This is a genomic window from Bradyrhizobium sp. AUGA SZCCT0222 (genome assembly GCF_018130205.1).
Classification (GTDB): Bacteria; Pseudomonadota; Alphaproteobacteria; order Rhizobiales; family Xanthobacteraceae; genus Bradyrhizobium.
Genome location: NZ_JAFCLX010000008.1, coordinates 115,344 through 219,322 on the forward strand (window position 1 = coordinate 115,344; position 103,979 = coordinate 219,322).

Annotated in this window: 97 protein-coding genes and 1 pseudogene (1 of these 98 only partly in view); 60 read left to right on the forward strand and 38 right to left on the reverse strand. The window is 61.8% G+C overall.

Features of this window, described 5'->3' with window-relative positions:
- Both JQ629_RS09545 and JQ629_RS09550 read left to right on the forward strand, forming a co-directional pair.
- Positions 1–78: the 3' portion of an acetamidase/formamidase family protein gene (locus tag JQ629_RS09545; RefSeq protein WP_249134926.1), read on the forward strand. Its footprint begins 1,188 nt before the window's first position; only the last 78 of its 1,266 coding nucleotides appear in the window; the start codon falls outside the window, past its left edge; its stop codon occupies positions 76–78.
- 11 nt (positions 79–89) lie between these two features.
- The gene (locus JQ629_RS09550; RefSeq protein WP_212412430.1) at positions 90–650 is read left to right on the forward strand and encodes a hypothetical protein; all 561 of its coding nucleotides are present in this window, start codon (positions 90–92) and stop codon (positions 648–650) included.
- A gap of 650 nt (positions 651–1,300) precedes the next feature.
- Here JQ629_RS09550 and JQ629_RS09555 read toward each other — a convergent pair.
- On the reverse strand, positions 1,301–1,942 hold the full coding sequence (locus JQ629_RS09555; RefSeq protein WP_212412431.1) for an HD domain-containing protein: 642 nt from the start codon (positions 1,940–1,942) through the stop codon (positions 1,301–1,303).
- Between the two features lie 385 nt (positions 1,943–2,327).
- Here JQ629_RS09555 and JQ629_RS09560 point away from each other — a divergent pair, with 385 nt between their 5' ends.
- Entirely contained in the window at positions 2,328–2,630 is a 303-nt protein-coding gene (locus JQ629_RS09560) for a hypothetical protein (RefSeq protein WP_212037947.1), read from the forward strand.
- A 278-nt stretch (positions 2,631–2,908) separates the two neighbouring features.
- Positions 2,909–3,223, forward strand: coding sequence for a DMT family transporter (locus tag JQ629_RS09565; RefSeq protein ID WP_212037946.1), 315 nt, complete (start codon positions 2,909–2,911; stop codon positions 3,221–3,223).
- A gap of 48 nt (positions 3,224–3,271) precedes the next feature.
- On the opposite strand, the gene JQ629_RS09570 is transcribed toward JQ629_RS09565, so the two are convergent.
- Positions 3,272–3,952: a GntR family transcriptional regulator gene (locus tag JQ629_RS09570; RefSeq protein ID WP_349631238.1), complete on the reverse strand. Its 681-nt coding sequence runs from the start codon at positions 3,950–3,952 to the stop codon at positions 3,272–3,274.
- 171 nt (positions 3,953–4,123) lie between these two features.
- On the opposite strand from JQ629_RS09570, the gene JQ629_RS09575 reads away from it, so the two are divergent.
- The 11 genes from JQ629_RS09575 to JQ629_RS09625 all read left to right on the forward strand — a co-directional run bounded on the left by JQ629_RS09575 (position 4,124) and on the right by JQ629_RS09625 (position 14,209).
- A complete protein-coding gene (locus tag JQ629_RS09575; protein WP_212412432.1) occupies positions 4,124–4,852 on the forward strand; it encodes an HAD-IA family hydrolase in 729 nt (242 codons plus the stop codon).
- 29 nt (positions 4,853–4,881) lie between these two features.
- The gene (locus JQ629_RS09580; RefSeq protein WP_212037944.1) at positions 4,882–5,742 is read left to right on the forward strand and encodes an amino acid ABC transporter substrate-binding protein; all 861 of its coding nucleotides are present in this window, start codon (positions 4,882–4,884) and stop codon (positions 5,740–5,742) included.
- 26 nt (positions 5,743–5,768) lie between these two features.
- Complete coding sequence (locus JQ629_RS09585; RefSeq protein WP_212412433.1) at positions 5,769–6,488, forward strand: amino acid ABC transporter permease; 720 nt, start codon at positions 5,769–5,771, stop codon at positions 6,486–6,488.
- Positions 6,485–7,144, forward strand: coding sequence for an amino acid ABC transporter permease (locus tag JQ629_RS09590; protein WP_212412434.1), 660 nt, complete (start codon positions 6,485–6,487; stop codon positions 7,142–7,144). Before JQ629_RS09585 ends, JQ629_RS09590 begins: the two co-directional genes overlap by 4 nt.
- A gap of 95 nt (positions 7,145–7,239) precedes the next feature.
- On the forward strand, positions 7,240–7,968 hold the full coding sequence (locus JQ629_RS09595) for an amino acid ABC transporter ATP-binding protein (RefSeq protein WP_212037970.1): 729 nt from the start codon (positions 7,240–7,242) through the stop codon (positions 7,966–7,968).
- Between the two features lie 13 nt (positions 7,969–7,981).
- Positions 7,982–8,977: a threonine/serine dehydratase family protein gene (locus JQ629_RS09600; RefSeq protein WP_212412435.1), complete on the forward strand. Its 996-nt coding sequence runs from the start codon at positions 7,982–7,984 to the stop codon at positions 8,975–8,977.
- Between the two features lie 30 nt (positions 8,978–9,007).
- Positions 9,008–10,270, forward strand: coding sequence for an aminotransferase class I/II-fold pyridoxal phosphate-dependent enzyme (locus JQ629_RS09605; RefSeq protein WP_212412436.1), 1,263 nt, complete (start codon positions 9,008–9,010; stop codon positions 10,268–10,270).
- A gap of 713 nt (positions 10,271–10,983) precedes the next feature.
- Positions 10,984–11,592, forward strand: coding sequence for an FMN-dependent NADH-azoreductase (locus JQ629_RS09610; RefSeq protein ID WP_212412437.1), 609 nt, complete (start codon positions 10,984–10,986; stop codon positions 11,590–11,592).
- Positions 11,593–11,710: 118 nt separating this feature from the next.
- Positions 11,711–12,232 (forward strand): cupin domain-containing protein, encoded by a 522-nt coding sequence (locus tag JQ629_RS09615; protein ID WP_212412438.1) that lies wholly within the window; start codon positions 11,711–11,713, stop codon positions 12,230–12,232.
- Positions 12,233–12,400: 168 nt separating this feature from the next.
- Positions 12,401–12,739 carry a hypothetical protein gene (locus JQ629_RS09620; RefSeq protein WP_249134927.1) on the forward strand — a complete coding sequence of 113 codons (339 nt, stop codon included), beginning with the start codon at positions 12,401–12,403 and terminating at the stop codon, positions 12,737–12,739.
- Between the two features lie 240 nt (positions 12,740–12,979).
- Complete coding sequence (locus JQ629_RS09625) at positions 12,980–14,209, forward strand: MFS transporter (protein WP_212412439.1); 1,230 nt, start codon at positions 12,980–12,982, stop codon at positions 14,207–14,209.
- Positions 14,210–14,478: 269 nt separating this feature from the next.
- Here the strand turns inward: JQ629_RS09625 and JQ629_RS09630 are convergent, their stop codons facing one another.
- The gene (locus tag JQ629_RS09630) at positions 14,479–15,225 is read right to left on the reverse strand and encodes a short-chain dehydrogenase/reductase (protein ID WP_212412440.1); all 747 of its coding nucleotides are present in this window, start codon (positions 15,223–15,225) and stop codon (positions 14,479–14,481) included.
- 232 nt (positions 15,226–15,457) lie between these two features.
- Here JQ629_RS09630 and pdxR point away from each other — a divergent pair, with 232 nt between their 5' ends.
- The 5 genes from pdxR (at position 15,458) to JQ629_RS09655 (ending at position 21,426) form a co-directional block, all read left to right on the forward strand.
- Complete coding sequence (pdxR, locus tag JQ629_RS09635) at positions 15,458–16,879, forward strand: MocR-like pyridoxine biosynthesis transcription factor PdxR (protein ID WP_212412441.1); 1,422 nt, start codon at positions 15,458–15,460, stop codon at positions 16,877–16,879.
- Between the two features lie 195 nt (positions 16,880–17,074).
- Entirely contained in the window at positions 17,075–17,920 is an 846-nt protein-coding gene (locus tag JQ629_RS09640; protein ID WP_212412442.1) for an SDR family oxidoreductase, read from the forward strand.
- Positions 17,921–18,107: 187 nt separating this feature from the next.
- Positions 18,108–18,428 carry a DMT family transporter gene (locus tag JQ629_RS09645; protein ID WP_212037932.1) on the forward strand — a complete coding sequence of 107 codons (321 nt, stop codon included), beginning with the start codon at positions 18,108–18,110 and terminating at the stop codon, positions 18,426–18,428.
- Between the two features lie 48 nt (positions 18,429–18,476).
- On the forward strand, positions 18,477–19,961 hold the full coding sequence (locus tag JQ629_RS09650; protein WP_212412443.1) for an FAD-dependent monooxygenase: 1,485 nt from the start codon (positions 18,477–18,479) through the stop codon (positions 19,959–19,961).
- Positions 19,962–20,418: 457 nt separating this feature from the next.
- Complete coding sequence (locus tag JQ629_RS09655; protein ID WP_212412444.1) at positions 20,419–21,426, forward strand: lysozyme family protein; 1,008 nt, start codon at positions 20,419–20,421, stop codon at positions 21,424–21,426.
- 331 nt (positions 21,427–21,757) lie between these two features.
- Here the strand turns inward: JQ629_RS09655 and JQ629_RS09660 are convergent, their stop codons facing one another.
- The 3 genes from JQ629_RS09660 to JQ629_RS09670 all read right to left on the reverse strand — a co-directional run bounded on the left by JQ629_RS09660 (position 21,758) and on the right by JQ629_RS09670 (position 26,016).
- Entirely contained in the window at positions 21,758–23,560 is a 1,803-nt protein-coding gene (locus tag JQ629_RS09660) for an adenylate/guanylate cyclase domain-containing protein (protein ID WP_349631239.1), read from the reverse strand.
- A 165-nt stretch (positions 23,561–23,725) separates the two neighbouring features.
- Entirely contained in the window at positions 23,726–24,712 is a 987-nt protein-coding gene (locus JQ629_RS09665) for an ABC transporter substrate-binding protein (protein ID WP_212412446.1), read from the reverse strand.
- 1,031 nt (positions 24,713–25,743) lie between these two features.
- Positions 25,744–26,016 (reverse strand): hypothetical protein, encoded by a 273-nt coding sequence (locus JQ629_RS09670; RefSeq protein WP_212412447.1) that lies wholly within the window; start codon positions 26,014–26,016, stop codon positions 25,744–25,746.
- Positions 26,017–26,047: 31 nt separating this feature from the next.
- On the opposite strand from JQ629_RS09670, the gene JQ629_RS09675 reads away from it, so the two are divergent.
- Complete coding sequence (locus JQ629_RS09675) at positions 26,048–26,863, forward strand: DUF2066 domain-containing protein (RefSeq protein ID WP_212412448.1); 816 nt, start codon at positions 26,048–26,050, stop codon at positions 26,861–26,863.
- Positions 26,864–26,995: 132 nt separating this feature from the next.
- Here JQ629_RS09675 and JQ629_RS09680 read toward each other — a convergent pair whose 3' ends face one another.
- Entirely contained in the window at positions 26,996–27,268 is a 273-nt protein-coding gene (locus tag JQ629_RS09680; RefSeq protein WP_211995841.1) for a hypothetical protein, read from the reverse strand.
- 703 nt (positions 27,269–27,971) lie between these two features.
- On the opposite strand from JQ629_RS09680, the gene JQ629_RS09685 reads away from it, so the two are divergent.
- Entirely contained in the window at positions 27,972–28,463 is a 492-nt protein-coding gene (locus JQ629_RS09685) for a septal ring lytic transglycosylase RlpA family protein (protein WP_212268180.1), read from the forward strand.
- A gap of 56 nt (positions 28,464–28,519) precedes the next feature.
- Here the strand turns inward: JQ629_RS09685 and JQ629_RS09690 are convergent, their stop codons facing one another.
- Positions 28,520–31,222: an AMP-binding protein gene (locus JQ629_RS09690; RefSeq protein WP_349631240.1), complete on the reverse strand. Its 2,703-nt coding sequence runs from the start codon at positions 31,220–31,222 to the stop codon at positions 28,520–28,522.
- Positions 31,223–31,525: 303 nt separating this feature from the next.
- Between JQ629_RS09690 and JQ629_RS09695 the strand changes: the two genes are divergently transcribed.
- The 7 genes from JQ629_RS09695 to JQ629_RS09725 all read left to right on the forward strand — a co-directional run bounded on the left by JQ629_RS09695 (position 31,526) and on the right by JQ629_RS09725 (position 38,703).
- On the forward strand, positions 31,526–32,932 hold the full coding sequence (locus JQ629_RS09695) for a hypothetical protein (protein WP_212412449.1): 1,407 nt from the start codon (positions 31,526–31,528) through the stop codon (positions 32,930–32,932).
- A 233-nt stretch (positions 32,933–33,165) separates the two neighbouring features.
- Positions 33,166–33,834: a glutathione S-transferase family protein gene (locus tag JQ629_RS09700; protein ID WP_212412450.1), complete on the forward strand. Its 669-nt coding sequence runs from the start codon at positions 33,166–33,168 to the stop codon at positions 33,832–33,834.
- 171 nt (positions 33,835–34,005) lie between these two features.
- The gene (locus tag JQ629_RS09705) at positions 34,006–34,773 is read left to right on the forward strand and encodes an SDR family oxidoreductase (RefSeq protein ID WP_212268174.1); all 768 of its coding nucleotides are present in this window, start codon (positions 34,006–34,008) and stop codon (positions 34,771–34,773) included.
- 24 nt (positions 34,774–34,797) lie between these two features.
- Positions 34,798–35,829, forward strand: a complete 1,032-nt coding sequence (locus JQ629_RS09710) for an L-idonate 5-dehydrogenase (protein WP_212412451.1) — start codon at positions 34,798–34,800, stop codon at positions 35,827–35,829.
- A 34-nt stretch (positions 35,830–35,863) separates the two neighbouring features.
- A complete protein-coding gene (gene dctP / locus JQ629_RS09715) occupies positions 35,864–36,829 on the forward strand; it encodes a TRAP transporter substrate-binding protein DctP (RefSeq protein ID WP_212412452.1) in 966 nt (321 codons plus the stop codon).
- A 36-nt stretch (positions 36,830–36,865) separates the two neighbouring features.
- The gene (locus tag JQ629_RS09720) at positions 36,866–37,393 is read left to right on the forward strand and encodes a TRAP transporter small permease (RefSeq protein ID WP_212412453.1); all 528 of its coding nucleotides are present in this window, start codon (positions 36,866–36,868) and stop codon (positions 37,391–37,393) included.
- Entirely contained in the window at positions 37,390–38,703 is a 1,314-nt protein-coding gene (locus JQ629_RS09725) for a TRAP transporter large permease (RefSeq protein ID WP_249133011.1), read from the forward strand. Before JQ629_RS09720 ends, JQ629_RS09725 begins: the two co-directional genes overlap by 4 nt.
- A gap of 166 nt (positions 38,704–38,869) precedes the next feature.
- On the opposite strand, the gene JQ629_RS09730 is transcribed toward JQ629_RS09725, so the two are convergent.
- Positions 38,870–39,181, reverse strand: coding sequence for a hypothetical protein (locus JQ629_RS09730; protein ID WP_212412454.1), 312 nt, complete (start codon positions 39,179–39,181; stop codon positions 38,870–38,872).
- A gap of 616 nt (positions 39,182–39,797) precedes the next feature.
- Between JQ629_RS09730 and JQ629_RS09735 the strand changes: the two genes are divergently transcribed.
- Positions 39,798–41,330 carry a porin gene (locus JQ629_RS09735; RefSeq protein WP_212412455.1) on the forward strand — a complete coding sequence of 511 codons (1,533 nt, stop codon included), beginning with the start codon at positions 39,798–39,800 and terminating at the stop codon, positions 41,328–41,330.
- A 7-nt stretch (positions 41,331–41,337) separates the two neighbouring features.
- Here JQ629_RS09735 and JQ629_RS09740 read toward each other — a convergent pair whose 3' ends face one another.
- A complete protein-coding gene (locus JQ629_RS09740; RefSeq protein WP_212412513.1) occupies positions 41,338–42,249 on the reverse strand; it encodes a LysR substrate-binding domain-containing protein in 912 nt (303 codons plus the stop codon).
- A gap of 252 nt (positions 42,250–42,501) precedes the next feature.
- Here JQ629_RS09740 and JQ629_RS09745 point away from each other — a divergent pair, with 252 nt between their 5' ends.
- The 9 genes from JQ629_RS09745 to JQ629_RS09785 all read left to right on the forward strand — a co-directional run bounded on the left by JQ629_RS09745 (position 42,502) and on the right by JQ629_RS09785 (position 50,775).
- Entirely contained in the window at positions 42,502–43,536 is a 1,035-nt protein-coding gene (locus JQ629_RS09745) for an ABC transporter substrate-binding protein (RefSeq protein WP_212412456.1), read from the forward strand.
- A gap of 123 nt (positions 43,537–43,659) precedes the next feature.
- A complete protein-coding gene (locus JQ629_RS09750; protein WP_212412457.1) occupies positions 43,660–44,703 on the forward strand; it encodes an ABC transporter ATP-binding protein in 1,044 nt (347 codons plus the stop codon).
- Positions 44,700–45,581 (forward strand): ABC transporter permease, encoded by an 882-nt coding sequence (locus JQ629_RS09755; RefSeq protein WP_212412458.1) that lies wholly within the window; start codon positions 44,700–44,702, stop codon positions 45,579–45,581. The genes JQ629_RS09750 and JQ629_RS09755 overlap by 4 nt, the downstream gene beginning before the upstream one ends.
- Positions 45,578–46,384, forward strand: a complete 807-nt coding sequence (locus JQ629_RS09760; protein WP_212412459.1) for an ABC transporter permease — start codon at positions 45,578–45,580, stop codon at positions 46,382–46,384. The genes JQ629_RS09755 and JQ629_RS09760 overlap by 4 nt, the downstream gene beginning before the upstream one ends.
- Positions 46,385–46,404: 20 nt before the next feature.
- Positions 46,405–47,544 (forward strand): NAD(P)/FAD-dependent oxidoreductase, encoded by a 1,140-nt coding sequence (locus JQ629_RS09765; RefSeq protein ID WP_212412460.1) that lies wholly within the window; start codon positions 46,405–46,407, stop codon positions 47,542–47,544.
- 35 nt (positions 47,545–47,579) lie between these two features.
- Positions 47,580–47,876, forward strand: coding sequence for a (2Fe-2S)-binding protein (locus JQ629_RS09770; RefSeq protein WP_212001941.1), 297 nt, complete (start codon positions 47,580–47,582; stop codon positions 47,874–47,876).
- Positions 47,873–49,291, forward strand: a complete 1,419-nt coding sequence (locus tag JQ629_RS09775; protein WP_212412461.1) for an FAD/NAD(P)-dependent oxidoreductase — start codon at positions 47,873–47,875, stop codon at positions 49,289–49,291. Before JQ629_RS09770 ends, JQ629_RS09775 begins: the two co-directional genes overlap by 4 nt.
- Positions 49,288–50,409 carry an NAD(P)/FAD-dependent oxidoreductase gene (locus tag JQ629_RS09780; protein WP_212412462.1) on the forward strand — a complete coding sequence of 374 codons (1,122 nt, stop codon included), beginning with the start codon at positions 49,288–49,290 and terminating at the stop codon, positions 50,407–50,409. The genes JQ629_RS09775 and JQ629_RS09780 overlap by 4 nt, the downstream gene beginning before the upstream one ends.
- 18 nt (positions 50,410–50,427) lie before the next feature.
- Positions 50,428–50,775 carry a RidA family protein gene (locus JQ629_RS09785; protein ID WP_212001947.1) on the forward strand — a complete coding sequence of 116 codons (348 nt, stop codon included), beginning with the start codon at positions 50,428–50,430 and terminating at the stop codon, positions 50,773–50,775.
- A 557-nt stretch (positions 50,776–51,332) separates the two neighbouring features.
- Here the strand turns inward: JQ629_RS09785 and JQ629_RS09790 are convergent.
- The 7 genes from JQ629_RS09790 to JQ629_RS09820 form a co-directional block, all read right to left on the reverse strand.
- The gene (locus tag JQ629_RS09790) at positions 51,333–52,073 is read right to left on the reverse strand and encodes a DUF3750 domain-containing protein (protein ID WP_212412463.1); all 741 of its coding nucleotides are present in this window, start codon (positions 52,071–52,073) and stop codon (positions 51,333–51,335) included.
- A 197-nt stretch (positions 52,074–52,270) separates the two neighbouring features.
- A complete protein-coding gene (locus tag JQ629_RS09795) occupies positions 52,271–53,152 on the reverse strand; it encodes an MBL fold metallo-hydrolase (protein ID WP_212412464.1) in 882 nt (293 codons plus the stop codon).
- A gap of 44 nt (positions 53,153–53,196) precedes the next feature.
- Positions 53,197–53,988: an alpha/beta fold hydrolase gene (locus tag JQ629_RS09800; RefSeq protein WP_212412465.1), complete on the reverse strand. Its 792-nt coding sequence runs from the start codon at positions 53,986–53,988 to the stop codon at positions 53,197–53,199.
- 107 nt (positions 53,989–54,095) lie between these two features.
- Positions 54,096–54,545, reverse strand: coding sequence for a nuclear transport factor 2 family protein (locus JQ629_RS09805; protein WP_212385945.1), 450 nt, complete (start codon positions 54,543–54,545; stop codon positions 54,096–54,098).
- A gap of 313 nt (positions 54,546–54,858) precedes the next feature.
- On the reverse strand, positions 54,859–55,053 hold the full coding sequence (locus JQ629_RS09810) for a hypothetical protein (RefSeq protein WP_212412466.1): 195 nt from the start codon (positions 55,051–55,053) through the stop codon (positions 54,859–54,861).
- A gap of 78 nt (positions 55,054–55,131) precedes the next feature.
- The gene (locus JQ629_RS09815; RefSeq protein WP_212412467.1) at positions 55,132–55,461 is read right to left on the reverse strand and encodes a hypothetical protein; all 330 of its coding nucleotides are present in this window, start codon (positions 55,459–55,461) and stop codon (positions 55,132–55,134) included.
- 136 nt (positions 55,462–55,597) lie between these two features.
- Entirely contained in the window at positions 55,598–57,067 is a 1,470-nt protein-coding gene (locus tag JQ629_RS09820) for a mannitol dehydrogenase family protein (RefSeq protein WP_212412468.1), read from the reverse strand.
- A 187-nt stretch (positions 57,068–57,254) separates the two neighbouring features.
- On the opposite strand from JQ629_RS09820, the gene JQ629_RS09825 reads away from it, so the two are divergent.
- The 6 genes from JQ629_RS09825 to uxuA all read left to right on the forward strand — a co-directional run bounded on the left by JQ629_RS09825 (position 57,255) and on the right by uxuA (position 63,437).
- Positions 57,255–57,989 (forward strand): FadR/GntR family transcriptional regulator, encoded by a 735-nt coding sequence (locus JQ629_RS09825; protein WP_212412469.1) that lies wholly within the window; start codon positions 57,255–57,257, stop codon positions 57,987–57,989.
- A gap of 78 nt (positions 57,990–58,067) precedes the next feature.
- Positions 58,068–59,045: a sialic acid TRAP transporter substrate-binding protein SiaP gene (locus JQ629_RS09830; RefSeq protein WP_212412470.1), complete on the forward strand. Its 978-nt coding sequence runs from the start codon at positions 58,068–58,070 to the stop codon at positions 59,043–59,045.
- 129 nt (positions 59,046–59,174) lie between these two features.
- Positions 59,175–59,753: a TRAP transporter small permease gene (locus tag JQ629_RS09835; protein ID WP_212412471.1), complete on the forward strand. Its 579-nt coding sequence runs from the start codon at positions 59,175–59,177 to the stop codon at positions 59,751–59,753.
- Between the two features lie 4 nt (positions 59,754–59,757).
- On the forward strand, positions 59,758–61,164 hold the full coding sequence (locus JQ629_RS09840) for a TRAP transporter large permease (RefSeq protein ID WP_192734949.1): 1,407 nt from the start codon (positions 59,758–59,760) through the stop codon (positions 61,162–61,164).
- A gap of 13 nt (positions 61,165–61,177) precedes the next feature.
- Positions 61,178–62,218 (forward strand): L-idonate 5-dehydrogenase, encoded by a 1,041-nt coding sequence (locus JQ629_RS09845; protein WP_212385950.1) that lies wholly within the window; start codon positions 61,178–61,180, stop codon positions 62,216–62,218.
- 25 nt (positions 62,219–62,243) lie between these two features.
- A complete protein-coding gene (gene uxuA, locus JQ629_RS09850) occupies positions 62,244–63,437 on the forward strand; it encodes a mannonate dehydratase (protein WP_212412472.1) in 1,194 nt (397 codons plus the stop codon).
- 37 nt (positions 63,438–63,474) lie between these two features.
- On the opposite strand, the gene JQ629_RS09855 is transcribed toward uxuA, so the two are convergent.
- Positions 63,475–64,332, reverse strand: a complete 858-nt coding sequence (locus JQ629_RS09855; RefSeq protein ID WP_212412473.1) for an SUMF1/EgtB/PvdO family nonheme iron enzyme — start codon at positions 64,330–64,332, stop codon at positions 63,475–63,477.
- Between the two features lie 55 nt (positions 64,333–64,387).
- Positions 64,388–65,509: a copper-containing nitrite reductase gene (gene nirK, locus JQ629_RS09860; RefSeq protein ID WP_212268121.1), complete on the reverse strand. Its 1,122-nt coding sequence runs from the start codon at positions 65,507–65,509 to the stop codon at positions 64,388–64,390.
- 164 nt (positions 65,510–65,673) lie between these two features.
- Between nirK and JQ629_RS09865 the strand changes: the two genes are divergently transcribed.
- Complete coding sequence (locus tag JQ629_RS09865; protein ID WP_249134928.1) at positions 65,674–65,880, forward strand: DUF1858 domain-containing protein; 207 nt, start codon at positions 65,674–65,676, stop codon at positions 65,878–65,880.
- Positions 65,881–65,913: 33 nt separating this feature from the next.
- On the opposite strand, the gene JQ629_RS09870 is transcribed toward JQ629_RS09865, so the two are convergent.
- Complete coding sequence (locus JQ629_RS09870) at positions 65,914–66,612, reverse strand: Crp/Fnr family transcriptional regulator (RefSeq protein WP_212037498.1); 699 nt, start codon at positions 66,610–66,612, stop codon at positions 65,914–65,916.
- Between the two features lie 208 nt (positions 66,613–66,820).
- On the opposite strand from JQ629_RS09870, the gene JQ629_RS09875 reads away from it, so the two are divergent.
- From JQ629_RS09875 to JQ629_RS09895, 5 genes and pseudogenes are all read left to right on the forward strand, one after another.
- Positions 66,821–67,276, forward strand: coding sequence for a pseudoazurin (locus JQ629_RS09875; protein ID WP_212037497.1), 456 nt, complete (start codon positions 66,821–66,823; stop codon positions 67,274–67,276).
- A gap of 382 nt (positions 67,277–67,658) precedes the next feature.
- Positions 67,659–68,834, forward strand: a complete 1,176-nt coding sequence (locus JQ629_RS09880) for an NnrS family protein (protein ID WP_212412474.1) — start codon at positions 67,659–67,661, stop codon at positions 68,832–68,834.
- Positions 68,835–69,079: 245 nt separating this feature from the next.
- Positions 69,080–69,982, forward strand: coding sequence for a CHAD domain-containing protein (locus JQ629_RS09885; RefSeq protein WP_212412475.1), 903 nt, complete (start codon positions 69,080–69,082; stop codon positions 69,980–69,982).
- Between the two features lie 111 nt (positions 69,983–70,093).
- Positions 70,094–71,329, forward strand: a pseudogene (locus tag JQ629_RS09890) (SulP family inorganic anion transporter); the annotation flags it as partial.
- A 118-nt stretch (positions 71,330–71,447) separates the two neighbouring features.
- Positions 71,448–72,074, forward strand: coding sequence for a pyridoxamine 5'-phosphate oxidase family protein (locus tag JQ629_RS09895; protein WP_212412476.1), 627 nt, complete (start codon positions 71,448–71,450; stop codon positions 72,072–72,074).
- 11 nt (positions 72,075–72,085) lie between these two features.
- On the opposite strand, the gene JQ629_RS09900 is transcribed toward JQ629_RS09895, so the two are convergent.
- From JQ629_RS09900 to JQ629_RS09915, 4 genes are all read right to left on the reverse strand, one after another.
- Complete coding sequence (locus tag JQ629_RS09900) at positions 72,086–74,386, reverse strand: hypothetical protein (RefSeq protein ID WP_212412477.1); 2,301 nt, start codon at positions 74,384–74,386, stop codon at positions 72,086–72,088.
- 264 nt (positions 74,387–74,650) lie between these two features.
- Entirely contained in the window at positions 74,651–75,238 is a 588-nt protein-coding gene (locus tag JQ629_RS09905; protein ID WP_212412478.1) for a DUF2889 domain-containing protein, read from the reverse strand.
- 10 nt (positions 75,239–75,248) lie between these two features.
- A complete protein-coding gene (locus JQ629_RS09910; protein ID WP_212412479.1) occupies positions 75,249–76,226 on the reverse strand; it encodes an NADPH:quinone oxidoreductase family protein in 978 nt (325 codons plus the stop codon).
- Between the two features lie 79 nt (positions 76,227–76,305).
- Positions 76,306–77,379: an LLM class flavin-dependent oxidoreductase gene (locus JQ629_RS09915; RefSeq protein WP_212412480.1), complete on the reverse strand. Its 1,074-nt coding sequence runs from the start codon at positions 77,377–77,379 to the stop codon at positions 76,306–76,308.
- Between the two features lie 195 nt (positions 77,380–77,574).
- On the opposite strand from JQ629_RS09915, the gene JQ629_RS09920 reads away from it, so the two are divergent.
- The 4 genes from JQ629_RS09920 (at position 77,575) to uraD (ending at position 80,843) form a co-directional block, all read left to right on the forward strand.
- Positions 77,575–78,444, forward strand: a complete 870-nt coding sequence (locus tag JQ629_RS09920) for an aldose 1-epimerase family protein (RefSeq protein ID WP_212412481.1) — start codon at positions 77,575–77,577, stop codon at positions 78,442–78,444.
- A gap of 153 nt (positions 78,445–78,597) precedes the next feature.
- Positions 78,598–79,011, forward strand: coding sequence for a DUF3830 family protein (locus JQ629_RS09925; protein WP_192734938.1), 414 nt, complete (start codon positions 78,598–78,600; stop codon positions 79,009–79,011).
- Complete coding sequence (gene puuE, locus JQ629_RS09930; RefSeq protein ID WP_212412482.1) at positions 79,012–79,950, forward strand: allantoinase PuuE; 939 nt, start codon at positions 79,012–79,014, stop codon at positions 79,948–79,950.
- Between the two features lie 8 nt (positions 79,951–79,958).
- Positions 79,959–80,843: a 2-oxo-4-hydroxy-4-carboxy-5-ureidoimidazoline decarboxylase gene (gene uraD / locus JQ629_RS09935; protein WP_212412483.1), complete on the forward strand. Its 885-nt coding sequence runs from the start codon at positions 79,959–79,961 to the stop codon at positions 80,841–80,843.
- A gap of 108 nt (positions 80,844–80,951) precedes the next feature.
- On the opposite strand, the gene JQ629_RS09940 is transcribed toward uraD, so the two are convergent.
- Complete coding sequence (locus JQ629_RS09940) at positions 80,952–82,355, reverse strand: nucleobase:cation symporter-2 family protein (RefSeq protein WP_212412484.1); 1,404 nt, start codon at positions 82,353–82,355, stop codon at positions 80,952–80,954.
- A gap of 179 nt (positions 82,356–82,534) precedes the next feature.
- Between JQ629_RS09940 and pucL the strand changes: the two genes are divergently transcribed.
- Both pucL and JQ629_RS09950 read left to right on the forward strand, forming a co-directional pair.
- Positions 82,535–83,377: a factor-independent urate hydroxylase gene (gene pucL, locus JQ629_RS09945; RefSeq protein ID WP_212412485.1), complete on the forward strand. Its 843-nt coding sequence runs from the start codon at positions 82,535–82,537 to the stop codon at positions 83,375–83,377.
- Positions 83,378–83,596: 219 nt separating this feature from the next.
- Positions 83,597–83,863, forward strand: a complete 267-nt coding sequence (locus tag JQ629_RS09950) for a DUF3551 domain-containing protein (protein ID WP_212268088.1) — start codon at positions 83,597–83,599, stop codon at positions 83,861–83,863.
- A gap of 17 nt (positions 83,864–83,880) precedes the next feature.
- Here JQ629_RS09950 and JQ629_RS09955 read toward each other — a convergent pair whose 3' ends face one another.
- The 3 genes from JQ629_RS09955 to JQ629_RS09965 all read right to left on the reverse strand — a co-directional run bounded on the left by JQ629_RS09955 (position 83,881) and on the right by JQ629_RS09965 (position 87,936).
- Positions 83,881–84,159, reverse strand: coding sequence for a hypothetical protein (locus JQ629_RS09955; protein WP_212412486.1), 279 nt, complete (start codon positions 84,157–84,159; stop codon positions 83,881–83,883).
- 220 nt (positions 84,160–84,379) lie between these two features.
- Entirely contained in the window at positions 84,380–87,106 is a 2,727-nt protein-coding gene (locus JQ629_RS09960) for a molybdopterin-dependent oxidoreductase (RefSeq protein WP_212412487.1), read from the reverse strand.
- The gene (locus tag JQ629_RS09965; protein ID WP_212412488.1) at positions 87,103–87,936 is read right to left on the reverse strand and encodes an FAD binding domain-containing protein; all 834 of its coding nucleotides are present in this window, start codon (positions 87,934–87,936) and stop codon (positions 87,103–87,105) included. The genes JQ629_RS09960 and JQ629_RS09965 overlap by 4 nt, the downstream gene beginning before the upstream one ends.
- Positions 87,937–88,078: 142 nt before the next feature.
- On the opposite strand from JQ629_RS09965, the gene JQ629_RS09970 reads away from it, so the two are divergent.
- Entirely contained in the window at positions 88,079–89,428 is a 1,350-nt protein-coding gene (locus tag JQ629_RS09970) for an 8-oxoguanine deaminase (RefSeq protein ID WP_212412489.1), read from the forward strand.
- A 206-nt stretch (positions 89,429–89,634) separates the two neighbouring features.
- Here the strand turns inward: JQ629_RS09970 and JQ629_RS09975 are convergent, their stop codons facing one another.
- From JQ629_RS09975 to JQ629_RS10020, 10 genes are all read right to left on the reverse strand, one after another.
- Entirely contained in the window at positions 89,635–90,714 is a 1,080-nt protein-coding gene (locus JQ629_RS09975) for a BMP family ABC transporter substrate-binding protein (protein WP_212412490.1), read from the reverse strand.
- A 75-nt stretch (positions 90,715–90,789) separates the two neighbouring features.
- On the reverse strand, positions 90,790–91,707 hold the full coding sequence (locus JQ629_RS09980) for an ABC transporter permease (protein WP_212412491.1): 918 nt from the start codon (positions 91,705–91,707) through the stop codon (positions 90,790–90,792).
- Complete coding sequence (locus JQ629_RS09985) at positions 91,694–92,785, reverse strand: ABC transporter permease (RefSeq protein WP_212412492.1); 1,092 nt, start codon at positions 92,783–92,785, stop codon at positions 91,694–91,696. The genes JQ629_RS09980 and JQ629_RS09985 overlap by 14 nt, the downstream gene beginning before the upstream one ends.
- On the reverse strand, positions 92,769–94,340 hold the full coding sequence (locus tag JQ629_RS09990; protein ID WP_212412493.1) for an ABC transporter ATP-binding protein: 1,572 nt from the start codon (positions 94,338–94,340) through the stop codon (positions 92,769–92,771). The genes JQ629_RS09985 and JQ629_RS09990 overlap by 17 nt, the downstream gene beginning before the upstream one ends.
- A 110-nt stretch (positions 94,341–94,450) precedes the next feature.
- Positions 94,451–94,951: a nucleoside deaminase gene (locus JQ629_RS09995; protein ID WP_212412494.1), complete on the reverse strand. Its 501-nt coding sequence runs from the start codon at positions 94,949–94,951 to the stop codon at positions 94,451–94,453.
- A 9-nt stretch (positions 94,952–94,960) separates the two neighbouring features.
- On the reverse strand, positions 94,961–96,493 hold the full coding sequence (locus JQ629_RS10000; protein ID WP_349631242.1) for an ABC transporter ATP-binding protein: 1,533 nt from the start codon (positions 96,491–96,493) through the stop codon (positions 94,961–94,963).
- Entirely contained in the window at positions 96,490–97,173 is a 684-nt protein-coding gene (gene biuH / locus JQ629_RS10005; RefSeq protein ID WP_249134929.1) for a biuret amidohydrolase, read from the reverse strand. Before biuH ends, JQ629_RS10000 begins: the two co-directional genes overlap by 4 nt.
- Before the next feature lie 13 nt (positions 97,174–97,186).
- A complete protein-coding gene (locus JQ629_RS10010; RefSeq protein ID WP_212385979.1) occupies positions 97,187–98,113 on the reverse strand; it encodes an ABC transporter permease in 927 nt (308 codons plus the stop codon).
- Positions 98,113–99,222, reverse strand: a complete 1,110-nt coding sequence (locus JQ629_RS10015; protein ID WP_212412496.1) for an ABC transporter permease — start codon at positions 99,220–99,222, stop codon at positions 98,113–98,115. Before JQ629_RS10015 ends, JQ629_RS10010 begins: the two co-directional genes overlap by 1 nt.
- On the reverse strand, positions 99,219–100,328 hold the full coding sequence (locus tag JQ629_RS10020; RefSeq protein ID WP_212412497.1) for a BMP family ABC transporter substrate-binding protein: 1,110 nt from the start codon (positions 100,326–100,328) through the stop codon (positions 99,219–99,221). The genes JQ629_RS10015 and JQ629_RS10020 overlap by 4 nt, the downstream gene beginning before the upstream one ends.
- A gap of 415 nt (positions 100,329–100,743) precedes the next feature.
- Between JQ629_RS10020 and JQ629_RS10025 the strand changes: the two genes are divergently transcribed.
- Both JQ629_RS10025 and JQ629_RS10030 read left to right on the forward strand, forming a co-directional pair.
- Positions 100,744–102,015: an allantoate amidohydrolase gene (locus JQ629_RS10025; protein WP_212412498.1), complete on the forward strand. Its 1,272-nt coding sequence runs from the start codon at positions 100,744–100,746 to the stop codon at positions 102,013–102,015.
- 277 nt (positions 102,016–102,292) lie between these two features.
- Entirely contained in the window at positions 102,293–103,657 is a 1,365-nt protein-coding gene (locus JQ629_RS10030; RefSeq protein ID WP_212412499.1) for a hypothetical protein, read from the forward strand.
- Positions 103,658–103,979 lie beyond the last annotated feature (322 nt).

The window sequence follows — 103,979 nt, forward strand, 5'->3', positions numbered from 1 at the left end:
ATCTCGCAAGTTGTTAATTTTCCGAACGTCGGTGTCACCGCGATCCTGAATCGCGACGTATTCAAGCCGGAACAGTAACGGAGGCGACAATGAAGCGACGTGACCTGCTAACATTTGGCGTGAGTGCCGCGGCGTTTTTTCTCGCCGGGCAAAGTCCGGCTATCGCCGATCTAGAGCCGGACGGTATGTGGTCGATCTATCGGCGCTATCGCCTTCTGATTGTCGGCCAGCGCGACGATGAAATCGCCAATGCCTTCGCCAGGGCGGTTGTCGATGTGCTGGCTCGCTCTCTGCCCACCTCACGCGCCCAGCTGGCCCGCGCAGTGGACACCCGACGCGTTGGCGTGCTCATTGGCACGCAGCAACAGGACGTCGCTATCATGGCAGCGGAGAGCGCCGAGGCCCTCTTTCTCGCCAAGCCGCCCTTCGATGATATCCGCAACGTCCCGTTAAGGCTCATTGTCTCATTCGGGAGCCACGTCCTGGTGTGCCGGCCGGATTTCCTGGCCGGCCATGCCTATCTCCTCGCGCAGACGCTAGCTGAGCAAAAGGACGCGTTGCCCGCACCCGCAGGTGCCCCTGACGGAATTGTTCCGGCTCACCGAGGATCGTACGCGTTCTTCGCCGGCGAAGGGGCGCCCAATGATTGATGACATAGTCATGGTGTCAGCGTGCCGCAAACCTTTACGCCCGTCCAAATTTCTGCCGTGCATGCCGGAAAAAATGGCCACCTTGGTGGAAGATGGGGTCCAGCGTCGTAACTACTGATGTAAGTCATGAGATTGTAGAACGTGATGGCGTTCTGATTGGACCAGAACAGATGGAACTCTGCAGGACCACTTTGGGCACCTTACCAAAATCACCTCATTTTGTCGAACAACAGGTTTGAGTGGTGCCACATGTGGAGACGCCAGACACGTGGAACGGCGAGGGGATGTTGTGAAACTGCGCACGGTCATCTGGGGTATCGTGATGGTGGCCGTCTGCTGCGCGCTTGTCGCGGAAATATCGAGCAGCCGCCGATCTCGGATCGGATCAAGGCACTTGCGGCAAAGGGTGCTCGTGCTGTGGTGACGGAGGGCCGCCAAACTTGGCTATCAAGAAGGGCGTAGCGACTTAATCGGACCGCCTCGACGAACTGGGGTCGCTACACGGAAAGCTGTCTTGTAGGGCAACGTCGAGCCAATAGTCCTCCGCGGAAACCTGCTTGCTGTTGGAGGCCGCGCGCTGCGTTGCGGAGGGTGGATGCTTATCGACATTCCTTTGCTGAGCAGACATCGTCATCGCCCTTCTGGCCTATCTAATCGGGCCATTGTGATCCAAGAATGATGCTGCAAAAATTCATCCTTCTGTATGTCGGATCTTTGAGGGCAAGCACGTCGGCCTTGACGTTTCCGAAGGTCGTCAAGGGCTTTCGTATGATACCGTTGGCGAAGTGATCGATTATGTTTTCTTTGAAATTCGCCTCGCGCGGATGACATGCGCAAACCTGATGGCGATGTTCCTGGGAAAAATCGTCGTATGCGATGCCGAGCACGTCCATCTCAACGCCGGCTGTCACCAGTGCAATGGTGGGGCGCATATGCTGAGGAATGCCCGGTGTGGTGTGGAGCGCGATTGCGATCCACACGTCTTCGATATCGCGCTCGGGCACGCCATAGGATTTGAGGAAATCGCGCGCGGTGTTGGCGCCGTCGACCTCGAAGCGCTGATCGGTGCTTGAATAGCGCTCGGTCAAACCCATGTCATGGAACATTGCGCCCATGTAAAGCAGTTCGGGGTCGTATTTCAGGCCGCGCCGCTCGCCGGTCAATGCGGCCCAGAAAAACACCCGCCGGCTATGATTGTAGAGCAAGTCGTCCTCGGTATCTCGGACGAGCTCGGTGGCGGCGTTGACGATGGCGCTGCCAGGCACTGGAATTCCAGCGATGATTTGGGACATTTCGAAGCTCGCTTTTGTCAAGCCTGCAATGAGCAGTTGTGGGTTACATGGAAGATGGAGAACCGGACGGAAGACTCGCGGATTCCCATGGGACCGTGAATCGAAAAAAGGGGGCCGTCCGAGGGACAGGGAATGGGACGGCCCCGGGGCTCGGTTGTCCGGGGGAAACAATACGAGCCCGATCAAGTCATCGTGGGAAGCTCAAGGTCCTTCAGTGGTTCAACGAAAGTCAGAATGACAAATGCAGCGGAAAAAATCTTTCGTGGGGGCACGACGTTTTCACTTTCGCCGGAGGACTTTGCGGTCGAGCACGCTTGTAGTATTGGCTCTCCTTGTCGGCTACATACGTCACTAGCTTCTTCAATCGTACTTGGAGAGGCCAAAAATGGATGAATTGCTCAGGTGGCTTTCGGGCCAGCACCACGGATTGCACACGTTCCGAACGTTCCAGCTCAGGCTTGCAGAGCTGTGCAAGGATGAACCGGAGCAGAAAGCTTTGTCCGGTCTGCTGAACCGGCTCCTTGATAACTATGTCGAGGAGTTTGACGAAGAACCTTTACCAGTTGCGGTGGCAGACCAAGCCTATGATCGCCTCTTGAAGCTACTAACAAGTCTCGATCTGCGAGCTAACGCGGACCGACGATTGGCTGATCTCAATCGTGTTGCTTCTAGTGACCTCTGGCAGTGACCGGATAAGATGGACCGTGTGGCGGTTCTGCCCATTGCATTTTCACTTGGCGCTGCTCGTGCGTTCGGTCGCACTTTTGGTGGCCGCGCTTATGCTATTCTCAATCTCACGACGACGAACCTGCTTCGATGACTGAGCATTGATGGTGTTTTGAGCGGCTCTTTACGTTCGATTTTGCAATACGAGTGGGCATTTGAAAGATAGATGACGGTGGTCGTCTTACGTTCATCACAGATCGCGCCTGGCCGTAATGTCGGGCAAACCAACGGATCTGTCGTATGGCATGGGCTCTACTTGGCATCGCAGGCATTCTCGAAATCGCCTTCGCCCTCTGCATGAAGTGGTCTGACGGCTTTACGCGATTGATGCCTGGGCTGTTTACGGCCGTAGCCGGTCTGTCGAGCGTTTTTCTTCTTTCCCTCTCGCTCCGCACTTTGCCGTTGGGAACTGGCTATGCGGTTTGGACCGGTATCGGTGCCGCGGGGACCGCGATTCTGGGAATGGTGTTGCTGGGCGACCCAGTAGCGCCGACGAGGATACTCTGCATCGGTCTCATTTTGGCAGGCGTGATCGGACTTAGGCTGGTCTCCTGATACGGAGACCGCACGATGTTGACATCGAATGCTCGTGATCCCGGCTTTTTATAGCCGATGCGATTGCAGCCGTTCGACCAGCAGATTTCCGGTCCCCAGAATATGCTGGTTTAGCAGCTTGCATGCTCCCTCGACATCGCGCGCGGTGCACAAGTCCAGAATCTGCCGGTGCTCCCTCTGCGATTGATCGAGGTGGTGCGTTTCCTGCCATGTGAACCGCAGATAGCGTTCGAAGTTCAATCGCAGATTGGCAATCATTGCCAGCGTCCGGTCCTTGCGGGCAGGGGCGTAGAGCGTTTCGTGGAAACGAGCGTTCAGCGCAATGATGCGGTCGGTCGATTTGGCCTTGTCGAGCTCGGAAAGGATGCGCGCTGCCGTCTCCAGATCGGATTTCGACATCTGCGGAATGGCCCATGCAAGCGCTTTGGCTTCGATCAGGCTGCGCAGCTCGGTCATTTCTTCGGCCTCGTCAGCCGTCAAATGGGCGACGCTGACGCCACGGCGTGGCTCTGCCCTCAGGAAGCCCTCGGTGACCAACTGCCTGAACGCCTCCCGCACGATCATTTGACTGACACCGAAACGGGTAGCGATCGCGTCCTGCCGCAGGCGCTCGCCTCCCGGCAGGGTGCCGTGAAGGATCCCTTCGCGGAGCGCGGCGGTCACGACCGCCGATGCGGATCGGCTTTCGACGGCTTCGTTTGAGGCTGGTTTCGATGGTGATAGCAGCACGGTTTTCCTCTGGCAGTCGGGCGCACTGATTCTCGGCGCGCCGTTCCCGATCTTATGGCCTCCCGCCGAACAGCACGACAGCGCGGTTGGCGGAACCGATATGAAGGTATCATTGACACGCTAACGATAAGCGATTATCGCTAATATAGCAATCGTGGATTTGAGGAAAACATGACGCTGAGCCTCTCTGATTTCGACGCAGTGACCTTCGACGTTTACGGAACCTTGATCGATTGGGAGCCCGCCATTATCGGCTTCCTGCGCGATTGGGCGGACCGAAACTCCATTTCTCCGCGCGCGCAGGATCTGCTCATGGCGTTCGACTTGGCGCGAGCAGAGATCCAGAAGGAGCGTCCCGCGCACCTTTATCCCGACGTGCTGCGCCGCTGTTTCGATCGTATTTCGTCTGCCTTCGGCGTAGCTGTTGATTCGCGGGAGCGTGAGGCCTTTGCTGCCACGCCGCATCAATGGCCGGCCTATCCCGACAGTCATGCCGGCCTGAAGGCTCTGCAGGCGCAAGCCCGGGTCGGGGCGTTGAGCAACATCGACAATGCGTCGCTCGAAAGTTCATGCCGCGCACTTGGCTTTCGCTTCGATGTCATCGTGACGGCTGAACGCGTCGGGGCTTACAAGCCGGACATGCCGCACTTTGAGGCCGGCATCGCAGATCTCGCAGCAATCGGTATTCCCCGCGAACGCATTCTCCACGTCGGACAGAGCCTGCGGGCAGACATCACCCCCGCCAATCGATTGGGTTTGAAATGCGCCTGGATCAATCGTCCAGGCCGGCTGCTCGGCCTCTCTGGTGACGGCGCCGCCGAAGCGAAGCCGGACCTGACCGTTTCAAGTCTTCAGGAACTTGTCACCGCCATCACGGCGAACGGTCGGGCGGTCGCCTGATCACACCATAAACTCTTCGGAGACAAATCATGCGCAAGATATTGTTGACGGCAGCGGGCCTGCTCGCGGCGAATATCGCTGCTCAAGCCCAATCCAGCGACGCCATCCTCGATCGCATCAAGCAGAAAAAGCAGATTTCGATCGGTTACCGCGAAGCCTCCATTCCGTTCTCGTTCCTCAACGATGAACGCAAGCCCGTCGGATATGCACTCGACATCTGCACAAGGGTCGTCGACGCCGTGAAGCAGAAACTCGAACTGCCCGATCTCGCGGTCAACTTCGTCGCAGTCAATCCGCAGAACCGGATTGCCCTTGTCGCAAATGGCACGGTCGATATCGAATGCGGTTCGACCGTCAACACGATATCCCGGCAGTCGCAGGCCGACTTCAGCGCCGCGCATTTCATCTCCGCCACGCGCCTTCTGGTGAAAACAAGTTCCGGCCTTCAGGAGGTTGAGGATCTCGACGGCAAGGCGATTGCATTGCCGATCAACACTACACCGGAACGGCTGATCAAGAGGTTGATCGAAGAGAAGAAGCTGAAAGTGAAGATCGTGCCGGTGCGCGACAATTCGGAAGGCTTCCTCGCGTTGTCCACCGGGCGCGCCGATGCCTTTTCCACCGACGACATTTTGCTGTTTGGCCTGCGCAAATCCGCGCCCAATCCGTCCGACTACGAAGTGGTTGGCCGCCCGCTGTCGTTCGATCCCTATGGTCTGATGGTGCAGAAGAACAGCACCGTGTTCCTCAGCACCGTCAACGCGACGATCGCGCGGTTGATCCGTTCGGGCGAGATGCAGGCGCTGTATGCAAAATGGTTCACGCCGCTTTCGGTGGAACTGGCGCCGGATCTAGCCGCCGCCTTCAAGCTTGGGGCCACACCAGAATAGCAGCCTTGCTCATCGGAGCGCATGCCATGAACTATTCCTGGAACTGGTCGATCCTGATCCAACCGCCTTACCTTGGCTGGCTTGCCTCCGGCCTGGAATTGACGCTCGTGATCTCGATCTCGGCATGGATCATGGCCTTGATCGCCGGCACCCTGGTTGGGGTCGTCGGAACATTACCCCATCGTATTCCACGGATGCTGGCTGCAACCTATGTCGATATGTTTCGCAATATTCCCCTGCTGCTTCAGCTCTTTCTGTGGTTTTTTGTCGTCCCCGAATTGCTGCCCAGCAGATGGGGCTTTTGGCTGAAGCGCGATCTGCCGTTTCCAGAGTTATGGACATCGATGCTGGCGCTCGGCCTGTTCACCTCTGCCCGCGTCGCGGTTCAGGTCGGATCTGGCATCACGGCGGTGTCTAGCGGCCAGCGGATGGCCGCAGTCGCCAGCGGCATGAGCCCAGCGCAAACTTATCGGCTGGTCCTGTTGCCGCAGGCCTTCCGGATCGTGCTGCCGCCGCTGACGTCGGATTTTCTCACCGTTTTCAAGAATTCGGCGCTGGCGCTGACAATCGGGGTCTTCGAACTGACCGCGCAAAGCCGGCAAATCGAGAGTTTCACGTTTCAGGGATTTGAGGCCTTCACCGCCGCAACGATCGTCTATCTCGTGATCGCACTCCTGGTGACCTTCTTCATGCGCACGTTGGAACGACGGGTAGCCTTGCCGGATACCATGGGAGCCGCGTCATGACGGACCTTGATTTCGGCGTCATTCAACGTGCGTTGCCATTCCTGCTCGAAGGCCTTGCTCTCAGCTTCTTTCTGACTGCTGTCGCGATGCTCGGTGGCGTCATACTCGGGCTCGGGCTCGCCGTGATACGCCTGTCGCGCTGGAAGGCGCTATCCATCCTTGCTGCCGGCTATGTCAACGGCTTCCGGGCCATCCCGCTCGTGCTCGTGATCTTCTGGTTCTACTTTCTGGTGCCGCTGGCGCTCGGCCGATCCGTAAGCGCGCTGCAATCGGTCGTCATCGCCTTCGTGTTATTCGAGGCCGCCTACTATTCGGAGATATTTCGGGCCGGTCTCCAAAGCATCAGGCCTGGCCAGTGGCAGGCAGCCTATGCCTGCGGCCTCGGCTATTTCCAGACGCTGCGGCTTGTTGTTCTGCCGCAGGCGCTACGCAATATGCTGCCGCTGATGATCACGCAGGCGGTGGTGCTGTTTCAGGATACCTCGCTCGTCTACGTGATTTCGCTGCGCGACTTCATGACTTCCGCGAGCATTGTCGCCAACCGCGATAACCGGTTGATCGAAACCTACCTGTTCGCCGCTCTTGTCTATTTCGTCATTTGCTCAATCGGCGCGGCATCCGCAAGCCGGCTGAGCGCACGATGGAGGCCTGCATGACCAAAGCGCACATTCAAGCCTCTCGCACGCCCGCAGAAATTGTTGAAATGCCAGCCTCGGCTCGCGTCGTTCCGATTTCCCAAGGTCGCAAACCGATGGTCGAGATATCGAAGCTCTACAAGAGTTACGGACCAATCGAGGTACTCAAGGGCTGCGATCTCGTTGTGGAGCGCGGCGAGGTCGTGGTGATTTGCGGACCATCAGGCTCCGGGAAGAGCACTTTGATCAAATGCGTAAATGGCCTCGAGCGGTTCGATCGCGGAGCGCTGGCGGTCGATGGGGTCGCGGTCGGCGACCGTGCTTCCGACATGACGAGTTTGCGGGCGCGCATCGGCATGGTGTTCCAGCATTTCGAACTGTACCCGCATCTCACCGTGTTGCAGAACATCTGCCTCGCACAGGTTCATGTTCTGAAGCGTAGCAAGGTGGAGGCGCAAGCCAAGGCGCGCGCGCTTCTCGCTCGGGTTGGTCTTCCGGACAAGGAGGGCGCTTATCCCGCCCAGCTTTCCGGCGGGCAGCAGCAACGCGTCGCAATCGCGCGGGCGCTCGCGATGGATCCGGTGGCGATGCTGTTCGACGAACCGACTTCCGCGCTCGATCCGGAAATGATCGGGGAGGTGCTTGCCGTCATGCTCGAATTGGCGCGGGACGGCATGACCATGATCGTTGTTACTCATGAAATGGGGTTTGCGCGCAAGGCCGCTGATCGGGTGGTCTTCATGGATAAGGGGGCGATCGTCGAAACCGCGTCGACGCAGCAGTTCTTTGATGAGCCGCGGGCGGAGCGCGCAAAGCTCTTCCTCTCCCGCATTCTCTCGCAATGAAAGAGAGCCGATTATGAATTTGAGACGCCCCGAACCGGCAGACGTTCTCGACGCGCACGAACGTCTGGAGGGCATCGCCATTCGCACGCCGTTGCTTCGTTCAGACGAACTCGATGCCCGCGTGGGCGGTAAGGTCTTCTTCAAATGCGAAAATCTGCAGCGCTCCGGCGCGTTTAAGTTTCGCGGCGCCTATAATTGCCTGTCGAGGCTGGACCGCCAGGCCTATCCGGGAGGCGTGGTCGCCTATTCGACCGGGAATCACGGACAGGCGGTCGCGACCGTCGGACGGATGCTCGGCATACCCTCGACCATCGTCATGCCGTATGACGCACCTTCGGTGAAGATCGCAAAGGCGCGGGCGCAAGGGGCGCAGGTAGTGCTTTATGACCGGCGCACCGCGCGCCGCGAAGAAATTGCCGCGCGTATCGCCGATGCAAACCCGGTGGCGATCATCCCGCCCGGCGACGATCCCTTCGTGATTGCCGGACAGGGCACCGTGGCTGGCGAAGCGCTGCAGGCGTTGTCGGGAGCCAATGTGGACGTCGTGCTGGTGCCCTGCGGTGGCGGCGGTCTTGCCGCAGGCACTTGCCTTGCGGTCGAGGCGTTCCGCTCAAAAGCGGAGGTCTGGGCTGCCGAGCCGCTCGCCTTCGATGATACGAAGCGCTCTCTCGCGTCCGGACAACGCGAGAAAAACCCGCGGCTCGACGGCTCGATCTGCGACGCATTGCTGGCGCCGACGCCAGCGGTTCTTCCTTTCGCGATCAATCGAGAGCGATTGGCCCGTGTGCTGGTCGCCGATGATCGGCAGGTGCTGGAGGCGATGCGGTTTGTCTATGAGGAACTGCGGGTGGTGGTGGAGCCGGGCGGCGCCGTCGGCCTCGCCGCGCTACTGGCAAACCCTGAGGCGCTGCGCGGCCGCTCTGCCGTCGTGGTCGCGTCCGGCGGCAACGTCGATACCGGCCTGTTCATGCGGGCGCTGCAATCCGCCGGCGACCGTGTCGCGGCCTGAGTCTCATACTCACAACCCTTAAAAGTAAGGATGGAAATGTCACAGTCTCGCTTTTCGCAATCCACGCAGGCCCCGGCGCGCTTACAGCGTCTCGAACTGCCCGAGCGCGTTCCGATTGCCGGAACCAGCGCTAGGCGCGCGGACATCGCGCTGCTCGCAAAGGCGCCGCCCGATTTTCTCGACACTACGCATTTCGACACCGTGCGTTTTCCGCCGCCGCCATGGGCCGCCGAGCAGTTCGCCCGTGCCGCCCATGACGGTGCGCTGGCCTATACCGGCTATCGCGGCAACCGCGAAGTGCTCAGCGTGCTTGCCAGTTCCGTCGGGGGCTTTCTCGATCTACCGCTAGACTCTCAACAACATCTGATCCTGACGCCAGGCACCCAGGCAGGTCTGTTTGCGAGCCTGGCTTCCCTGGTCGAGGAGGGCGATCGCGTCGCCCTGATCGACCCAGATTATCTGTTCAGTGCGCGCATCCTGCGCTTCTTGGGCGCCGATATCGGGCATGTCCCACTGCGCTTCACGGCGGACGGACCGTGCCCGGATTTCGATGTGTTGGAGATGGAGTTCAAGCGCAAAGGCGCGCGCCATCTGGTTTTCTCGCACCCGAACAATCCAACCGGAGCGGTGTTCTCGGCCGACGTCATTGCGCGGATCGCCCGGCTTGCGAATACTTATGACATCACCGTTCTCGTCGACGAGCTCTATGCCCGGCTCCTTCATGACGGGCAAACCTTTCCGCACCTCGCCGCTGAACCCGAAATGTTCGCCCGCACCGTGACGTTGCTCGGACCCAGCAAGACAGAATCGCTGAGCGGTTACCGGTTGGGGGTCGTCGTAGCATCGCCGGAAATCATCAGCCGCGTGGAAAACGTCCTGTCGATCATGGCGTTACGCGCGCCCGCTTACGCCCAGCACATTCTGCTACCTTGGTTGCGGGATGACCGAGACTGGCTTGCTCAGCGGTTGAAGGAATTCACCGCGCTCAGGAAGTTAACGGTTGAAAGTCTTCGTCGCCTGCCATGGCTGAAGCTGCAGCCGCAAGCTGGCACCGCCTATGTCTGGCCGGATGTTTCCGCACTCGGTCTTTCCAGTCCCATCATCGCCGAGGCGCTATTGTGCGAGGCTGGCGTGCTGGTGAGCCCTGGTTATCAATTTGGACCCTCTTCCGGCGGGCATTTCCGCATGTGCTATGCGCGCGACGAAGCGGAGTGGGCGCTCGCGCTCGACCGAATGGTTGGGGTTCTCGACAGACTAGCGCGGCGTCACGGCCTTCCGGAACGAGCGGCATGACCGAGAGCCGCAGAGCTACCCTTCTTGGTGGTCGTGGTCAAATACGTCACCGAAAGATATCCGGGAGAACCCTCTAGGATGTCTTGGCGGTTCCCCTGTTAGACGCCCTACGTCGCTTAACGAGTAGTTCGCGTCTGAATTAAAAGAAGGCACTTAGCCGGGAAAATACTACAGCGAGTGCGGGTAGTGTTCCGCGATTCGGCTCGCGTGACGTCGATCCATTCGACGTCTGGCACCTGCGTTTGGTGGTGGTCTCGGCGAACTGGGTAATCGCGCACCGCCTCCGCTGCGTTGGCTAAGAAAAAATGTCCGAACAAGATCATCGAGCATGTCAGATAAACTGACGGCTCGATCGCCTCGAGCTCGCCGAGATCGTCGCCTGACATGTCGGAAAGATTCGCCCTTCGGAAGCACCGAGCTGTAAACGTCAACCCGCACCGCCACAATGATGTTTGCGACAACGTCCGCTTCCAGCATGACGTTCGGCGAGAGCGTTGCTGTCGCGAACGCGTGATCGAGCGCGGTACGCATTATGTTGGGAGCGGGCGGCAGGACTGTAGCGACGGGTCGAACGCAATCATGACCCAGTGGGAATTTCCATTCATGGACCTATGATGAAGTCATGAGATTGATAGTGACTTGGCGATCATGTGTTGGCCGATTTGTAGATCTCCGGCACACGATCTCGTTGCGACCTGACAAGGATGACGCCAATGAAACTGCTCCATCTCGATTCCAGCCTGCTCGGATCGCATTCGGTCAGCCGGCAGCTGTCCGCCGCCATCGTTGAGCGCCTGAAGACGGTGACGCCGGGCCTCGAGATCACCTATCGCGACCTTGCCACCAAGCCACTGGGGCACTTATCAAGTTCTCATCTCGCTGCAGCACAGGGCGTCGAGCCCGACGCGGCGACCACGCAGGATCTCGCCGTCGGGCAAACCGTATTGAATGAATTTCTCGGCTCCGACGTCGTCGTAATAGGTGCGGCAATGTACAATTTCACCATCGCAAGCCAACTCAAGGCCTGGATCGACCGCATCCTCGTCGTCGGCAAGACATTCCAATACGGCGAAAAGGGTCTCGAAGGTCTTGCAGCTAACAAGCGCGTGATCATCGCGGTGTCACGCGGCCTTCAATACGGCAGCGGCACACCGAACGCTCCTGGCGAGCATCTCGTATCCTATCTGCGTTGGATATTCGGCTACATGGGTATCGCCAACCCCGAATTCATCATTGCCGAAGGCACCCGTATAGGTCCGGAGAATCGCGAAAAATCGATCGAAAGCGCCTTGCAGGCCACGGCTGCGCTTCGCGCCGTCTAGCTGAGATGTCGGAGCGCCGGCTGCGAAGTCAGTTAGGGCTGGCTCATAAACGCACGTTCCAACTCAAGAACTGGCACGCTCCTTGGGCGGCCAAGCTACATAAACGGAAGGACAACACTTGAGCACACCGAAAGCTTACAAGAGATCGCCTGCGTTAGCCAACTCGACGTGGTACAAGGGTATTCTTACTAGCAAGATGGCGGGCGCTTCCGATAATAACCGAGAGTTTGACGTCAGTGTCATCAAGATGAGACGAGGCACCGAACCGCCACCACATGTGCATTCTCGAGAAGATGAGCTGTTCTATATCCTGTCGGGTGAGATGTGTGTGTATGTCGAGAGCGAAGTCTTCAAATTGACCGCCGGAGAATACATGTTTCTTCCTCGCGGAAAACCTCATGCGTTCTCTATTACCTCTGATGAGGGCCACTGGATATGCTTCATCACTCCTGGCGGTTTCTTTGAAGCAGTCGGCAAGATGGACGTTCCGGCATTGAAGATGGAGGTGCCCTCTGATGCCGATACTGCGACCTATGCGAATGCGGATCTCACGGAGACCATCAAGATGTTTGAGCAGTATGGACTACGTTTCCTGACTGCGGATGAGATACGCGCAGTGATGCCACAATACCCACTCTAGGTCGTTAAAATTCAAGGTACGGACCTCGTGAAGCCGACCTCGCTCTATAGCTGGCGGATGCGCTCGCCGGCGGCGGCACCAACGTCAGCTCGCCAACGGCGGCAGTCGCCGCTTCAACCTTTTCCAGACCGACGCCTTTGTGCGGCACAATGTGGGGGGCCTACATCAGTGCGGCGTTCGCTGACGGCTGGCAGGATTCACCACCACCGTGTCGGTACCCCGGCCGGTGCCAATCGGTTGCGCGCAGAGTTCAACCCCAACACATTCTCCCCGCGCGTCGAAGGCGGCCTTTGTTTTGTCACGTCGTGGGCCGGCGGCGTCGGTTCTCACCTCCTGCGCGGCGGGCTCAGTTCGCCACGTTCGATCTGCCGGCTTATGCCGAAGCCGTGCTCGCAGGCGCCAACACGTTTGCTTGCCTATGGTGGCAGCGAACTCGGCATCTGCAACGGCGCGGCACAGGCGGATGACGCGGCGCTGACCACCGCCTCCGCGAAAATGAATGGCTGAACGGCTTCTCGTTCGCCGCCACCGTTGGGGGCGAGATCTCTGACGTCGAGGCGGGGCGCGCCTTCAAGAACGCGTTTCAATACGTCTGCCAAAGACCGTCATAATGAGTTGGCATGCTGTCGCTTTCCGCCCGCGCAGGCATGACTGCAATGCAACATTGTAGAGCCGGTCCCACGTGGACATGGGTGGTGAATTCTTATGCGGCCTGTAAAAGGATTCGCCAACCGGATTTCCCTCCTGATGCTTCCATCAGCTTCCGTTGAGAGCAAAACCTCCTGGGCCGTCGCCTCGGTAGCGCTGGCGATCCTTGGGATGTCGTTCGGCGCGGGCTGGATCACCGCGGTGGCGCTCAAGGACATCGCCAGCGAAGTCGGCGGATCGCGTTCCGTTCCGGCGCTCGCCGGCGCACTGGCGTGGCTCGGCTCCGGAATCGGCGGCATCCTGATGTCGCGAATTGCCGAGCGGATTGGCACACGCTCGACGGTGATCTTTGGCTCGCTGATGATCGGCCTTGGCCTCACCATCTCGACCCTTGGGCCGCCATGGCCGCTGTGGATCGGCCACGGACTGTTTATCGGGCTGATCGGATTGGGCGGCATCAACGCTCCCTTGTACATTTACGTCAGCCGCTGGTTCGACCGCCGGCGCGGTTCGGCGCTGGCGCTGATCTCGAGCGGCACCTATGTCGCCGGAGCGTTCTGGCCGCCGATATTCGAGCAGGTGATTGCCAGCTACGGCTGGCGGCAGGCGATGCTGTGGTATACGCTCGCCGAGATCGTTGTCGTCGCTCCGCTGGCCGCAATTTACTTCCGGACGCCACCCGAATTGGTTCTACCGGCGGCGGCGTCCGGCGCCAGTTCAAACAAGGCGCGCGTCCTCGGCTGGCCGCCCAATGCCGTTTTCGTGTTGATGTGCTGCGCCGCCATACTGTGCTGCATTCCCATGGCGATGCCGCAGGGCCACCTGGTCGCCTTTTGCAGCGATCTCGGGATCAGTCGATCGATGGGCGCCCTGATGCTGTCCGTGTTGCTCGGCACCGCGTTCCTGAGCCGGCAGATCTGGGGCGTGATCTCCGATCGTATCGGCGGGCTCGCCACCGTACTGATCGGATCAGCCTGGCAGGCCGCATCGATGACGACCTTTCTGTTGACACAGAACGAAGCCGGCCTCTTCACGGTGGCTGCCGCTTTCGGGCTCGGCTTTTCCGGCATCATCCCGGCCTATGTCCTGGCGGTGCGTGAACTTTTTCCGGCATCGGAAGCCTCCTGGAGAATCCCGACGCTATTGCTGTTCAGCGGCGGAGGCATGGCCGCCGGCAGCTGGCTCGCCGGCCTGCTCTATGATCATCTCGGAAATTATGCGCCCGCGTTTGCCGTCGGCATCGGCGCCAACATTCTCAATGTACTTATCATCGGTGTGCTGGTCGGACGAAAGCCCCACCACACGGTCGCGTACAGATCCGTTCTTTAGTCGAATAGCACCGTTTGCCGTAGGGCCGCTTCTGGCGCAACCGGACGTTCGTTTGAATCTCACTGAAGAGGTAGGCAACCCATCAATTTAAGGCGGTGGCGGCATATTCGCTGCGCCAGCCACCGAGCAAGCCCGGGTTCCAATACGGAGCAACTAGCATCTCCCGCGAGTAGGTCGGTATCTGGATTTTGCTTGCGGCGCCATCGCCGAGATGCGACGCGCGCCCTCGGACAGCGACGACGCGGGATCGGGATAGCGGGCGAAACGCGTTAGAGGCCCTGGGCGGACGCGGACAGCCCGCCGTCGACAGTGACCACTGAACCGCTGGTGTAGGACGACATTGGAGAGGCGAGGAATGCGACGGTGGCGCCGATTTCCTCCACGCTTGCAGGGCGTGCCCAGGGCAGCAACGCGTCCGCATTAAACTTCTGAGTACCCTGGACGCTGGCAGCCGCCTTGAGCCGCTCGGTCGCGACGGGGCCGGGGTTCACCGCGACCACGCGAATGTTGTCCCTGTGGCTCCCGCTGCCCAGCGTTTGGCTCAGGACGATGATGGCCGCATTGCCGGCCGCGATACAGATCGCCGCCGGGCTTTTGACTATCGCACCGATGCCGGCGATGTTGACGATCGTCCCGCCGCCGCGTCCGACCATCAGCGGGTAAAAGGTGCGGCACATGTTGATGTAGCCGAACACCTTCAGGTCCCACGCAGCGCGCCACCGTGCTTCGTCGACGTCGAACAGCGACCCGCTGGGAACCGCACCAGCGTTGTTGACCAAGATGTCGATGTCGGGAAAACGCCCACCCAGCTGCTCCGCCGCACCTTGCTGCGAAAGGTCGAGATTGACGGCCGTGATCGGGCGACCGACCTTCTTACTTGCCTCGTTCTCGTCGATGTCGCGCGAGACAAGGATCAGTTCCGCGCCCTCGGCGGCGAACGCCCTGGCAATGCCCATCCCGATGCCTTTTGAGCCGCCCGTCACCAGTACTCTCTTGCCACTCAGATTCAAATTCATGATCAGCCTGCCGCGCCTTGATACTTTCGACGTCTCCATGAGCAATCATCTACAAACCTCATGACCGACATACAGGGTCCATGAATGGAATTTGCGACTGGTCCATGATTGCTGCGGTGACTCTTCAGCCGCTCGGCGTTGGAGCACACACAAACGGTTGATCAAAAGTGACTGCCGCTCTGGGACCTTATGGTATAGTCACTTTCGGCTCACCGGCAGAGTGGACTAGACCATGACCGTCGCAAAGGCCAGCAGGATTTCGCCGTTGGATTCAACCGCGGCCGAACCGTTTTATCGCCAGATCTACGATCGGTTTCGTGGCGCTATTGCGAGCGGATTGTTGAAGCCAGGTGACCGTATTCCCTCGGCACGGGCGTTGACCAGGGAATTGGGTTTGGCGAGAGGCACGATTGAAGCGGCTTACTCCTTGTTGGCTGCCGAGGGGTACATTCAAGCCCGCGGCCAGGCAGGGACCATCGTGACGCCAGGCCTCAAGCCGCAAGCGCCTGTTGCAATCCCGACGACGCAATCCAGAAGCAGCATTGCTGCGGCCAGTTTTCGTCCAGATTCGATTCTGCCGTTCCAAATGGGTTTGCCCGCACTTGATATGTTTCCCCGAAAGATCTGGGCGCGCCTCGGAGCGCGGTGTCTGCGTGCGATGCAACCATCGGACATGGTGCATCCTTCTGTATACGGCTTGCCAGCACTGCGTGCCGAGATCGCCGCATATCTCCAGGTTTCACGCGGGATCTACTGCTCCCCATCTCAGATATTCGTCACGTCGGGATATCGCCATACCATCGAGTTGATCGGTCATGCATTGTTGAAGGCGGGAGATCGCGTTTGGCTTGAAAACCCTGGATATCCGCCGACGCGAGAACTCCTGGGACACATGAATATTGCAGCCGTTCCTGTGCCGGTTGATCGGGAGGGCATCAGCGTTTCCGAGGGAATTAAGCTGGCGCCGCGGGCGCGAGCAGCTGTGGTCACGCCTGCCCATCAGAGTCCGCTGTGCGTGTCGATATCCCTGGCCCGCCGCCTGGCGCTGTTAGACTGGGCCGCGCGAAACAACGCATGGATCATTGAGGACGATTACGACGGCGAGTACCGGTATGTCAGTCGCCCTCTGCCTGCGTTGAAGAGCCTCGATTGCGGTGGGCGCGTGCTCTATGCCGGCACCTTCAGCAAAGTGCTTTTACCGAGCATTCGGCTTGCATATCTGGTCGTGCCGGAAACCCTCGTCGAGCGGTTCGAGCAGATCACTCAAGCCCTTGCAGGCGGCAGTCCCGAGCTTACGCAAGCACTCGTTGCTGCCTTCATCAGGGAAGGGCACTTCGCGCGCCATATTCAGCGGATGCGGAAACTCTACGCTGAGCGCCGGAAAGCGACTGCAGCAGGTCTGGACAGCGTGCTGGGGAAACACATGCGAATTGATTCACAGCCGGGAGGAATGCACTTGATCTTGCGGCTGCAAGGCCGACGCTCAGATCGCCGGCTTGTTGCGCGCATGCGGGAGGAGGGCCTGTACGGGGAAGCATTAACGGATTGGACGATGGGTAGTGATGGAGCCTCGGCTCTGCTTCTCAATTTCACGAATATTGATTCTCAGCGCACCGCCGAGATCTTCGGAAGGCGTATCTTGGGGCTGATATGACGGTGGCAATAGCCAGCTTTTTAGCTGACCTGGCAGGATCATGGCCTAGTACTTAAGACGGATCATGGACCTCCCAGGCACGCCTCTTCGTGACGATCTTGCTCTTGTGATCTTGAGTACGACTGTGGCGAAGGCCGAGCGCAATGGATGCCTCCCACGTCGCCGATGTGATGGGCATCAACAGAGGAAGCTGAAATGACAGGCGCGGTCCTGATTACCGGATGTTCGTCCGGCTATGGCGAAGCGGCGGCGAAACTGTTCGCCTTGCGCGGATGGAATGTTATTGCCACCATGCGCAACCCCGATCACGGCAGGAAGCTGACCGATTTGAAGAATATCCTTGTCGTTCGACTCGACGTACAGGACCGGGATAGCATCGATAAAGCGATCACTCAGGCGATCAGACATTTCGGGCGCATCGACGCAGTGGTCAACAACGCCGGCTACGGCCTGTTCAGCCCCTTTGAGCCCTCGTCGCGCGACGCCATTCAGAAACAATTTGACGTCAACGTCTTCGGCGCGATGGATGTGATCCGCTCTATCCTTCCGCATTTCCGTACCAACCGCTCTGGCACGATCATCAACATCAGCTCGGGCGCGGGTGTGTTCGGAGCCCCTATGGCATCGATATACTGCGCATCGAAATTCGCGCTCGAAGGCTTTTCAGAATCGCTGGCTTACGAGTTGGCAGATCTCGGCATCGCGGTGAAGCTCATCGAGCCGGGTGGCGCGCCGGGTACAGGTTTCATGACTCGATCCAAGGCGGAAACGGGCGGGCTTCCTATACCCGACGACTACAACGTGTTCATGGCGCACGCCGCCCAAATCTATGGAGCTTTTGCTACCAACTCCGATTCCGACGCTATCAAGAGGGTAGCGGAAGCGATCTTCGCAGCCGCGACCGACGGGACAGGCCAGCTCCGGTATATGCCGAACGACGATATCCGAGCCCTTCTGACGGCTCGACGTGAATCCTCGGAGCAGGAGTTCATCGCGCTGATGCGCGGCTTCTTCCTGCCTCGTCCGAGCAGCAACGCCTAATGGTGCCCTATGGAAAATGCAGGAGGCTCAATGCCGACCGCGCTGACTCAGGATCACGCGCGTAAGCCTTTCGTTGAAATGCGGCGGATTTTGAAAGCTGCGTTCCCGATTGCGTGCCGCTTAAAGCTCGCACCAAACCTTGCGCTAGCCGTAACGGCTGGCGAAGCAACAAAATGGATCTGCCCACATGGCATGGACACTACTGAGTCTCGCTGGCTTTCTCGAAATCGCATTCGCGTTCTGCATGAAGTGGTCTCAAGGCTTCACGCGATTGATACCTGGACTGCTTACAGTCGTCACTGGCTTGTCGAGTGTTGTTCTACTTTCACTCTCGCTCCGTACGCTGCCCCTCGGGACTGGTTACGCGGTCTGGACCGGTATCGGCGCGGCGGGCACCGCGATACTGGGAATCGCAGTTCTGGGCGACTCCGCTGCGCCGCTGAGGGTTTTCTGCATTGTTCTCATTTTGGGAGGCGTCATCGGGCTCAGGCTAGTCTCGGGAAACTGAGGATAATGGCCGGTTGTCTAACATCGTAAGTTATGTGGTGAGGTGATCATGAGCAATGAATTTGACGTCATCGTAATTGGCGCCGGACCGGTGGGACTGTGGCTTGCGTGTGAGCTGGCGCTGGCAAAAGTGAAAGTCCTCGTTCTGGAACGGCGGACCGAACGCGTCACCCAATCCCGCGCATTGACGCTCCACGGTCGAACCCTGGAGGTGTTCGCCCTGCGTGGGATCGCGGAACGCTTCCTCTCACAAGGTCGTCCGAACCCTGGGTTTTTCTTCGGAGGGTTGGATACATTGCTTGATTTCTCGACACTGGAATCGCGCTTTCCTTTCACGCTGTTCCTGCCGCAGGCGACGACTGAAAGGCTCATCGAGGAGCGTGCACTGGAGTTGGGTGTGGACATCAGGCGTGGCCACCTTGTGGAGCAGGTTGAGCAGAATGCCGACAGCGTCATCGTAGGGGGCCGGAACGGCGAGACACCATTCGGTTTTGCCGCTCACTACGCCGCTGGCGCCGATGGCGCTCGCAGTATGGTAAGGCAAGCCTTAACCATCGATTTTGTCGGTCATCCGGCACGGCATGCAATGACATTGGCAGACGTCGCGCTTGATGCGCCACCAGAGAAACCGGTCCTGACCCTCGTCAACGAGGCTGGTGGTTTGGTTCTCGCGCCACGTGGCGATGGCGTTCATCACAGAATTGGCGTCATCGACGCATCGTCACCTTATTTGGCACCGTCCGCGCCAGTATCGCTCGCCGAGGTCGCGGCTTGCGCGGCCCGCATTTTCGGCAGGGACCTCCTCCCTCGCGATCCTGTTTGGATATCGCGCTTCACAGATGAATCGCGTCTCGCCGAGTGCTATCGGAAAGGGCGGATTTTCCTAGCTGGCGATGCCGCTCACATTAACCCGCCGATGGGCGGTCAGGGCATGAACGTCGGCATCCAGGACGCCATGAATCTCGGCTGGAAACTGGCGAGTGTTATACACGGTACCGCGTCTGATGAGATACTCGACAGCTATCAGTCGGAACGTAGACCGATCGGCGAGGCGCTTCAGAACGACACGCTTGCGCAATTCGCGCTGTTTTCCGCGTTTGATCCTCCGGCATTGGCTCTGCGGCGTATGCTCAGCGGCTTTCTTCGTGTGCCGGAGGTCAACCGCCAACTCGCGGACCAACTCTCCGGCTTTGGTGTCGCCTATCCAGAACCGCTGTTTCAGGCGGAGCACAATTGGGACCATTTGAAAGGTGTGAGCGGACATCGTCTTTCCGACGGCGATCTTGTTTTGAGGGACGGCTCGCGAACGACGCTCTACCGCTATCTCCAAGAAGGTCGCTGGGTCCTGTTGCAAGTAGTCGCTACGGAGAGCGACGCAACGCCCGTCAGGGACGCAATCAACGTCGTCAGCCTGGCACCTGGCGCCAACGACGGCCTGCTCGGCAACTTCGCTTCAATGCTTGTCCGTCCGGACGGCTACGTCGCCCACGTACGCACCGTAGGCAACGCAGGCGGCATCGAGTTCGCCGCCTGATTGCCTGCGCTGGCCGTGTTCAAGGATCACGACGGTTACGCCTCTGCCCGGGGGACAACAGGACCTCGCCCGTGCAATCAATATGCGACGACACACGCATCATCGACGTTTACCACGCTTGTAGTTACCACAAACCTTTTCTGACGGGTTCAAAAGGCGGCTCGCGGCCGACCGGTCTTGGCGCGAAGCGGACCTTGTCCTGCCACATCAGCTGTTTACCGGTCATTAACCATACCGACCCATCCTGAACGTTGTGCTAGACGGCGCGATATCGGTACGTTGCCGTGGGCCTCCATGTCGCCTGCCGGCACATGGCAGGTGAAGACCAACACGTGGCGAACTGAAAGTCTGCTTTCGCTTGCTCCACATTCCAATCATAAGATTTTGCACGGGACCACGACGGGCCAAGGGACATGCGAATGGGCTTCTTACGGAAGCCATCCATGGAGTTGGGACAATGAAGGCTTTGCAGACCAGCTGCATCGTGGGTGCCGTTGCATTCATGGGATTTTATCTGGCCAGCGGAAACAGGCCGGTCGCGACGGTGCCGGATGCAATACCGGAAGCAGCAGAGAACGTAGTAGCGCCTGCGCTCTACGCGGAGGCATCGGCCAAGCTTGCAGCGGCGCTTCAGGCTGCGACTGCCTCAGTGACTTCGGCGGGTTCTGGACCGTTGACGGCCCGAGCCGAAATCGCCGACGATTCCGTCGCGCCAAAATTGGCGGCGCTGGGCGAGCAGGTTACGGCCACGCCGCTTTCTGCAGGACAAGATGCGTCCAATGATGCGCCCAAGCCGGCGCAGGCGACGCAGGATTTCCGGCACTTAATCTACTACGTTTGGTCCGAACTACCACCCGCCCATAAACCGGCAGAGATCGTCTTGCGTTCACTCAAGGACATCCCGGTCGGAACGCCAGCCGAGGAGATCAAGCGCGCTTCCGACGCTTTCGGTCTCGATTTTAATTTCATGATGGCGGTTGCAAAGATCGAGTCCGGTTTCGACCCCAATCAACGCACCGGGTCGTATATCGGACTGTTTCAGCTTAGCGAAAAGGAGTTCGGCAAATTCGGCTTTGGGCAGATTCGCAGTCCCCGGGATAATGCCATCGCGGCTGCCTACAAAGTCATTACCGAAGGCATCCTGTTCGAGTGGATCGCGCACCGGAAGCCAGACCTGAGCGATCTCTACCTGATCCATCAGCAGGGGTGGGAAGGCGCCGCCGAGCACATCAGCCAGCCCGATCGCATCGCCTGGAAATCGATGTGCGCCACCAGCGAAGGCAGAGAGAAGGGCCAAAAGTGGTGCAGACGCGCGATCTGGGGCAATACCCTTCCGGCCCTCAAGCGGGAGTGGAAATCGGTAGACAAAGTGACATCGAAGGCGTTCGTCGGCATGTGGCGCGCGCGGGTTGCCGAATTCTACACGAAATACATGGCGACCGCCGCTGCAGGGACAATCCAGTAATTCTGTTGACAGCAGGAATCCGGCGGCTGTCGGCTCGCCGAACCCGACGCGGGCGGCGATGTGCGCGTTTTGAACTCATCGAATAATGTCGGGTACAAAGCCGACATAGCGCCGTGAGTGAAGCGTGTTTTCTTCCGGGTGAAAGGCGGCCATCCCGTGAACCGGACGTCCGCCCACCGCTCCCACTAGATCTGCGTCCAAGTATGGCCGACTGGCCGCTTCTGGCGCAAAGCGGACATTCGTCCGAGCCCTAACGTCCGAAAAGTGCCAATTTCGGAAGGAGAACATCGCAGAAGGGTCGCTTCGTGCAAATGCCGGAAATAATCTCCACTCATGCTGGTATGCCTGCCTCGCCGAGAGATTCATAAAACAACTTCTTTGCGGCAGCTGGGCGGACGGGCTCAATTGGAAGTGCGTGCAGCGATATATTTGGCGCTTTTTGGAGAAGGGCCTTAGCTGCTTCCAGTCCCTCGTTTTTTCGATCCAACTGCACAAGCGATGCAGCCATAAGTGCCCTGGCTAACCACCAGTCCGGCTTTCGTTCGACTGAGAGCGTTGCCCATTTGAGCGACTGTTGGAAATCTGAAAGAATGAAATATGCGATAGAAAGTCCGGAGTAGCGAAAGAAAATACTTGGATCGCGGGGATTGAGCCGGATTGCATATTGGTTTTTTTCAATACTTTCTTCGGCTCGTCCAGCATAGGCGAGCACAGTTCCATAAGCACCGTATGCTAGTGAAAAATTTGGATTGATTTCTATCGCTCGTTTGAATGCTGCTCCCGCTTGGTCGTACTTCTCATCGAGAAAACCCAAGACTAAGCCCAGCGCCCAATTCGAATGCTCGTTATTCTCCACAATGGACAATGCTGTCTGGATCGACTCCAGAGCCTCCTTTTTCAATTTTTCTGGCTTTCGGGTGAACCCCATAAAGACTAAATGCGAATCGACGAGTGATAACAATCTATGACCTTCGGGGCTGGTTGGGTCGGCCGCAATCATCGCTCGCGCTAGTTCACCGGCTTTCGTAAGGCTTTCTCGGGTAAGGCCATAGAATTGCGGATAGGCCCTCTTTGCCATATCCCATATCTTCAAATTGGGTGTTGTGGTTCGCTCAGCAAGGCTGCCCTCTAACAGGATCATTTCGGTTTGAATGGTGGAAACTAGACTCCGGGTAATCTCGTCTTGAAGATCGAAGATATCCACTAGATCCCGGTCGTACCGTTCCGCCCATACGTGGCCGCCACCTTGTGCCTCAATAAGCTGAGCCGTGACCCGTATTCGGTTTCCTGCTCGGCGCACGCTACCTTCGAGAACGTACCTAACACCTAGCTCTCCAGCTACTTTCTTGATGTCGACTGATTGACCTTTGTAGGTGAAACTTGAATTGCGAGCGATCACCAACAGTCCTTTGATGCGCGATAATTCAGTTATGATGTCTTCGACCATGCCGTCGGCGAAATATTCCTGTTCCGGATCGCCGCTCATGTTTTGAAACGGCAACACGGCGATGGACGGTTTGTCAGGCAGAGCAAGCGCTGAAGTCTCTGAAACCGGAGTGAGTGTCGCCGCTCCTTGACCGCCAAACCTGACCCGCCACGCGCGCATTGGTTCGGCGATGTTTTTGAGGGCCTGTGGTCCAAGATCATCAAAGGCGATCTCGACCTTGCCGCGGACTTGCCGATAAGCGTCGTCAGAGATGCAAACGCCGCCGGCGTCAGCTCTGCCCTCTAGTCGAGCTGCAATATTGACGCCGTCTCCGAAGATGTCGTTGTCATCAAATATGATGTCGCCGATGTGGATACCGATGCGGAATTCGATTCGCGTATTCGGTGGCACAGACCCGTTCTGTTCGGCCATGCCCTTTTGGATTTCAACGGCACAGCGTGCCGCATCAACGGCGCTGACAAATTCAACCAACATGCCGTCGCCGGTGGTCTTGACGATGCGCCCGCGATGGGAAGCTATAGCGGGATCAACGAGGGCCTTTCTGACCGCCTTGAGCCGGGCCAGTGTGCCTTCCTCGTCGAGGCCCATGAGACGGCTATATCCGGCAACATCGGCCGCCAGAACCGCTGCTAGACGCCTTTCCGGCCGTTCCCCCGTCAAAGAATGCTCCCGATTGGTTCGGTCCAAGCATCAAAGCATATCGGGCAGCCGCCGGGCTAGGGCCGATTTCCGCTTTGGGTCATTTGCGGAAGCCGCCGCGCGCTTTTGCGAGGTCCGTTGCACCTCGATAAACGGACGACATCAGGGCGCCTCGAGAGGTCCGAAAAGTGCCAAAACCGGTAGTAACAAGCCTTATTCGATCACCTCGTCAGCGCGGGCAAGAAGGGACGCGGGGATTTCGAGACCGAGCGATTTTGCCGTCTTCAGATTGATCACAAGCGGGTATTTGGTGGGTTGCTCAACAGGAAGCTCGGCCGGTTTGGCGCCTTTCAGAATCCGATCGACATAGTGAGCCCCGCGCCGCGCCAAGGCAGGAAATTCCGGCCCGTAAGCAACTAATCCGCCCGCTTGCGCAAAGCCGCTAATGAAGGAAATCGACGGTAAGCCCGCCTGCGCTGCGAGATCAGGCAATCGGTTTGGCGGGATGGAAAGGACGGGATCACCCCATATCCACAAAGCATCTGCACCCTGGTCTTTAGCGGTGGCAACGGCGCCAGGAATTTCCCGTGCATCGTGCAGCTCGAAAAGGTCGAGCTGAAACCCGAGCTTGGCGGCGGCAGGTGGCGCCTCCCTTGGATACATCAGCCGATGGGCTTCGTTTGAAGGATTGATGAAAACCGCCACGCGTTTCGCCCGAGGCAAAGCCTCTCGAAGAATGCTGAGCGTCTTCCCGTTGAAATCGCCCGGAGCCACCGTGGCGACACCAGTCAGATTTCCGCCGGGACGGGCAAGGCTTGAGACAAGCCCCATACCGACCGGATCGGCGACGAAAAGCATTACAATTGGCAGGTCCGAGGTCGCATCCTTTGCGGCGCGCGCAGACTGAGGAGTGATGGCTACGATGAGATTAGGTTTCGATCGCACCAGTTCGGCGGCGAGCGCCGGAAGTCGGTCGAGGTGATAATCCGGGTCCTTGCGCTCGACGACGATGTTGGCCCCTTCGACCCAGCCGAGCTTACGAAGCTCATCCAAAAAAGTGTCGTTAAGATTGACGTTGCACGTAGGGGCACAAAGCATTCCGATCCGCGCCACTCTCGGCGCCGGCTGGGTTGCGGCTGCCGACGCGAAGACAAGCAGCACAACTAGGAGGACCGGCAACCTATCGGCAAATCGTCTCATTCGGATCACCGCGCCTTCTCACAGGAAGATTACGCGATCGCGAGGCCGAGCGGTTTGGCCCCGAGTCCAAGTTATAGCAGCTTCAGGGCTACCGACGGATCACAATTGTCCGGTTCGGGTCAAAGCCTGACCTCGATGGAACGTCCGCTTTTGGCGCAAAGCGGTCGTTGCGGAAAAACGGAAAAACTCCCAGTTACGACAGGACGACTACCCTGTTAACCGAAAACATTTCCCTGTTACTTGGATCAGGAAATTGCGTGCAAAACGCCTATGTCGTAGTGGTTTCTGACTATTTGCAATGTCTCAAGGCGGCCAAAATCGCCAATTTCCCTGTAAAATTCCCTGTTTGCAGGGAAAATAAGCGGAGACAGGTGCGGTCAGCACTGCGTCGCCAGCCAGCGATTCCGGCGTTCGGCGAGGCTTCCCAAGAAACGCGAGATAGGGCCGGGCATCCCGGCTTTTCGCGCATTCGATTTCGTCTCCAGACTCCCAGTTCGCCGTTCCCGGGGTGGAAGTCGCCGATGCCGGATGTTCCCGTTTTGCGGAGACTATCGGCGGAGACTGGTTTAATCACGACTGCCGCCCGGCCGTACCAGGAGTTCGAATCCTTCGCTGCGCCCGTAATTCTACGGGAATGATGTGGCCCGCAAACCACAATTGCCGTGCGAGCGCTCAACACAGTCGCTCCCGCGATTGCGGCGGACCGAACGAATCAACTAGACCGCAAACGGGGCTGGGAAGCGGAGTAGTAGTATGAGAGTCGCTTCCTTAGAAAGTATATTGACGGCGGCCACGCTGGTGTCGGCCGTCATCGTCGTGGTGTGGGGGATGAAGATTTTCTACGGCACGTAGGCGTGAACTTCTGTCCGACAAGCGACCTCCGGCCAAGAAGAGGTTCGCGGCAATGACATTACTTCCGCGGCGGCGGAAGCCTCCTTCTCGAACTGCCAAACGTTTGTAGGGCAGTATGACATACTGATCAGTTCGAAGTCTTCTTGCGAGAATTGTCAGTTCAAGAGGGCATTTTGGTTTCAACCCTCATGCATTTCAGCTCCTTTTTGATGATCGTAGCCTTGGCCGTGTTGGGCGTGCAGCTGGCCTATGCGCTGTATCAACTGGTCACGTTCGCGCTCTAATCGGAAACTGCAAGGCAGCTCTCGCTGGCCCCCAATATCGTCGGTTTTCCTGTAAAATACCCAGCAGAGAACTTGCCTGGAGACCGGTGCGATCAGCACTGCGTCGCCGGCCAGCATCAAGTGAGGGCTTTCGGCCGTGAGGACGCATCCAGCGACGACACGCTCCATTCCCTACCTTCTGGCGGCAATCGCGGCGGTAGTGCTGCTTGCGCTCCCCGCCGTCGCCGCCGACACGCCACAGCAACCGGGGCTCGCTAACGCGGCAAACGCTATTCCACCGGCAGAACTCTATCGCGCGCAAACCATCGTGACGGGGCAGGGCGAGGCAAACCGTATCCTCGGCTTCGCATCGTGCCTGGAAGACGTTCTCATCAAGGTAAGCGGCATGCTGCGGCTCGCGGGCGACCCGCGTCTCGACCCATACAAGGCCGATGCTGCGAAACTGGTTCGGGACTTTTCCTACCGCGATGAAAAGGGCGGTAAGCCGAAGAACGACGAGCAGGGCACCCGCGACCGCTCCTTCATTCTGACGGCCGAGTTCGACGAGGCTGCCATCAACGGCATGCTTGCCAAGCTGGGCGTCAAGCCATGGCTTAGCCGCCGCCCGGTGCTTGGCGTCTTCGTGGAGATGCAGCCGGGCGCGCGACGATACGTGGTTGCAGGCGACTCGAAAGAGACGGATCTGCAGCGGGCTGCCCTCCTGGCGGCCGCGGCCAAGCGGGGAATGCCCATCGTGCTGCCCGATGCCGCAGCGCTGGCCGGCCTCGGCGCCAATGAGCTTGCGCTTGCGGGCATCGCGCCCGCGAAGATCGCTGAAGCCGTGGCCGGGCGGGGCGGAGAGGGCGAGCTGATCGTGCGCCTCGTCTGGGACGATCAGGAGCTGCGGTGGAACTCGGACTGGCAGCTCGATTGGCAGGGCAGGTCGCAGCAATGGCAGCTTGCGGCTGTCACGTTCGACGAGGCGTTCCGGCAAGGCATCGGCGCTGCCGCGCAAATCCTTGCCGGGCATCAATAGCGAGCCGCTATTCGGCAAGGCTGCGGCGACGCGGATCGATGCGCGATAACGGATGATGTCGACCGAGGCGGTTACACCGCGCTCGCCGACGACGTCGTGAGCCAGGGTGCTGTCAGCCGATGGCGAAGCCAGTCAGCGCGACGAGAACACATTCTTCAACTGCACCAGGAATGTCACCAGCCATGCGCACGCAAACATGCCCGCGAGACCCAGCGCCGTTCTGCGATCAATCAAAGACAGGTTTGTCCACCACCATATCCGGTAAAGCCATAGCCCTGTCGTGGCGATGCCAAGCAAGCAGACCAGCATCTTGAGAAAGGACGAGTTCGCGACACCTAAAGCGCCAAACAAGAGCGTTGCTGGAATGAGAAACATCGTGCAGGCGGATATCAAGGTCTCGTTCATGGGTCCTCAAGACATCTACGAATCGCGAGATTACAGATGCAGTTTGCAGCAACCTGTTCGCTTCTGGAAGTGAGACCAATGCGACTGATATTGCCCGCCCACGATGCAAAAGCAGAAATTGGCACCCGAGGGCAGCCAGGGACCACGGGTGTGCTCCACTCAGCTAACTCGGATACTCCCGTTGTGAGGAGACTTTCAACGGAGACAAATTTCGATCCCACTGAGCAGTGGGCCGGCAGTGGAATCCGGCCGAAGAATTCCCTGATTATTTGACGCCTCTCAATCCGTCCTCGACTGCTTCTCAAGGTCGAGGCAGACTTCTCTTACTCACATCCGGATGAGACGCTTACTGATCACGTGTCGCCGTCGCCTCTCATGTCCGCTGGTGAGGCCGAAGCAGACTTGCTCATGGATCAGCTTGAACGTCTGCTTGTGACCCGAGCCGACATCGGCCAGACGCGTGCTCCTGCTCACGCCCTCACCAAGCGCCTCTATTCAGTCATGCTGCTGACGCAATTTCTTTCTTAGTCGGTGGGAAAGACACCTGTGGAGGACCACCCTGGTTCCCACAACGGTTCCGTCGCCAGTGTCGGCACGAAGCCGCAAAAAATCGGCGCAAGCTCGTCAACGCATCCGCGTTCGCTTGACCATTTTTTGCGGGATCGGGAACCGAACGATCCAGAAAATCAATCGAGGAGTTACGATGTTGTTTCGCTCGAGCGCCGCAATTTGCGGCGTCGTAGTGCTGCTTGCCATTTCTGTTACCGTTGCTCGAAGTGAAATGGCTGCAGTTCATTCAAGCGCCGTCGTCATTGCCGCTTCTGGGGATGCGATCGTTGGCGCAGCATCCACGTACAATCCGTTCCGGCCGGGATGGCGGGAGGGCGGCCCGAACACAGCCTCCGGCGAGCGCTATGAGCCCACTGTCTGGGCGGCTGCCATCAAGACGAGTCTGCGCCAGAAATTTGGTGGGGTCCGATATGGCGCGAGGCCGAAATATGCTCTCGTTGAGGCTGTAGGCAAGAAGGTCATCGTCAAGATAAATGACGTGGGGCCGCTGACGCCTGGCCGCATCATTGACCTTAATGAGCGGACGATGCGCCATTTCGATCCAAGCCTGCAGCTCGGGGTAATTTACGGCGTAAGCGTCAGGCCGCTTTCCGGCGACTATTGGATCCCCGGACCGGTTGGCTGAACATCGCAAGGCACTGGTACGGCCCAATTTGCGTTGCTGCCGCCCTGGTCCGATCCTCAAGTTTCGATGACCAGTGCGGGGCCACCGATTTGCGCGCCGTGACAGCCGATCGGCGAAAAGTGCGGTTCAACGGCAGAGGGCGCGCCGTCAACCAGAACGTCAATTCTCTGCCGCAGATGATCAACCAGATATTCAGCGCCGACAGTCATGCAGCCATGATGTCCCCATGGCACCTCGACCACGTCGAGTTGAGAACTGAGATGCCGCCACGCCCGGCCGTCGTGTTCGGCCGCGTAAAAAGTCACGGGGACCTCAAGCGGTGCCGGAAGATACTGCGCCATTGCGGCTGAATAAGCGTGCCACAACGCCGGCGGAATCTCGAGCTCGGCAGTCGTAATCGGCGCGCTCGTCGACGCCTTGGAGTAACGCTCCAGCTCCGCCATTTTTTCAAATGCCCAGCGCAGAGGGTAAAGCGGAAGCAGGGGCTTCATCAGCCCGATGATCGCCCGCGGCACCGGACGGGCACTGACGGTCGGCGGGTCGACCATCGCCACCATATCAACCTTGTGGCCGGCTGCCATCAGCAGGCGGGCTGTTTCAAACGCCACCATGGCGCCGTTGCATTTGCCGCCCAGGAGGAAAGGACCGCTGCTCTGCCTCTCCAGAACAAGCGGCAGGCGGTCGGCGGCCATCTGCTCGATCGACGGCGGAATCCGCTCCCCATGAAGACCATGGGGATCGATCGAAACGATTGGATAATCGGGCCCGAGAAGCTCTACCATCCGCCGCATACCCGAGTGGCCGCCAACGAGGTTCCCATTGAAAAAGAACAGGGGGGGCCGATCGCAACTGGCACCGAACTGGAAGAACGGCGTCGCCGGGGTGCCTGTCTGCATGGCGATTTTTGGGACAAGTTGGCGGATGGTTTCTGCCCCATACAGAATCGTTTCCGGTAAGCGGTGGCCGATGAGCCGCTCGACTTCGATGAGCATTTCCATCGCTAGAAGGGAGTCACCACCGCTGGCGAAAAAATCATCGTCGATCGTCACAGCCTCGGACTTGAGCAGCCTCCGCCACAGGGTCAGCAATTCAGCTTTCAGATCCAATGGCCCTTTGTTCACAGCTTGCACGGGCATCGCGCCCTGATCACCCAACAGCCCGTCGAGCGACTCGCGCAGCCGTCGCCGCTGAACCTTTCCCGTCGCCCCCTTTGGCAGTTGGTCGAGGATCAGAATGCGCCGCGGAATCTTGAACGAGGCCAAGGCGTGTTGCAGGAACTGGCGAAGCTCCGCAGGTGTCGCCTGCGCACCAGGATGGAGAACGATGGCGGCTGCGACGTCCTCGCCAAGGCGTGGATGGGGGATTGCGAAAGCAGCGGCCTCGGCTATGGCGGGATGGCGCAGTAGCGCGGATTCGACCTCAGCAGGGGCGACTTTCTCACCGCCGCGGTTGATCAGTTCGCTCAGGCGCCCGTGCAGCGACAGGAAGCCGTCTTGGTCGAGGCTGCCGATATCGCCCGTGCGAAACCAACCCTCTTTGAAAGCAGCTTGATCGAGTTCCGGCGCATCGAGATAGCCAGACATCACGGTGGGGCCGCGAACCCAGACCTCGCCCCGCTCGCCAGCTGGTAAGGGATGTCCATCCTCACCAACAATGGCCACGGTATCAGGCCAAGGTTGCCCGCAAGTCCCTGGCCTGTTTGGACCGGGCGACGGCTGGTTGGTGGCGATTTGCGCGGCTTCGCTGGAACCATAATGCTCCAGCACCGGCACGCCCAAAATGCGCTGCAGGTCGTTCTGCACCTCCTTCGGGAGTGGCGCGCCGCCCGATACAACGAACCGCAGGGTGTGCGCCGCCTGCGCATCCTCAAGGCTTTTTGCCTTGTCGAGCACGGCAGTGTGGAGCGTGGGACCCGCCGAGTACCAGGTCGGCCGCAAGGCATCGAGCCATTCATCCAGCGCCACGATGGCAAAGTTCGCCGGGACAGCAATGCTGCCGCCCGTCAGCAGTGGTGTGAAGACCGTTACTTTGAGCCCATGGGAGTAGTGAGGGGACGACACGCTCAGGCAGCGGTCCTCAGGCGTGAGGCCGAACCAGGCCTGAAGCCGTGCGGCCGCCGCCAGCATATTGCTATGACTGAACGGAATGAGCTTCGGCTGCGCGGTCGTGCCCGACGTCTGCAGGATGAAGGCAGGCGAGCCCGGATCAGGCTCGGCGTCGATCGCAGGCGAGTTGGAGACCTGCACGGCGATATTTAGTCCAAGCTGACCGTGTCCGATCGGAGCGGCTTCGATCACGGCAATCGTTCTCCGCTCAGCCGCCTGGCGCGCTTCAAAGGCCCTGCCTTGCGGCACGAGAAGCGCGTCCAGGCGCAGCATGTCGAGACGTTGATCGAATTCCGCCTCGGACAGTCGCGGATCGAGAGGAACCGCGATGCTGCAGCAGGCCACTGCCACGATGGCGAGAACCGCCTCCGCGCCGTTCGGCATCAGTACCCCGATCCGGGTCTTGCAATCGAACCCGGCCAAACGAAGCTGCCGACGGATGCCATCCAACTGGCCCTGAAGATCGCGGTACGTCAGCGGCGCAAACTTGGTGGAGACGATCGCAGGCTGGTCCGGGAACCGGCTGGCAGTCCGACCGATGACTTGGCCCAGCGTGCATTGGACCTCGGGCTCTGCGCCGTCGCCGACGGACGAGGCTCCCTCGGACCAGATCGCGCGAGCGGAGTTCGCGTTTTCCAGGAGCAAATTCGTCACACAAGCCTCCCGTGACCACAAGGATGTGACCGCTGTGTGCCGCCGCTACACCAAGCCACTGCAATCGCAGTGGCAAGGATTACACCCACCTCCCCACTGACCGGACAACTGGCAATGATGAGTACCTCGGATGGGTAGGTGAATTCTGCCTTATGGAGTTCTGTATCCGTTGGCAGCGTATCGGGCACGCGATAGAGCTCTGGCGCATGGCCTTTCCTACGAAAATGGTCGCAGGCAGGCGTTGCTCGTCATGTAACAGGGGTCGCCCGCCTTGTTTGCTCACGTGCGGCCGGCCAGGCTCCGATGGGCGCGGATGATTCTATGTCTCTATTCCGGTTTCACCCACCACTGGCAATTCGCAAGCGAGGCCTGAGAAGTGCAATACTAGCGGGCCTGGGCCGCGGCACGCATAGCTGGCCAGCTCTTCTTGTGCTGAAGGGGCTCAATGCCGCACTTATGGCGGTATCGAATTTTGTCCTCGCGTATGTGCTGATTCGAACAGTTGGCCTCGAGTCGTATGCTTTTATTGCGGGCTTGCTGGCGGTCGCTGCTCTCGTGGTGCAATGCGATCTCGGAATTACCGTTCTGACATTTTCCGAACTGCGGTCTCACTACCTGGGTGAGGTTCACAAACGTAAGGCGAACCAGGGTGACCATGACCTGGTGCGAGCGACCGTGACGATCTACACCGCGATCGCTGCCATCGCCGTCACAATTCTGGGTGTGGCGTTGATTGCCGGCATTGTTCCTGTCGCACATCATGGCATCGCCTACTTCCTGATTTTCGCCGGAGCTGTCTGTCCGTTGCCACGTATGCCGCTTCGCGCGGCCATCAACGCCAGGGATGGCTTTGTTTGGACGGAGGGCGTTGATCTGGTGAGACGTGTTGCGATCCTGGCGGTGACCATCGCGATGCTTTTTGGCCTTTCGTTTGTCGCATATGGCGCGCTGAGCTTGTTCATATGGGTGACGTCGATAGCAGCTCTGGTCTGGCTCGCCCGCCCACACGGCTTTGCATTGCAGAGTGGAGTGTTTTTCAAGGGTTTGCTTTTTCTGAGGCGCAAATTTCGGAAGGCGCGCGCGGCGGTCGTGTCGTCATCGGCTGAGTTTGTGATCAGCATTTTTCCGTATTACTTGCTGTCTGCAACAGGGGATGGATCGGCAATTGTCGCGTTCGATATGTTCCATAAGGTGTCGCGCTTCGCGATGGTGACCTACCTGATTGGCGCAGAAACGGCCCTCCCTCATCAAACGCGCGCGCTACATAACGCAAATGCGTCCGGATTGGGTAGGGCAACTGCGGCCGGATTCCTGTTGGGTTTATTGCCGATGACCCTGGGCATTGTCGCGGTCTCCATGTTCGGCGAAAGGATATTTGGTACTATTTTGAACCATAGCGGAATAGTCTCGCCGACCATGCGCACGGCACTTTGTGCAATGCTCGTGTTCATGCTGATACAAACAACGTGCGCATTTGTGCTGGTCGGCGCGGGAAAATTTGAGGCGCTCGCCCGTCGCGCCAACATTACCCTTGCGGGGATGGTGCTGATCAGCGCTCTTATGTTTCTGTTTCATTGGAGCATCGACACGTTTATCGTCGCCTATGTGTGTGTCTATGGAGGAGGCGCTTTGCTGTACGCAGCGTGTCTGTATTCGCTGAGCAGATCCTTGTGGGAAAAGAGCTCTCACGCCTTCAAAATGGGAACGTAAATCGGCGATGGAAATGTGCCAATCTGCGGTGGCGCCGGCGGCTTCTCACGAAAGCAGGGGAGAGGCAATCGCCCGCAAGGACGCTCGACGGGATTGTTGCGCGTATCCGGCCAGGCTTCGATCACTTCACAGGTATCCTGCGGTTTTGCGTTGACATCAAACTGTGATGCATTGGACCATGGCGCACGCGTTCATCGCACCGGTCGCAAACTCAGAACAACAAGAAGCTGAAAATGATGATCCTCTATTCCGCAGCGCTTAGCATGTTTGGTGCCAAGGTCCAGATCGCCCTGATCGAGAAGGCAGTCGATTTCCAGCTGGTCATGGTGCCATACGATCGCGATCGCGGCTACGAGCCGAAACATCCCGAGGTGCTGCGGGTCAATCCGAAGCGGCAGGTGCCGGTGCTGATCGACGGTGACGTGGAGATTTTCGACTCGACACAGATCTTCGAGTACCTGGAGGACGTGCAACCGGCGCCGCCGCTGTGGCCCCGCAAGCCCGCCGCGCGGGCCGCCGCGCGCCTGCTCGAGATGAAATCCGATGAAGTTTACTTCCCGCACGTCGTTAAGTTGATGGGACTGCAGGACAGGCCCGACGACCCGACCGCAGTCGCAGCACGTGACCGTGCGTCACGCTATTACCTGGAGATGGATGCGCTTTTGGCTGATCGCGAATGGCTCGCTGGCGATTACACCTTTGCCGACATTGCGTTCTACATGGCTGCCCTGTTCGGTGAACGCATGGGAGCGGTGCTGGGGCAGGAGACGCCGAGGCTGCTTGCATGGCGCGACCGCATGACCTTGCGGCCCGCCGTGATGCCGGTTGTCACCGCGCTGGCGCGTTACCTGTCGAGTCAAGGGCGACCAGTGCCGGGATGGCTCGATGCAGCCGTGAGATAGCCGAGCGGCGTTCACCCCAGGCGCCAACGCGCATCATGAGCCGCGATACGGTCCAGGCGGTCGTCGATAATCTACATCCATTCCGCCCCCTTCCTGCGGCCTGGATTGAGCGGTATCAAGGAGCTGCTCGGGCGGTGAGCTGTTGCCCCCGACGCCAGCAGGGGTCGTTACATGGCATTTGAACTGTTCCAACTGACCGGCCAAAGGGCGCTCATTACCGGCTCGTCGCAGGGCATCGGCTTCGCGCTGGCGCAGGGCCTTGCCGAACACGGCGCCGAGATCGTCCTCAACGGCCGCGACGCCGGCAAGCTGGAGGCGGCCGCGGCGAAACTCAAGTCCGCCGGACACAAGGTATCGGTCGCCGGCTTCGACGTCACGAACGCGCAAGCCGCCAAGGATGGCGTCGGGGCGATCGAGCAGAATACCGGGCCGATCGATGTCCTGATCAATAACGCCGGTATGCAGTTCCGCTCGCCGCTCGAAGACTTTCCCATCGAGAGATGGGAGCAATTGCTCGCCACCAACATTTCGAGCGCGTTCTATGTCGGCCAGGCCGTCGCCCGCCACATGATCCCGCGCGGCCGGGGCAAGATCATCAACATCGCCTCGGTGCAGAGCGAACTCGCGCGCCCGGGCATTGCGCCCTACACCGCAACCAAGGGGGCGATCAAGAACCTGACCCGCGGCATGTGTACCGACTGGGCCAAATACGGCCTGCAGATCAACGCGCTCGCGCCGGGTTACTTCAAGACCCCGCTCAACCAGGCGCTGGTGGACAATCCGGAATTCTCGGGCTGGCTCGAAAAGCGAACCCCTGCCGGACGCTGGGGCAATGTCGAGGAGTTGGTCGGCGCCGCCGTGTTCCTGTCCGGCAAGGCGTCGTCCTTTGTCAACGGGCACACGCTCTATGTCGATGGCGGGATCACCACCAGTCTGTAAGGTTCGTGCCGCGGGAGTTTCACCATGAAAGCCGTCGTCATCCATGCCGCCCGCGATCTGCGGGTCGAGGAACGTGAACCCGAGGCCGCCGGCGCGGGACAGGTCGAGATCGCCGTCGAGGCCGGCGGCATCTGCGGCTCGGATCTGCATTATTTCAACCATGGCGGCTTCGGCACGGTGCGGGTGCGCGAGCCGATGATCCTCGGTCACGAAGTGGCCGGGACCATCAGGGCGCTGGGGACGTCGGTATCCGGGCTTGCGATCGGCGACCGCGTCGCGGTGTCGCCGAGCCGGCCCTGCAACGCCTGCGACTATTGCCTGAAGGGCCAGCAGAACCAGTGCCTCAACATGCGCTTCTACGGCAGCGCGATGCCGATGCCGCATATCCAGGGTGCCTTTCGCCAGCGCCTCGTCGCGGAAGCCTGGCAATGCCACAAGGTCGCCGACGGCGTCTCGATCAACGAGGCGGCATTTGCGGAGCCGTTCGCAGTTGTCCTGCATGCGGTCAACCGCGCCGGATCGCTGCTCGGCAAGCGGGTGCTGGTGACGGGATGCGGCCCGATCGGCGCCCTGGCGATCGTGGCGGCGCGTCTGCACGGTGCGCGGGAGATCGTTGCGACCGACGTCATGGCCGCGGTTCTCCAGAAAGCGCTCGGGCTCGGCGCCGACCGGGTGATCAATGTCGCTGAAGCCCCCGATCAACTCGGCGCCTATTCGGCCAACAAGGGCTATTTCGATGTCCAGTTCGAGGCGTCCGGCAACGAACGGGCGGTCCGCTCGGGGCTGGAGGTGCTCAAGCCGCGCGGCATCCTGGTTCAACTCGGCCTCGGCGGCGACGTTTCGATCCCGCAAAACATGGTGGTGGCCAAGGAGATCGAAATGCGCGGCACCTTCCGCTTCCATGAAGAATTCGGACTCGCCGTCGACCTCATCAACCAGAAACGGGTGGATCTGGCGCCGCTGCTGACCGGCGTTTTTGGACTGGAAGAGGCGATACACGCCTTCGAGGTTGCGGGAGATCGCAGCCGATCCATGAAGGTTCAGCTAAGCTTCTGAAGATACCGGACAAAGATAACAGGGGGAGTAAAAAATGAAGCTCGTACGTCTGTTGGGTGCGGTGGCGTGCCTGATCCTGTTTCAGGCTTCGGCAATGGCGCAGGAAGTGTCGCTGCGTCTCGTTACGGCCTTTCCGGAAAACAGTTTTTACGTTTCCCATCTTTTGAAGTGGGTGAAATCGGTAAACGAGCGCGGCAAAGGGGTCCTGCAGATAAACTTCATTGGCGGCCCGCGCGCCATTCCCACATTTGAAGTCGGCAACGCGGTGAAGACGGGTGTCGTCGACATAGCCCTGTCGACGGGGGCTTTTTACACCAATGTCATGCCCGAAGCCGATATGTTGAAGCTCGCTGAAAGGCCGGTCGCTGAGCAACGAAAGAACGGAGCCTTCGACTACATCAACAAGGTGTGGAACGAGAAAGCCAACATGCAGTACCTGGCACGGATGGTCGAGAACCAGCCGTTCCATCTCTATCTCAACAAGAAGATCGACAAGGCGGACCTTACCGGCCTCAAGATCCGGATCACGCCGGTTTATCGCGAGTTTTTTCAGGCGCTCAATGCGAATGTCGTCACGACTGCTCCAGGTGAAGTCTATACAGCGTTGGAGCGAGGGGTTGTTGATGGCTATGGCTGGCCGATTGGCGGGTTGTTCGACCTGAACTGGCAGCAGCACACCAAATTTCGCGTCGATCCGGGCTTTTACGATGCGGAGGTTTCCATCATCGTCAATTTGGACAAATGGAAGGGCCTTACCGAGAAGCAGCGTGACTTCCTGAGCGGCATGGCGTTGGAGCTGGAGGCCGGCAACGGCTTCTGGAAGCAGTACGCCGTCGATGAGGAAAAGCGGCAGGCGGATGCCGGCATCCAGACGATCAAGCTGGATGGCGACAAAGCGAAGGTCTTCGTCGATACCGCCTATAGCGTCGCTTGGGCGGCTGCGAGCAAGGCGAGCCCGGTGCATGCTGAAAAGCTGAAAGCGTTGTTCGGGAATCGCTGATATTTGCGACGTCCGCCAGTGTCGAGAGTGTGGTCAATGGATGTGCTGGATCGGTCGATTGGCAGGCTTTGCCTCGCGTTGGTATCCTTGGCATGTGCGTTACTGTTCGGGATGATGTTGGTCATTTGCGTTGACGTGTTCTTGCGCAATGTGGCCGTGCCAGGGATGCCGCGCGGCTTCGCTTTGGCCAGCGACTTGTCCGAGTCTGCGATCTACCTGATGACCTTGCTGTCGGCGCCGTATCTGTTGCGAAGCGGTCGGCATATCCGGATTGACATATTGCTCCACATGGTGCCGGCGCGGATCGGCTGGCTGATGGAGTTGTTTGCTGCCTGCGCGATGTTGGCTTGTTGCGTTACGATGGTCTGGTACGGCTTCGTTGTTACCGGGCGAAGCGCGGGCAGTAGCGCAATGCTCATTAAAACGGTGGTTTATCCGGAGTGGTGGAGCCTGCTGCCGCTGCCGTGTGTGTTCGTGCTGTTGTCGCTCGAGGCAATCTTCCGGCTGCGAAGCCTCATTGACGGGCCGCGGCAGCCGCGCAACGAGCAGGTGTCGGTGTCATGATGAGTTGGGAAGCTGCAGCCTGGTTGCTGCTTGGTGGATCAACCGTTCTGATGTTCGCCGGATTGCCGGTCGGCTTTGCGTTTCTCCTCATCAATCTGATTGGAGCTTACCTTTTTATGGCCGGTGAAGCCGGCCTGTCCCAGCTCGTGCGCAGCTCGGTCTCCTCGATCACCACGTTCTCCCTGACGCCGATTCCGCTCTTTGTTCTGATGGGCGAAGTTCTTTTTCACACCGGTTTGGCGGTCAAGGTCATCGACGGAATAGAGAGGGTCATCAAGCACGTCCCGGGCAGACTTGCGGTGGTCGCGGTCGTGGCCGGAACCGTGTTCAGCGCGATTTCGGGATCGACAATCGCAACGACGGCGATGCTCGGCAGCCTGATGGTGCCGATCATGCTGTCGAGGGGCTATCATCCCACGATGGCAACGGGGCCGATCATGGCCATCGGCGCGGTTGATATGCTGATTCCGCCGAGCGCCCTTGCCGTTCTGTTGGGGAGTCTCTCCGGCATTTCGATCTCCAAACTCCTGATCGGGGGAGTTATGCCGGGCATCATTCTTTCGGTTCTCTTCGTCGGGTGGATTATCCTGCGCACGCTATCCAAGCCGGAATTGGCGCCCGATAGCGATTTCAAGGAATACAGCGGATGGGCGAGGTTCAGTCCGCTCGTGCTCTATGTGGTGCCGCTGGTTTCGATCTTCGGGCTTGTCGTCGGTGCGATGGTGGCCGGCTGGGCAACGCCGACAGAGTCTGCTGCGATCGGCGCTTTCGCGACGATCGTCCTCGCGGGCGTCTACCGGGCGTTGACGCCGAAAGTTCTGTGGCAATCCCTGCATGGCACGGTGCTTATTTCCGGGATGATTCTCTTCATCATCATCGGAGCAACGACCTTTTCTCAAATATTGTCTTTCTCCGGCGCCACCAATGGCATCGTCAACATCATCACGCAAAGCGGGCTGTCGGCCAACGCGCTGGTCATCGTCATGTTGTTGATCCTGATCGCGCTCGGCGTCTTCATCGATCAGGTCAGCATGATGCTGATCACGCTTCCCATCTTCATGCCGCTGGTGAACTCACTTGCGATCGACCCGGTGTGGTTTGGGGTGCTGTTCCTGATCTGCATGCAACTCGGAATGCTGCTGCCGCCCCACGGCCTGTTGCTGATGACGATGAAGGGGGTGACGCCGCCTCAAGTATCGATGGGGCATATCTTCCAGGCGGTCGTTCCATACCTCGTCATCAGCATTGCAGTTCTCGCGCTGGTCTATCTGGTGCCTGGAGTGGCGACCTGGATGACGAAGGCGCTGTAGCGCATAAGATCCGACATGATGCTGGCAAGGGATCGTCCTGACCGCATAGCCAGGCTCCCGGTTTAAGCGAAACGCAATATGACCGATTGGGTACTCAAGAAGGATTACTGAGTTCGCTCGATTGTGGAGGTGTGATTGTTGAGGACGACAATGGTCCCGCTACAGCTCAGCGCCGGACAGCGGCTTCCAGGAACTCCTGCACCGAGTGCGGCACCTCATCGAATTCAGGAAAGCGCCGACGCAACTCGTCGGCAATATCCACCGTGACGTCGCGCGACCAGCCCTCGGCCGTATTGAAGGCGACGATCCGCACCGGATGGCTAAACTGGTCTTCCAGAAGACGGCGGATCAGCGCCTCGCGGTCGGTGCCTTCCTCGTCTGCCTCGCACCAGGCGCGTCCGAGCCTGCCAAAATCGTTTAGCACCAGATAGATGTCGTGATCGCCACGATGCGGCACGATGGACGGGGAGCGAGGCATGCGGAGTAACTCCCGCGCGAGAACAGGGTATGGAACCTTACTCTGTTCCAAATCCGCTGTGTTTGGAAAATCCGAGGTAAATCAAACGGATGATAGATGAGGGCGCGATGGGAGCCTATGCTCACGCCGCTGGGCTTTCAGCGCATCTGGTCCAGCAAGCCTTGGCCTCAGCTCGCAAGCCTCCGAGCTGGGGCTTTTTCCTTCTGCGAACAGTCGCGCCTGAGCGTTTCCGGGGCCTGAGGTGCCAAAACGATCCCGGTTGCTGAAGTCATCGCGATGAGCGGTCGTGTCGACTGCCCGATCTTTTTCGATGGCCGTCTCAGCAGAGGCCGGCATCGTTGCCATCTGTGCCTCCAGCACGCCCGCTCGGCTTCCGCGATCATCGCCAGCGCAAGGCGCGCAGCACTGCAAACGACGCAGAGCAGTGCTTCCATTTTATGAGGGAAGAGCCGGTCCCTGTGCCTTTCGCGTAACACTCTCCAGGAAAGAAGTCTGAAGACACATATGCTGACTGTCCGGTGCTTGGATCGTTACCTAAATCTGCGACCTAAGATAATCGAATCGTTTCGGAGCGAGGCCTGAACGAGGCCCCTCCGAAACAGCTGGGAAGCGGACCATGAAGTCAATCAACAGCGCAGTGCTTGCCTCGGTAGCATGTCTCGTCGCCATGGGCGGAGCCCAGGCCGCGGATCTTCCAGTCAAGGCCAAGGCGGTCGAATATGTCAGGATCTGCTCCCTCTATGGAAATGGCTTCTACTTCATCCCGGGTACCGACACCTGCATCAAGCTCGGCGGATACCTGCGCGCCGATGTCACCCTCAACGGCGGTGGCATTCAGGGCACCCCGGCCTGGAGTGGCGCCGCGGGTCAACAAAGCCGGCTGAGCAACTACTATTTCGCGCGCGCCCGCGAAAACCTCAACATCGATACGCGTACCGCGACCGAATATGGCGTGCTCCGTACATACTTCGATGCGAATTTCTCCTGGACCTCGGGTACCTATGCCTCCACCGGCGCTGGCGGCACCGTTTACTCTGCGGCTGCCCAGGCCGGCGGCTTTGGTGGTGTTGGTAACCCCTCTGACGGCGGTCTATCCGGTGGTTCGTTCGCCCTCAACCTCGCGTTCATCCAGTTCGCCGGCTTCACGATCGGCAGGGCAATATCCCAGTTCGACGCACCATTCGCTGGCTATCCCGCCAACATCACGGACGCGCTGCTCGGCGGCCACTCCGACACGACAGGCGTGAACCAGTTCTCCTATACGGCGGATTTTGGTCAGGGCATCACCGGTGCGATCTCGTTGCAGGATCAGGTCACCTACTACCAGACCAATTTGTGGAACGCGTCCACCCTCACCGCGGCCAACTTCGCGGGCGGCGTGTATGGCGCCAATGCCTTCGGCGGCACGCGGGCTCCCGACATCGTCGGCATGCTTCGCGTCGACCAGGCCTGGGGCATGTTCCAGGCCTCGGTAGCCGCGCACAACATCCACGCGGCCTATTACGGCGGGACAGAAACTTCAGGTCATCCCAGCGACAAGTGGGGCTGGGCTGGTCAACTGGCCATGACGATCAAGAACCTGCCGACCGGCCCGGGTGACGACATCGATATTTCATTTGGCTATTCGGACGGTGCCAGCCGTTACGTCTGGCAGAGTCTGGTCGCACCCACCGTCGCCATGTATGGCAGCAGCGGCTTGGCTGGCGTTTACCAAGGCCTGAGTATTGGGGGCGTTTCTGACGGCATTTTCACGACCGGCAATGGGATCGAGACGACCAAGCTGTGGGGCTTTCGTACTGGCTACACGCACAACTGGAACAGCCAGTGGAATTCAGCGCTCTTCGGCTCCTACACGTCGGTCAGCTACAATGCCACGGCAAGAGGTTATATCTGCGCCACCGTCGCCACCTTCCTGACGCCCGGCTCGACCTGCAACCCGAACTTCAACGTCGCGCAGATCGGTGCGAACACGCGCTGGTCCCCGGTGAAGAACCTCACTTTCACGGGTGAGCTGATGTACACACTGGTAGATCAGCAATATTCCGGCGTCGCCGCCTTGCCGGCCGTCAGTGTCAAGCCGGCAGCCCTGTACGAACTCAAGGACCAGGGCACATTGTCACTCGCCTTCCGCGCCCAGCGCAACTGGTAAGACGGGCCTATGCTTGCGGCGGGTGGCTCATCTCGCTGAGCGACTGCCGCATGGCTTCCACCAGGTCCAAAGCCACTGGCGAGGGACTGCGCTGCGGCGGAAACACCGCAGCGAATTCGAAATCGATCCGCGGCAGGAAAGGCCGCGCCACGACGCCCCGGCTCTCGAACTCCTGCGCCGTGAACGGATCGCAGATCGCGACGCCAAGGCCGGACGACACCAGCCCGCACATGATTTCCGAGAGGCTGGTCTCGACCCGAAGCACCCGGCGGACATCGTCGCGATTGAAGGCCTGGTCGACCAGATGCCGGCCGGTCGATCCCGTCGTCAGGGACACGAAGGTCTCGCCTTCGAAGTCGCGCGGCTGCAGCGTTGCCTTGGCCGCGAGCCGGTGTCCGGTTGGCAAAACGGCGACGCGGGCCGGGGCCGGCAGCCGCACGCTCGACAATCCCGCATGGGCGATCGGCACTTCGGCGAAGCCGATGTCACATTGGTTGTTCAACACCCAGTCGACCACAATCGGTGAGATCACGCCGAAGAACGATAGGTTGAGGTTTGGCCGCTCCATCAGGAATCGCCCGGAGAGCCTCGGCAGATAGCCGTTGGACAGCGCCGGCAGGGCCGCGATCCGCAGCGTGCCGGTCCGGCGGCTGCGGATCTCTTCGGCTGCCGCCGTGATCCGCTCCAGACCGACGAAGGACCGTTCGACCTCCATGTAGAGGGCCGTCGCCGCAGCCCTCGGCACCAGTCCGGTGCCGCGCTTGTCGAACAGCTCCATTTTCAGCAGCGCCTGGAAGTCGCGCAGCAATCGGCTTACGGCCGGCTGTGTCACAGCCATCAGCTTTGCCGCCTCCGTCACGCTGCCTGTCAGCATCATCGCGCGGAAGGCTTCGACCTGCCGCGAATTGATCCGCGCCATCTTCTCTCCATCCATAACATTCCGGCATGAAGAGGGTGCCATTATTAATTGGACGACGAAAGCGTGGATTGCGATCTTTTTCATCAAGGTTGGAGATAGCTGATTTTTTGGGCGACGCCGGTCGGGAGCGGACCGGTGCAGGCCAAATCTCCGCGCGGATCCGACATGGCGTCGTACCGCGATACCGATACACGGGTCAGGACAGTTGCGCTCCGGGTGTCACCCAGCAAACGGATATGGAGATCGATCGATATGAAGCATCTCGCCCTTATCGGAGCCGTCAGCATTGCCGCGATCGCCTTAGCCCCGTCGGCGGGTTTGGCGCAGCAGAAGACGCTCTATGTCGCCGGTTACGGCGGCTCGTTTGAGAAGACGATCCGCGACGAGGTCATCCCGGCGTTCGAAAAGGCGAACGGCGTCAAGGTCGAATATGTCGCCGGCAACTCGACAGACACGCTCGCCAAGCTGCAAGCGCAGAAGGGCAACCAGCAGATCGATGTGGCGATCGTCGATGACGGTCCGATGTACCAGGCTATCCAGCTCGGCTTCTGCGGCAAGCTCGAAGGCCTTCCCGCCGATATCTACGAAGCCGCACGCTTCAAGGACGACCGCGCGGTTGGCATTGGTCTGGTCGCAACCGGCCTGATGTACAACACCAAAATCTTCGCGGAGAAAGGCTGGGCGCCGCCGACCTCCTGGAACGATCTCAAGGATCCAAAATATCAGAAGCAGCTGGTCATTCCGCCGATCAACAACACCTATGGCCTGCACACATTGCTGATGCTCGCCAGGATGAACGGTGGCAGCGAGGCCAATGTCGACGCCGGCTTCAAGATCATCAAGGCCGACGTCAATCCAAACGTGCTGGCCTATGAGCCTTCGCCGGGCAAGATGACCGAGCTGTTCCAGTCCGGCCAGGCCGTGTTGGCCGTGTGGGGCACGGCCCGGGTCCAGAGCTTCGCCAACACCGGCTTCCCCGTCGACTTCGTCTATCCGAAGGAAGGTGCGGCCACGCTGCTGACGACAGCCTGTCCGATCACCAAGCCAAACGCATCGCTGCTTGCATCAGCATTCGTCAAGACGCTGCTTGAGCCGAAGATTCAGCTCGTGCTGCTGAAGGACTACGGCTACGGCCCGGTATTGAAATCGGTCGTGGTTCCGCCGGAGCTCGGCAAGATGGCGCCGATCGGCGAGCGCGCCGCGAAACTCTATACGCCCGACTGGACCGTCATCAACGACAAGCGCGAGGAATGGACCAAGCGCTGGAATCGCGAGGTCGAGCGCTGAGCCAAGAGCTGAGCCAAGAATTAAACCAAGACTCGGCGCCGGCGGACACGATTTCGGCGATGGCCCGGCGCGACGCCGCAGGCCCATCGTCGCGCTTTGCCACAGCAGCACCCGGAAGCATCCATGTCCTTTCTTGAGCTCGACCGTGTCGCAAAACAGTTCGGCACGCAGACTGTGGTCGATGACTTCAGTCTGACCGTCGGCAAGGGCGAGTTCGTCTCCTTCCTCGGTCCGTCGGGCTGTGGCAAGACCACGACGCTGCAGATGATCGCTGGCTTCCTCGATCCCTCTCGCGGCGCGATCCGTCTCGAGGGACGCGACCTGACCGTGGTACAGCCGGCGAAGCGCGGGCTCGGCATCGTATTTCAGAGCTATGCGCTGTTCCCGCATATGACGGCGGCCGAGAACGTCGCCTTTGGCCTCGAGATGCGGCGCGTGCCGCGGTCCGAGTGCCGCGAGCGCGTCCGCGCCACGCTGGCCATGGTCGGGCTCGCCGGCTACGAGGAGCGTTATCCGCGGCGGATGTCCGGCGGTCAGCAGCAACGCGTCGCGCTTGCCCGCGCGCTCGTGATCCGGCCGAGCGTGCTGCTGCTCGACGAGCCGCTGTCGAATCTCGACGCCAAGCTGCGCGAGGAGATGCAGATCGAGCTGCGCCAGATCCAGCGAAATCTCGGCACCACCACGATTCTCGTCACCCACGACCAGAACGAGGCGATGTCGCTGTCCGACCGGATCGTGGTGATGAGCCAGGGCCGCATCGAGCAGATCGGAACGCCGCAGGAAACCTACGAGCGGCCGGCTTCCGCCTTCGTGTCCCAGTTCCTCGGCAAGACCAATGATTTCGCCGCGACTATCGACCGGACCGCCACGCCGGGGCGGCTGATCGCGGGCTCCTGGAGCGCGCCGGCGCCGGCCGGCCTTGCGGGTCCGGTGACGGTCAGCATCCGCCCCGAGCGCATCGGCTTCGGCGACGCCGGGCTCGCGGCGAAGATCGTCACCCGCATCTTCCAGGGCAATCACTGGCTGTTCCAGTGCGAGAGCGAATGCGGCTCGGTGATCGTGATCCGCCAGAACGACGGCCAGAAGCAGCCCGTGGAGGGCGAGGCCGTCCGGCTCGCCTGGCGGCCGGAGGACATGAGCCTGCGCCGCGCCGGAGGCGCCGCATGAGCGCGAAACCTGCGACGGAGGGGCGCGATGCGCGCACGGCGTGGCTGCTGACCGCACCCGCGCTGATGCTGTTCGTCGGCGTGCTGGTGATTCCGCTCGCCATGACGGTGATGCTCTCGTTCCACGACTGGGGCCAGTACAAGGGCATCGAGCCGGTCTTCATCCTGAAGAACTGGCACGAGGTCGCGACCGATCCCTATTTTGCCGAGATGTTCTGGCGGACGTTCCGCATCGCGCTGCTGACGACGCTGATCACCGCCGTGCTCGGCGCGCCGGAGGCCTACATCCTCAACCGCATGAGCGGACGCTGGAAGAGCTTCTTCCTGCTCGTGATCCTTGGCCCGTTGCTGATCTCCGTGGTGGCGCGCACGCTGGGCTGGGCGCTGCTGTTCGGCGGCAATAACGGCCTCGTCAACAAGCTCCTGATGTCGCTCGGGCTGATCGGATCGCCGCTGCCCTTCATGTTCACCGAGACCGGCATCGTGATCGCACTCGCGCATGTGATGATGCCGTTCATGGTGCTGTCGGTCTGGGCCGCGCTGCAGCGCGTCGACCCGCAGATCGAGAACGCCGCTCTGTCGCTCGGCGCCGGCCCGTTCACGATCATCCGCCGCATCGTGCTGCCGCAGATCATGCCGGGCGTGCTGTCGGGCGCGATCATCGTGTTCTCGCTGTCGGCCAGCGCTTTCGCGACGCCCGCCATCATAGGTGGCCGCCGGCTCAAGGTCGCGGCGACGCTCGCCTATGACGAGTTTCTCAACACGCTGAACTGGCCGCTCGGTGCGGCGGTGGCGGTCCTGCTGCTGGTGGCGCTGGTGCTGATCGTCGTCGGCAGCAACGCGCTGATCGAGCGACGCTATGCCGAGGTGTTCCGATGAGGACGAACGGCCCGCTCGCGCTGACCTTCCATACGATCTTCGTCGTCATCATGCTGGCGCCGATCCTGGTGGTCTGCCTCGTCGCCTTCACGCCCGAGGGCTATTTGTCGCTGCCGACCACCAGTTTCTCGCTGCGCTGGTTCAGGACGATCGCGAACTATCCCGAGTTCGTCCATGCGTTCTGGGTAAGCCTCGGGTTGGGTGCTCTGTCCTCGCTGGTGGCGGTGCTGTTCGCGGTGCCGGCGGCGCTGGCCATCGCCCGTTACAGTTTTCGCGGCCGTGACACGCTCGCCGCGCTGTTCCTGTCGCCGCTGATGATCCCGCATGTCGTGCTCGGCATCGCCTTCCTGCGCTTTTTCACGGCGATCGGCATTGGCGGCAGTTTTGCAGGACTGCTGGTCGCGCATGTGGTGGTGGTGTTTCCGTTCGCATTGCGGCTGACGCTGGCGGCGGCGACCGGCATGGACCGCTCGATCGAGATGGCCGCGGTCTCGCTCGGCGCCGGCGATTGGACGCTGTTCCGCCGCGTGACGCTGCCGCTGATCCTGCCGGGCGTCATCAGCGGCTGGGCGCTGGCCTTCATTCAGTCCTTTGATGATTTGACCATGACCGTCTTTCTGGCGACACCCGGCACCGAGACGCTGCCGGTTCGCATGTTCCTTTACATCCAGGACAACATCGATCCGCTGGTGACATCAGTCTCGGCCAGCGTGATCGCGATCACCATGACCGCCCTGATCCTGCTCGACCGCTTCTACGGGCTCGACCGCGTGCTGGCCGGCAAGAACGACCCGGGGCGCTAAGGGGAACCCAAGGAAAACCTATGTCAAAGGACTATGACGTCGCTGTCGTGGGCGGCGGACTGCTCGGCTCCGCTATCGCCTGGGGTCTTGGCCGGCTCGGAAAGCGGGTCGTTGTGCTCGACGAGGGCGACGTCGCCAAGCGTGCCTCGCGGGCAAACTTCGCGCTGGTCTGGGTGCAGAGCAAGGGCCTCGGCATGCCGGCGTATACCGGCTGGACCATGCGGGCCTCCGAAACCTGGGGCAAGCTCGCCGCCGAATTGAAAGACCAGACCGGGCTCGACGTCGCCCTGCAGCAGAATGGCGGTTTCCACCTGACCCTTGGCGAGAATGAGTTTGCGCAGCGCGCGCAGCTTGTGACGCGGATGCACAACCAGGTCGGCGCGGCCGATTACCGGATGGAGATGCTGTCGGCCTCCGAGGTCAAAAAGATGCTGCCGCTGATTGGGCCGGAGGTCTCCGGTGGCAGCTTCTGTCCCTGGGACGGGCACGTCAATTCGCTGCGCACCTTCCGCGCCTTCCACACCGGGCTGAAATTGTTCGGCATCGAATACTTTCCCGAGCGGCCGGTCTCGGCGATCGCGCGTCGCGGCGGCGAATTCCAGCTCTCGACAGCGCAGGGCGAGATCCGCGCCGGCAAGGTTGTGCTCTCCGCCGGTAACGCCAACCAGTCGCTGGCGCCGATGGTCGGCCTGTCGGCGCCGATGGGTCCGACCCGCGGCCAGATCGTGGTGACCGAGCGCACCATGCCGTTCCTGCCGCATCCTCTGACCACCATTCGCCAGACCGACGAGGGCACGGTGATGATCGGCGACAGCAAGGAAGATCAGCTCGACGATCGCACGCTGAACCATGCGGTCAGCGCCGTGATGGCGGATCGGGCGCAGCGCACGTTTCCGCATCTGGCGCGCCTCAACGTCGTGCGCACCTGGTCCGGCATCCGCGTGATGCCGCGGGATGGTTTCCCGATCTACGATCAGTCGGAGAGCGCGCCGGGCGCGTTCGTCACCTGCTGTCATTCCGGCGTGACGCTGGCTTCCAACCACGCCTTCGAGATTGCGCGGATGGTGGCGGCGGGCGCGCTCGACCCGGAACTGGTCGGCGCGTTCTCGGCCCGCCGCTTTGACGCGAACCATGCTGCGACAGGCAGCGGCTATTACTGACATCGACACGACCCGAAGGGGCGAAGAGGCAGCCAATGTTCAAACGATCCGATCAGGACAGCAGACGATCCGTGCACATCGTCGTGGACGGGGCCGCTGTCGCGGCGCGCGAGGGCGATACGGTGTCCGCAGCGTTGCTCGCCTCCGGCCGTGACGTGCGCCGCGCGACCGCGGTGAGCGGCGCGCCGCGCTTGCCCTATTGCATGATGGGCGTGTGCTTCGACTGCCTCGTCACCATCGACGGCGTCGGCAATCGGCAAGGCTGCCTGGTGCCCGTTGCCGAGGGTATGCAGATCGAAATCCAGAAGGGCAAGCGGGAGATCGGCCGATGAACACGACTGCCAGGCGCGACAGTTATGATGTCGTGGTGATCGGGGCAGGGCCCGCCGGGCTCGCCGCCGCCACGACCGCGGCCGAGGCCGGCCTGTCGACGCTGTTGCTCGACGAGAATGCCGGCCCCGGCGGCCAGGTCTGGCGCGCCATCGCCTCGACCCCGGTGACGGAGCGTGGCCATCTCGGCGCCGACTATTGGGCGGGCGCGGAACTTGTCGAAGCGGTGCGATCGAGCGGCGCGGAAATCATCCAGCGCGCGACGGTCTGGAGTCTCGACCGCAATCTCGAGATCGGCGTGTCGGTCGGCGGTGCGTCGTGCTTCGTCAAGGCGCGCCGTGTGATTCTGGCGACGGGCGCGCTGGAGCGGCCGTTTCCGATTCCGGGCTGGACCCTTCCTGGCGTGATGACCGCCGGCGCCGCGCAGACGATGTTGAAGTCGTCGGGCCTTGTCCCGGACGGGCCGACGGTGATCGCGGGCCAGGGGCCGCTGCTGTGGCTGCTCGCGGCGCAGATCCTACGCCTCGGCGGGCGCATCGACCGCATCCTCGATACGACCGAGCGTCGCAACTATCTTGCCGCGCTGCCTCACGCCTTCGCCTTCATGACGTCGCCCTATTTCGCAAAGGGTTTTGCGTTGATGAAGCAGGTGCGAGCCAAAGTGCCTGTCGTGACTGGTGTCAGCGAACTCGCTGCCGCCGGCGACGGCCAACTCGCGACCGTGACCTATGGGTCCGGCGGCCGACGCGAGACTGTTCCGGCCGAGTTGCTGCTGCTGCATCAGGGCGTGGTGCCCAACGTGAATCTTGCGATGGCAACAGGGATCGAACATCGCTGGGATGATTTGCAGCTGTGCTGGTCGCCGGTGCTTGATCGCGACGGCAACACGTCGGTCGAGGGCATCGCGATCGCCGGCGACGGTGCCGGGATCGGCGGCGCTGATGCCGCCATTGTCCGCGGTCGCATCGCTGCACGCGCCGCGGTCGAGGCGCTGGCGCCGGCGGCTACCGCCAGGCTCGCATCGATGGCAACCTTCAGGGCATCGCTGGTAAAGGCCGAGCGCGGGCGCATTTTCCTCGACACGCTGTTCCGTCCGGCCACGCAGTTTCGCATCCCCTCTGATGACACCATCGTCTGCCGCTGCGAGGAGGTATCGGCCAGAGACATCCTCGAGGCCGTCGCGATCGGTGCGACCGGTCCCAACCAGCTCAAGGCCTATCGCCGCACCGGCATGGGTCCCTGCCAGGGCCGGCTTTGCGGCCTGACCGTCACCGAGCTGATGGCGCAAGCGCGCGGCAAGACCCCTCAGGAGATCGGCTATTACCGGCTGCGTGCACCGGTGAAGCCGATCACGCTGGCGGAACTGGCGGCGGTGCCGAAGACGGAAGCCGACGTCAATGCGGTGGTGCGCGGATGACGAAGCTTGCGGATGCCATCATCGTCGGTGGCGGCATCCACGGATGCTCGACCGCGCTTCACATGTGCCTCGCTGGCATGAAGCCGGTGCTGATCGAGAAGGACTATGCCGGCCGCCACGCCTCGGGCGTGAATGCCGGCGGCGTCCGCCAGCTTGCACGGCATGTCGCCGAGATCCCGCTCTCGATCCGCTCGATGGGAATCTGGGAGCGGATTGAAGCGCTGGTCGACGATAGCTGCGGCTTCGAAAGCCACGGTCAGGTGCTGGTCGCCGAAAACGCCGCCGAATTCGATGCCTGTCGCGCGCGCGTCGCCGAGCTGAACGCGCTCGGCTTCACCCACGAGGAGCTGATCGACGGGCCGGAACTGCGGCGGCTGGTGCCGGCGGTGGCCGAGAGCTGCCCTGGCGGCGTGGTGTCGCGGCGCGATGGCGCGGCCGAACCGGCCCGAACCACCACCGCGATCCGCCGCAAGGCAGAAGCGCTAGGCGCGACCGTCGTTGAGGGCGTCGCAGCAACCAACATTCGAAAGCAGGATGGGCTGTGGCGGGTCGATGTCGGTGCCGATAGCTATGCGGCGCCGGTGCTCGTCAATGCCGCCGGTGCGTGGGCCGGCCGCATCGCCGCTGATCTTGGCGAGCCGGTGCCGGTCGAGACCGTGGCGCCGATGCTGATGATCACCTCCCGCGTGCCGCATTTCATCGATCCCGTGGTGATCCTGCGCGGCCGCAAGCTGTCCTTCAAACAGTTCGCCAACGGCACGGTGCTGATCGGCGGCGGGCATCTGGCGACGCCGGACCAGGACCGCAACGAGACGGTGCTGGACTGGCGCAGTCTCGCCATCAGCGCCCGCACCGTGTTCGAATTATTTCCCGTGATGCGCAGCGCCACCATCGTGCGCGCCTGGGCCGGTATCGAGGCTCGCACAAAAGACGAACTGCCCGTGTTCGGCCCGAGTGCTCGTCACGCAGGGCTCTATCACCAGTTCGGCTTTTCGCTGCACGGCTTCCAGCTTGGCCCCGGCGCCGGCGCCGTGATGACGGAGCTGATCGCGAGCGGTGGCACCCAGACCCGGATCGGCGATCTCGGCATCGACCGCTTTCATTCTTCCCAACCCTAGAACCAAGATGAGGACATCATGAACATCATCCGCAACATCCGCACCCCGATCATGCACCGCGCCGTTGAAGCCAACGGTTTTGTCTTTGTCGGCGGCACGATCGCCGACGACACCAGCGTCTCGATGGGCGAGCAGACTCGCAACATCCTCGGCAAGATCGCGGGCTATCTGAAGGAGGCGGGCACGGATCGATCACGCGTCGTCAGCGCCTCGATCTTTGTCACGGATCTCTCGAAGAAAAAGGAGATGGACGCGGCCTGGACCGAATTCTTCGGCGACAATTTGCCGGCGCGCGCCACCGTCGGCGTCGCCGATCTCGGTGGCGGCGCCTTGATCGAGGTCGTGGTCACCGCGCTCAAAGGCTGACGCGGGCATTTCCCTCTCGTTTCACCGGCTGACCGGTGGAACGAAGGGGACCGTGCGCGGTGCGGCTATTCTTCTGCTGGACCCGCGAGGTTGCGACGGAGGCGCTGGGTTTCGCGCCACGTCTCACCAACCTGTTTGCCAAAACGAGCGAGCCTGGTTGCGACCTGCATGATGATGAGTGTGACCATGGCTATCGGCCCGCCCTGGAGAACAAGCGGTCGATCTGGCGCTCGGCATTATCGGACAGTTGTTGCATCCCGTGGTCGGCAACGTACGCCTCAACAGCGCGGGCAGCCCGTCGCTCATTGGATTCGATACGAGCGCGCAACAATCTTGCAAAAAACGAGGGTTTTTCAGTCGGGGCAGAAAGCCAGGCCCCAGTGGTTAGAACATTCGCCATTAGATGGCTCCTTTTCGGAGTTGTCCTTGGGACGAATTTCCTTCCTGATTCCTACATAGATATTGCAGCGCACAAATGCGAGGTCAAAAAGCGCGCATCAGGCATCAATTTTTGCCGCATCGGGTGAGCGACAATTCGGCACAAGGTTAACGGCGGGTTAAATTCCGGCCGTCATTCCCAATCGGCCGATGCCCGGAAATTTCAGCGCCGGCCGGCGAACATCGAATCCCAGCACCGCGCCGAGGAAGTTGATTTCGAAACCCTCGACCCATCCGATGGTGAGGCCGAGATAACCTCCGAGCGACGCAAAAACGCCGGTACCGGAAGCCGTCAGTCCGAATGACTTGCCCTCGTAGGGATAGTCTTTTCCGATCGCGGTGGGCGGCAGCACAGCCATCAGTTCGGGGACCGCATTGAGGACGGCCTGCACGAAGGTGTTGGAGTTCGGACCCGGCCACGGGCTGTAGTCGCCATAGGCCCGGAATCGATAATTTTCGACGACGTGACGGATCTTGGGGATGAGGCGACTTGCTTCCTCGCCATCGACCGCGACGATGGTTTCAGGGGCGGCGCCGAACCAGCGCGCATCGGCCGCGAAGCCGTTGGTGCGGATCGGCTCGCCCCAGGCGGTGTAGTCATAGCGGGTATAGGTCGCGGCGTTCTGCTCCTTGATAACGATCCAGGTGTGGATCGCGAAGATCGCCTTCCATCGCAGCGTGCGCGCGCCATAAATGCGAATGACCGCATCGGGATGGCGGGATGCCTCGGGCAAAAGCCCGGCGCTGGAGCGGTCCGCCGTCTGCCAGCTTCCACGCGGGTCATCGGACCAATAGCGGGCCGCCGATACACCGATCGGGAAAAAAACCAACGACAGAAAGATGATGACTGGTTTGATCAAGGGGGCGTCGGGCGTGATTGATATGGCGGACTACGATCCCTCATATAGTCCGCTTCTTTGTTTGCGCCAGTTTGGTACCCGGACTATTCGCGGGCGGGCCTCTTCGGCGGCGGAAGGGCCCGGATAAATAATCGCGAAAACAACCCCATGCAAAGTACGGGCTCCTGGTCACGCCACCCGGGCTGCGCTGCGTCCCGCTAGGCCAGATTGTGAACCCATGCCTCCGGATAAAGCGCATAGGCGTGGCCACGGCGTGCAAGGCGCGAGAATGCGGGGAAATGCAGGTGCATCCCGGCGATCAGGATGCCATCTGAGCTGACGCGATCGAACATGCGTTCTCGTGAGGCCGCTGCCGCGGCGAGATCGGTGTCGAAGGCCATGCCGGCTTCGGGAAACGCGGTCTGCACTTCCGGCACATGTACCGTGTCGCCCCAGATCATCAACTGATCATTATCAGATGCAATCAGATACGCGGTATGGCCCGGCGTATGGCCGAGGCTGGGTACGGCGGTCACGCCAGGAAAAACTTCGCCGTCTCGAAACAAACGCGTGCGGTCCCTGTACGGTTCGACCTGCTCCCGGCCGGCGCCAAAATAGAGCTGCCTCGCTCGCTCGTCGACCTTGCTCATCTCGCCATCGTCAAACCAATAGGCCTGTTCGTTTTCGTGCATGACCAGTTCCGCGTTCGGAAAGTAGCGTTGACCGTTCGACATGTCGGTCAGGCCGGCGGAGTGATCCGGGTGCATGTGCGTGAGCAGCACGGTGTCGATCGATTTCGGATCGATGCCGGCCGCCGCAAGATTACGCTGCACGTGGCCGGCGGTCGGCTGCAGATAATTGCCCGATCCGGTGTCGACGATAGCGATACGACCCTTCGAATGGATCAGGAATGTGTTGACGCTGGTTCGCCGCGCCGGCCGGAATGCGTCCTGCAGGATCCGGCGTGCTTTCTCGACGTCGACGTTGCGCATCACCTCGAGATTGCCGTCGAGATAGCCATCGCTGATCGTGGTGACGACGATGTCCCCGATCTTGCGATGATAGACGCCGGGAATTTGCTGTGCAGGCTGCGAAGGCATGTTGGAAGACCCTGTGCGATGGAGGGGGGGTGGCCGGGTGCCGATCAGGCATCGACCGTTCTGAGGAAATCGGCGATGCAATCGGACAACAGATCGGGCGTTTGCACGGCCATGTAGTGGCCGGAGGGAATTTCGACGTAGCGGGCACCGGGGATCGTCTTGGCCGTGGCTTCCGCGAGCGCTGGCGGCCGCACGTGGTCAAAACTGCCGCCGATCACGAGCACGGGACAGCGCAGCCTGTTCAGTTCGTCCTGCATGTCGAGGCCGGCCAGCATGCGCCAGATCGTGGCATAGCTCGCGGGATCGTTGCCGAGCCACCGCGCCCGGTATCGTTGAAAGCGCGCGATGTCGCCGCGAAGCTCCGGCGCATAACCATTCTGCATCGAATCGGCGACAGCGAAAGCCATGCCGGCGGCTTCGATCTTGAGGAGCCGCTCAAGCGCTGCCGCGCGACGCTCCGCGGCTATGCCGGTGGCCGGGCTGCTGACCGCGACCGCACTCGTGCGTTCGGGGTATCGGGCCGCGAAATGAAGTGCGATCGCGCCGCCGAGGGCGACGCCCGCCAGTGCGACCTTGCCGGCGATGCCGAGCGCATCGAGCAGGCCTGCGATGTCGTCGGCCATCGTATCGATGCCAAGCTCGCCGCGCACCTTCTGGGACATTCCCGCGCCTCTGGTGTCGTAGCGCAACACCCGGCGGGCTTCCGAGAACCGTGGCACGACGTCGTCAAAACTTTCGAGCGAGCCAGCCATTTCGTGCACCAGCACCAGGGTGCGGTCACCCTTGCCGCTGAGTTCGTAGCGCAGCCCGACGCCATCAAGTTCGATGAAGTCCATTCCAGATTCCCGGCTTCTTTTATTGACGCCTGCCAACGCACCAACAGCGCACGATGTGCGCTGTTGGTGGTCGATTGGCGGCGAGGGCCGTTACGAAGCGGAGGCTGCTATCCGAGCTTGGTCGCCGAGCGCGACAGCAGTTTCCAGTCCGATCCCTGCTTCTGCCAGTTCATCAGAATGTGGAGGTTGGTGGAGCTCTTCTTGCCGTCGGCGACGGCTTCCTGCTCGCCGAGCCAGTGGAACCGGACGATCGCTGCCGGGCCGACGACGCGGATCGCGGGGTCTTTATAGGTCAGCGACAGCCACTTCGATTTTCCGCTGGTCGCGCCGGCGATGAAGGCCGCCTTGTCCTCGACCCGGCCATCCGAGTGGCTGTAGCTGAGTTCGGCTGCGCAAAGCGCGGCGAGTCCCTCGGCGTTGGCGGCGGCCTGCGCGGTGCGGAAGGCCTCGAGGTTCTTGGCGACCGCATCTTCATCGGCGCCGGCGAAGGCTGGCATCACGCCGAGAAGTCCGATGGCGAGTACCGGTAACGCAAGCTGACGACGATCGATGTCCATGGATTTCCTCCGTTGTTATGGTTTTGAGACCGTGCGTTGTTTTTCTGCTGGCCGGGACTCGCGATCGGGGCAGGAGCCGGCCTGCGGACGCACGCGGTTGCGGTTTCCGCAGGGCCGATTGAAACACAGGGTTGTGTCTTCTGAAAGTATTATCAGCGGTGTGCGCTGCGAGAGGAAGCGAAATCGCTCCCGTAGCCCGCGCCAGATTTGCAATCTTGGTGCTTGCAATCTGGCGAGCGTCTGCGTCAGGCGAGCAGAGGTTTTCGAATAGTTCTACGGCGGTTGTAAAATTCTGCCGCCATGCAGATCAGAATCAGGCCAGCGCCGTCGGCTTTGGCGGATGGGCGGTCCGGGGATGATGATCGTGCAGGTAGGTTGCGAGTGTATTTGCAATGACGCCGTCATCGACGGCAGCCGCAAACAACATTTCCTGGGCGTCGCGCGACAGCTCCGGCCACACCTTCAGCGCTGCGTGACCGAGCAGTGCGGCGAATTTGTTTTCGTCCATCTACAAACCCTCAAGCGGAGGCCGAGCGCGCCGAAGGCCGCAGATTTCTCTGCGGCCTCGACTTGCGAAATTAAAATCCTACCAGCGCGGTCCGGCGCCAAATCCAACACCGACTCCGCCCGGTCCCACGCCGATACCGACGCTCGGGCCGTCATTGTAATAGCCGCGGCGTTCGATGTATCGCTCGCGCGGAGCGTAATTGTAGCTGTCGCCGTATTCCCGCTCAACGACAACGCGGCGGCCGCCACGGGTACGGTAGCATTGGCCATATTCGTCGCACACCATTCTGACATGTTCGATGCCGTTATCCGGCATCACGGTAATGCCATGCGAGAGCGGTGCGGCCGTTGCGCCGGTAGCGAGCAGCGTGCCGGCGCCAATCGCGAGCACTACGATAAATTTCTTCATGACTGAACTCCTTCAGGTCGATGAACACCAACCCCACCGCTTACCGAATGTTCCCGGATTTGGAATGTTCCCGGCCACTCATTTGGCGCGCAAATCGGAACCCTGCGAAGCAATGCTCCGCGACCAGCGCCGTCGCTTATGCCGGCAGCCAGGCCTTCACCGCCCGACGGGCGCCCAATTCGTAGAGCTGCGCCAGCGCGCGCGTCACGGCGTTGCGCAGGCGGGGGTCGTTTCCAAATTCGCCGAAGATCGAACGAACGTCGAGCAGCGCAGGCGCCAGCCGATCAGCGACGGGGCCGGCTGTTTTGGCGATCGCGGCCAGTTCCGCCGCTAAGGGATCGCGCACCTCGATCGCCTGTCCCTTCTCATCGCTGGCCGTGACGTAGCGCATCCAGCCTGCGACGGCGAGCGCGTGCGTATCGATCGGCAAGCCCAGCCGCAGCCGGTCCTGCATCGTGCCGAGCAGCCGCTGCGGCAGTTTCTGCGATCCGTCCATCGCGATCTGCCAGGTGCGGTGACGCAGGGCGGGGTTGGCAAAGCGCTCGAGAAGCGAGGCGCTGTATCCCGCCAGGTCAGTCCCCTCGGGCATCGAAAGCGTCACGGCGGATTCTTGCATCACGCCATGGGCGAACGCCGCAAAGCGATCGTCGGTCATCGCAGCGGCAATGGTCTCATGGCCCGCGAGATAGCCGAGATAGGCCAGCGCCGAATGGCTGGCATTGAGCAGCCGCAGCTTCATGTGTTCGAACGGTGTCACATCAGTGACGAGCTGCACGCCGGCGCGTGCGAAATCGGGGCGGCCGGCCGGAAAATTGTCTTCGACGATCCATTGCGTGAACGGCTCTGATATCACGGGCCATGCGTCGGTCATGCCGAGTTCGGACGAGACCGCCGCGCGATCGGCGTCGGTGGTTTCGGGCACGATGCGATCGACCATCGTGGACGGGCAGGCGACGTGATCGGCGATCCACTTTCCAAGCTCGGGCGAGCGCAGGTGAGCGAACTGCGTCAGGATCCGTTTCACGGTATGGCCGTTGGCCGAAAGATTGTCGCAGGAGAGGACGGTGAACGGCGTTGTGCCCGTCGCCCGTCGCCGCACCAATGCGGCGACGATGAATCCCGGAGCCGATCGCGGTGCATCCGGGTTTGCAAGGTCGTGGACGATATCGGGATGGTCTGAGTCGAGTTCGCCAGTCTGCGGCGTGTGGCAATAGCCTTTCTCGGTGATCGTCAGCGAGACGATGCGCGTGGCGGGATCAGCCATGCGCGCGATCAATTGCGCGGGGTTGCTCTTGGCGACTTCCGTCTTCAGCACCGAGCCGATGATCCGGTGCTCAGTGCCCGCGCCGGAGCGAACGGCAACCGCATAGAGACAATCCTGCGGGGCGAGGGCGTCGTGGGTGTCCGAACTTCGAAGGCTGGCGCCGATGATTCCCCAGTCCGTCACGCCGTTTGCGAGCAGGTCGTCGATTACGACCGCCTGGTGCGCGCGGTGGAACGCGCCGATTCCGAGATGGACGATGCCTGATGTGACCCGTGCCCGGTCGTAACCGGGGCGGCGGATATGGCCGGGGAGCCGGGCGAGGCTGGCGTTCGAGAGGCGCAAATCGGCCTCCTTTGGGTTGGAATGGCGGAATTTTCGCCATTCGCCTTGACATAGCGCGCCCGTAAGGTCAATGTTTGGTCAATTGGTAAGGCCAATTTACCGATCGGCACTGGAACTCAAGACCAGCCGATTGGCCAGAGCCAACCAGAAAAGAATCGATCCACGAGGTCGTTCGGAGGAAACCAGCGTGCCGTTAGAGGCAGTGGAAGCGCGACGCCTATACCGCCAGGTTGCCGATCAGCTGCGCGCCTTGATCGACAGCGGCGAATACGCCGTCGGCTCCAGGCTCCCGACCGAACGCGATATCGCCGAACAATTGAAGGTCTCCCGTCCCACCGTGCGCGAAGCGCTGATCGCGCTCGAAGTCGAAGGACGTGTTCGCATTCGTGTCGGCTCCGGAATCTATGTCAGCGATCCGGCCGCGCTTGCCGCGCCTTTGCCGGCCTCCGCAATGATCGAAGGGCCGTTCGAGTTGCTGCGCGCCCGCGAGTTCATCGAAGGCGCCATCGCCGAAGAGGCGGCGAGGGTGGCCAAGCCGGAAGATATCGCGCGCATCGACGCCTCGCTGCTGGCGATGGCAAACACCCAGCATCCCGGCGACGCCTCGATGATCCACGACCGCGCCTTCCATGTCGCGGTGGCGGGAAGTCTCGATAACGCCGTGCTGGTTCGCGTCGTCGGCGAACTGTTCGACCAGCGGCTCAATCCCTATTTCGCCAAGCTGGCGCATTATTTCGAGAACCCGGAATCCTGGGGCGCCGCGCTCAGTGAGCATCAGGCGATCCGCGACGCCATCGCCGCGCGCGATCCCGACGCCGCGCGCCTTACCATGCGCGAGCATCTGGCGCGTTCGCAGGAACGCTTTGCACAAAATTTTGGAACCGAAGCCCCATCCCCTCGCGCGCAGGCAAGGAGCGGCTGATCAGGCATTCGAACGGTTCGGCCCAAAAGGCTGAATCGGTTGAGTAAGAAAAGCAAATGTAACAATGGAGGAGATTTCATGTTGAAGAAATTGACAATTGTATTGGCGGCTTCCGCTGCCGTGCTTGTTGCCGCCACCAGCGCCGGTATGGCGCAGACCAAACTCAAATGGGCGCACGTCTACGAGACGTCGGAGCCGTTCCACACCGCGTCGGTGTGGGCCGCACAGGAGATCGGCAAGCGCACCAACGGCCGCTATGCGATCGACGTCTATCCGGCCTCGCAGCTCGGCAAGGAAGCCGATATCAACCAGGGCCTTTCGCTGGGCTCGGTCGACATCATCATCTCCGGCTCCAGCTTCGCCGCCAAGAGTTTTCCGCCGATCGGCGTGACCTATTATCCCTACACGTTCCGCGATGCCGATCATCTCCTGGCCTACACCAAGAGCGATGTCTTCAAGGATCTCACCAAGGGCTATGAAGACAAGACCGGCCACCGCATCGTGGCGGTGACCTATTACGGCGTGCGTCACACCTCGTCGAACCGCCCGATCAAGGCCTGCGCGGACATGAAGGGCCTCAAGATACGCGTGCCCGACGTGCCGGCGTATCTGGCGATGCCGCGCGCCTGCGGCGCCAACACCGCGCCGATCGCCTTCGCCGAGGTTTACCTGGCGCTGCAGAACGGCACCGTGGAAGCCCAGGAGAATCCGCTCACCACCATCGAAGCGAAGAAGTTCTACGAGGTGCAGAAGCACATCGTGCTGACCGGTCACATCGTCGACCACCTCAACACGATTATTTCAGGCGGGCTCTGGAAGAAGCTCAGCGAAGAGGATCGCAAGATCTTCACCGAAGTCACCCAGGAAGCCGCTGCCAAGGCAACCGGCGAGATCAAGGTCAACGAAGCCAAGCTGGTCGATTTCTTCAAGCAGAAGGGTCTCACCGTCACCGAGGTCGACAAGGCCGCGTTCCGTGACACCGTGATCAAGACCACGAGCTTTGAAAGCTTCGACTACCGCAAGGCCGACTGGGATCGCATCCAGGCGGTGAAGTGACGACGAAGTCGTCATCCCGGGGCGACGCGTCAGCGTCGAACCCGGGATCTCCAGATTCCGGGTTCGGCTCTCCGAGCCGCCCCGGAATGACGTGAGCCAATCACGCGACGCGACTTGGGGATTAAACGCATGTCTACGGCTGAAGTGCACAAGCAGATCACGGCGGAAGAGATCGCCCATACGTTCGAGGACGAGGCGCCGAAGGGCGCCGACCTCAGTCCGTATGCGTTCGAGGACTGGCTGGCGCTGGTGATCTTCTGGATCATGGCGCTGTGCGTCTTCCTGCAGTTCTTCACCCGCTACGTCCTCAACGACAGCTACGCCTGGACCGAGGAGATCGCGACCTATTGCCTGATCGGCGTGGTGTTTATCGGCTCATCAATGTGCGTGCGGCTGTCGCGGCACATCCAGGTCGACCTGGTGTTCCGCTATCTGCCGCATGCGGTGGGGCGCGCGCTCTCGACCGTGATCGACCTGATCCGGATCGCGTTCTTCGGTTATGCGATCAAGCTGGTCTGGGTCTACATCCAGATCATCGGCGAAGAGCGGATGACGACGATCAAGATCGAAAAAGGGTTTGTCTATTACGGCGTGCTGCTCGGCTTCGTGCTGATGTTCGGCCGATCGATCCAGATTGCGATCGAAAACTGGCGGCGCGGCTATTCGATACTGGAGCGCCCCGGCGCGTTCGACGGAACGGAAGGGTAGGGCGATGCTGCTGCTGCTTGGGGCATTTTTGCTGTTGATGCTGGTCGGCCTTCCCGTCGCACTGGCGATGGCGGTCTCGTCGCTGTTGTATATTCTCGTCACCGGCATCACGCCCGACGTGACGCTGGCGCAGCGCATGATCGCGGGCGTCGAGAGCTTTCCGCTGCTGGCCGTTCCCTTCTTCATCCTCGCCGGCAACCTGATGAACATCGCCGGCGTCACCGGGCGCATCTACAGCTTTGCGGTCGCATTGGTGGGCTGGATGCGCGGCGGCCTCGGCCACGTCAACATCGTCGGCTCGGTGATCTTTTCCGGCATGTCCGGCACCGCGATCGCCGATGCCGCAGGCCTCGGCACCATCGAAATCAAGGCGATGAAGGACCATGGCTATTCGACGGAGTTTTCCGTCGGCGTGACCGCGGCGTCGGCGACGCTCGGCCCGATCATCCCGCCGTCGCTGCCGTTCGTGATCTACGGCATGATGGCGAACGTCTCGATCGGCGCGCTGTTCCTTGGCGGCCTCATTCCGGGCGTCGTCATGACCTTGATGATGATGGCGACCGTGGCCTATTTCGCCCACAAGAACGGCTGGGGCAGCGATACGCCGTTCTCCTGGCGGCAGATCGGCTCGGCCGGGCTCGAGATCGTGGTCGTGCTGTGCTTTCCGCTCGCGGTCTGGCTGCTGGTGCTCGCCGGGCTCTCGGTCAACATGGCCGTTGGCATCGGGCTCGTGGCGCTGCTGGCGCTCGACTGGTATTTCGATTTCTCCGCCGTGATGGCGCTGATGGCGCCGGTCATCCTGATCGGCGGCATGACGCTGGGCTGGTTCACGCCGACGGAAGCCGCGGTAGCCGCTGTGATCTGGTCGCTGTTCCTCGGGCTGGTGCGCTATCGCTCGATGACGTTACAGACCGTGGCGAAGGCGACCTTCGATACCATCGAGACCACGGCATCGGTGCTGTTCATCGTGACGGCGGCCTCGATCTTCGCCTGGCTCTTGACGGTGTCGCAGGCGGCGCAGATCCTGAGCGACGCGATACTCGGGATCACCCAGAACAAATGGGTGTTCCTGCTGCTGGCGAACATCCTGATTCTGTTCGTCGGCTGCTTCATCGACACCATCGCCGCGATCACCATCCTGGTGCCGATCCTGCTGCCGATCGTCCTGAAGTTGGGCATCGATCCCATTCATTTCGGGCTGATCATGACGCTCAACCTGATGATCGGCCTGTTGCACCCGCCGCTTGGTATGGTGCTGTTCGTGCTCGCCCGCGTCGCAAAACTCTCGGTTGAGCGCACGACGATGGCGATCCTCCCCTGGCTGGTGCCGCTGCTGCTGGCGCTCATCGCCATCACCTACATCCCGGAGCTGACGCTCTGGCTGCCGAAATATATGGGACTTGCTAAGTGATAGGACTCGCAAAATGACATCGATGGCTTTGGCTGCAACATTGTTTGGCCCCGAGGACCTGCGCATGGTCGAGCGCCCGCTCGATCCGCTGGCGTCGGGCATGGTGCGGATTCGCTTCGGCGCCGGCGGCATTTGCGGCTCCGACATGCATTACTACCGCCATGCCCGCACCGGGGATTTCGTCGTCACCTCGCCGCTGGTGCTCGGCCATGAGATCGCGGGCGAAGTCGTCGAGATCTCGGGCAGCGCGCCCGGCCTGAAGACCGGCGATCGCGTCGCCGTCAATCCGTCGCGCTGGTGCGGCCACTGCACGCCGTGCCGCGAGGGCCGGCTGAACCTGTGCGAGAACATCTTCTTCATGGGCTCGGCTTCCAAGACGCCGCACATGCAGGGCGGGTTTTCCAGCCTGTTCGACGCCATTCCCGCGCAGTGCGTCAGGATTCCAGACCACGTGACGTACCAGGCGGCGGCACTGGCTGAGCCGCTGGCAGTCTGCCTGCACGCGGTCGCCCGCGCCGGAGATGTCAGCGGAAAACGTGCGGTGCTGTTCGGCTCGGGTCCCATTGGCCTGCTGACGATGCTGGCCGCGCGCCGCGCCGGCATTGCCGAAGTCACCGTCGTCGATATCGCCGCCGCGCCATTGGCGTTCGCAACCCGGCTCGGCGCCAACCATGTCATCGACATCTCCAAAGGCGATGAAGCCCTGAAGGCCGTCGCGCCCTACGATGTCGCATTTGAAGTGTCGGGCACGGCGGCCGGCCTTGCCAGCGCCATCGGCGCGGTCAGGCGCGGCGGCGTCGTCGTCCAGATCGGCAATCTGCCGGGCGGGCAAATTCCAACGCCGGCGAACGCTGTCATGGCCAAGGAGATCGATCTGCGCGGCTCGTTCCGCTTCGGGCCGGAATTCATGACCGCGGTCGAACTGATTTCCGACGGCAGCGTCGATGTGCTGTCGCTGGTAACGGCCGAGCGTCCGCTGTCGGTCGCACCCGATGCGGTTCGCCTCGCGCTCGACCGCTCGCAGAGCGTCAAGGTCGTGCTGACGGCGCAGTGACCGGAAGATATTCAGGAGAATTCCCATGATGCTGCAGGGATGGCGGTGGTACGGGCCGAACGATCCGGTGTCGCTCGATGATATCCGCCAGGCGGGTGCCACCGACGTGGTCACCGCGCTGCACCAGGTGCCGATCGGCGAAGCCTGGACGCGATCAGGCGTCGAGCAGCGCAAGCACATCATCGAGAAAAGCCAGCCCGGCCGTTCGCAGCTGACCTGGTCGGTGGTGGAATCGATTCCGATCCCCGACGACGTCAAGCGGCTCGGCGGTAAGGCGACGCGCTCGATCGAGGCCTGGATCGCGAGCCTGGAGGCGGTGGCCTCCGCCGGGATCAAGATCATCTGCTACAATTTCATGCCTGTCGTGGACTGGTGCCGAACCGATCTGGAATGGGAACTGCCGAACGGCGCCAAGGCGATGCGCTTCGACCAGGAACGGTTCGCGGCGTTCGACCTGCACATCCTGCAGCGCCCGGACGCGGCGGCGGAATATTCGGAAAGCGCGCGCGCCCGTGCCAAGCAGCTTCACGCCGGGATGACGCAGGCCGATATCGATGTCCTCGTCACCAACATCGCCAGCGCCTTGCCGGGATCGACCACCGATCCCCTGACCATTCCGCAGTTCCGCGACCGCTTGCAGCAATATAGCGGCATCACCACCGCCGTGCTGCGCCAGCATCTGATCGAGTTTCTCGCGCGCGTCGCGCCCGTTGCCGAGCAGCTTGGCGTGACGCTGACGCTGCACCCGGACGATCCGCCGCGGCCGCTGTTCGGCCTGCCGCGGATCGCTTCATCGGCCGAAGACTACCAGGCGCTGTTCGACGCGGTTCCGTCCAAGGCGAACGGCATCTGCTTCTGCACCGGCTCGCTCGGCGTACGTGCGCAGAACGATCTGCCGGCGATCGCGAGACAATTCGCGCCGCGGATCGGCTTTGCGCATCTGCGCGCGACCAAGCGCGAGGCCGACGGCCTGTCGTTCTTCGAATCCGACCATCTCGATGGCGACGTCGACATGATCGCTGTTCTCAAGGCGTTGCTGAGCGAAAACCGGAAACGTTCGGCAGGTGAAAAAATCATATTCCGGCCGGACCACGGCCATCGCATGCTCGACGATCTCGCCGAGACCAAGCGCACCAATCCCGGCTACACCGCGATCGGCCGGCTGCGTGGGCTGGCCGAACTGCGCGGCGCGATCCGCGCCATCGAGCACGCGGGCTGATCGCGGCGCGACAATTCATGACCTGACGTAGGCCGTTCTAACCCGGCCTGAAGGTCGCGACGATCATTCTTTGCAGCGCTGGCCAATTTTTGTCTTCGACTACCAGGCGGAAGCCGAGATTGGCGGGTGGCACGCCGGCGGCGCAGCCGCCGGTGCGAGGATCGCGGATGAAGTCGGTCATATAGGTCCGGTGGGCGCCCTGCACGACGCGAACGCCGCAATTGGTGTTGGTCACGCGCGCGGCCCCCGTCGGCTCCAGCGTCATGCGAAGGAAGCAGCTGTTGGTCCATTCCCAGATATTGCCGCCGACATCCAGCAGCCCGTTCTCGTTGCGACCGAAGGCGCCGACCGGTTGCGGGTCGAGCGCGCCGGGCCGCGCCCGGTTGGCTTCCGCCTCGTAACGCGCAATCCAGGCCTGCGCGGGATCGACCGGGTCGACCACCGGCAGCGCTTCGTCGCGGACCTTCTGGCCGGCTGCGAACACCCATTCCTCGTCGGTGGGAAGGCGGTGCAGGACCCCGGTCTTGTTCGTCATCCATTCGGCATAGGCCGTTGCATCCCGCCAGCTGACGCCGACCATTGGACGCTCCGCCATCGCGGAGGCTTGCGGGATTTTAGGACATCGGCCGTCATCGGCGCAGCGCGCATATTCGCCCGCGGTGACCTGACGGTTCATGATCTTGATACTGGCGGCTAGAAGCGCTTCACGCAGCGGGGCTGGCGCGGGTTTGCCGTCGCGGGAGAAATCGCCGGCGAGCCGATACTGAAACGGTTTTGCGGCAATTTCGATGATCGCGGAATCGACGGGGTGGGCAACAGGGGCGACCGTCAGCGCGATCGGACTGGCCAGAACGGCCGCTGTTATCGCGGCCTTGATTTTCATGGCGAGCAGCATGGGGCGGTCCTCCGGTCACCGCGGCCCGCAGCAATGGCTTCAGGCCGCGAGGTCGTTATCTGGTTTTCACCACAGCATCAGCCGCGCTGGACTTGCCGGGCAGGATCGGGCCGGGAGGCTGCACCTGCTTCATGAGGTCGTTGTTCCATTTGCCCTCGACCTTGAAGTGGGCAGTGGCGCCGAGTTCGACGGCCTCGATCAGGTTGTGGTTGACGTAGGCGTAGATGCCGGGCTGCCTGAACGTGTAGAGCGCAGCTCCTGCTGAGCCGCCACGAATGAACCAGGTCTCGAGATCCTTCTCCGGCGGGTTGACGAACTTGCCGGTCTCCCAGACGTAATCGCCGTGACCGCCGATCAGATGCGGACGGCTGTCGCGATTGGCCTGCGAATGAACGATCATGACGGTCTCGCCGACCTTCGACGTCATCGCATTCTTGCCGGTGAGGGCGCCGACCTTGCCGTTGAAGACGACGTGGGTCGGGATCAGCTTGCGCATGACCTCGGTGGTGTCGGCGAACGATTCTCCGACCGTTTCGTAGCTCTTGTATTTTCCCTTCTCATCCTTGGGCACGTAGAGGTCGTTCTCGCCAACGTAATAGAGGCGGTCGTAGCGCAGCGCCTTGCCCTCGCGGTTTTTCAGGCCGTCGCGCGGCAGCACCATCACGGTGCCGTGCATGCCCGACACGACGTGCCAGGGAATCATGCCTTCCGGGGCACAGTGATAGATGAACGTTCCGGTGCGCGTTGCTTTCCAGCGCAGAACCACCTGTTCGCCGGGGTTCACATGGGTCAGAGCGCCGCCGCCCAATGCGCCCGTCGCGGCATGGAAGTCGATGTTATGAGGCATCGCATTGGTTTCGGGGTTGACCAGCGTCACCTCGACGTAATCACCTTCATGGACGACCATCAGCGGACCGGGCATCGAGCCGTTGAAGGTCATCGCCTGGAACTTGGTGCCGGCCTCGTCGATGACGACTTCCTTCTCCGTGATGACAAGTTTGAACTCGATGATCTTCGGGCCTTCCTTGGTGGCCTGTTCGTGCGGATGCACGAACGGCGGCGCCACCAGCGCAACCGCCTGACGCGGCAGGTTGAGATCGTCGGCGGCCAGCGCGGGGACGGCAACGACAAGCGCGGCGACTGCGACGCCGAGCAGGGCGATACGGCGGGTGATCATGACACTCTCCTGTTGGTGTCTGCATTTGAATTTCGTGTCACCCTTGTGCCCCAAGGATCGGAAGCGCTCTTTGCGCCAGCGCAAGCTTCCCGGAAAGAAGACCAATCGCGCCGCTGTTTGCTCCCGAACAAAGAAAGAAGTGGTCGGGTGCCTAGGCTGGCAGCATGAAAAAGAGCATGCCCACGCCTGACATGATGGTCGACCAGGTGATGAACCGCTGGCCTGCTTCGATACGGGTGTTCATGGATTTCAGGATGGGCTGCGTCGGCTGCCCGATCGCGACATTCCACTCGATTGACGAAGCCAGCCGCGAGCACGAGGTAGACGGCGGTGCGTTCCTGACGGCACTGCGCGCCGTCGTTCAAGCCTGAACGGGTCCTAGTTGCCGATCTTACCGGTCGATCTTATTTGCCTTGGCCTTCCGCGATTTCGAACAGTCGGTGGGGATCGCGCAGCACGATGCGCTGTCGTCCGCCCTCGACCAGCCCCTGTTGCTCCCATGCGCTGAGAATGCGGCTCACGGTGTGCAGGGTGGTGCCGGTCATCTCGGCGACATCCTGCCGGCTGATCGGAAAATCGATCTCGACGCCATGCTCAACCTTGCGGCCTGCCTGCTTGGCCAGGCGCAGCAGCGCATGCGCGACGCGCTGCTCGACCTGTTCGCTGGACATTTCGAGGACGCGGTCCTGCGTATCCTGCAATCTGCTGCCGACGGTCTGCAACGCGCCTGCCGCCAGCGCCGGGAACTTCGCGGTCAGCTGCGGCCACAGCGCCGATGGCCACGACAAGGCCACGCTGTCGACGACCGCAATCGCAGTTGCCGGATAGTTTTTGAGCGCCAGCGCCTGCGCGACGCCAAACAATTCACCCGCCGAGACGTAGCGAACCACGATTTGCTGGCCCTGCGGCGTGGTCTTTTCAACCCGTAGATGGCCGTGCAGCAGAACGAAGAACGAATGAGCTTCGCCGCCCTGGTCGAATACGCTGCTGTCTTTCGGATATCTGACCGATCGGGCGTCGCACAGGATGGCGTCGAGATCGTCGGCGCTCAAGGAGGCGAAGATCGGGACATTTGCGACAATTGAACGGTCGAGGGGGGCCATGGGAGGTTCCGGATGCCGTTCTGAAATCGGACGTGAGAATTACGGGTGGCAATCGGCCGCCGTCATTTGGCGTGACCGGCGCTGCAGCCTCATCATACCGCGACAATCGGCTGGGAGCTTGCGCTAAAACAAGTTCCGCCCTGCGATTGGGGACTAGAAGGCGCGATGGGGTCCGAATGGAGACCCGACCGATCGACAGGAGATCAGGATGCGCAGATATTTGGTAATGGCCGTGGTGGCCGCAGCCATGGCGGTGGCCGGTGGCGCAACGGCGGCCGAAGTCGAAGTCAAGATGCTCAACAAGGGAACCGAAGGATTGATGGTTTTCGAGCCGGCCCTGGTAAAGGTTGCGCCGGGCGATACCGTCAAGTTCGTGTCGACCGACAAGGGGCATAACGCGGAGACCATCAAAGGCATGCTGCCGGACGGCGGGGTCACCTTCATCGGAAAGATGGGTGAGGATGTCGCCGCCAAATTCGATCAGGCCGGGATCTATGGCGTCAAATGCGCGCCACATTACGGCATGGGCATGGTGGCGATGATCGTGGTGGGGACGCCCGCCAACGAGGAGCAGGCCAAGGCCGTGCCTCAGGTCGGCAAAGCCAAACAGGTATTTGCCGCGCTGTTCGCAAAGCTTGCCGCGACAAAGACGGCAGCGAAATAAATTGATGGCATGAAAGAAAGGAAAGCGGCCTTGTCGGCCGCTTTCCTTGTTTTATCGCGCGCCTGGCAGTTCCGAAATGTGCCCTTCGGCGTTGCCTGAACAATGGCCGCAGCACATGATTTCGGCTGTAGGGGAACTGGATGGTGCAGTCGCAGCCATTTCTGTCCCGTCGCGAGTGGTTTTCGAGTCGTCCTGAGGCTGAATCGGCAACCGTCCCAAACCCGTCCGTAGTCGCGCAAAGATTCGCATCGTCTATCTCCATTTTGCTGAACCTTCTTGCGAATACGCCTGGGCGAGGCCGTCGTCTTTGCGCCTCGACAAAGAGGGCGCGCTTCGCGCCGGCTAGGGTGCGGCCAGCAACAGCCGGAGCAGGGTCCAAATCATGTCAGTATCGCGCTTGAGAGATTATCGAGGCCCCGCCTTGTTTTCGTATGGCTTCCGGCCGTTCTTCTTTTTCGGATCCGTCTATGCTGGTGCCATCATTCTGATGTGGCTGCCGGTGTTTTACGGTCGGCTGCAGCTCAGCACGGCGTTCGCGCCCCGGGACTGGCATGTCCATGAGATGCTGTTCGGATATATCGCGGCCGTTATCGCCGGTTTTCTGCTCACAGCGGTGCCGAACTGGACGGGCAGATTGCCGCTGCAGGGCAGGCCGCTGATCCTGCTGTTCTCGACCTGGGTTGCAGGCCGAATTGCCGTCAGCATATCGGCCTGGATTGGCTGGGCGCCGGCCGCGGCGATCGATTCGGTGTTTCTCATCCTGCTGGCGGCTTCCGCCGCGCGCGAGATCATTGCGGGCAAGAAGTGGGGCAATCTCATGATCGTCGCCATCATCAGCCTGCTCGCCGCCGGCAATCTGGCGTTTCATCTGGAGGCGCATTTCGAAGGCTTGGCCGAATACACCACCCGTGGCGGCATCGCCGTGGTGATCGGCCTCATTGCGCTGATCGGCGGGAGGATCATCCCAAGCTTCACCCGCAACTGGCTGGCAAAACGAACTCCCGGCCAGATGCCCGCGCCGTTCGGCCGCTTCGATGTCGCGACCATCGCCTTGAGCGTGCTCGTCCTCCTGTTCTGGGTTGTGCGACCGCTGGACCGGACCACCGGCGGATTGTTGCTGGTCTGCGGCGGCATGCACCTGATCCGGCTTGTGCGCTGGACCGGATACCGGACATTCGCCGACCGGCTGGTGCTGATCCTGCACGTTGCCTATGCGTTCGTCCCGGCGGGATTCATCCTCACCGCGCTCAGCGCCTTCGACCTCGTGGCGCCGAGCGCTGGAATCCATGCGTGGACGGGAGGAGCGATCGGCACCATGACACTGGCGGTGATGAGCCGGGCAACGCTCGGTCATACCGGACAGCGGCTCCAAGCGTCTCCGGCGACACAGCTGATTTACGCTGCGGTGATTATCGCCGCCCTCGCGCGGGTCTGCGCCGTGCTGGAAACGGACCACACGGGTCCGCTGCTGGTGGCTGCCGGTATCGCCTGGGCTGCGGCGTTTCTCGGATTTGCCGTAATCTACTCGGTGGCGTTCTGGTCGCCACGCCGGCTCTAGGAGCGATAGGCCGAACGACGTAAGGCATCTCAACTGCTGATTGGCCTGACGCAAAACTCTCTATCCCGGCTTGACGGTTGCGGTGATCATTTCCGCAAGCCGCAGCCTGCTTTTGGCCGGCCGTACGGGCTGGCGCCGTGCGACGGGTCAGGCCATGTTAGGCGAGTTCGACCGGAGCGCGTGACGGGGATGAAACCTTTGCGGAGCGGCAGCCTCTATGCTCGGCCCGCCATCGGGCGTGTCAGATGAAGGGCGCTGGCAAAACCAAAATGGGCCTGCGCAAGGCCGCTTCGGCGATTCAGTTCGATTGCGCGACCGCGTTCCAGAAAATCGCGCTGGACTGCGTCGGCAAGGTCAGGCTGCATCACAGCAGCGCCTGCGCCGGCGATGCCGAAGCCGTGCATCAGATTCGTGTTGCCATTACCCGGCTGCGGTCCGCCGTGTTCTTCTTCGCTTCGATCGTGGTCGATGCGGAATGGCGGCGCCTGAAGAAGGAGCTTGCATGGCTGAACGGCTCGCTCGGCGCCGCGCGCGACAGCGACGTGGTCGTGGAATATGCACGCCGCGAACGGTACCGGGACTGGGCGCAACGCATGATCGGCGAGGATCTCGATGCGCATCAGACGCGCGATCATCGCCGGATGGTTCGCTGCCTGCGTTCTCCGCGATTTCATGACCTGATCGAGGCGATGTCCGGCTGGATCGGGGGCGGGTCATGGCTCCCGCGTTGGGAGCGGATGCTGCGCCGCAAGTCCGCAAGGCCGCTGAAGGCCTATTGCAAGCGCGAGCTCAATCGCTGGCGCCGGCGGCTGATCCGCAAAGGCCGGCGGCTCAAAGCCCTCGGCGCATCAGATCGTCACCGGCTGCGGATCAGGGCGAAGCGATTTCGCTACATGCTGGAGGCGCTGACGGGCATCGTCCCGGTTTTCGGCGATGGCGAGTTCCGTCACGTCCACAAGCCAGCGAGGCAGCTGCAACGCACGCTCGGCGATCTTCGCGATCTCAAGCGCTTCGCAAGGCTCGGACTGTCGGCTCAAGGCGATAATCCAGGCCAACGCCGGCCACCGGGCTATAGCCGGCAAAGGCAAAGGTTGCGGAGCGCCGCGATATCAGCCTATCGCGGTCTCAAGGACGCAGGGGCATGCTGACCGGCGTTTGATCCGGATCAAACGAAAGTTGCGGAGGAAACGCCTTTTCCGCGCATGGCCCCGTATCCGGTCCTCGGCTATGATGCCCAAGTCCAGATCGGCTTACCCGCAATGCCTGACGGCTCCGCTACGGCCCATACCTATCGTCCGAAACTCGCTACCGTGCTGGCCGAGGGATACAATCTTGGCCACCTCCGCCGCGATATGCTGGCGGCGCTGACGGTTGCGATCGTGGCGCTGCCGCTGTCGATGGCGATCGCCGTCGCCTCGGGGGTTTCGCCCGAACGGGGATTATATGCCGCCGTCATCGGCGGCTTTTTAGTCTCGGCGCTCGGCGGCAGCCGCTATCAGATCGGCGGCCCGGCCGGCGCTTTCATCGTGCTGGTCGCGGCCACCGTCACCAAATTCGGCCTGGAAGGCCTGTTGCTGACCGTCTTCCTCTCCGGGTTCATGCTGGCCCTGATCGGCCTGCTGCGGCTTGGCGCGCTCATTCGCTACATTCCGCACGCCGTGACCGTCGGCTTCACCTGCGGCATCGCGGTCACGATCTTTGCCAGCCAGCTGCGCGATCTCGGCGGCCTGAAATTAGGCGGTGTCGAACCCGGACCGTTGCTGCCCAAGCTTGCGGCACTCGGTCAGGCGCTGCCGACCATCAGCGCGGCCGCACTTGCGGTCGGCATCGGCTCGGTCGCCTTGATCTTCCTGCTGCGGCTGATAGCGCCGAACTGGCCGGGCATGCTGATCGCGGTGACGCTCGCGTCGGTGGCGGCATGGCTGTTCGGCTTGCCGGTCGAGACCATCGGCAGCCGCTTTGGCCAGCTGCCGGACGGATTGCCGGGACCCCGGTTGCCATCGATCTCCTACGCGTCCGTACTCGAAGTGTTGCCGGCCGCGCTCTCCTTCACGCTGCTGGGCGCGGTCGAGAGCCTGCTCTCGGCCAAGGTCGCCGACGGCATGACGGGGCGCAAGCACCGCTACAATATGGAAGTCGTGGCGCAGGGTGTCGCCAACGTCGCCTCCGCACTGTTCGGTGGCATCTGCGTGACCGGAACGATCGCGCGCACGGCCACCAATATTCGCGCCGGTGCCGTCAGCCCGGTCTCCGGCATGATGCATGCGCTGTTCGTGCTTGTGTTCATGGTGGTCGCAGCGCCGCTGGCAAGCTTCATCCCGCTGCCGGCGCTGGCGGGCGTGCTGGTCGTGGTGTGCTGGAACATGGCGGAGAAGGAAGAATTCCTTGATCTGCTGCACGATTGGCGCGGTGCCGGCGTGCTGCTCGCCACTTTCGGCCTCACGCTGATCGAGGACCTTACGGTCGGCATCATCGCCGGCTGTGCGCTGGCGGCGGCGTTCGCGGTCTATGATCGCGTCATGCGATCGCGCGGCAATTCCTGAACACCAGCGCGGCTGGCCGCCAGCGGCGATCGGCGTTACACTTCCCAGGGCAACAGAGGGAGCGACATCGATGTGGCAGCGGGCGTTCTATCACGAGGGAATGAGCGAACTGCAGGACCGGTTCGACGGGCGGCGTGTGGCCGAGGCGATCGAACGGCACCGCAAGCATTATGAGTTCTGGGATGACGAGAAGGCGTTGATCGAGAGTTCGCCGTTCTTCTTCATCGGTACTTCCTTTGCGGATTATGTCGACTGCAACATCAAGTCGGGCGATCCCGGTTTCGTGAAAATCGTTGGCCCCAACATCATCGAGTATCCGGAGTATGACGGCAATTCGATGTACCGGACGCTCGGCAATTTGTCGCGAAATCCGAATGTCGGGTTGTTGTTCGTGCGCTTCGACGGCAAGAGCCGGCGTATGCGCATCAACGGCCGTGCTGTTATCCTCGACGACGCGGCGGCGATCGGCCGGCATTACGGCGCGCAACTCGTGGTGCGGATCGAGTGCGAAATCTATCCGAACTGCCCGCGCTATGTGCCGGACCTCGCCGGCGCCAATCCGTCGCCCTACGTTCCCCGCGAAGGCGCGGGGCCTCCGCCGCCGCCGGAATGGAAGGGCCGCGATTACATCCGGGACATCCTGCCCGCCGGCGATCCGCATGCGGAGGTCGTCAAGACGGGGCGGCGCGAGAGCTGACCGGTTGCCGTTTATGGCTGGTACGGCCAGTCGGCGGCCGAGATCGTCATATCCGGCGTGGATTTGATTGGTCCGCCGACATACGCGTTCGAATCGAGCGGTTTGCACGTGACCTGGCGTGTGAAGGTGCCTGCGCCGCCGGTCGAGCCCTCCTCCGGCACGAAGGTGCCGTCGCCGTTCTGCCTTAGGATAATGGGAGGGCCACTCGCGCAAAACTCCGGGAAGGCGATGCCGTATCCGTCGTGCCCGGCGAAGCGTCCGACCAGCAGCTGGGATGCCTGCATTCTGGCCGCCGGCGATGCCCGCATCGGGCGTTGTGGATCGAACTTGCGATAGCACAGGAATTCTTCGTGGCGCCTGAACGTGTACTTCACCATGCAGGTCGCGGCGCTCGTCTTCACGAATGGCTTATCGGCGGAGGAGGCCGCGTCGCGTTCGAATATCAGCGTTTCCAGAGCCAGCGACTCTGTTTGCGGCTTCGTGGCGTTGAAGGGACGATTTGACGGTTCGGCGATGTCAGGTTCATCGTCAAAGGATTCGTGCGGGTCGGCCGCTATCGCTCCGCGAGAGAAGACAAGCTTGGTCTTCGGACTTGGTTCGCGTGTTTCGAGCACAAGCGCGGGCCGCGATGCCCAGGATCGATGCAAGTTTACCTTGCTTCCGTTCATCTCAAGTCTGACGTCGCCGACCGCAGGGTTCTCCTTGGCGAAGTCGATCATGCGGACGCCGACCTCCTTGTCCGTGGTCTCCAGGCTGAGGAAGCGCAGATCGTCTCTTCGCCGCGTGATCGGCATCATCGGATCAAAGCGGTCCTCGATGTTGAACTTGACCTTTTTCCTGATCTTGGGCGCCAAAGGCCCTTTTTCCGAGGACGGCGCGGCGACATCGATCACCAGCATGACGCCACTGGGCGAGTGTTTGACGCCCCAGATATTCTGAGAAAACCGGGTCCATGCCGAAGTCGTGGCCGTAGCCAACGCAACATCGCGGGCGAACAGGACGAGCTGACCCGGCCGCACAATTGCAAAGTTTTGAAAGGCGCCCAGCCCGGCACCTTCAAAAATCTTCACATCGTCCAGGCGAATGCACTTGGCTTTGTCGTCGTCCCCTGCCTTTTGATCGATGGTTCTGGATGCGGACCGCGAACAGAAGCCCAGGTCGCGCCTGAACGACTTCACGGTGATTGCGGTTGCGAATATGTTGTCCTTCGGACTTCGTGCCGGAATTTCCATGGGAAGCGGCGACGTCGAGAACATGTCGGCTTCAACCATGGAAAGCTGTGAATCCGCCTCCTCGGAGCAGAGGTCCCGCTCCGGCAACGTGTGGGTCAGCAGCTTCGCCGCATCCCCCATCACCATGCAGGTCATGGTGTCTCCCGAATTGTTCCGGGTTATCCAGATCAGACGATTTTTGCCCGCACCATCGACCAGCAGATGTGGTGCAGCGTGACGGCGACGAGGTGGCAGCCAAACCGCATTGGTATCAGACAGATTCGAACTGCCCCTCTTGAGCAGATCGTCCGGAATCCGCTTGATACCGACCGATCGGAGCTCGGCGCTGAGATCGTATCGGTCGTTGGTCGGTTTGAGAACAGGCGCGTCCTTGCAGTTGAGACAGGTGACGGTGAGGTTGGACCGAACATTGTCGAAAGTCAGAATGACCTGATCCGGATCGTCCTTGTACTTGTCGCGATCGACAGACTTGAAAGGATGATCCACCACCCGGCTGACCAAAAATCTGCTGGATCGCGAGGGATCCGGCTCAAACTCGAAATAGGTCGACCGGTCCCAGGCGCGATAGGCGTCCGAGCCGCCCAGGCTGACACCCGCCAGAACCATTTTTGATTCGGTCTGGCAGCGTTTTCTGTCGATCGGATTCCAGACATTGCAGAGCCGAAGCGCGGCGTTCTGCAGGATGCGGTCACAATCGTTCTGGTTGTAGCCATAGGTGGCGAGGCCATGGCGATAGCAAAGATCGTGAAAGACGCATGCCTGCCGGAAGCGTTGCAGCACGAGGCCGTGGCGGCCGCCTTGGTTCTTGATGTCGTCGAAGAACATGTTGGCCAGGCCGGGGAGGCTGCAGTTCAGCCCTTCGCCGCTGCCGCCAATGGTGCTGACGACCTCCGGACTGGATTGAAAGGAAGTAACAGTCGGCGGCATCTCGGTGGCGTCAGCGATGTCTTCGACATTCTTGTAGATGGAATCGATCATGTCTCTGTGAAAGTAGCTCGTGATACCCAGGACCAGCAGCACCGGGACCACCACTGCCATCACGCAGGCGATCAGCAATCCAATTCCAAAACGCCTCGACATGAGATCCCCCCGCGCGCCAGGAGCGAGAAACGGCCGGACGGGCGCTTTGCTTCAAGCGCGGTACCTTTGCAAAAACGCCGTTCGCGACTTCGCAAAAATCAAGAAACGGCTATCAAATGGGGAAAGACAACCATAGGTTAGCGCATTGTCAAGCGCGTGGCTTCACAAGGCAACGCAGCAGGGGATTGCAATTGCGTGATCAGGACCTGCGCCGGATTGTCGCGTCGGCTCTTGTTGGACGCGTTTCTGCCTGGTCCGAATCCCCTAATCCCGCGCGGCCGGCTTGGTCGCAAATTGCGGGAACTTGTCGGCGACGATGGGGCCGTCGGTGCGCCAGGAATAGCAGCCGCCGATGAAGAACGGCCGTTCACCGGAGTTGCGCTGCTCGTCCATCGAATCTCGGCCTTCCGGATCCTTGCCGTACGACATGGTCTGAAACAGCGTGGTCACGGCCGGGCCCAATAGCTCCGACAGATGCGTGCAGCCCTCGAGTCGGCCGATCTTCCGCCGGACCACCTCGCGCCAGCCCTTGCCGATGCTCTCGCCGACCAGCCGCTGCAGGGTCGGCTCGACATCGATGCAGGTGGGATAGGGCGTCGCCGCCATGGTCGCTTCGGCCTCGTGGATTTTCATCGTGTCGTCGATCGCGAGCCGCAGGCGGATGTCGTGCACGGGATCGCCGGGCTTCAGTTCCTCGCGATAGCTGTCGGCGGCTTGCGTGAAGGGTTTTACGTCGACCAGCCGCGCCTCGACTTCCCAGAGCCCGTCCTCCCTGATGTAGCCGTTGCATTCGACCGTTCGCGTATGCATCAGGCGACGCCCGGTTCCGTCGGCGGCCTTGTCTTGGGGCATGTTGCTGTCCTCAGGCGAATTTGACGATCATTTTACCGAGCGCGGATCGCGACTGCATGGTCTTGAACGCCTCGCGGAAATTCTCGAACGGCACGACCTTGCCGACCACGGGGCTCAATTGGCCGGACGCGAGCCAGTCGAACAATTGTGCGATCAGGCGGGTATGGGTTTCCGGCTCGCGCTTCTGGATTTGCGCCAGATCGACGCCGAGCAGGGCGCCGCCCTTGAGCAGCGGCAGATTGAAGGCCAGCGCCGGAATGGTGCCGGAGGCAAATCCGACCACGAGGTGCCGTCCGCGCCAGGCGATCGAGCGGAACGCCTGCAGCGCCACCTCGCCGCCGACAGGGTCGAAGATAACGTCCGGACCGTTGCCGCCGGTCAGGCCCTTAAGCGCGTCGCGCCAGTCCGCCTTGGTGTAGTCGATCGTTTCATCGGCGCCGTATCCTTTGGCAAATTCGCGCTTCTCATGCGTCGATGCGGCCGCGATCACCTTCGCGCCCATCAGCTTGCCGAGTTGCACAGCCGCGATGCCGACGCCGCCCGCGGCGCCCAGCACCAGCAGCGTTTCGCCCTTGCGCAGTTCGGCGCGCGCATCCAGTGCGTAAAGTCCGGTCAGGTAATTGGCCTGAAAAGACGCTCCGGCCTCGAAGGCAATCTTTGGCGGCAAGGGCTTCAGCGCCGCTGACGGCACGCAGATGTATTCGGCGAGCGCGCCGGACCTGACCATGCCGACCACGGGCATGCCCGGCTTGAACGTGGCGACGTCGCCTGCGGCAGCGTCAACCACGCCAGCGAATTCCGTGCCCGGCACGAACGGCAGCGGGTCCTTGGTCTGATACAGCCCTTGCACCTTCAAGCCGTCGACGAAGCCGATGGCAGCGGCGCCGATCCTGACGCGGACACCGCCGGGCGGGATATCGGGCATCGGCATCTCCTTGATGGAGATGCCGTCAATCGAATCGTAATTCTCGACCACCACGGCTTTCATGCAATTGGTCCCAAAGTCTTTCCTGGCGCCGTGCAGTGACCCGGCATCTTGATGTGTTTGCAGATTCTGAGGGCCAACGCTACTCGGCCGCCTCGGCCTGCCGGTCGATCTGCTCGGCACCGGCCTTGATCAGGGGAATGAGGTCGCGGCCGATCGCCATCGTGTCATGCGGATTCTCAAATCCGCGCAGCAGGAACGAATGGATGCCGAGCCGGTAATACCTGAGCACCGCAGCCGCGATCTGTTCGGGCGTTCCCACCAGGCAGGACGTATTGCCGGGCGCGCCGGTGGCGCGCGCGATCCCCATCCATAAGCGCTCATCATGCACGTCGGCGCGCGCGGCATAGCCCAGCAGGCGTTCGCTGGAATGGTTGCTCGGCTTCGGCGCTTCGCCCGTTTTGCGTTCGACATCCGCCAGCAGCGCATGCGCCTTGTTCCAGGCGGCGCCCTCGGTTTCCGCCATGATCGGGCGCAGCGACATGTTGAAATCGGCGCGCCGTCCGAACGCGGCGGCGCGACGGCGGAAATCATCGACGCGGGCGCGCGTCTCGGCGAGCGGCTCGCCGAAGATAGCGAACACATCGCAATGCGCGGCGCCCATTTCCAGCGCGCCCTCCGAGGAGCCGCCGAAGAACAGACGGGGATAGGGCTGCTGAAACGGTTTGATATCGCTGTACGCGCCCTCGATGCGATAGAATTCACCCTGGTGATTGAACGGGCTGTCGCTGGTCCAGATCCGGCGCATGACGTCGAGATACTCGCCGGCGCGGCGGTAGCGATCGTTCTTGGGCAGGAAGTCGCCTTCGCTGGCCTGGTCCTGGTCGCTGGTGCCGGCGATGACGTGCAGCCACATCCGTCCCTGCGTCAGCTGGTCGAAGGTCGCGATCTGCCGTGCCGCCAGCGCCGGCGCCACCGAGCCCGGGCGATGCGCGATCAGGAATTTTATTCGCTCGGTATGATCCGCCGCATAAAGCGCGATCGCAAAACCTTCGGCGGCCGAGGCGTAATATCCGACCAGCACGGAATCATAGTTCCACTGCTCATGCAGGCGGGTGAAATCGATCACCCATTGGCGCGATATCTGGCCCTTGATCAGGTGAACCGCGACGCCCTCCTGCTGGGTGCCGATCATACCGATGATTTTCGCTGGCATGGCTGTTTCCCCGGGGTATTTGTTCGTTGCCCGAATGAAACGCGCAACAACAGGGGAAATCAAGCGCTTCACGGGCCGGAAGCTGTGTCAGCCTTGCAACCATGCCATCAGGAAATGACGCCGCCAGGGCATCGCCGTTGCTGGGGGCAATGCCATGACTTATGAGAGGGGCAGGGGCACCTCGCGTGGTGAAGTATGAGCATGGACAAGCATACGCTTCGCAGCGGCGCGACTGAGGCGACCATCAAGGCCGATGGCGCCGAACTGTGCTCGCTGAGAAATGAAGGGATCGAGCTGCTTTGGCAGGCGGGGCCGGCATGGCCGCGCCACTCGCCGTTGTTGTTTCCGATCGTCGGCCGCCTCAAGAATGATCAACTGCGCCACCGTGGCAAAACCTATCCGATGACCCAGCATGGCTTTGCCAGGGATGTCAGGTTCGAGTGGGTGGAGCAGGGAGCGACGTCCTGCAAGCTGGTGCTTGTCGACAGCGAGGCGACGCGCGCCCGCTATCCCTTCGCGTTCCGGCTCGAGGTTACCTACAGCGTTGAAAATGCCGGCCTGAAACTGGCGTTCGACATCACCAACACCGGCAACGACACTTTGCCGGCTTCGATCGGCGCCCATCCGGCGTTCAACTGGCCATTGCTGCCTGGGTTGGAAAAGGAAGCCTACGCGCTCACCTTCTCGGACGAGGAGCCCGCGCCGATCCGCAGGCTGGCAGGCGGCCTGATGCGCGCCAAGGCCGAACCGTCTCCGGTTCGCGGCAACAGCCTCCCCCTTTCGGAGCGGCTGTTCGAAGACGATGCGGTTATCATCGACCAGCTCGCGAGCGGATCGGTTCGCTATGCGGCCGATCGTGGGCCTTCGATCGAGATGTCCTGGGAAGGATTTTCCGAACTCGGCGTCTGGTCGAAACCTGATGGCGCGGCGTTTCTCTGCATCGAGCCCTGGCATGGATTCGCCAGCCCGTCGGAGTTCGACGGCGAATTCACCGGCAAGCCCGGATTGATGCAGATTGCGCCGGGCGAGAAGCGGAGCCTCTGCTATCGGATACGCGCGGGTTGAGGTTGCGAACGTCAATCGACGGGCATTTTCGGCTGATTTTAGGGGCAGGGCGCCAAACAAACCGCATTTTCCGGGTTGAATGGTCCTTGCTTCCGCTTTTCCCGGCTGCAATGGATATGGCTGAACCCTGTCCCCACCCAAGAGAAGAGATCGATGAGCCAACTAATTGTCCGCGCCGGCGACTTCACCTTTGAGGCCCGTTTCGAAGAGCAACTGGCGCCCAAGACGGTAGCCGCCTTTCGCAAGGCGATGCCGTTCGAGAGCCAGGCGATCCATGTCCGCTGGAGCGGCGAGGGGGTCTGGATGCCGCTCGGCGATCTCGATTTCGGCGTTTCCTACGAGAACCACACCAGCTATCCCGCGCCGGGCCAGATCATTCTCTATCCCGGCGGCATCAGCGAGACCGAAATCCTGCTCGCCTATGGCGGCGTGCATTTCGCCAGCAAGATGGGCCAGCTCGCCGGCAACCACTTCATCACTCTGACCTCGGGGCTTGAGAACCTCACCGCATTCGGCAAGACCGTGCTGTGGAAGGGTGCACAGAAGATCCGCTTCGAGGAAATCTAGGTGACGGAGCCCGGCTACCCCCGCGACCTCCGCGGCTACGGCCGCAATCCGCCCGATCCGCGCTGGCCTGATAATGCGCGGGTCGCCGTGCAGTTCGTGGTGAATTTCGAAGAGGGCGGCGAGAACAACATCCTGCACGGCGATCGCGCCTCCGAGGCGTTCCTGTCGGATGTGCTGGGCGCGCAGCCCTGGCCCGGCAAACGTCACGCCAATATCGAATCGATGTTCGAATACGGCTCGCGCGCCGGCTTCTGGCGGCTGTGGCGGATGTTCACCGAGCGCAAGATGCCGGCCACGGTGTTCGGCGTCGCGACCGCGCTGAAGCGCAATCCCGAAGTGGTCGCCGCGATGAAGGAGGCCGGCTGGGATATCGCCAGCCACAGCCTGAAATGGATCGAACACAAGGACATGTCGGAGGCCGAAGAGCGGGCGGAAATCGCCGAGGCGATCCGCATTCATACCGAGGCGACCGGCGAGCGTCCGCTCGGCTGGTACACCGGACGTTCCTCGATCAATACGCTGCGGCTTTTGATGGAAGCCGGCGGCCTGCTCTACCTCAGCGATTCCTATGCCGACGATCTGCCATACTGGATCAAGGCGGGCGGATTGCAGCCGCATCTGGTCATTCCCTACACGCTCGACGCCAACGACATGCGCTTTGTGAACCCGCAAGGCTTTGGCGGCGGCGATGAGTTCTTCACCTATCTGAAGGACAGTTTCGACGTGCTCTATGCCGAGGGCGCGACCGCGCCGAAGATGATGTCGGTCGGCCTGCATTGCCGCGTCGTCGGCCGCCCCGGCCGCGCTGCATCGCTGTTGCGCTTCCTCGATTACGTCATGAAGCATGACGGCGTCTGGGTGCCGACGCGGTTGCAGATCGCGCAGCATTTTCACGCCAATCTCAGCCATCTCGCCGAGAGCGCCGCTGAGATCGGATAGGCCGGGGAATGCCGATGAAGCTTTCCGATCTCAATCTCGCTGGCAAGGACGAGTTCGTCAAAACGCTTGGCAATATCTTCGAATATTCACCCTGGATCGCCGAACAGGCGGCCGCAGCGCGGCCGTTTGTCAGCCTGAAAACGCTGTTCGAGGCGATGCAGGCCGTGGTCGATCGCGCACCGGCCGACATTCGCCTGGCGCTGATCAAGGCGCATCCGGATCTCGCCAACAAGACCCAGCGCGCCGCGGGGCTCACGGCCGAATCCAACGCCGAACAAAACAGTGTCGGCCTCGATCGGTTGTCGGATGCCGAATTTGAGGCGTTCGAGCGCGTCAACAATGCCTATCGCGCAAAATTCGGTTTCCCCTACATCGTCTGTGCGCGCCGGCAGACCCGGGATTCCATCCTGCGTGATTTCGAGCGCCGGCTGCCGAACGATAGCAAAACCGAAACGCAGGTCTCGATCGCGGAAATTTATCGGATCGCGGCGCTGCGTCTCGACCAGCTGGTGACGGCGGACGACAAGCTGGCCGTGCAGGGACGGCTGTCGACCCACGTGCTGGATACCCACAGCGGCAAGCCTGCGGCGGGAATTTCGGTGGTACTGACCGAACTGTCCGATCTTGGCGAAGCCCGCGTAGTGGCGCGCGCAATCACCAACAGCGACGGCCGCACCGATCACCCCCTGATCGGCGGCCGCCCGGTCCCGATCGGGCGCTATGAGCTGATGTTTCGCGTCGGCGAATATTTTTCCGCACGCAGCGTGCCGATGTCGGATCCGCCTTTTCTCGACCAGATCCCGTTACGTTTCTCGGTCAGCGATCCCGAGGGCCATCTCCACGTGCCGCTCCTGGTCACGCCGTGGAGCTACGCGACGTATCGGGGGAGTTAGGTCACGCAGGACGTAGGGTGGGCAAAGCGAAGCGTGCCCACCAACTTCGTTTTGCGCAAGAATGGTGGGCACGGCGCAAACGCGCCTTTGCCCACCCTACATCAGTCCTCACACATGCTGCGCCGATGACGCTGTGGCCGCGGCATCCGCTTCCGCAGCCGCCTTGCCGCCGAGGCCGTTGAAGAACGCATTCAGCGCGACCGCGACCAGCGCACAAAGAAGGATGCCGGACTCCAGGAGCGGATGCAGACCGTGCGGCAGGTTCTTGAAGAAATTCGGCGCCACAAGCGGGATCATGCCGAAGCCGACGGAGATCGCGACCACGAACAGGTTGAACTGGTTGTTCTTGAAGTCGACGGTCGCCAGAATCCGCGCGCCGGTCGCGGCCACCATGCCGAACATCACGAGCCCGGCGCCGCCGAGCACGACCAGCGGCACCGCTTCGACCAATGCGGCCATCTTCGGCAGCAGCCCGAGCAGCAGCATGATGGCGCCGCCTGTTATCGTGACCCAGCGCGAGCGCACGCCGGTGACGCTGACGAGGCCGACGTTCTGCGAGAAGGATGTGTAGGGGAACGTGTTGAAGATGCCGCCGAGGAAGGTGCCGACGCCGTCGGCGCGCAGGCCGCGGGTCAGTGCGTCGCGATCGACTTTCTTGCCGGTGATCTCGCCGAGCGCCAGGAACATGCCGAGCGATTCGATCATCACCACGATCATCACGATGCACATGGTGATAACAGGCACCAGGTGGAATGTCGGCATGCCGAAGCGGAACGGGATCACCAGCGCGCCCCATTGCGCCGCCGTGACTTTATCGAAATGCATGACGCCGAGCACGCTGGCGAGCGCCGCACCCGCGACGATGCCGAGCAGCACGGCCACGTTGGCGACGAAGCCGGTGCCCCATTTGATCAAGGCGAGAATGACCAGCAGCACGAACAGCGCGATGCCAAGCCCTTGAAGCTGGCCATAATTTGGATTCGGGAAAGCGCCGGGGACGCCGTCGATCACCTTGGTCACGGTCGGCAGGCCGCCGCCGGCCCAATTGATCCCGACGCGCATCAAGGAGATGCCGATCACCAGGATGATGGTTCCGGTGACCACGGGCGGAAACAGCGGCAGCAGCCGGCTGATGAAGGGCGCGGCAATGATGCCGAAGATTCCGGCAGCGATCACCGAGCCGTAGATGCCGAGCAGGCCGATATCGGGCGCCGCGGCCATTGACAGCATCGGGCCAACGGAGGCGAACGTGACCCCCATCATCACGGGCAGCCGGATACCGACCCCGGGGAAGCCGATACATTGCACCAGGGTCGCCAGCCCGCAGGCGAACAGGTCGGCCGAGATCAGGAAGGCGACGTCTTCCGGCGGCAGTTTCAACGCCCGGCCGATGATCAAGGGTACCGCGACAGCGCCGGCATACATGACAAGCACGTGCTGCAGGCCAAGCGCCAGCAACCGCGGCGCCGGCAGAGTCTGGTCGACCGGATGGATTTCAGTGGTCGTGGTCATGAATGGCTCCCCCTGGCGCGGGCACGCCGGCCCATGCGAACCGTTACAAGGCCCGTGCCAAAGCTTGCCCCCGGAAGCCAGTCCCGGCACTTGCTCAATGGCACGAACGTTGCTCAATATTGGATCATATCGGGCGACCATAGTCCCGCAAGATTGCTGGCTGAACTGGAGGCTTCCACGTGCCGCTGATCAGGAACAGATACGGGAAGGGCCGCGTCCGCGTGATGCGCCTCCATCGCGACGGCGACCGTCACGAGGTCAGCCAGCTCAACGTCAAAGCGATGGTCGAGGGCGACTTTGCGCCTGCCTATACCCATGGCGACAATTCGACTTCGGTTTCGACCGACACCATCAAGAACGTCGTCAATGTCATCGCGCGCGAAAACACCGGTCTGTGCACCGAGGAATTTTGCCAGGTGCTGGCGACGAAATATCTCGACACCTATCCGCAAGTAGCCTCCGTCGCGCTGACCGTGCACGAGACGAAATGGAGCCGGCTCAGTTTCGGCGGCAAGCCGCATCCGCATAGTTTCGTGCTCGACAGCAACGGCAAGCCCACCGTTGAGCTCTCTTCCGTCCGCGGCGGTGTCACCACGATGTCATCAGGCATCGACGGCTTTGCCTTCCTGAAGTCGACGCAGTCGGGCTGGGAGAATTACGTCAAGGACGCCTACACCACGATCCCGCCGACCGCCGACCGGCTGTGCGCGACCAGCATGGTGGCGTCGTGGAAATGGTCGGGCAAGCCTGAAAACTATCCCGCGACCAACAGGAAGGTCCTCGACACCGTGCTCGAAGTGTTCTCGATGACCTACAGCAAGAGCGTGCAGGACAGCCTCTACCGGATGGGCGAGGCGGCGCTGGCAGCGGTGCCGGAGATTTCCGAGATCAGCATGGCCTGCCCGAACATGCACTTCATCCCGATGAACCTGTCGGCATTCGGGCTCGATAACAACAACGACGTATTCCTGCCGACCGACGAACCGCACGGCCAGATCGAGTGCACGGTGGGTCGGGGATAATTCTCTCGCGTCCCGGACGCGCTGCAGTCTGTAGGGTGGGCAAAGGCGCGCTTGCGCCGTGCCCACCATCTACCTCAATCGCCCTGAATAGTGGGCATTGCTGAATTCAACACAGGGCGCTTTCGCGGACCCCCGCGTGAATGTGAATTGACTGCCGGCAGTATGGCTTGTCTGGTTCGGTGGGTTGATGCTGTGACGTCAATCCCGATGGAGGTTCCGATGCGCATTCCGGCTTTGATGATACTGACGGCCGTCACTGTTCTGACGTCTGCGCCGGCTCCGGCCCAGACGTATGGCGGCAATTATCCGATCTGTATCCAGAACTACCGCTGGGGAGGAAGCGACATCGATTGCCGCTTTACCTCGATGGAGCAGTGCGCCGCGACGGCGTCGGGTCTCTCCGCCCAGTGCCTCGCCAATCCCTATTTTGCGAACGCGCAAATGCCCCGCGGGTCGTCTCGTCGGCCGTATCCTCCCGCGTACTGATTTATCATGCCATCGTTTCACTGCAACGAACGACGTCGATGGCGTTGGACCCCGGTTGACGGCGCAGCGCTGCCCAATCCCGCGTTGGCCCTGTTCAGCGCATAGAGCGCGGCAGCCGCATCACCAGGTTGCTCCCGCGCCAGTCTGCCTGCAGGCGTGAGCACGCCGCCATTCAGCACATCCCGATCCGGATTCTGTGCCGCATAAGCTGCCGGCTCCTGCGCCAGCGCAGATGTCGCCAGAACGATCGACATCAGCGCTGTCGCGACCAGCGTCCCGGGTCCAGTTATGATCATTCTCCATTATCGCTTTTTTGCGCAATAGTTTGCGGCCGCACCTGCTGCCTTCGGGCGCTCCCTCCGGATGGCTCTACACAAGGGGCCATCTAGGCATTGCCGCCCGAAAAAGCGTGCTGCCGGCAGATCACTATTCCGCGAATGCGCGAAGGGCAGATATGCCCATCCGCGGACGCACAGCCAGGTTTACGTCATGCGCGCAGGGCTGACAGGTGCACCTTCACCCGGACCCAAACTTCTCATGCAACGCCGGCCACAGCCGGTCCGGCTTGAACGGCGTCGCCGTGAAGCGGATGCCGGTGGCATTGGCGATGGCGTTGCCGAGCGCGGCGGCGACCGGGTTGTACGGGCTCTCGCTCATCGATTTGGCGCCCATCGGCCCCAGCGTGTCCGACGTGTCGGCGAACAGCACGTCAGTGCGGGGGACGTCGGCGAACGACGGCAGATGATAGTCGCGGAAATTGGGATTGATGACGCGGCCGCCTTCGTCGATCACCATCTCCTCATAGAGCGCAGCGCCCAGCGATTGCGCGACACCGCCTTCGATCTGGCCGCGGCACTGCAGGGGATTGGCGACGCGGCCGGCGTCGGCGGCCTGCACGCTTTTCAGGATCTTGAGTTCGCCGGTGAATTTGTTCACCGCGACGCGAAAGCCCTGCACGTTGAAAGCGATCGAGCGTGGCGTGCCTGATGAATTTCCACTGGCGCTCAGCACTTTGCCGAGCGATTGCGCCGACGCGGCGAGCATGGCGTAGGGCGTGCGGCGACCGGCGCAGACCGCGGCGTGGTTGTCCAGCGCGCAGGCGTCAGGGTTTTCGCCCAGCAAGGACGCCGCGAATTGTTTCAATTGATCCGCCAGCGCCTCCGCTGCCGCCAGCGTTGCATTGCCAGCGACAAAGATGCCGGCGCTGCCATAGGCGCCGGTGTCGTGGCCGCCATGCGCGGTATCGGACTGGCGCAAGGAAATGCGATCGGCTGACGTTGCGAGCGCGGAAGCGGCGATCTGGCGATGCACGGTGCTGGTGCCGTTGCCGAATTCCGCGGTGCCGACCGTGAGGTCGAAGCCGCCGTCGCCGCGCAACGAGATGCTGCACTCGGCGAAATGCCCGGCCGGCGGCACGGTATCGATCATGGTCAGGGCGATGCCCTCGCCGGTGAGCCAGTCCGCGGACAGTTCGGGCTTCGGCGCGTCCGCGGCCATCGCCCCCTCGACCAGGTCGAGGCACTGGTCGAGGCCGTAACTGCCGTAGAGCACGTCGTGATACTTGGATTCCGGCGGCGAACGCATGGGATCGCCTGACTTCACCACATTGCGGCGGCGCATCTCGAACGGGCTGATGCCGAGCTGCTTTGCCAGTTCGTCGATCGCGGCTTCCACCGCGATCAGGGTTTGCGGCAGGCCATAGCCGCGAAACGCGCCTGAAGGCACGGTGTTGGTATAGGCGGCGATGCCGTCGACTTTCTTGTTCGGGCAATTGTAGACGCCGAGGGATTCGCCGACCGAATGAAACAGCACCGGCCCGGCGTGGTTGCCATAGGCGCCGGTGTTGGAGAGCACGTCTAGCTGCAGCGCCGTGAGTTTTCCATTTCTGTCGGCGCCGGCTTTCACCGCGACCCGCATTGGATGCCGCGTCGAGGTCGCGATAAACTGTTCCTCCCGCGTCAGTTCGAATTTGACGGCGCGGCCGGTCTTCAGCGCCGCCAGCGCCAGGATGTCCTCGACGAACATTTCCTGCTTGCCGCCGAAACCGCCGCCGACACGCTCGCAGAACACCCGCACCTTGGCCGGCGGCAAATCAAACAGGTCGGCCAGCGTGCGCCGGGTCAGGAACGGCACCTGCGTGCTGGAGCGGACGTTCAAAATTCCGTCGGCGTCGACCCAGGCGAGGCCGCCATGGGTTTCCAGCGCGGCGTGCTGGACCCGCTGCGTTGTGAAGTTACCCTCATAGGTAACGGCGGCCTGCGCCAGCGCGGCTGCGACATCGCCAAATTCGCCATGGATTTCGGCCACGATATTGCGGGCAGCGTCGGCGACGCGGTTTTCTTTCGTCTTGTCGCCGTGCAGCACCGGCGCATCGGCGGCAATCGCGGCGGCGGGATCGATGACGTCAGGCAGGATTTCATATTCGACCTTGAGCCGCCGGCAGCCTTTCTCGGCGGCGGCTTCGGTGTCGGCGATCACGGCGGCGACCTTCTGGCCGATGAAGCGGACAACGGTGTCGAGCACCTTGGTGTCATCAGGGTCCATCCAGTCCCATTCGTGGCGCGCCGTCGAGAACAGGCGATCCGGCGCGTCTTCTGACGTCAGCACGGCATGCACGCCGGGGACGTCGAGCGCCGCAGTCTTGTCGATCGCAATGATTCTGGCGTGCGGATGCGGCGAGCGCAGCATCTTGATATGCAGCAGGTCCTCCGGCGCGACATCGAACGTATAGCGTTCCGTGCCGCGCACCACCTGCGGGCCGGCGGGCACGGGCAGGCTGCGGCCGAACGCGGTGCCCGCGTCGGCGTCCTCGATGTTGGTCTTGCCATCAAGTGCATCCTCGATCGAGCGATATCCGGTGCAGCGGCAGATATTGCCCTTCAGCGACGCGCCGAGGTCCTGCCGCTGCGCCTGGTTCAGCGATGCGCAAGTCAGGATCATGCCCGACGTGCAGAAGCCGCATTGAAACCCCTGCGCATCGAGAAACGCCTGTTGCATCGGATGAATGCCGTCGTCGGGCGCAAGGCCTTCGATCGTGGTGATGGCGTGACCGGCGGCGCGGAACGCCGGGATCAGGCAGCTATGCACCGGCTCGCCATCGAGCAGCACGGTGCAGGCGCCGCAGTCGCCGGCGTCGCAACCCTTCTTGACGCCGAAATGCCCGAGCTCGCGCAGGAAAGTGCGCAGGCATTGTCCGGGCTGCGGGGATTCCGGGAATGATTTGCCATTGATCTCGATGCTCATGGCGTCACTCTTGGCACCGCCTGCAATTCGCCGCGGATTTCTTCGGCCAGCCGCAGCGTCATCGCCTTGCGCCACATCGGCTTGCCGTGGACGTCGGTGTGATAAAGGCCGTCGGGGATACGCTGCAGGATCGCATCGCGCAGGTCCTTTGCTGCTGGAACACCCGCAAAGGAAAACTGAACGGGCCGCGCGGTAGACGCCGTCACGGTCAGCGCCAGTCCGCCGTCACTGCTCAGGCTGCCGATCAAAAGCGCCGCCGAACGGCCGACCGGCGTCAGCGAGATCTGACGGAACGCGGAGCGTCGCTTCAGCACCGCTAGGGGAATATCGATCTGCCGCAGGAGATCACCGGGCGCCAGCACATTGCGCTGGTCACCGGTGACGAAATCCGCCACCGGAATTTGCCGTTCGCCGCCGCCGGCCTGCCAGATCATACAGACGCCCTCGAGCGCCGCGGTCAGCGAGATCATCGGCCCCGCCGGCAGCGACATGCAGATGTTGCCGCCCACCGTCGCGGTCTTCCAGATCTTGAAGGAGGCCAGGAACGCACGGCAGCATTGGTTGATCAGCGGCGAGGCGGTCCATTCCGGCGGGCAGGAAAGCGCATCGAGTTGCGCCACCGTGCAGGTCGCGGCAATCGACAAGCCGGTTTCGCTGACGCTCAGCGCCGGCCATTTCAGATCGGTGAGGTCGATCAGCCGGGTCAGATGGGTTTGCGGTTCCGAGAACAGCCAGGTCCCGCCGGCAAGCCAGGCGGCGTCTGCCGTCCAAACGGGCAATTCGTCCCGCGTGGTCGGACGTGCAACGGCGCGGATGGTGTTCAGGTCCATGGATACGCTAACGCTTTCAAGGTGATGCATCTCCGATTATGAAGTGTTGCAAGACCAGCGCCAATTGCCAATGCCGTTGGGATGGTCTTTGCATTGGTGAAGGCGGAAGTTCACAACGGCGCTCCGCAAATCAGGTGGGATCATGGACCAGACGCAGGCGATATGGATCAAGGATCCGCTTTCCATTCTCGCCGACGGCGCCGAGCGCGGCGTTGTGGTCCGCGGCGGCAAGATCGTCGAACTGGTGCCGCGCGGCCGGGAACCCGCGACATCAGATACCGCCGTCTTTGATGCCGGCGCCCATGTCGTACTGCCCGGGCTGATCAACACCCATCATCACTTCTACCAGACCCTGACCCGGGCGCTGCCGGCGGCACTCGATCGCGAGCTGTTTCCGTGGTTGCAGGCGCTTTACCCGGTGTGGGCGCGGCTGACGCCGGAATCGCTGGATCTCGGCGTCACCGTGGCGATGTCGGAACTGCTGCTGTCGGGCTGCACCACCACGACAGACCATCATTACGTGTTTCCGGCCGGCCTCGAGGATGCCGTCGATATCGAGGTCGCCGCCGCGCAGCGCCTCGGCATTCGCGTGCTGCTGACGCGCGGCTCGATGGACCGCTCGCAAAAGGATGGCGGCCTGCCGCCCGACAGCGTGGTGCAGGACGAGGACACGATTTTGGCCGACAGCGCGCGCGTGGTGGCAAAACACCACCAGCGCGGCGAGGATGCGATGGTGCAGATCGCGCTGGCGCCTTGCTCGCCGTTTTCGGTGACGACCTCGCTGATGCGGGCGACCGCGGATCTTGCCGACAAGCTCGACGTCCGCCTGCACACCCATCTGGCCGAGACCGAGGACGAGAACAAGTTCTGCGAGCAGATGCATGGCTGCCGGCCGCTCGATTATCTCGAACAGTGCGGCTGGCTCAATGCGCGGACCTGGCTGGCGCACGGCATCCACTTCAACGCTACGGAAATGAAGCGGCTGGGCAAGGCCAGGACCGCGATTACGCATTGCGCCTGCAGTAACCAGACTCTTGCCTCCGGCTGCTGCCCGGTCTGCGAGATGGAAGAGGCGGGGGTTTCGATCGGCCTCGGCGTCGACGGCTCGGCCTCGAACGACGGGTCCAACCTGATGCAGGAAGTACGCGCCGCGTTTCTCTTGCAGCGGGCACGCTACGGCGTCGGCCGCGTCAGCCACAAGGACGCGCTGCGCTGGGCCACCAGGGGCTCGGCGGCCTGCATCGGCCGTCCCGAGCTCGGCGAAATCGCTGTCGGTAAGGCGGCCGACCTCGCGCTGTTCAAGCTCGATGAGCTGCGCTTCTCCGGCCATGGCGATCCCCTGGCCGCACTGGTGCTGTGCGGCGCGCACCGCGCCGATCGCGTCATGGTCGCGGGCAAGTGGGTAGTGACTGACGGTGCGATCCCCGGCCTCGACGTGCCGGATTTGATCCGCCGCCACAGCGCCGCCGCGCGTAAGATGCAGGTGGGGTGAGGGCGGTGCGCTCCCTCGCCCCGCGCTTGCGGGGAGAGGGTTGGGGTGAGGGGCTCTCTCCCCAGGTCAGATATTGATTGTCTTGCGAAGCTGTCTTCTGAAAAGCGTTCAAATTGCGAGCGTGTGCCTCGCCCCTCACCCGGATCGCAAGGGCGATCCGACCTCTCCCCGCAAAAGAGCGGGGAGAGGTGAACCGAGACCACCCTTCACTTCCCCGGAATCTTCTCGTCGATGCCCTTCACGTAGAAATTCATGCCCAGCACCTGACCGTCGTCGAGATGCGTCCCGCCCTTGCATTCGACTTCCTTGCCGTCCTGGCCGACGATCGGGCACTTGAACGGCTGCAGTCTGCCTTCGATGATGGCGGCTTCGGTGTCCATTGCCAGTTTCTTCACGTCGTCGGGCATGTTGGTGTAGGGCGCCATCACGACGAGCTTGCTCTTCAGGCCGCCCCAGAAATCTTCCGACTTCCAGGTGCCGTCGAGCTCGGCCTTGACGCGCTGGATGTAGTAGGGGCCCCAATTGTTCATGGTCGAGGTGAGCTGCGCCTTCGGGCCGAACTTGATCATTTCGGAATCCTGGCCGAACGCCAGCTTGCCGCGCTCGGCGGCGACCTGCATCGCGGCGGGGCTATCCGTGTGCTGCATGATGATGTCGGCGCCCTGGTCGATCAGCGCCTTGGCGGCGTCGGCTTCCTTGCCGGGATCGAACCAGGTGTTGGCCCAGATGATCTTGACCTTGATGTTGGGATTGATGGTCTGCGCGCCGAGCATGGTGGCGTTGATGCCGGAGATCACTTCGGGAATCGGGAACGAGGCGATATAGCCGAGCACGCCCGATTTCGACATCTTGGCGGCGATGATGCCCTGGATGTAGCGGCCCTCGTAGAACCGCCCTGAATAGGTCGCCAGATTCTTGTCGCGCTTGTAGCCGGTGGCGTGCTCAAAATGCACGTTCGGATACTTTTTTGCGACCTTCAGCGTCGGCTCCATGTAGCCGAACGAGGTGGTGAAGATCAGCTTGTTGCCGGCGCGCGCCAGCTGCTCGATCGAGCGTTCGGAGTCCGGGCCTTCGCTGACGTTCTCCAGGAACGTGGTTTCGACCTTGTCGCCGAATTCCTTGACCATCTCGAGGCGGCCGAGGTCATGCTGATAGGTCCAGCCGAGATCGCCGACCGGGCCGAGATAGATGAATCCGATCTTGAGTTTGTCGGCGGCGGAAGCGCTGAGGAGGCCTGCGCCGGTTGCGAGCACCGCTGCCGTTGCCGCGATGAGAATCTTTTTCATGGATATCTCCGTTTCACTGATGGGTGGACGCTCTTCCCCGATGCGCAGCGCTCCGTCGCGCGCGCTTCGGGCATGTTACCGGTCGGGCACGAACACGGTCCCGAGCGCCGCAGGCGCGGTCGAGCCCCCGGTTCGTGCACGTGAAATCAGCACAAGGACGATGATGGTCGCAAGATACGGCAATGCCGACATCAATTGCGAGGGCACGCCGACGCCCCAGCCCTGCGCATGAAGCTGCAGGATCGTCACCGCGCCGAACAGATAGGCGCCGATTACGAGGCGCCCCGGCAGCCATGAGGCGAACACCACCAGCGCCAGCGCGATCCATCCGCGCCCGGCAGTCATGCCCGGAATGAAGAACGGTGTGTAGGCGAGCGGCAGATAGGCGCCGGCCAAACCAGCACAGGCGCCGCCGAACATCACCGCGAACATCCGAATCCTGAGCACGGGGTAGCCGAGCGCATGCGCTGACGTGTGGTTGTCGCCGGCTGCGCGCAGGATCAGCCCGGCCCGCGTCCTGTACAGGAAGAACCAGACGCCAATCACAAGCGCGAGCGAGAGGTACACGAAGGCGTCCTCGCCGAACAGGATGCGCCCGACCAGCGGGATGTCGGTGAGGCCGGGAATATACAGATGCGGCGCCAGCGAAATCTTTTCGCCGACGAAGCGGGAGCCGATCAGGCCGGAAAGGCCGACGCCGAGGATGGTCAGCGCGAGGCCGGTTGCGACCTGGTTGACCGCAAGGCCCAGCGTCATCAGCGCGAAGATCAGCGACATCAGCACGCCGGCGCCGATGCCGCACAGCGCGCCAATGATGACGGAACCGGACAGCCAGGCGCCGCCAAAGCCGCAGGCCGCGCCCACGATCATCATGCCTTCGACGCCGAGGTTGAGCACGCCGGCGCGTTCGGTCACCAGTTCGCCGGTCGCAGCCAGCAGCAGCGGCGTGGAGGCCGCCAGCACCGCAAGGATGATGGCCTCAATGAGCCCCACGGGACACCTTTGGTGACGCGAAGACGAGTTTGAACCGGTAGAGAATGAGGGAGTCGCAGGCGAGCACGAAGAACAGCAGAATGCCCTGGAACACCTTGGTGACGTCCAGCGGGATTTTCATTGCGATCTGCGCCTGCTCGCCGCCGATGAAAGTGAGTGCGAGGAAAAGTCCTGCAATTAATATTCCAATCGGGTTCAGCCGTCCCAGGAACGCGACGATGATCGCGGTGAAGCCGTAGCCGGGCGAGATGCCGGGTTGCAGATGTCCGACGGGCCCTGCGACCTCGATGATCCCGGCCATGCCCGCCAGCGCGCCTGAAATCGCGAAGGCCAGCAGGATCAGCTGGTTGGAATTGAAGCCGCCGAAGCGTGCGGCGCGGGGCGCGGCGCCGACGACGCGGATCTCAAAACCCTTGATGGTCTTGGCGAGCAGCACCGCACCCGCCGCGACCACGACAAGCGCAATGACGCCGCCAAGGTGCAGCCTTCCGCCCTCGATCAGGACAGGCACGGTCGCGACCGGATCGAACTCGGCGGTGGTCGGGAAGTTGAAGCCCTTGGGATCGCGCCACGGACCGCGCACCAGGTAATCGAGCAGCAGGTCGGCGACATAGACCAGCATCAGGCTGGTGAGGATTTCACTGGCGCCGAACCGGACCTTGCAGATCGCCGGGATCAGGCCATAGAGCGCGCCGCCGACAGCCCCCAGCAGCAGCATCGCCGGCAATACCCAGGGCCCGGCGTCGGTGCCCTGGGTCTTGACAGCGAGCCAGCTGCCGGCGACGGCGCCGATCAGGAATTGCCCTTCGGCGCCGATGTTCCAGGCATTGGCGAGATAGCACAGCGACAGGCCGATCGCGATCATCACCAGGGGAGTCGCCTTCACCGCGATCTCCTGCAGCGAATAGCTGTCGACGAGGGGTGCGATGAAGTAGACGCCGAGCGCAGATATCGGGTTCTTGCCGAGCATCGCAAACAGGATGCTAATGGTCACCAGCGTCAGGCCGATCGCGATCAGCGGCGAGATCAGCGCGATCGCGCTCGACCGCTCGGCGCGCTTTTCAAGCACCAGCTGCATGCGCCGCTTCCTTTTGCTCCAATGTGCTTCCACCCATCAACAGGCCGAGCTTCTCGCGGCTCGCATCCGCCGTCGCCATCGGCTCCGACATACGGCCGTGGAACATCACGGCGATGCGGTCGGCGATCTCGGTGAGCTCGTCGAGATCCTGGCTCGTGACCAGCACCGCCGCGCCGCAGGCAGCAAGATCGAGCAGGGCCTGGCGGATCACGGCGGCAGCGCCGGCGTCGACGCCCCAGGTGGGTTGGCTCACAACCAGCACGGCAGGACTACGCAGGATTTCGCGGCCGACGATGAATTTTTGCAGATTGCCGCCGGAGAGGCTGGCGGCTTCCGGATCGCGCCGGGCCTTGCGCACGTCGAACGCCTCGGTGGCGCGGTCGACGGTTTTCAGCATTGCTGCGGTGTTGACGAAGCCGTGCTGGACCATGCCGGAGGCCGCATGGCCGGTCAGCAGCGCATTCTCTGACAACTTCATGCGCGGCGCGGCGGCGTGTCCGAGCCTTTCCTCGGGAACGAAGGCCGCGCCGAGCTTGCGGCGTTGCGTGATCGACAGCTGCCCGGCGGCACGCCCGTCAATCACCACCGTGCCGGGGTCCGGCGCCAGCCGTTCCCCCGACAGCACGGCAAAAAGCTCGTCCTGGCCGTTACCGGCCACGCCGGCGATGCCGAGGATTTCGCCACCCCTGAGTTCGAACGAGATGTGCTGCAGCCGTACGCCGTGGAGATCGTCCGGCGCGAGGGTGAGGTCGTTGACGACCAGCCTCGGCGCGTTCGTGTGCCGGTTGGCGGCAGCCTTCACTCGCTTGACCTCGCCGCCGACCATCATGCGCGCGAGCGAAGCCGCGGTCTCCGCTTTGGGATTGCAGGTCGATACCTTCTTGCCGTCGCGCAGGATGGTCGCGGTGTCGCAGAGCCGTTTCACCTCTGCCAGCTTGTGGCTGATATAGAGGATCGCGCACCCCTCCGCCTTGAGACGGTCGAGCACGATGAAGAGCTGATCGGCCTCCTGCGGCGTCAGCACCGCGGTCGGCTCGTCGAGGATCAGGAATTTCGGGTTCTGCATCAGCGCGCGCACGATCTCGATGCGCTGGCGTTCACCGACCGACAATTGCCAGACCTCGCGTTTGGGATTGAGCGGGAGCCCGTAGACACGGGATACTTCCTCAAGGCGCGCCGACATGTCCTTGAAGGATTCCTTGCCGTCGAGCCCGAGGGCGACGTTTTCCGCAACGGTGAGATTGTCGAACAGCGAGAAATGCTGGAACACCATGCCGATGCCGCGCGCGCGGGCGTCCGATGGTCCGGACAGAACCATCTGCTCGCCTTGCCAGCGCATTTCGCCTTCGCTCGGCTGGATCAAGCCGTAGATGGTTTTGACCAGCGTCGATTTGCCCGCGCCGTTTTCGCCGAGCAGCGCGTGGATCTGCTGCGGCCAGATATCGATGCTGACAGCCTCATTGGCGAGGAGCGTGCCATAGCGCTTGGTCAGGCCCACCGTCTGGAGCAGCGGTGTGGCGCCCGTGTGCTGCACGGCAGGCGTCGAATCCGGCATTCGTGGTCACGCGTCCCAAGGAGTCCCAAGCAATCGATGCCTCAATACTGGGCTAGTTTAAACCCGCGCGTAAGGTGCAGGCGCGATTTTCTTTGAGCAACCTTGAATGGCTACTTTTTCCACACCCCGGCATGAACCACCGCGGCCTCGTCCTCGAGCAGCGGGCCGACCACTTCGGTCGATCGCTGGCCGCTGCCGAACACTTCGCGGCACGGCAGGTCGAGGGTTGGATTTTCCGGATGGTTGCCGGTCAATTCCCGCAAGCGATGTTCGCTCAGGCCGTAAACCAGTCGGCCGATGCCGGCCCAGTAGATCGCACCAGCGCACATCGCGCAGGGCTCGGCCGATGAATAGAGCGTGGCGCCGCGCAGGATGTTGGCATCAATCGTGGTACAGGCCTGGGTCGCCAGCAACCGTTCCGCATGCGCCGTGCCGTCACGGGACGGCATGTAGCCGTTCTCGGCCTCGAGCAGCACCTTGCGGTTCTGATCAACGAGCAGGGCACCGAAGGGATGATTGCCGTGGGTCATGGCGCGGCGGGCCACGTCGAACGACAGTCGCAGGAAATGCGCGTCGAGTTCCGGTTGGGTTAACGCAGCGATATCCGCCATCAATGCCTGTCAGTGCCCGGCCATATGCCGCCCGATCTCGGTGAGATCGGCCTCGCTGGCGCGGGCTTCATGGACGAACTGTCCGTGGAACATCACCACCAGACGATCCGACAATTCGAGGAGTTCGTCGAGGTCCTCGCTGACCAAAAGCACCGCGGCGCCGCGGTTGCGCGCCGCCATGATCTCGGCATGGATCTGGGCGACCGCGGCGAAATCGAGCCCGAAGCAGGGATTGGCGGCGATCAGCACCTCGACCTCGCCGCCGAGTTCGCGCGCTAGCACCGCGCGCTGCACGTTGCCGCCCGACAGCGCCGAGATCGGGGTGTCCGGCGAGCGGGTCTTGATCTTGTACAGCCCGATCTTGCGCTCGGCATCCTTGCGGAACGCGGAGAGATTGAGCCACCAGCCTTTGCTGGCAAACGGCGCGCGGTCGAATTCACGGAACGCGATATTGTCGGCAACGCTCATGCCGCCGACGCAGGCGTTCTTCAAGGGCTCCTCCGGGAGTAGCGACATCTTGTGCCGCCGCATCTCCTCGCGGCTCGCTGAATAGAGATCGCCGCGAACACGAACCTCGCCGCTCTCGGCCTCGCGCTGTCCGGCCAGTACCTCGACCAGTTGCCGCTGGCCGTTGCCGGAGACGCCGGCGATGCCGACGATCTCGCCGCCGCGGATGGTGAGCGAGACATTTTCGACCGCGACCGCGCCGGCATCGTCGATCGCACAAAGCTTGCTCAGTTCCAGCCGCGCCTCGCCCAATTGTCCGACGCGCGGCGGCTGTACCGTCAGTTCTTCGGCGCCGATCATCATCCGCGCCATGCTGTCGGGCGTGAGATCGGCGACCTTGCCGTTGCCGGCGAGCTTGCCGCGGCGCAGGATCGTGACCTCGTCGGCGAACGCCATCACCTCGCGGAATTTATGCGTGATCATCAGGATGGTGAGGCCGCCGTTCACGACCATGTCGCGCAACATGCCCAGCACCTCGTCGGCCTCGCCGGGCGTCAGTACCGAGGTCGGTTCGTCCAGGATCAGAAAACGCCGCTTCAGATAAAGCTGTTTCAGGATTTCGCATTTCTGCCGTTCGCCGGCGGAAATGTCGGAAACCCTGGCGTTGAGCGGCACCTTGAACGGCATCCGCGCCAGAAACGCTTCCAGCTCCTGTTTTTCCCTGGCCCAGTTGACGACAGCAGGAACGTCATCACGCGCCAGCACCAGATTTTCGGCGACCGTCATCGCCGGCACGAGTGTAAAGTGCTGGTAGACCATGCCGAGCCCGAGCGCGTGCGCATCCTTGGGGTTGGCGATCGCCTGCTCACGGCCGCCGACCAGAATGTCGCCCTCGGTCGCGTGATAGTAACCCATGATGCATTTGACGAGCGTGCTTTTTCCCGCGCCGTTCTCGCCGAGCAGCGCGTGGAACGAACCCGGCTGCACCTTCAGTGCGACATTGTCGAGCGCAAGGAAGTCGCCAAACTTCATGGTCACCGCGACCGCGTCGACGCCGAGCGGGCCTTCGGGAAGCGGTGTCTCGCCGATGATCACGACACAGCCTTGATGAACGCGCCGGAAGTGGCGACCGCGCCGAACACGCCGCCCTGCATCTTGATCATCTTCAGCGCGTGGTCGTGATTGCTCTTGTCGGTGGCGGCGCAGCAATCCTCGATCAGCACGCATTCGAAGCCGCGGTCGTTGGCTTCGCGCATCGTGGTGTGGACGCAGACGTCGGTGGTGATGCCGGTCAGCACCAGGTTCTCGATGCCGCGCAGCCGCAGCATCAGCTCGAGATCGGTGGCGCAGAACGATCCCTTGCCGGGCTTGTCGATGATGGGCTCGCCAGGCAGCGGCGCCAGGTCGGGAATGATCTCCCAGCCGGCCTCGCCGCGCACCAGCACGCGGCCGCACGGGCCGGGATCGCCGATCCCCGCGCCGATCTGCCGCGAGCGCCACTGCTTGTTGGCGGGAAGATCCGTGAGGTCAGGACGATGGCCTTCGCGGGTGTGGATGATGTGAAAGTTTTGCGCGCGCATCACCGAAAGCAGCTTCTTGATCGGCTCGATCGGCGCGCGGGTCAGCGAGAGGTCATAGCCCATCTTGTCGACATAGCCGCCGACGCCGCAGAAGTCGGTCTGCATGTCGATGATGACGAGCGCGGTGTTTTGCGGGCGCAGATCGCCATTGTAAGGCCAGGCATAGGGTTCGGATGAGATATAGCGCTCGGGCATGGCACGTTCTCGCTTATCGGGTGATGGACAATTCGGCCGGCGCGCCGGTCAGCGTGCGCTTCGGCGAACAGGTGATGATCATGATCGCCAGCGTCAGGATGTAGGGCGCGGCATTGAACAGATGATAGCCCGAGGTGACGCCGACCGATTGCAGCGCCGGTCCCAACGCCGCGGCGCCGCCGAACGCCAGCGACGCCCACAGGCACAGCATCGGGTCCCAGCGCGCGAAGATCACCAGCGCCACGGCCGTGATGCCCTGGCCGGAGGAGAGGCCCTCGTTCCAGCTGCCGGGATAGAACAGCGACAGGAACGAGCCACCGATCCCGGACAGAAAGCCGCCGACCATCGTTGCGCGCAGCCGGATCGCCAGCACGGAATAGCCCATCGCGCGCGCGGCATCCGAACTCTCGCCGGCGGTGCGGATGAGCAGGCCCCAGCGCGTGGTCTTGAAGGCCCAGTACAATATTGGCGCCAGCGCGATGCCGATCAGGAACAGCACGTTGATCCGCAGCGCCGCGCGGACCTGCGGCACGTCGCTCCACCAGCCGAAATCGATCGCCGGCAGCCGTGCCGCGGTCGGTTCGATCAGCGGCTTGCCGAGATAGAAGGCAAGGCCGGTCCCGAACAGCATCAGCGCGATGCCGACCGCGATGTCGTTGACGCGCGGCAGCGAGCAGATGCCGGCATGCAGCGCGCCCAGCATCGCACCCGTGATCCCGGCGGCGAGCACGCCGAGCCAGGGCGAGCCACTGAGATAGGAGATGCCATAGGCGCTCATCGCGCCCATGACAAGCGTGCCTTCGAGGCCGAGGTTGATGCGGCCGGAACGCTCGGTGATGCATTCGCCAAGACTCACGAACAGAAACGGCGTCGAGACGCGGATGGCGCCGCCGAATACGGCGAGGGGGACGGTCCAGAGTCCGAGCGATCCATCCGCCATCAGGATTTTCCTTTCAGGAAGCCGATCCGTCCGTACAGCGCGTCGCTCGCCAGCACGAACACGAAGATGATGCCTTGCAGCACCAATACGGACGCATCAGGCAATCCGAGCCGGCGCTGCAGCAGCCCGCCGCTGGCGCTGATGCCGCCGAGCAGGATCGCCACGGGAATAATCGCCAGCGGATTATGCCGCGCCAGGAAGGCGACGAGGATGCCGGTGAAGCCGTAGCCGGCAGCGAGATTGGCGTTGGTGCGGCCCTGCACGGCGGCGACTTCGACCATGCCGGCAATGCCGGCAGCGCCGCCGGCGAGAAAGCAGATGGTCAGGATCAGTTTGTTGACGCCGAGGCCGACGATTTTGGCCGCGCGGATGTTGCCGCCGGCCACCCGCGCCGAGAAGCCGAACACGGTGTGATAGATCAGGATGTAGGACGCGAACGCCGCGACCAGGCCGAACACCAGCCCCCAATGCACGTCGGTGCCGGGAATGCTGCCGATCATGTTGGCCGCGCCGATTTCGCGGGTGGATGGCTTGTTGAGGCTGGCGGGGTCGCGCATCGCGCCCTCGACCAGATGGTTGAGCACCGCAAGCCCGATATAGACCAGCAGCAGGCTCGAGATCGTCTCGTTGACGCCGCGATATTGCCGGAGCGCGCCCGCGAGCGTGATCCAGAGCCCGCCGCCGATCACGCCGGCGCACACCATCGCGGTCTGCACCACGAGCGGTGAGGCCCACGGCATCGCCAATGCCACCGAGGTCGCCGACAGCGCGCCAATGAGCAGCGCGCCTTCGCCGCCGATGATCACCATGCCGAGTTGCGCCGGCAGCGCCGTGCACAACGCGGTCAGGATCAGGGGCGCGGCGCGCGTCAGCGTGTTCTGCCAGGAGAACCATGTGCCGAACGCGCCCTGGTACATGTAGAAATAGAGATCGAGCGGGTTCTTGCCGAACAGCGCCACGAATAGCCCGAAGGTTGCGAGCGCGCCGACCAGCGCCGCGCCCGGGATCAGGATATATTCGATGGTCGCGCCGTAGCGTTGGAGGAAGCCGGGATCAGCGGCCGGCGCAACGCCGACCGCCTCCACCGGATCCGCCGAACCTGTTGTCACGAAGTGGCTCCGAGCACGCCTTCCACCAGATAGTTCATCTTCTCGAGTTCAGGATCCGTCTGGCCGCGGTCGGTGCCTGATGTAATGACCGCGTTGCCCTTGTTGTCCATGATCGGGCCCTTGAAGATGGTGTAGTTGCCGGCGACGAGCTTGGCCTTGATGTCGTCGGCATGCTTGCGCGCCTCGGCCGAGACCGCCTCGCCATAGGGCGAGCATTTGACGATCTCTTCCTTGAGGCCGCCGCGATAGAAGTTCGGAATGGTCTCTCCGGCCGCGATCATCTTGACGAATTTCGGATACAGCGCTTCCCAGTTCCACTCCGCGCCGGTGAGATAGGCCTTCGGCGCCAGCGGCGACTGGTTGACGTGATAGCCGCACACCATCGCGCCGCGGCGGGCGGCGTTCTCGACCATGGTTTTGGGGCCGTCGACGTGGCAGGTGAGGACGTCGACGCCCTGGTCGATCAGGCTGTTGGTGGCTTCGGCTTCCTTGACCGGCATCGACCAGTCGCCGGTGAAGATCACCTGCGTGGTCGCCTTCGGGTTGGCTAGCCTTGCGCCGAGCGTGAAGGCGTTGATGTTGCGCAGCACCTGCGGGATCGGTTTCGCGGCGACGAAGCCGAGCTTGCCGCTCTTGGTGGAGTAGCCGGCAACGATGCCGGAAATATACTGGGCCTCGTCGATATAGCCGAAATAGCTGCCGGCGTTGGTCGGGTCTTTGTCGCTCCAGAGGCCGCCGCAATGCTCGAAGCGCAGTTTTGGAAACTTCTTCGCCATCTTGATGACGTGCGGGTTGTAGTAGCCGAACGAGGTCGGGAACAGCAGCGACGCGCCGTCGAGGTTGATCATGGACTCGATGGTCTTCTCGACCGCGTCTGTCTCGGGGACCTTTTCTTCCTCGATCACCTTGAGGCCGGAAATCTTCTTCAGCGCCGCGGCGCCCTGCGCGTGCGCCTGGTTGTAACCGTAGTCGTCGCGCGACCCGACATAGACGAAGCCGATGGTGGTGCCGGCTGCGCGCGCGGCGCCCGCGCCGAAAGCGGTGCCGAGTGTCAGCGCCGCACCGCCTTGCAACAGATGCCGTCGTGAAATCCTGCCAAATTCCATGTGCCTGCTCCCTCTGGCGATTGGACCGCCCGCTATTTCGTGGGCCGCGCCGATGCGGCGGGCTCGGGGAGCGATGTCGCAATCTTCATGCCAGAGCGCGTGAGGCGGGCATTCCTGCATAAGCTAATGAACAGATTGAATTATCCGGGGGCGTTGTTCGTCATATAAAATTTGTGCAGAGTCGATATGGCTAATTTTTAGGCGGCGTTTCATGATTGTATGCAAGGTCGTTAAGCAATTGTTAGATCCCGCAGCGCCGTCAGCCGGCCGAATTGGCGGCGGATTTCTTGCCTTGCCGGCTGGTCAGGCGAATTGAGGCTGCTACCAGTCAGGGGTCCGCGGCTTGCGTCGAAGCTGCCGGCATTGAACGTATCGATCGGCCTCGCTGGAAACGGCGCGGCTGTACAGGAAAAGCATGAGCAAGACAGAAGTGGCCAGCAGCGCGTCGGGCAAAGCAGCGCTTGGCGATGAAATCGTCGGCCGGATCAACCAACTCGCGGCGATCTCCGAGACGCCGGAGCATCTGGCGCGGATATTCCTTTCGCCCGAGCACCGCGCCGCCGCCGATCTCATTCTGTCATGGATGCGCGAGGCCGGCATGGCCGCGCATCTCGACGCCATCGGCAATGTCTGTGGCCGCTACGAAGGTGACCGGCCGGGCCTGCCGTGCCTGATGCTGGGCTCGCATTACGACACTGTGCGCGACGCCGGCAAATGGGATGGCCCGCTCGGCCTGATCACGGCAATCTCCTGCGTCGCCGATCTGAACAAACGCGGCCGGCGGCTGCCGTTCGCGGTCGAAGTCGTCGGATTTGCCGACGAGGAGGGCGTGCGGTTTGCTTCCACGCTGCTCGGCAGCCGGGCTATCGCGGGCACCTTTGTGGAGAGCGCGCTCAATTCACGCGACCATGCCGGCATCTCGATGCGCGATGCGATGGTCACATTCGGCCTCGACCCCGATCATATCGGGGCCGCCGCTCGGACCCGCCGCGAACTCCATGCCTATGTCGAACTGCACATCGAGCAGGGGCCGGTGCTGGAAGAGAATAATCTGCCGGTCGGCGTCGTCACCGCGATCGCGGGCGCAACGCGGCTGGCGGCAAAACTGACCGGCATGGCCGGTCATGCCGGCACGGTGCCGATGGCGTTCCGGCGCGATGCGCTGGCGGGCGCCGCCGAATGCATCTGCATGGTGGAGGAGTTCTGCAAGACCGACGCGGCCGGCCTCGTCGGCACCGTCGGCTATATCGACGCGATGCCCGGCGCCACCAACGTGATCCCCGGCCTCGTCTCCTTCACGCTCGACATCCGCGCGCCATCAGATCCGCACCGCAAGATGGCCGTCGCCGACATCGTGCGCCGCATCGAAGCGACAGCCAAGCGCCGCAATCTCGCGCTGCAGCTCGACGTCACCCACGAAAACCGCACCGTACCCTGCGCGCCCTGGCTGAAGGCGCAGGTCGCGGACGCCGTCGCCGCCGAAGGTTTTGGCGTGTTCGACCTGCCGAGCGGCGCCGGCCATGACGGCATGGCGATGATCGATATATCAGACGTCGCGATGCTGTTCGTCCGCTGCCGCGGCGGCATCAGCCATAATCCGGCGGAGCATGTCGAGACGGCCGATGCGGATGCAGGGGCGCGGGTGCTGCTAAGGTTGGTGGAGAATTTTCGGCCGAAGGAAGCATAATTAACGTCGTCGTCCCGGCCTTGAGCTCAGAAGCGCAATTGCGCATCGGGGGACCCATACGCCGCGGCCCTTGTTGTTGGAAAAGGAAGATAACGACCTGCGTGCAAAAACAATTGTCGCCGGTGGTTATGGGTCCCGGCCTTCGCCGGGACGACGTGGGGCTACATGACAGTTCGATGACATTTCGCCCCGCACTGTTGCGGGGAGACGAATCGATGATGTCTGGAGTACCAACGCGTGATACCAGACACGCCGGACATTGCTCTCATCCCCGCCCATGAACAGCCAGATCACATTTTCATCGCATCGCGAATACCGGTTTCACCAGGGCCTGTTGGCGAGCCTTGTCGCGAACAGCATCCAAGCCGTCAATTTTCTCGGCGATCGTTTCCTGCGAAAATATCATTTGTCGGCGGGCATCGAGGAGCTGTACCGGCATTCGATGAATGCCGCGTTTGCCGAGAAGGAAGCCTTTCTGGTCACCGGGGCGCCGCACGCCTCCGCCTATTATCCGCGTGACTTTGCCTGGTTCTATCCTGATGTCCTCGACCCCGAGACCATCATGGATTCCCAGGACGCTGTCCGCAGGGTTCGCCTGCTCGAGAAAAGCGTCCGGCTGATGCTGGAAGCCGTTCGCGCCGGCGTCGTTACCACCACGATCGTGCCTGCGGGGCGCAACCGCTACATCGGCATCAACTATTTTTCGAGGCCGTCGGACACGCTGCTGGGCATCCTCGCAGGCCTGGAGCAACTGCTCTCCGCCGAGCAAAGGCCGGCTTCGTATCTGGCGATGTCGCAAGGTGCGCATGCCGGCCGCCTGTTGCTGTCGGAATATCGCGAGGACCTGAAGCGGGCGATATCTGAGCTCGCCAAAGCGTTGCAACGGTTCGATGACAACGGGCTTTCGGCGCTTCTGTGCGACGTCAGCGCGCCCCGTTCTGCGGCGACCGATACCCGTGCCGAACGCCGGCGGTTCGTCACCAATGCCTGCGTCTACGCGACGTTCCTGCGCGGTATCAAGCTTGGGGTCATCGAGCGAACTGAGCTGGAACAACTGCTCGGACGCACGCTTTCGCAGTACAAGAAGGAGCTGCTGCTGCTGTTCGGCCGGCACGGCTATATCAGTCATTCCCTGGACTGCCGGCAGCAGGCGCCGGTTTATTCCATCGCGCTCGATTTCGTGAATGTGCATCAGGGCTTTTGGGATTTGAACGACGCGGGCGAGCGCGCGCTGTTCGCTGCCACGACCGATTTCGTCCTTGCCGAGCCGCGGTTTCGAGTCCCGAATACATCGCACTTTCTCGTGTCCGCCGATAATCCGCTGAACAAGCTCATTCACAGGATCGCGGCGCCGGCCTATCAGGGCCGTTCGTCCTGGCCGACATTCAACGTCGAATTCGCCGATCGCATGCTGGACCACGATGAATGTTCCGGCACCGGGACTTATCGGGCTTATGCCTGCGCTATATTGCGCGACATCCGCACCGTGACCGAAACCCACGGCGGATATCAGGAACTGATTTCCGAAAAAGGCCTCAAATATCGCACCTGGGCCTATCAGAGCGCCGTCGCGCATTCCTGGTTTCCACGCTTCCTGACGGTCTGGCAACGCGCGTTCGGGACATCGCTGCTGGGGAGCTAGCCGACCGCGGGGGCGCGAAGCGTAACTCATCATTTTTGTCGATATTCTTCCGTCATTGCGAGCGCAGCGAAGCAATCCATGTCTCTGCATGTGGCGCTATGGATTGCTTCGCTGCGCTCGCAATGACGCTGAGTGCGACAAAACAGCCCGACGGGCAAATCAGTTCTGATTTGCGGAAATCGTGTCAAGCCCCGAAATAAAAAATATTTCTGTTTACCAGAATGAAAATCAGGTGCATATGTTGGCCATCCCGTCCTACTCAGAAGGGCGTCGGCCGTCGTCACGGACGTTGGACGGGTTGCGGTGGACGCTGGTTTACGCC

Coding starts and splice junctions, on each gene's coding strand:
- JQ629_RS09550 (WP_212412430.1), top strand. CDS start 90: ATGAAGCGACGTGACCTGCTAACATTTGGCGTGAGTGCCGCGGCGTTT.
- JQ629_RS09555 (WP_212412431.1), bottom strand. CDS start 1,942: ATGTCCCAAATCATCGCTGGAATTCCAGTGCCTGGCAGCGCCATCGTC.
- JQ629_RS09560 (WP_212037947.1), top strand. CDS start 2,328: ATGGATGAATTGCTCAGGTGGCTTTCGGGCCAGCACCACGGATTGCAC.
- JQ629_RS09565 (WP_212037946.1), top strand. CDS start 2,909: ATGGCATGGGCTCTACTTGGCATCGCAGGCATTCTCGAAATCGCCTTC.
- JQ629_RS09575 (WP_212412432.1), top strand. CDS start 4,124: ATGACGCTGAGCCTCTCTGATTTCGACGCAGTGACCTTCGACGTTTAC.
- JQ629_RS09580 (WP_212037944.1), top strand. CDS start 4,882: ATGCGCAAGATATTGTTGACGGCAGCGGGCCTGCTCGCGGCGAATATC.
- JQ629_RS09585 (WP_212412433.1), top strand. CDS start 5,769: ATGAACTATTCCTGGAACTGGTCGATCCTGATCCAACCGCCTTACCTT.
- JQ629_RS09590 (WP_212412434.1), top strand. CDS start 6,485: ATGACGGACCTTGATTTCGGCGTCATTCAACGTGCGTTGCCATTCCTG.
- JQ629_RS09595 (WP_212037970.1), top strand. CDS start 7,240: ATGGTCGAGATATCGAAGCTCTACAAGAGTTACGGACCAATCGAGGTA.
- JQ629_RS09600 (WP_212412435.1), top strand. CDS start 7,982: ATGAATTTGAGACGCCCCGAACCGGCAGACGTTCTCGACGCGCACGAA.
- JQ629_RS09605 (WP_212412436.1), top strand. CDS start 9,008: ATGGAAATGTCACAGTCTCGCTTTTCGCAATCCACGCAGGCCCCGGCG.
- JQ629_RS09610 (WP_212412437.1), top strand. CDS start 10,984: ATGAAACTGCTCCATCTCGATTCCAGCCTGCTCGGATCGCATTCGGTC.
- JQ629_RS09625 (WP_212412439.1), top strand. CDS start 12,980: ATGCTTCCATCAGCTTCCGTTGAGAGCAAAACCTCCTGGGCCGTCGCC.
- JQ629_RS09630 (WP_212412440.1), bottom strand. CDS start 15,225: ATGAATTTGAATCTGAGTGGCAAGAGAGTACTGGTGACGGGCGGCTCA.
- pdxR (WP_212412441.1), top strand. CDS start 15,458: ATGACCGTCGCAAAGGCCAGCAGGATTTCGCCGTTGGATTCAACCGCG.
- JQ629_RS09640 (WP_212412442.1), top strand. CDS start 17,075: ATGACAGGCGCGGTCCTGATTACCGGATGTTCGTCCGGCTATGGCGAA.
- JQ629_RS09645 (WP_212037932.1), top strand. CDS start 18,108: ATGGCATGGACACTACTGAGTCTCGCTGGCTTTCTCGAAATCGCATTC.
- JQ629_RS09650 (WP_212412443.1), top strand. CDS start 18,477: ATGAGCAATGAATTTGACGTCATCGTAATTGGCGCCGGACCGGTGGGA.
- JQ629_RS09655 (WP_212412444.1), top strand. CDS start 20,419: ATGAAGGCTTTGCAGACCAGCTGCATCGTGGGTGCCGTTGCATTCATG.
- JQ629_RS09665 (WP_212412446.1), bottom strand. CDS start 24,712: ATGAGACGATTTGCCGATAGGTTGCCGGTCCTCCTAGTTGTGCTGCTT.
- JQ629_RS09670 (WP_212412447.1), bottom strand. CDS start 26,016: ATGGAGCGTGTCGTCGCTGGATGCGTCCTCACGGCCGAAAGCCCTCAC.
- JQ629_RS09680 (WP_211995841.1), bottom strand. CDS start 27,268: ATGAACGAGACCTTGATATCCGCCTGCACGATGTTTCTCATTCCAGCA.
- JQ629_RS09685 (WP_212268180.1), top strand. CDS start 27,972: ATGTTGTTTCGCTCGAGCGCCGCAATTTGCGGCGTCGTAGTGCTGCTT.
- JQ629_RS09695 (WP_212412449.1), top strand. CDS start 31,526: ATGGGCGCGGATGATTCTATGTCTCTATTCCGGTTTCACCCACCACTG.
- JQ629_RS09700 (WP_212412450.1), top strand. CDS start 33,166: ATGATGATCCTCTATTCCGCAGCGCTTAGCATGTTTGGTGCCAAGGTC.
- JQ629_RS09705 (WP_212268174.1), top strand. CDS start 34,006: ATGGCATTTGAACTGTTCCAACTGACCGGCCAAAGGGCGCTCATTACC.
- JQ629_RS09710 (WP_212412451.1), top strand. CDS start 34,798: ATGAAAGCCGTCGTCATCCATGCCGCCCGCGATCTGCGGGTCGAGGAA.
- dctP (WP_212412452.1), top strand. CDS start 35,864: ATGAAGCTCGTACGTCTGTTGGGTGCGGTGGCGTGCCTGATCCTGTTT.
- JQ629_RS09720 (WP_212412453.1), top strand. CDS start 36,866: ATGGATGTGCTGGATCGGTCGATTGGCAGGCTTTGCCTCGCGTTGGTA.
- JQ629_RS09725 (WP_249133011.1), top strand. CDS start 37,390: ATGATGAGTTGGGAAGCTGCAGCCTGGTTGCTGCTTGGTGGATCAACC.
- JQ629_RS09730 (WP_212412454.1), bottom strand. CDS start 39,181: ATGCCTCGCTCCCCGTCCATCGTGCCGCATCGTGGCGATCACGACATC.
- JQ629_RS09735 (WP_212412455.1), top strand. CDS start 39,798: ATGAAGTCAATCAACAGCGCAGTGCTTGCCTCGGTAGCATGTCTCGTC.
- JQ629_RS09740 (WP_212412513.1), bottom strand. CDS start 42,249: ATGGCGCGGATCAATTCGCGGCAGGTCGAAGCCTTCCGCGCGATGATG.
- JQ629_RS09745 (WP_212412456.1), top strand. CDS start 42,502: ATGAAGCATCTCGCCCTTATCGGAGCCGTCAGCATTGCCGCGATCGCC.
- JQ629_RS09750 (WP_212412457.1), top strand. CDS start 43,660: ATGTCCTTTCTTGAGCTCGACCGTGTCGCAAAACAGTTCGGCACGCAG.
- JQ629_RS09755 (WP_212412458.1), top strand. CDS start 44,700: ATGAGCGCGAAACCTGCGACGGAGGGGCGCGATGCGCGCACGGCGTGG.
- JQ629_RS09760 (WP_212412459.1), top strand. CDS start 45,578: ATGAGGACGAACGGCCCGCTCGCGCTGACCTTCCATACGATCTTCGTC.
- JQ629_RS09765 (WP_212412460.1), top strand. CDS start 46,405: ATGTCAAAGGACTATGACGTCGCTGTCGTGGGCGGCGGACTGCTCGGC.
- JQ629_RS09770 (WP_212001941.1), top strand. CDS start 47,580: ATGTTCAAACGATCCGATCAGGACAGCAGACGATCCGTGCACATCGTC.
- JQ629_RS09775 (WP_212412461.1), top strand. CDS start 47,873: ATGAACACGACTGCCAGGCGCGACAGTTATGATGTCGTGGTGATCGGG.
- JQ629_RS09780 (WP_212412462.1), top strand. CDS start 49,288: ATGACGAAGCTTGCGGATGCCATCATCGTCGGTGGCGGCATCCACGGA.
- JQ629_RS09785 (WP_212001947.1), top strand. CDS start 50,428: ATGAACATCATCCGCAACATCCGCACCCCGATCATGCACCGCGCCGTT.
- JQ629_RS09795 (WP_212412464.1), bottom strand. CDS start 53,152: ATGCCTTCGCAGCCTGCACAGCAAATTCCCGGCGTCTATCATCGCAAG.
- JQ629_RS09800 (WP_212412465.1), bottom strand. CDS start 53,988: ATGGACTTCATCGAACTTGATGGCGTCGGGCTGCGCTACGAACTCAGC.
- JQ629_RS09805 (WP_212385945.1), bottom strand. CDS start 54,545: ATGGACATCGATCGTCGTCAGCTTGCGTTACCGGTACTCGCCATCGGA.
- JQ629_RS09810 (WP_212412466.1), bottom strand. CDS start 55,053: ATGGACGAAAACAAATTCGCCGCACTGCTCGGTCACGCAGCGCTGAAG.
- JQ629_RS09815 (WP_212412467.1), bottom strand. CDS start 55,461: ATGAAGAAATTTATCGTAGTGCTCGCGATTGGCGCCGGCACGCTGCTC.
- JQ629_RS09830 (WP_212412470.1), top strand. CDS start 58,068: ATGTTGAAGAAATTGACAATTGTATTGGCGGCTTCCGCTGCCGTGCTT.
- JQ629_RS09835 (WP_212412471.1), top strand. CDS start 59,175: ATGTCTACGGCTGAAGTGCACAAGCAGATCACGGCGGAAGAGATCGCC.
- JQ629_RS09840 (WP_192734949.1), top strand. CDS start 59,758: ATGCTGCTGCTGCTTGGGGCATTTTTGCTGTTGATGCTGGTCGGCCTT.
- JQ629_RS09845 (WP_212385950.1), top strand. CDS start 61,178: ATGACATCGATGGCTTTGGCTGCAACATTGTTTGGCCCCGAGGACCTG.
- uxuA (WP_212412472.1), top strand. CDS start 62,244: ATGATGCTGCAGGGATGGCGGTGGTACGGGCCGAACGATCCGGTGTCG.
- JQ629_RS09855 (WP_212412473.1), bottom strand. CDS start 64,332: ATGCTGCTCGCCATGAAAATCAAGGCCGCGATAACAGCGGCCGTTCTG.
- nirK (WP_212268121.1), bottom strand. CDS start 65,509: ATGATCACCCGCCGTATCGCCCTGCTCGGCGTCGCAGTCGCCGCGCTT.
- JQ629_RS09865 (WP_249134928.1), top strand. CDS start 65,674: ATGAAAAAGAGCATGCCCACGCCTGACATGATGGTCGACCAGGTGATG.
- JQ629_RS09870 (WP_212037498.1), bottom strand. CDS start 66,612: ATGGCCCCCCTCGACCGTTCAATTGTCGCAAATGTCCCGATCTTCGCC.
- JQ629_RS09875 (WP_212037497.1), top strand. CDS start 66,821: ATGCGCAGATATTTGGTAATGGCCGTGGTGGCCGCAGCCATGGCGGTG.
- JQ629_RS09880 (WP_212412474.1), top strand. CDS start 67,659: ATGTCAGTATCGCGCTTGAGAGATTATCGAGGCCCCGCCTTGTTTTCG.
- JQ629_RS09885 (WP_212412475.1), top strand. CDS start 69,080: ATGAAGGGCGCTGGCAAAACCAAAATGGGCCTGCGCAAGGCCGCTTCG.
- JQ629_RS09895 (WP_212412476.1), top strand. CDS start 71,448: ATGTGGCAGCGGGCGTTCTATCACGAGGGAATGAGCGAACTGCAGGAC.
- JQ629_RS09900 (WP_212412477.1), bottom strand. CDS start 74,386: ATGTCGAGGCGTTTTGGAATTGGATTGCTGATCGCCTGCGTGATGGCA.
- JQ629_RS09905 (WP_212412478.1), bottom strand. CDS start 75,238: ATGCCCCAAGACAAGGCCGCCGACGGAACCGGGCGTCGCCTGATGCAT.
- JQ629_RS09910 (WP_212412479.1), bottom strand. CDS start 76,226: ATGAAAGCCGTGGTGGTCGAGAATTACGATTCGATTGACGGCATCTCC.
- JQ629_RS09915 (WP_212412480.1), bottom strand. CDS start 77,379: ATGCCAGCGAAAATCATCGGTATGATCGGCACCCAGCAGGAGGGCGTC.
- JQ629_RS09920 (WP_212412481.1), top strand. CDS start 77,575: ATGAGCATGGACAAGCATACGCTTCGCAGCGGCGCGACTGAGGCGACC.
- JQ629_RS09925 (WP_192734938.1), top strand. CDS start 78,598: ATGAGCCAACTAATTGTCCGCGCCGGCGACTTCACCTTTGAGGCCCGT.
- uraD (WP_212412483.1), top strand. CDS start 79,959: ATGCCGATGAAGCTTTCCGATCTCAATCTCGCTGGCAAGGACGAGTTC.
- JQ629_RS09940 (WP_212412484.1), bottom strand. CDS start 82,355: ATGACCACGACCACTGAAATCCATCCGGTCGACCAGACTCTGCCGGCG.
- JQ629_RS09950 (WP_212268088.1), top strand. CDS start 83,597: ATGCGCATTCCGGCTTTGATGATACTGACGGCCGTCACTGTTCTGACG.
- JQ629_RS09955 (WP_212412486.1), bottom strand. CDS start 84,159: ATGATCATAACTGGACCCGGGACGCTGGTCGCGACAGCGCTGATGTCG.
- JQ629_RS09960 (WP_212412487.1), bottom strand. CDS start 87,106: ATGAGCATCGAGATCAATGGCAAATCATTCCCGGAATCCCCGCAGCCC.
- JQ629_RS09965 (WP_212412488.1), bottom strand. CDS start 87,936: ATGGACCTGAACACCATCCGCGCCGTTGCACGTCCGACCACGCGGGAC.
- JQ629_RS09970 (WP_212412489.1), top strand. CDS start 88,079: ATGGACCAGACGCAGGCGATATGGATCAAGGATCCGCTTTCCATTCTC.
- JQ629_RS09975 (WP_212412490.1), bottom strand. CDS start 90,714: ATGAAAAAGATTCTCATCGCGGCAACGGCAGCGGTGCTCGCAACCGGC.
- JQ629_RS09985 (WP_212412492.1), bottom strand. CDS start 92,785: ATGCAGCTGGTGCTTGAAAAGCGCGCCGAGCGGTCGAGCGCGATCGCG.
- JQ629_RS09990 (WP_212412493.1), bottom strand. CDS start 94,340: ATGCCGGATTCGACGCCTGCCGTGCAGCACACGGGCGCCACACCGCTG.
- JQ629_RS09995 (WP_212412494.1), bottom strand. CDS start 94,951: ATGGCGGATATCGCTGCGTTAACCCAACCGGAACTCGACGCGCATTTC.
- biuH (WP_249134929.1), bottom strand. CDS start 97,173: ATGCCCGAGCGCTATATCTCATCCGAACCCTATGCCTGGCCTTACAAT.
- JQ629_RS10010 (WP_212385979.1), bottom strand. CDS start 98,113: ATGGCGGATGGATCGCTCGGACTCTGGACCGTCCCCCTCGCCGTATTC.
- JQ629_RS10020 (WP_212412497.1), bottom strand. CDS start 100,328: ATGGAATTTGGCAGGATTTCACGACGGCATCTGTTGCAAGGCGGTGCG.
- JQ629_RS10025 (WP_212412498.1), top strand. CDS start 100,744: ATGAGCAAGACAGAAGTGGCCAGCAGCGCGTCGGGCAAAGCAGCGCTT.
- JQ629_RS10030 (WP_212412499.1), top strand. CDS start 102,293: ATGAACAGCCAGATCACATTTTCATCGCATCGCGAATACCGGTTTCAC.